The organism is Polynucleobacter sp. AP-Titi-500A-B4, from assembly GCF_018688095.1.
Lineage (GTDB): Bacteria > Pseudomonadota > Gammaproteobacteria > Burkholderiales > Burkholderiaceae > Polynucleobacter.
The window spans coordinates 1,785,956-1,900,505 of record NZ_CP061311.1 but is presented as its reverse complement, the minus strand read 5'-3'; the positions used below and the strand labels follow the sequence as shown (position 1 = coordinate 1,900,505).

At 46.0% G+C, this 114,550-nt stretch carries 111 protein-coding genes, 1 tRNA gene and 1 other RNA gene (2 of these 113 cut by a window edge); 54 read left to right on the top strand and 59 right to left on the bottom strand.

Annotated features, from left to right (window positions below; translation table 11 throughout):
• The 8 genes from hprK to FD968_RS09455 form a co-directional block, all read right to left on the bottom strand.
• Window positions 1-612: the 5' portion of an HPr(Ser) kinase/phosphatase gene (gene hprK / locus FD968_RS09490; protein ID WP_215365893.1), read on the bottom strand. Its footprint begins 375 nt before the window's first position; the window shows 612 of its 987 coding nt (coding positions 1-612); the start codon lies at window positions 610-612; its stop codon lies beyond the left edge, outside the window.
• Window positions 609-1,070 carry a PTS sugar transporter subunit IIA gene (locus tag FD968_RS09485; RefSeq protein WP_215365891.1) on the bottom strand — a complete coding sequence of 154 codons (462 nt, stop codon included), beginning with the start codon at window positions 1,068-1,070 and terminating at the stop codon, window positions 609-611. Before FD968_RS09485 ends, hprK begins: the two co-directional genes overlap by 4 nt.
• Before the next feature lie 33 nt (window positions 1,071-1,103).
• Window positions 1,104-1,427: a ribosome hibernation-promoting factor, HPF/YfiA family gene (hpf, locus tag FD968_RS09480; protein WP_215365889.1), complete on the bottom strand. Its 324-nt coding sequence runs from the start codon at window positions 1,425-1,427 to the stop codon at window positions 1,104-1,106.
• 183 nt (window positions 1,428-1,610) lie between these two features.
• Window positions 1,611-2,378 carry an LPS export ABC transporter ATP-binding protein gene (gene lptB / locus FD968_RS09475; RefSeq protein ID WP_215365887.1) on the bottom strand — a complete coding sequence of 256 codons (768 nt, stop codon included), beginning with the start codon at window positions 2,376-2,378 and terminating at the stop codon, window positions 1,611-1,613.
• Complete coding sequence (locus FD968_RS09470) at window positions 2,375-2,926, bottom strand: LptA/OstA family protein (RefSeq protein WP_251367565.1); 552 nt, start codon at window positions 2,924-2,926, stop codon at window positions 2,375-2,377. The genes lptB and FD968_RS09470 overlap by 4 nt, the downstream gene beginning before the upstream one ends.
• A gap of 10 nt (window positions 2,927-2,936) precedes the next feature.
• Window positions 2,937-3,578 carry an LPS export ABC transporter periplasmic protein LptC gene (lptC, locus tag FD968_RS09465; RefSeq protein WP_215365883.1) on the bottom strand — a complete coding sequence of 214 codons (642 nt, stop codon included), beginning with the start codon at window positions 3,576-3,578 and terminating at the stop codon, window positions 2,937-2,939.
• Window positions 3,579-3,581: 3 nt separating this feature from the next.
• Complete coding sequence (locus FD968_RS09460) at window positions 3,582-4,154, bottom strand: HAD family hydrolase (RefSeq protein ID WP_215365881.1); 573 nt, start codon at window positions 4,152-4,154, stop codon at window positions 3,582-3,584.
• Window positions 4,155-4,175: 21 nt separating this feature from the next.
• Window positions 4,176-5,168, bottom strand: coding sequence for an SIS domain-containing protein (locus FD968_RS09455; RefSeq protein WP_215365879.1), 993 nt, complete (start codon window positions 5,166-5,168; stop codon window positions 4,176-4,178).
• A gap of 11 nt (window positions 5,169-5,179) precedes the next feature.
• Between FD968_RS09455 and FD968_RS09450 the strand changes: the two genes are divergently transcribed.
• On the top strand, window positions 5,180-7,162 hold the full coding sequence (locus tag FD968_RS09450; protein WP_215365877.1) for a monovalent cation:proton antiporter family protein: 1,983 nt from the start codon (window positions 5,180-5,182) through the stop codon (window positions 7,160-7,162).
• Between the two features lie 23 nt (window positions 7,163-7,185).
• Here FD968_RS09450 and uvrA read toward each other — a convergent pair whose 3' ends face one another.
• Window positions 7,186-10,074: an excinuclease ABC subunit UvrA gene (gene uvrA / locus FD968_RS09445; RefSeq protein WP_215365875.1), complete on the bottom strand. Its 2,889-nt coding sequence runs from the start codon at window positions 10,072-10,074 to the stop codon at window positions 7,186-7,188.
• Between the two features lie 37 nt (window positions 10,075-10,111).
• Between uvrA and FD968_RS09440 the strand changes: the two genes are divergently transcribed.
• The gene (locus FD968_RS09440) at window positions 10,112-11,290 is read left to right on the top strand and encodes an MFS transporter (RefSeq protein WP_215365873.1); all 1,179 of its coding nucleotides are present in this window, start codon (window positions 10,112-10,114) and stop codon (window positions 11,288-11,290) included.
• 87 nt (window positions 11,291-11,377) lie between these two features.
• A complete protein-coding gene (ssb, locus tag FD968_RS09435; RefSeq protein WP_215365871.1) occupies window positions 11,378-11,833 on the top strand; it encodes a single-stranded DNA-binding protein in 456 nt (151 codons plus the stop codon).
• A gap of 92 nt (window positions 11,834-11,925) precedes the next feature.
• On the opposite strand, the gene queF is transcribed toward ssb, so the two are convergent.
• From queF to ilvA, 3 genes are read right to left on the bottom strand one after another with little or no spacing between them, the layout of a single operon-like run.
• Window positions 11,926-12,753 (bottom strand): NADPH-dependent 7-cyano-7-deazaguanine reductase QueF, encoded by an 828-nt coding sequence (gene queF / locus FD968_RS09430; RefSeq protein ID WP_215365869.1) that lies wholly within the window; start codon window positions 12,751-12,753, stop codon window positions 11,926-11,928.
• A gap of 6 nt (window positions 12,754-12,759) precedes the next feature.
• The gene (locus tag FD968_RS09425) at window positions 12,760-13,668 is read right to left on the bottom strand and encodes a 5'-nucleotidase (protein ID WP_215365867.1); all 909 of its coding nucleotides are present in this window, start codon (window positions 13,666-13,668) and stop codon (window positions 12,760-12,762) included.
• 12 nt (window positions 13,669-13,680) lie between these two features.
• On the bottom strand, window positions 13,681-15,201 hold the full coding sequence (ilvA, locus tag FD968_RS09420) for a threonine ammonia-lyase, biosynthetic (RefSeq protein ID WP_215365865.1): 1,521 nt from the start codon (window positions 15,199-15,201) through the stop codon (window positions 13,681-13,683).
• Between the two features lie 134 nt (window positions 15,202-15,335).
• Between ilvA and FD968_RS09415 the strand changes: the two genes are divergently transcribed.
• From FD968_RS09415 to rnpB, 13 genes are all read left to right on the top strand, one after another.
• Entirely contained in the window at window positions 15,336-19,175 is a 3,840-nt protein-coding gene (locus FD968_RS09415; protein ID WP_215365862.1) for an FAD/FMN-binding oxidoreductase, read from the top strand.
• On the top strand, window positions 19,175-19,567 hold the full coding sequence (locus FD968_RS09410; RefSeq protein ID WP_215365860.1) for a gamma-butyrobetaine hydroxylase-like domain-containing protein: 393 nt from the start codon (window positions 19,175-19,177) through the stop codon (window positions 19,565-19,567). The genes FD968_RS09415 and FD968_RS09410 overlap by 1 nt, the downstream gene beginning before the upstream one ends.
• Complete coding sequence (gene ubiE, locus FD968_RS09405) at window positions 19,567-20,310, top strand: bifunctional demethylmenaquinone methyltransferase/2-methoxy-6-polyprenyl-1,4-benzoquinol methylase UbiE (RefSeq protein WP_215365858.1); 744 nt, start codon at window positions 19,567-19,569, stop codon at window positions 20,308-20,310. The genes FD968_RS09410 and ubiE overlap by 1 nt, the downstream gene beginning before the upstream one ends.
• A gap of 67 nt (window positions 20,311-20,377) precedes the next feature.
• The gene (locus FD968_RS09400; RefSeq protein ID WP_215365856.1) at window positions 20,378-21,289 is read left to right on the top strand and encodes a Tim44 domain-containing protein; all 912 of its coding nucleotides are present in this window, start codon (window positions 20,378-20,380) and stop codon (window positions 21,287-21,289) included.
• A gap of 53 nt (window positions 21,290-21,342) precedes the next feature.
• Window positions 21,343-21,963, top strand: coding sequence for an SCP2 domain-containing protein (locus FD968_RS09395; protein ID WP_215365854.1), 621 nt, complete (start codon window positions 21,343-21,345; stop codon window positions 21,961-21,963).
• 3 nt (window positions 21,964-21,966) lie between these two features.
• Window positions 21,967-23,556, top strand: a complete 1,590-nt coding sequence (ubiB, locus tag FD968_RS09390) for a ubiquinone biosynthesis regulatory protein kinase UbiB (RefSeq protein ID WP_215365852.1) — start codon at window positions 21,967-21,969, stop codon at window positions 23,554-23,556.
• Between the two features lie 52 nt (window positions 23,557-23,608).
• A complete protein-coding gene (locus FD968_RS09385; protein WP_215365850.1) occupies window positions 23,609-24,262 on the top strand; it encodes a DUF502 domain-containing protein in 654 nt (217 codons plus the stop codon).
• A 16-nt stretch (window positions 24,263-24,278) separates the two neighbouring features.
• Window positions 24,279-26,078: an aspartate--tRNA ligase gene (aspS, locus tag FD968_RS09380; protein ID WP_215365848.1), complete on the top strand. Its 1,800-nt coding sequence runs from the start codon at window positions 24,279-24,281 to the stop codon at window positions 26,076-26,078.
• A 22-nt stretch (window positions 26,079-26,100) separates the two neighbouring features.
• Entirely contained in the window at window positions 26,101-26,544 is a 444-nt protein-coding gene (gene nudB, locus FD968_RS09375) for a dihydroneopterin triphosphate diphosphatase (protein WP_251367564.1), read from the top strand.
• 24 nt (window positions 26,545-26,568) lie between these two features.
• Window positions 26,569-28,392, top strand: a complete 1,824-nt coding sequence (locus FD968_RS09370; protein WP_215365844.1) for an ABC transporter ATP-binding protein/permease — start codon at window positions 26,569-26,571, stop codon at window positions 28,390-28,392.
• A gap of 9 nt (window positions 28,393-28,401) precedes the next feature.
• The gene (locus tag FD968_RS09365; RefSeq protein WP_215365842.1) at window positions 28,402-29,742 is read left to right on the top strand and encodes a glycerate kinase; all 1,341 of its coding nucleotides are present in this window, start codon (window positions 28,402-28,404) and stop codon (window positions 29,740-29,742) included.
• A gap of 1 nt (window position 29,743) precedes the next feature.
• Window positions 29,744-30,802 (top strand): dihydroorotase, encoded by a 1,059-nt coding sequence (pyrC, locus tag FD968_RS09360; protein WP_215365840.1) that lies wholly within the window; start codon window positions 29,744-29,746, stop codon window positions 30,800-30,802.
• 56 nt (window positions 30,803-30,858) lie between these two features.
• Window positions 30,859-31,165: RNase P RNA component class A (rnpB, locus tag FD968_RS09355), an RNA gene on the top strand.
• Here rnpB and FD968_RS09350 read toward each other — a convergent pair.
• Window positions 31,166-31,588 carry an OsmC family protein gene (locus FD968_RS09350; protein ID WP_215365838.1) on the bottom strand — a complete coding sequence of 141 codons (423 nt, stop codon included), beginning with the start codon at window positions 31,586-31,588 and terminating at the stop codon, window positions 31,166-31,168.
• Window positions 31,589-32,006: 418 nt separating this feature from the next.
• Between FD968_RS09350 and rplM the strand changes: the two genes are divergently transcribed.
• The 4 genes from rplM to erpA all read left to right on the top strand — a co-directional run bounded on the left by rplM (window position 32,007) and on the right by erpA (window position 34,481).
• Window positions 32,007-32,435: a 50S ribosomal protein L13 gene (gene rplM / locus FD968_RS09345; protein ID WP_068949468.1), complete on the top strand. Its 429-nt coding sequence runs from the start codon at window positions 32,007-32,009 to the stop codon at window positions 32,433-32,435.
• Window positions 32,436-32,444: 9 nt separating this feature from the next.
• Window positions 32,445-32,846 carry a 30S ribosomal protein S9 gene (gene rpsI, locus FD968_RS09340; protein WP_015422033.1) on the top strand — a complete coding sequence of 134 codons (402 nt, stop codon included), beginning with the start codon at window positions 32,445-32,447 and terminating at the stop codon, window positions 32,844-32,846.
• 120 nt (window positions 32,847-32,966) lie between these two features.
• On the top strand, window positions 32,967-34,025 hold the full coding sequence (gene argC / locus FD968_RS09335; RefSeq protein ID WP_215365836.1) for an N-acetyl-gamma-glutamyl-phosphate reductase: 1,059 nt from the start codon (window positions 32,967-32,969) through the stop codon (window positions 34,023-34,025).
• A 69-nt stretch (window positions 34,026-34,094) separates the two neighbouring features.
• Window positions 34,095-34,481: an iron-sulfur cluster insertion protein ErpA gene (gene erpA, locus FD968_RS09330; RefSeq protein WP_215365834.1), complete on the top strand. Its 387-nt coding sequence runs from the start codon at window positions 34,095-34,097 to the stop codon at window positions 34,479-34,481.
• A gap of 9 nt (window positions 34,482-34,490) precedes the next feature.
• On the opposite strand, the gene FD968_RS09325 is transcribed toward erpA, so the two are convergent.
• Entirely contained in the window at window positions 34,491-35,618 is a 1,128-nt protein-coding gene (locus FD968_RS09325) for an anhydro-N-acetylmuramic acid kinase (RefSeq protein ID WP_215365832.1), read from the bottom strand.
• 88 nt (window positions 35,619-35,706) lie between these two features.
• Between FD968_RS09325 and tyrS the strand changes: the two genes are divergently transcribed.
• The gene (tyrS, locus tag FD968_RS09320; RefSeq protein WP_215365830.1) at window positions 35,707-36,942 is read left to right on the top strand and encodes a tyrosine--tRNA ligase; all 1,236 of its coding nucleotides are present in this window, start codon (window positions 35,707-35,709) and stop codon (window positions 36,940-36,942) included.
• Entirely contained in the window at window positions 36,939-37,325 is a 387-nt protein-coding gene (locus FD968_RS09315) for a nuclear transport factor 2 family protein (RefSeq protein WP_215365828.1), read from the top strand. Before tyrS ends, FD968_RS09315 begins: the two co-directional genes overlap by 4 nt.
• A gap of 11 nt (window positions 37,326-37,336) precedes the next feature.
• Here FD968_RS09315 and ruvB read toward each other — a convergent pair whose 3' ends face one another.
• The 10 genes from ruvB to FD968_RS09265 all read right to left on the bottom strand — a co-directional run bounded on the left by ruvB (window position 37,337) and on the right by FD968_RS09265 (window position 46,885).
• Window positions 37,337-38,407 (bottom strand): Holliday junction branch migration DNA helicase RuvB, encoded by a 1,071-nt coding sequence (gene ruvB, locus FD968_RS09310; RefSeq protein WP_215365826.1) that lies wholly within the window; start codon window positions 38,405-38,407, stop codon window positions 37,337-37,339.
• A 27-nt stretch (window positions 38,408-38,434) separates the two neighbouring features.
• Window positions 38,435-39,016, bottom strand: coding sequence for a Holliday junction branch migration protein RuvA (gene ruvA, locus FD968_RS09305; RefSeq protein ID WP_215365824.1), 582 nt, complete (start codon window positions 39,014-39,016; stop codon window positions 38,435-38,437).
• A gap of 29 nt (window positions 39,017-39,045) precedes the next feature.
• The gene (gene ruvC / locus FD968_RS09300) at window positions 39,046-39,564 is read right to left on the bottom strand and encodes a crossover junction endodeoxyribonuclease RuvC (RefSeq protein WP_215365822.1); all 519 of its coding nucleotides are present in this window, start codon (window positions 39,562-39,564) and stop codon (window positions 39,046-39,048) included.
• A 6-nt stretch (window positions 39,565-39,570) separates the two neighbouring features.
• Window positions 39,571-41,151 (bottom strand): bifunctional phosphoribosylaminoimidazolecarboxamide formyltransferase/IMP cyclohydrolase, encoded by a 1,581-nt coding sequence (gene purH, locus FD968_RS09295; protein WP_215365820.1) that lies wholly within the window; start codon window positions 41,149-41,151, stop codon window positions 39,571-39,573.
• Between the two features lie 38 nt (window positions 41,152-41,189).
• Entirely contained in the window at window positions 41,190-41,429 is a 240-nt protein-coding gene (locus FD968_RS09290) for a helix-turn-helix domain-containing protein (protein ID WP_215365818.1), read from the bottom strand.
• Window positions 41,430-41,466: 37 nt separating this feature from the next.
• Entirely contained in the window at window positions 41,467-42,483 is a 1,017-nt protein-coding gene (gene dusB, locus FD968_RS09285; protein WP_215365814.1) for a tRNA dihydrouridine synthase DusB, read from the bottom strand.
• Window positions 42,484-42,638: 155 nt separating this feature from the next.
• Window positions 42,639-43,796, bottom strand: coding sequence for an FAD-dependent monooxygenase (locus FD968_RS09280; RefSeq protein ID WP_215365812.1), 1,158 nt, complete (start codon window positions 43,794-43,796; stop codon window positions 42,639-42,641).
• Between the two features lie 3 nt (window positions 43,797-43,799).
• Window positions 43,800-45,164, bottom strand: a complete 1,365-nt coding sequence (gene pepP, locus FD968_RS09275; RefSeq protein WP_215365810.1) for a Xaa-Pro aminopeptidase — start codon at window positions 45,162-45,164, stop codon at window positions 43,800-43,802.
• The gene (gene murU, locus FD968_RS09270) at window positions 45,157-45,816 is read right to left on the bottom strand and encodes an N-acetylmuramate alpha-1-phosphate uridylyltransferase MurU (RefSeq protein WP_251367563.1); all 660 of its coding nucleotides are present in this window, start codon (window positions 45,814-45,816) and stop codon (window positions 45,157-45,159) included. Before murU ends, pepP begins: the two co-directional genes overlap by 8 nt.
• Window positions 45,817-45,883: 67 nt before the next feature.
• On the bottom strand, window positions 45,884-46,885 hold the full coding sequence (locus tag FD968_RS09265; protein ID WP_215365806.1) for an aminoglycoside phosphotransferase family protein: 1,002 nt from the start codon (window positions 46,883-46,885) through the stop codon (window positions 45,884-45,886).
• 33 nt (window positions 46,886-46,918) lie between these two features.
• Between FD968_RS09265 and FD968_RS09260 the strand changes: the two genes are divergently transcribed.
• Genes FD968_RS09260 through rsmA form a run of 4 tightly spaced genes read left to right on the top strand, consistent with a single transcriptional unit; the run spans window position 46,919 to window position 52,657 of the window.
• A complete protein-coding gene (locus FD968_RS09260) occupies window positions 46,919-49,441 on the top strand; it encodes an LPS-assembly protein LptD (RefSeq protein ID WP_215365804.1) in 2,523 nt (840 codons plus the stop codon).
• Window positions 49,438-50,895, top strand: a complete 1,458-nt coding sequence (locus FD968_RS09255; protein ID WP_215365802.1) for a peptidylprolyl isomerase — start codon at window positions 49,438-49,440, stop codon at window positions 50,893-50,895. The genes FD968_RS09260 and FD968_RS09255 overlap by 4 nt, the downstream gene beginning before the upstream one ends.
• Window positions 50,870-51,877: a 4-hydroxythreonine-4-phosphate dehydrogenase PdxA gene (pdxA, locus tag FD968_RS09250; protein WP_215368133.1), complete on the top strand. Its 1,008-nt coding sequence runs from the start codon at window positions 50,870-50,872 to the stop codon at window positions 51,875-51,877. The genes FD968_RS09255 and pdxA overlap by 26 nt, the downstream gene beginning before the upstream one ends.
• Window positions 51,878-51,880: 3 nt before the next feature.
• On the top strand, window positions 51,881-52,657 hold the full coding sequence (rsmA, locus tag FD968_RS09245) for a 16S rRNA (adenine(1518)-N(6)/adenine(1519)-N(6))-dimethyltransferase RsmA (protein ID WP_215365800.1): 777 nt from the start codon (window positions 51,881-51,883) through the stop codon (window positions 52,655-52,657).
• Window positions 52,658-52,678: 21 nt separating this feature from the next.
• On the opposite strand, the gene FD968_RS09240 is transcribed toward rsmA, so the two are convergent.
• From FD968_RS09240 to FD968_RS09200, 9 genes are all read right to left on the bottom strand, one after another.
• The gene (locus FD968_RS09240) at window positions 52,679-53,413 is read right to left on the bottom strand and encodes a 1-acyl-sn-glycerol-3-phosphate acyltransferase (protein WP_215365797.1); all 735 of its coding nucleotides are present in this window, start codon (window positions 53,411-53,413) and stop codon (window positions 52,679-52,681) included.
• A gap of 7 nt (window positions 53,414-53,420) precedes the next feature.
• Window positions 53,421-53,993, bottom strand: a complete 573-nt coding sequence (gene gmhB / locus FD968_RS09235; protein ID WP_215365795.1) for a D-glycero-beta-D-manno-heptose 1,7-bisphosphate 7-phosphatase — start codon at window positions 53,991-53,993, stop codon at window positions 53,421-53,423.
• Window positions 53,990-56,128 carry a glycine--tRNA ligase subunit beta gene (gene glyS / locus FD968_RS09230; protein ID WP_215365793.1) on the bottom strand — a complete coding sequence of 713 codons (2,139 nt, stop codon included), beginning with the start codon at window positions 56,126-56,128 and terminating at the stop codon, window positions 53,990-53,992. The genes gmhB and glyS overlap by 4 nt, the downstream gene beginning before the upstream one ends.
• A complete protein-coding gene (gene glyQ, locus FD968_RS09225; protein ID WP_215365791.1) occupies window positions 56,125-57,009 on the bottom strand; it encodes a glycine--tRNA ligase subunit alpha in 885 nt (294 codons plus the stop codon). Before glyQ ends, glyS begins: the two co-directional genes overlap by 4 nt.
• Window positions 57,010-57,068: 59 nt before the next feature.
• A complete protein-coding gene (gene lnt / locus FD968_RS09220) occupies window positions 57,069-58,592 on the bottom strand; it encodes an apolipoprotein N-acyltransferase (protein WP_251367562.1) in 1,524 nt (507 codons plus the stop codon).
• Between the two features lie 8 nt (window positions 58,593-58,600).
• Complete coding sequence (locus FD968_RS09215; protein ID WP_215365789.1) at window positions 58,601-59,437, bottom strand: HlyC/CorC family transporter; 837 nt, start codon at window positions 59,435-59,437, stop codon at window positions 58,601-58,603.
• A 37-nt stretch (window positions 59,438-59,474) separates the two neighbouring features.
• Window positions 59,475-59,954, bottom strand: coding sequence for an rRNA maturation RNase YbeY (gene ybeY / locus FD968_RS09210; protein ID WP_215365786.1), 480 nt, complete (start codon window positions 59,952-59,954; stop codon window positions 59,475-59,477).
• Entirely contained in the window at window positions 59,944-61,290 is a 1,347-nt protein-coding gene (gene miaB / locus FD968_RS09205) for a tRNA (N6-isopentenyl adenosine(37)-C2)-methylthiotransferase MiaB (RefSeq protein ID WP_215365784.1), read from the bottom strand. Before miaB ends, ybeY begins: the two co-directional genes overlap by 11 nt.
• Before the next feature lie 65 nt (window positions 61,291-61,355).
• Window positions 61,356-62,618, bottom strand: coding sequence for a putative Na+/H+ antiporter (locus tag FD968_RS09200; protein WP_215365782.1), 1,263 nt, complete (start codon window positions 62,616-62,618; stop codon window positions 61,356-61,358).
• A 58-nt stretch (window positions 62,619-62,676) separates the two neighbouring features.
• On the opposite strand from FD968_RS09200, the gene FD968_RS09195 reads away from it, so the two are divergent.
• The gene (locus tag FD968_RS09195) at window positions 62,677-63,087 is read left to right on the top strand and encodes a rhodanese-like domain-containing protein (protein ID WP_215365780.1); all 411 of its coding nucleotides are present in this window, start codon (window positions 62,677-62,679) and stop codon (window positions 63,085-63,087) included.
• Between the two features lie 39 nt (window positions 63,088-63,126).
• Window positions 63,127-63,519, top strand: a complete 393-nt coding sequence (locus FD968_RS09190; RefSeq protein WP_251367561.1) for an OsmC family protein — start codon at window positions 63,127-63,129, stop codon at window positions 63,517-63,519.
• 44 nt (window positions 63,520-63,563) lie between these two features.
• Here the strand turns inward: FD968_RS09190 and FD968_RS09185 are convergent, their stop codons facing one another.
• Together FD968_RS09185 and FD968_RS09180 are read right to left on the bottom strand one after the other, a co-directional pair.
• Entirely contained in the window at window positions 63,564-63,851 is a 288-nt protein-coding gene (locus tag FD968_RS09185; RefSeq protein WP_215365778.1) for a membrane lipoprotein lipid attachment site-containing protein, read from the bottom strand.
• A gap of 47 nt (window positions 63,852-63,898) precedes the next feature.
• Window positions 63,899-64,267 (bottom strand): Rap1a/Tai family immunity protein, encoded by a 369-nt coding sequence (locus tag FD968_RS09180; protein ID WP_215365776.1) that lies wholly within the window; start codon window positions 64,265-64,267, stop codon window positions 63,899-63,901.
• Window positions 64,268-64,458: 191 nt separating this feature from the next.
• On the opposite strand from FD968_RS09180, the gene FD968_RS09175 reads away from it, so the two are divergent.
• The 3 genes from FD968_RS09175 to FD968_RS09165 all read left to right on the top strand — a co-directional run bounded on the left by FD968_RS09175 (window position 64,459) and on the right by FD968_RS09165 (window position 67,143).
• The gene (locus FD968_RS09175; RefSeq protein ID WP_371817763.1) at window positions 64,459-65,607 is read left to right on the top strand and encodes an ammonium transporter; all 1,149 of its coding nucleotides are present in this window, start codon (window positions 64,459-64,461) and stop codon (window positions 65,605-65,607) included.
• A 66-nt stretch (window positions 65,608-65,673) separates the two neighbouring features.
• A complete protein-coding gene (locus FD968_RS09170) occupies window positions 65,674-66,198 on the top strand; it encodes a gamma carbonic anhydrase family protein (RefSeq protein WP_215365772.1) in 525 nt (174 codons plus the stop codon).
• Between the two features lie 15 nt (window positions 66,199-66,213).
• Window positions 66,214-67,143: an AEC family transporter gene (locus tag FD968_RS09165; protein WP_215365770.1), complete on the top strand. Its 930-nt coding sequence runs from the start codon at window positions 66,214-66,216 to the stop codon at window positions 67,141-67,143.
• Here the strand turns inward: FD968_RS09165 and maiA are convergent.
• Window positions 67,114-67,794, bottom strand: coding sequence for a maleylacetoacetate isomerase (maiA, locus tag FD968_RS09160; protein WP_215365768.1), 681 nt, complete (start codon window positions 67,792-67,794; stop codon window positions 67,114-67,116). The two genes, FD968_RS09165 and maiA, sit on opposite strands and share 30 nt — an antisense overlap.
• Window positions 67,795-67,884: 90 nt before the next feature.
• Between maiA and FD968_RS09155 the strand changes: the two genes are divergently transcribed.
• Window positions 67,885-68,514, top strand: coding sequence for a trimeric intracellular cation channel family protein (locus FD968_RS09155; protein ID WP_215365766.1), 630 nt, complete (start codon window positions 67,885-67,887; stop codon window positions 68,512-68,514).
• Here the strand turns inward: FD968_RS09155 and ggt are convergent.
• From ggt to FD968_RS09135, 4 genes are read right to left on the bottom strand one after another with little or no spacing between them, the layout of a single operon-like run.
• Window positions 68,501-70,099 (bottom strand): gamma-glutamyltransferase, encoded by a 1,599-nt coding sequence (gene ggt, locus FD968_RS09150; RefSeq protein WP_215365764.1) that lies wholly within the window; start codon window positions 70,097-70,099, stop codon window positions 68,501-68,503. The genes FD968_RS09155 and ggt overlap by 14 nt on opposite strands.
• A gap of 37 nt (window positions 70,100-70,136) precedes the next feature.
• Window positions 70,137-71,582 (bottom strand): TRAP transporter large permease subunit, encoded by a 1,446-nt coding sequence (locus tag FD968_RS09145; RefSeq protein WP_215365761.1) that lies wholly within the window; start codon window positions 71,580-71,582, stop codon window positions 70,137-70,139.
• Complete coding sequence (locus FD968_RS09140) at window positions 71,579-72,121, bottom strand: TRAP transporter small permease subunit (RefSeq protein WP_215365759.1); 543 nt, start codon at window positions 72,119-72,121, stop codon at window positions 71,579-71,581. Before FD968_RS09140 ends, FD968_RS09145 begins: the two co-directional genes overlap by 4 nt.
• An 18-nt stretch (window positions 72,122-72,139) precedes the next feature.
• On the bottom strand, window positions 72,140-73,225 hold the full coding sequence (locus tag FD968_RS09135; protein WP_215365757.1) for a TRAP transporter substrate-binding protein: 1,086 nt from the start codon (window positions 73,223-73,225) through the stop codon (window positions 72,140-72,142).
• 335 nt (window positions 73,226-73,560) lie between these two features.
• On the opposite strand from FD968_RS09135, the gene FD968_RS09130 reads away from it, so the two are divergent.
• Complete coding sequence (locus FD968_RS09130) at window positions 73,561-75,231, top strand: MFS transporter (protein ID WP_215365754.1); 1,671 nt, start codon at window positions 73,561-73,563, stop codon at window positions 75,229-75,231.
• Window positions 75,232-75,283: 52 nt separating this feature from the next.
• Here the strand turns inward: FD968_RS09130 and FD968_RS09125 are convergent, their stop codons facing one another.
• Window positions 75,284-75,895, bottom strand: a complete 612-nt coding sequence (locus FD968_RS09125; RefSeq protein ID WP_215365752.1) for an MOSC domain-containing protein — start codon at window positions 75,893-75,895, stop codon at window positions 75,284-75,286.
• 15 nt (window positions 75,896-75,910) lie between these two features.
• Window positions 75,911-76,231 carry a DUF6150 family protein gene (locus FD968_RS09120; protein WP_215365751.1) on the bottom strand — a complete coding sequence of 107 codons (321 nt, stop codon included), beginning with the start codon at window positions 76,229-76,231 and terminating at the stop codon, window positions 75,911-75,913.
• A gap of 68 nt (window positions 76,232-76,299) precedes the next feature.
• Here FD968_RS09120 and FD968_RS09115 point away from each other — a divergent pair.
• The 8 genes from FD968_RS09115 to FD968_RS09080 all read left to right on the top strand — a co-directional run bounded on the left by FD968_RS09115 (window position 76,300) and on the right by FD968_RS09080 (window position 82,433).
• A tRNA-Met gene (locus FD968_RS09115) sits at window positions 76,300-76,376 on the top strand.
• A gap of 62 nt (window positions 76,377-76,438) precedes the next feature.
• A complete protein-coding gene (locus FD968_RS09110) occupies window positions 76,439-76,972 on the top strand; it encodes a DUF2878 domain-containing protein (RefSeq protein ID WP_215365750.1) in 534 nt (177 codons plus the stop codon).
• 119 nt (window positions 76,973-77,091) lie between these two features.
• Window positions 77,092-78,183 (top strand): recombinase RecA, encoded by a 1,092-nt coding sequence (gene recA, locus FD968_RS09105; protein WP_099092316.1) that lies wholly within the window; start codon window positions 77,092-77,094, stop codon window positions 78,181-78,183.
• 17 nt (window positions 78,184-78,200) lie between these two features.
• A complete protein-coding gene (gene recX / locus FD968_RS09100) occupies window positions 78,201-78,719 on the top strand; it encodes a recombination regulator RecX (protein WP_215365749.1) in 519 nt (172 codons plus the stop codon).
• A 188-nt stretch (window positions 78,720-78,907) separates the two neighbouring features.
• Entirely contained in the window at window positions 78,908-80,077 is a 1,170-nt protein-coding gene (sucC, locus tag FD968_RS09095) for an ADP-forming succinate--CoA ligase subunit beta (protein WP_215365748.1), read from the top strand.
• A gap of 15 nt (window positions 80,078-80,092) precedes the next feature.
• On the top strand, window positions 80,093-80,986 hold the full coding sequence (gene sucD, locus FD968_RS09090; protein WP_215365747.1) for a succinate--CoA ligase subunit alpha: 894 nt from the start codon (window positions 80,093-80,095) through the stop codon (window positions 80,984-80,986).
• A gap of 99 nt (window positions 80,987-81,085) precedes the next feature.
• A complete protein-coding gene (locus FD968_RS09085) occupies window positions 81,086-81,790 on the top strand; it encodes a TerC family protein (RefSeq protein WP_215365746.1) in 705 nt (234 codons plus the stop codon).
• A 121-nt stretch (window positions 81,791-81,911) separates the two neighbouring features.
• A complete protein-coding gene (locus FD968_RS09080) occupies window positions 81,912-82,433 on the top strand; it encodes a pilin (protein ID WP_215365745.1) in 522 nt (173 codons plus the stop codon).
• Between the two features lie 51 nt (window positions 82,434-82,484).
• On the opposite strand, the gene moaC is transcribed toward FD968_RS09080, so the two are convergent.
• Complete coding sequence (moaC, locus tag FD968_RS09075; RefSeq protein ID WP_215365743.1) at window positions 82,485-82,958, bottom strand: cyclic pyranopterin monophosphate synthase MoaC; 474 nt, start codon at window positions 82,956-82,958, stop codon at window positions 82,485-82,487.
• Window positions 82,959-82,981: 23 nt separating this feature from the next.
• Here moaC and FD968_RS09070 point away from each other — a divergent pair, with 23 nt between their 5' ends.
• The gene (locus FD968_RS09070) at window positions 82,982-84,685 is read left to right on the top strand and encodes a M48 family metalloprotease (protein WP_215365741.1); all 1,704 of its coding nucleotides are present in this window, start codon (window positions 82,982-82,984) and stop codon (window positions 84,683-84,685) included.
• 7 nt (window positions 84,686-84,692) lie between these two features.
• Here the strand turns inward: FD968_RS09070 and FD968_RS09065 are convergent, their stop codons facing one another.
• From FD968_RS09065 to FD968_RS09045, 5 genes are read right to left on the bottom strand one after another with little or no spacing between them, the layout of a single operon-like run.
• Entirely contained in the window at window positions 84,693-85,313 is a 621-nt protein-coding gene (locus tag FD968_RS09065) for a DUF2946 family protein (RefSeq protein WP_215365738.1), read from the bottom strand.
• Window positions 85,314-85,318: 5 nt separating this feature from the next.
• Window positions 85,319-85,753, bottom strand: coding sequence for a nuclear transport factor 2 family protein (locus FD968_RS09060; protein WP_215365737.1), 435 nt, complete (start codon window positions 85,751-85,753; stop codon window positions 85,319-85,321).
• A gap of 23 nt (window positions 85,754-85,776) precedes the next feature.
• Entirely contained in the window at window positions 85,777-86,811 is a 1,035-nt protein-coding gene (waaF, locus tag FD968_RS09055) for a lipopolysaccharide heptosyltransferase II (protein WP_215365735.1), read from the bottom strand.
• 47 nt (window positions 86,812-86,858) lie between these two features.
• Window positions 86,859-87,047, bottom strand: a complete 189-nt coding sequence (locus tag FD968_RS09050) for a zinc-finger domain-containing protein (protein WP_215365733.1) — start codon at window positions 87,045-87,047, stop codon at window positions 86,859-86,861.
• Between the two features lie 33 nt (window positions 87,048-87,080).
• Window positions 87,081-88,004 (bottom strand): branched-chain amino acid transaminase, encoded by a 924-nt coding sequence (locus FD968_RS09045; RefSeq protein WP_215365731.1) that lies wholly within the window; start codon window positions 88,002-88,004, stop codon window positions 87,081-87,083.
• 211 nt (window positions 88,005-88,215) lie between these two features.
• Between FD968_RS09045 and FD968_RS09040 the strand changes: the two genes are divergently transcribed.
• From FD968_RS09040 to FD968_RS09010, 7 genes are read left to right on the top strand one after another with little or no spacing between them, the layout of a single operon-like run.
• Window positions 88,216-89,427 carry a phosphoglycerate kinase gene (locus FD968_RS09040; RefSeq protein WP_215365729.1) on the top strand — a complete coding sequence of 404 codons (1,212 nt, stop codon included), beginning with the start codon at window positions 88,216-88,218 and terminating at the stop codon, window positions 89,425-89,427.
• A gap of 2 nt (window positions 89,428-89,429) precedes the next feature.
• The gene (gene pyk / locus FD968_RS09035; protein ID WP_215365728.1) at window positions 89,430-90,866 is read left to right on the top strand and encodes a pyruvate kinase; all 1,437 of its coding nucleotides are present in this window, start codon (window positions 89,430-89,432) and stop codon (window positions 90,864-90,866) included.
• A gap of 52 nt (window positions 90,867-90,918) precedes the next feature.
• Window positions 90,919-91,983 carry a class II fructose-bisphosphate aldolase gene (gene fba / locus FD968_RS09030; RefSeq protein ID WP_215365726.1) on the top strand — a complete coding sequence of 355 codons (1,065 nt, stop codon included), beginning with the start codon at window positions 90,919-90,921 and terminating at the stop codon, window positions 91,981-91,983.
• Between the two features lie 7 nt (window positions 91,984-91,990).
• Window positions 91,991-92,887, top strand: a complete 897-nt coding sequence (locus tag FD968_RS09025) for a phosphoribosylaminoimidazolesuccinocarboxamide synthase (protein ID WP_215365724.1) — start codon at window positions 91,991-91,993, stop codon at window positions 92,885-92,887.
• 51 nt (window positions 92,888-92,938) lie between these two features.
• Window positions 92,939-93,433 carry a 5-(carboxyamino)imidazole ribonucleotide mutase gene (gene purE / locus FD968_RS09020; RefSeq protein WP_215365723.1) on the top strand — a complete coding sequence of 165 codons (495 nt, stop codon included), beginning with the start codon at window positions 92,939-92,941 and terminating at the stop codon, window positions 93,431-93,433.
• Window positions 93,434-93,437: 4 nt separating this feature from the next.
• Window positions 93,438-94,622, top strand: a complete 1,185-nt coding sequence (locus FD968_RS09015) for a 5-(carboxyamino)imidazole ribonucleotide synthase (protein WP_215365721.1) — start codon at window positions 93,438-93,440, stop codon at window positions 94,620-94,622.
• A gap of 2 nt (window positions 94,623-94,624) precedes the next feature.
• The gene (locus tag FD968_RS09010; RefSeq protein ID WP_215365719.1) at window positions 94,625-95,710 is read left to right on the top strand and encodes an L-threonylcarbamoyladenylate synthase; all 1,086 of its coding nucleotides are present in this window, start codon (window positions 94,625-94,627) and stop codon (window positions 95,708-95,710) included.
• Here the strand turns inward: FD968_RS09010 and dacB are convergent.
• From dacB to FD968_RS08990, 4 genes are all read right to left on the bottom strand, one after another.
• On the bottom strand, window positions 95,656-97,158 hold the full coding sequence (gene dacB, locus FD968_RS09005; protein ID WP_251367560.1) for a D-alanyl-D-alanine carboxypeptidase/D-alanyl-D-alanine-endopeptidase: 1,503 nt from the start codon (window positions 97,156-97,158) through the stop codon (window positions 95,656-95,658). The genes FD968_RS09010 and dacB overlap by 55 nt on opposite strands.
• Before the next feature lie 77 nt (window positions 97,159-97,235).
• A complete protein-coding gene (locus FD968_RS09000) occupies window positions 97,236-99,659 on the bottom strand; it encodes an ATP-binding protein (protein ID WP_215365715.1) in 2,424 nt (807 codons plus the stop codon).
• Between the two features lie 5 nt (window positions 99,660-99,664).
• The gene (locus tag FD968_RS08995; RefSeq protein WP_215365713.1) at window positions 99,665-100,288 is read right to left on the bottom strand and encodes a response regulator transcription factor; all 624 of its coding nucleotides are present in this window, start codon (window positions 100,286-100,288) and stop codon (window positions 99,665-99,667) included.
• A complete protein-coding gene (locus FD968_RS08990) occupies window positions 100,288-101,130 on the bottom strand; it encodes a diguanylate phosphodiesterase (protein WP_215365711.1) in 843 nt (280 codons plus the stop codon). The genes FD968_RS08995 and FD968_RS08990 overlap by 1 nt, the downstream gene beginning before the upstream one ends.
• Before the next feature lie 315 nt (window positions 101,131-101,445).
• On the opposite strand from FD968_RS08990, the gene FD968_RS08985 reads away from it, so the two are divergent.
• Window positions 101,446-101,736: a co-chaperone GroES gene (locus FD968_RS08985; protein WP_215365709.1), complete on the top strand. Its 291-nt coding sequence runs from the start codon at window positions 101,446-101,448 to the stop codon at window positions 101,734-101,736.
• Window positions 101,737-101,764: 28 nt separating this feature from the next.
• On the top strand, window positions 101,765-103,417 hold the full coding sequence (groL, locus tag FD968_RS08980; RefSeq protein ID WP_215365707.1) for a chaperonin GroEL: 1,653 nt from the start codon (window positions 101,765-101,767) through the stop codon (window positions 103,415-103,417).
• A 103-nt stretch (window positions 103,418-103,520) separates the two neighbouring features.
• Here groL and FD968_RS08975 read toward each other — a convergent pair whose 3' ends face one another.
• The 4 genes from FD968_RS08975 to FD968_RS08960 form a co-directional block, all read right to left on the bottom strand.
• The gene (locus tag FD968_RS08975; protein WP_215365705.1) at window positions 103,521-104,498 is read right to left on the bottom strand and encodes a tripartite tricarboxylate transporter substrate binding protein; all 978 of its coding nucleotides are present in this window, start codon (window positions 104,496-104,498) and stop codon (window positions 103,521-103,523) included.
• A 109-nt stretch (window positions 104,499-104,607) separates the two neighbouring features.
• Window positions 104,608-105,975 carry an NAD(P)(+) transhydrogenase (Re/Si-specific) subunit beta gene (locus FD968_RS08970; RefSeq protein ID WP_215365703.1) on the bottom strand — a complete coding sequence of 456 codons (1,368 nt, stop codon included), beginning with the start codon at window positions 105,973-105,975 and terminating at the stop codon, window positions 104,608-104,610.
• 29 nt (window positions 105,976-106,004) lie between these two features.
• Entirely contained in the window at window positions 106,005-106,340 is a 336-nt protein-coding gene (locus FD968_RS08965) for a proton-translocating transhydrogenase family protein (RefSeq protein WP_215365701.1), read from the bottom strand.
• Window positions 106,341-106,366: 26 nt separating this feature from the next.
• Complete coding sequence (locus FD968_RS08960; RefSeq protein WP_215365700.1) at window positions 106,367-107,497, bottom strand: Re/Si-specific NAD(P)(+) transhydrogenase subunit alpha; 1,131 nt, start codon at window positions 107,495-107,497, stop codon at window positions 106,367-106,369.
• A gap of 180 nt (window positions 107,498-107,677) precedes the next feature.
• Here FD968_RS08960 and mnmA point away from each other — a divergent pair, with 180 nt between their 5' ends.
• Window positions 107,678-108,790, top strand: a complete 1,113-nt coding sequence (gene mnmA, locus FD968_RS08955) for a tRNA 2-thiouridine(34) synthase MnmA (protein ID WP_215365698.1) — start codon at window positions 107,678-107,680, stop codon at window positions 108,788-108,790.
• A gap of 14 nt (window positions 108,791-108,804) precedes the next feature.
• Here mnmA and FD968_RS08950 read toward each other — a convergent pair whose 3' ends face one another.
• Complete coding sequence (locus FD968_RS08950) at window positions 108,805-109,419, bottom strand: glutathione S-transferase (RefSeq protein ID WP_215365696.1); 615 nt, start codon at window positions 109,417-109,419, stop codon at window positions 108,805-108,807.
• Window positions 109,420-109,514: 95 nt separating this feature from the next.
• Between FD968_RS08950 and purB the strand changes: the two genes are divergently transcribed.
• Together purB and FD968_RS08940 are read left to right on the top strand one after the other, a co-directional pair.
• Window positions 109,515-110,894 carry an adenylosuccinate lyase gene (gene purB / locus FD968_RS08945; RefSeq protein WP_215365694.1) on the top strand — a complete coding sequence of 460 codons (1,380 nt, stop codon included), beginning with the start codon at window positions 109,515-109,517 and terminating at the stop codon, window positions 110,892-110,894.
• Between the two features lie 2 nt (window positions 110,895-110,896).
• The gene (locus tag FD968_RS08940) at window positions 110,897-112,252 is read left to right on the top strand and encodes a 3-deoxy-D-manno-octulosonic acid transferase (protein ID WP_371817737.1); all 1,356 of its coding nucleotides are present in this window, start codon (window positions 110,897-110,899) and stop codon (window positions 112,250-112,252) included.
• 6 nt (window positions 112,253-112,258) lie between these two features.
• On the opposite strand, the gene secF is transcribed toward FD968_RS08940, so the two are convergent.
• Window positions 112,259-113,233, bottom strand: a complete 975-nt coding sequence (secF, locus tag FD968_RS08935; RefSeq protein WP_215365690.1) for a protein translocase subunit SecF — start codon at window positions 113,231-113,233, stop codon at window positions 112,259-112,261.
• 3 nt (window positions 113,234-113,236) lie between these two features.
• A protein-coding gene (secD, locus tag FD968_RS08930; RefSeq protein WP_215365688.1) for a protein translocase subunit SecD crosses the window boundary here: on the bottom strand, window positions 113,237-114,550 show its 3' portion. The gene runs 546 nt beyond the window's last position; only the last 1,314 of its 1,860 coding nucleotides appear in the window; its start codon lies off the right edge, out of view; it ends in the stop codon at window positions 113,237-113,239.

Genomic DNA, 114,550 nt, shown 5'->3' with positions numbered 1-114,550 from the left:
GCGACCTTCAATGTAATCTGGACCAAGGCGCGCAAAATCAACTGCATCATCGGCAACTAAGCCATGCCCACGAGAAATCAATTCCAAGCCCAATTCACTTTTACCTAAGCCAGATTCACCAGTAAGCAAAACACCTAAACCCAAGATATCCATGAATACGCCATGCATGGTAATTTGTGGCGCACCAATTTTGGTTAAGTATGTACGTAGGTGATCAATGACTTCTGCAGCAGAAATATTAGTCGTAAATAGTGGTGTAGATGAGCGTTGGCAAAAGAGTTGTAAATCTGGATCTGCAGGCTTGCCGTCGGCCACAATCACACACGGTGGTGTTTTAGAAATCAGGCTAGCTATTTGCTCTTGTTTTTGCTCAGGCTCAAGCGCTGCGTGATAGTCAACCTCTTGTTCGCCAAATATTTGAATGCGACTAGGATGAATGAGATTTAAGTGACCCACTAAATCAGAGCTAGCTGCTGCCGCCTTAACAGCCTCGGGTGGGAAGGTGCGATCGGCACCCTCAAGACCACCGATCCATGACAGTTTGAGATCAGAAACGTTATCATCAAAAATCTGCTGAGCAGTCACTCCATCTAAGAGTAATGGCTGAGTCATTTTGTATTACCCCAATGCTGCAATAGTTCACAAACCATCGTGGGGTCAGTAGCGGAAATCAATTTCTCGCGCGCATCTGAATCTGATAGCAGTTGTGCAATAGAGGACAGAATTTCTAAATGTTGTTGGGTTGCCTTTTCTGGAACCAGCAAAAAAATGAGTATGGAAACAGACTCACCATCGGGCGCTGCAAATTCGATGGGATCTTTGAGCTTCATGAAGGCGGCTGCAGGTTGCTTTAGACCTTTTACGCGACCGTGGGGAATCGCTACACCAGCCCCCAGTGCTGTTGAACCTAAATCTTCACGGGCATTGAGGAATTCCACCACGGAAGTTGCATCAATACCAACTTGTTTCGAAAATAATTCCCCGGCTGCTGCAAACGCATCAGCTCTGTTTTTGGCAGGGTTATCTAATGCAATGCAGTCAGGGGTAAAAAGATTAGTCAGGGCATTCATTGCAGATGATTATAGGTGTCCTGACACTTAAGCTTACTCAAAATGCTTTTCGTGATGGTGATCTTGAATCTTTTCTTTATGTTTGACGACCTGACGCTCAAGCTTATCGACTACGGCATCCATGGCGTGATAGAGGTCGGCATTATGTGCTTCAGCAAAGAGTTCCTTGCCTTTAAGGTGAATGGTGATCTCGGCGCTCTGACGCAGATCCTTTTCTTTGGCGTTATCTACTACCAAAAAGGCAGATGCATCAATGACGTGATCGAAGTGCTTACGAATTTTGGCTAACCCCGCCTCAAGATGCGTGCGCATTGCAGGGGTAACTTCTAGATGGCGGCTATTAATTTTTAAATTCATGAGCAACTCCTTATATCAACGCGTGCGCATAGCTATACCCGGGGTGCGCAGCAAGCCCCTGTCTTTTTTGAGCTGTTTTTTTTGGAAAATGAACCATGAGCCTCCAGCGTATCAGCGATTTTGCTGAAAACCAAGAGGGAAAAGCACTTTTTATGACTTATACGGATAGATGCCTTATCTGGCTTACATCCGGAAGTTTTCACCCAAGTAGACCCTACGGACAGCATCATTTTGAATAATTTGATCGGGCTTACCTTCTGCTAGAACGCTTCCCTCGCTGATGATGTAGGCGTGATCACAAATACCCAGGGTTTCGCGCACATTGTGGTCGGTGATCAAAACCCCAATTTGGCGATCACGTAAGAATCGAACAATTCTCTGAATTTCCCCAACGGCAATAGGGTCAACACCCGCAAATGGTTCGTCAAGCAAGATGAATTTTGGTTGAGATGCTAGGGCGCGCGCGATTTCTACACGACGTCTCTCGCCGCCGGAAAGTGACAGAGCAGGATTGTTGCGTAGGTGGCCAATTTGCAACTCACCCAGCAGCTCATCTAGGCGGTCGGCAATTTCTGCTTTGGTTAATGGTTTTCCACCTTGTACTTGCAGTTCTAGAACTGCTTGAATATTTTCAGCAACGTTCAGTTTTCTAAAAACAGAAGCTTCTTGAGGGAGGTAAGACAAGCCCATGCGTGCCCGCTCATGAATCGGTAAGTGGGTAATATCGGCGCCATCCAAAATAATCTGGCCAGCGTCTAGTGGGACCAGGCCAACAATCATGTAGAAAGATGTTGTTTTACCTGCACCATTTGGGCCCAGTAGACCAACGACTTCACCACATTTCACTTCGACTGATACATCTCTTACTACCGTCCGAGAGCCATAGCGCTTTTGGAGGTTTCTGGCGCTAAGGGTAGCAGTAGAAGGGGTTTGAGCTAAATCCGTTGTCATTTTTCTAATGTAGCTTTTCGTCTTGGTGAAAGGATTGCTCTAGCTAAAGGCAAATCCTCTGGTTTCGCATTTACAGGAGGCGTTACGCGATAGCGCTCTTTAATATCATCGTACTCAATTTTCCAGCCTTGTAATTGATCTAGCATCTGCATATTCAAGGAGCGCTTCAGGCTGGCATCACCGGTAATGGTAAGCACCTCTGTCTTAGCATTGTAGGTAACCTGGGAACCGCGACCCTGCATAAACTCATCCGCAGGACCTTCTCTGCGTTGCCGAAAGCTGGCAGTAGTGTCAGAAGATCCTTTGACATCAACCAATTCGTAGCCCTCGGGATCAACTTGAATGTGACCATCTTCACCGGTCACAACGATAGTGCCTTTAATCAATAACACTTGACCTTTTAAGTCATAAATCTGTTGCACGTCATTTACCGAAACTTTTTCAGCTTCAAGAATGATGGGTTTGTCTTGATCTGCTTTTTCTGCATGAGCGATGCTGCTAAGCATCAGCATACAAAGTGCAAACACGAGAAGAGGTAGACGATTCATAGCAAACATTTTATTGAGCGCTCCGTGGAGCGCGTTCTATGCGCCCTTTGACTTGGCCAGAAAGCGTCATGCTCTGTTGAATGTTGTCGAAGGTTCCACCCTCTGTCGAATGCATAACTGACATGCCTTGCTCTAGGGTGATTGGTCTATTAGTTTCAACAATATCGTCGTTAATCAAAACCTTGAAATAACTAGAGGAGGCAAGCATACGCAAAGTCGCGGGTTCTGAAGCTGTAGCTGCCTGTGCTGGTCGATAAATTGAGGCGTTATCAAAGAGCTCTAGGATGGTGAGATCCCCATCGAGATGTCCGGTATTTGACTTGACGGTTACGGGTGCTTTCTCGGGTTGAAACAAACGCATGCGTGGTACATCAATGTCAATCGATGCATCATCATCGTAGTGAGTAACTTTATTACCCAGAATTCTGTATTTAGTAGTACCTAATTCATTTAACGCCGAAAGAGTACCGTCTTTAATAATGTAGTCGGGTTCATGTAGGCGAACGCGCTCGAGCATGGAGCTTTCTGGCGGTGTATTTTTTTGCACCAACCAAAATGTCATCAGCGTCAAGGCACCCATCAATATCAAAGGCATGAGCCGCAATAGCGTGCGCCCAATACTCAGTTTGATTCGTTGCGAATTCAATTGCATTGCTTACTGGCGAGCCTTATTCAGCAAGTCATCGTAGTGGTTTTGGGCTTTTAGGATGAGGTCGCATGCTTCACGCACAGCGCTATTACCACCTGTATGTATGGTGACAAAATGCGCAAACTCTTTGACGGCATCGTGAGCTTGTGCTGGAGCAATTCGCAAGCCAGCATGTTTCATCATGGCCAGATCTGGCCAGTCATCACCCATTACGGCGCAGTCACTCGCTTTCAACCCCAGTGATTTGAGAACCTCTTCTAGAGCAATCGCTTTATTTTCAACGCCCATGTGAACTTGTTTGATACCGAGTTCATCACAACGCGCTAAGACCATCTTAGAGTTTCTGCCGGTGATAATCGCTGTTGGGATGCCGCATTGTTCCAGTAGTTTGATGCCTAAACCATCTTGAATATCAAATGCCTTTAAGGATTCTTTCCCATCAGCACCAATCCATACTTGCCCATTCGTCAGTACGCCATCAACATCTAAAACTAGTAGCTTCACTTTGCCAGCGCGCTCCCATGCTTGTGGATACTGAGACAGGGGGTTTGTATTGTGAGTATTAAAGGCGCTAGGCATGAGATTCAATCAGCAACGAGATTAAATTACTTTGGCTGCAAAGAGATCATGCAGATTGAGGGCGCCCAGTAAACATCCATCTTTATCAGTAACAACTAAATGATTGATACGATGTTTTTCCATCATCTCAATCGCTTCTTCTGCCAAGAGTTCTGGTGGAATAGTACGGGGGCTGGCTGTAGTGGCGTTTTGGAGTGTGATGCCACTGAGATTAGTATTTTTCTCAAGTAGTCTACGCAAATCGCCGTCGGTCAAAATGCCGAATACTTTCTGTTTTTCATCTAATGTCACCACCATACCCATACGCTTGGAGGTCATCTCTAACAAGGCATCTTGGAGAGAGGCTTGGATAGAAATTTTTGGTGTGTCTTCAAAGCTACGCATCACTTCGCTGACATGCATCAATTGTTTGCGACCTAAGCGACCACCAGGATGTGAGCGTTGGAAATCTTCAGCCTGAAATCCGCGTGCATCCAACAATGCCACGGCCAATGCATCACCCATCGCTAATGCAGCGGTGGTGCTAGTTGTGGGAGCAAGATTGAGTGGGCAAGCTTCTTTTTCAACGCTGGTATCCAAGTGGGCATCCGCTAATTTCGCGAGCGAAGAATCAGGTGCGCCAGTAAGAGCAATCAGTTTTGCGCCAGTGCGCTTCACAATCGGCACGATAGTTAACAATTCTTCAGTCTCACCAGAATTTGAAAGCGCAACAAAAACATCATCCCTGGTGACCATACCTAAATCACCATGACTGGCTTCAGCTGGATGAACAAAAAAAGCAGGGGAGCCAGTTGAGGCAAAGGTGGCGGCAATCTTGCGGGCAATATGCCCAGATTTACCAATTCCGGAGACTACGATTCTGCCTTTGCAGTCATGCAGCAATTCCACTGCATGTACAAGGGCATCGGCGTTAATGCCCTCAAGGCGATCACGCATGGTTTGCAGTGCAGCAGCCTCCATAGTGAGGGTGTCGCGCGCAAGCTTTAGGGTACGTTCACGAGTCTTAGCTATCATCGAGTAAGTATATGCCGTCAGTCCTTCAATTAACTCTCATTCTCCTAGCCGCTGGTGTGGCTGGAGTAGTTATTTTCCGCTATTTTGGCTTACCCCCTATTTTGGGCTATTTGGCCATTGGCGTGCTGATTGGACCCAATGCCCTGGCTTTAGCGAACGACTCCTCAACGGTCAAGTATTTGGCTGAATTTGGGGTGGTTTTCTTAATGTTCTCGATTGGCCTGGAATTTAATCTGCATAAGCTGAGATCAATGCGCACGATCGTATTTGGTCTTGGCGGCAGTCAGGTTGTTTTGACGATGTTGTTAGCAGTGCCGGCTAGCCTGTTAATGAATTGGATTTACCCTATTTCTTGGCAGGCAGCGATTGCTTTGGGTGGCGCCTTAGCAATGTCTTCCACTGCGATTGTGACCAAGCTCCTCTCAGATCGTTCTGAATTAGAAACGGAGCATGGTCGAAATGTTGTTGGTATTTTGCTATTCCAAGATTTGGCAGTGGTCTTTTTATTGATCTTGATTCCTTCCTTAGGAAAAAATCCAACAGATCTCTTGGTTGCTCTGACTGCAGCCTCCATCAAAATTACCGTTGCTCTGGCCTTGATCTTCTTTATTGGCCAATCGCTCATGAGTCGCTGGTTTAGATTAGTTGCGAAGTTGCGTTCACAAGAGTTGTTCATGCTCAACCTCTTGTTGATTGTGCTCGGTATGGCAGGCCTAACAGAGCACTTTGGTTTGTCTCTAGCGCTCGGTGCGTTTTTGGCAGGTATGTTGATTTCAGAAACACCGTATCGTCACCAGGTTGAAGAAGATGTCAAACCATTCCGTGATGTGTTGCTAGGACTCTTCTTTATTACGATTGGCATGTTGCTTGACTTCAATGTCATTCGTGAGCAGTGGATTTTGGTGGTAGCGCTATTGATTGGCCCCTTGGTCTTTAAGTTTGGCTTGATCGCACTACTCTCTAGAGTCTTTGGGTCTAGCACTGGCATCTCCATTAGAACGGGCTTGTGTCTTGCTCAAGCTGGCGAATTCGGATTCGTATTGCTCACTCAAATTGATGGTTTGGATTTGATTGATCCTATTCTGAGTCAAGCTGTTCTGGCAGCAATGTTGCTATCAATGTTCTGTGCTCCCTTCTTAGTAGAGTACAGCGATCGGATTGCGATGCGCTTCTCCAGTAATGAGTGGTTATTGCAATCGCTTGCATTGACACGTGTTGCAGCAAAAAGTGTACGTAATGAAAATCATGTGATCATCTGCGGCTTTGGTCGTTCAGGACAAAGCTTGGCTCGCATGCTCGATCAGGAAAAGATTCCTTATATTGCTTTGGATTTAGATCCTGATCGCGTAAAGGAGGCTGCCGCTGCTGGCGATAATGTGGTGTATGGCGATGCAAGCCGTGAAAACTATTTAATCGCCGCTGGCCTCTCTAGAGCAAAGACTGTTGTCATTACCTATGCTGATACTGCTGCGAGTTTGCGTGTGCTTCGTCAAGTTGAACGTTTGCGTCCTGGTATGACAGTGCTGGTTCGAACTAGAGATGATGCAGATATTGCTAAATTGCAAGCAGCCGGGGCCACCGAAGTAGTTCCCGAGTTGATTGAGGGCAGCCTCATGATTGCATCCCATGTCTTATTGATTATGGGCGTCCCAATGCGTAAGGTAGTGAGACGCATTACAACTGCGCGCGAAGAGCGCTATAGCTTATTACGTGGTTATTTCCGGGGTGCGGGTGATGATGACTTTGGTTCAAATGAATCTTGGCGTTTGCATTCGATTACTTTGTTACCGAATTCCCAAGCGGTTGGAAAAACATTGGACGAGCTTGACCTCGGGAGCGTGGGCATCAGTGTTCAGGCAGTTCGTCGCAAGGGGTTAAATGCAGACTATGCAAAACTGGTATTGACACCAGAATTACAACTGCAGGCTAACGATATTTTGGTGGTCTCAGGTAATTCAGAGGCGACCGACTTGGCCGAAGCTAAATTACTCTGAGATTGTCTGCAGTATTGCTTTGCCTATTTCTTTTTCTTGGTAGCGACTGGTTTGCGAGTGAGTAATGGTGCTAAGTAATGACCTGTAAAACTCAACTCATTCTTCGCAACGTCCTCAGGTGTACCAGTGGCAATGATTTGACCACCACCGGCGCCACCCTTAGGACCTAAGTCAATAATCCAATCGGCAGTCTTAATGACATCTAAGTTATGTTCGATGATCACAATCGTATTACCTTGCTTCTTCAGTGTTTGAATCACTGTTAGGAGCAACTGAATATCGTGGAAGTGTAAGCCGGTGGTAGGTTCATCTAGGATGTAGAGGGTTCTACCAGTATCTCGCTTAGAAAGCTCAAGGGATAACTTCACACGCTGTGCTTCGCCGCCCGACAGAGTCGTCGCACTCTGTCCAAGCTTCACATAACCTAGGCCAACATCTAATAATGTTTTGAGCTTGCGCTTGACAACAGGAACTGCCTCAAAGAATTCATGAGCTTGTTCGATCGTCATCGAGAGCACTTCATGAATATTCTTGCCTTTATAGCGAATATCTAAAGTCTCCCGGTTGTAGCGTTTGCCATGGCAAACATCGCAAGGTACATAGACATCTGGCAAAAAGTGCATTTCTACTTTGAGGACGCCATCTCCTTCGCAAGAATCGCAACGACCACCTTTGACGTTAAAGGAGAAGCGACCAGCTTCGTAGCCACGTTCGCGAGCAGCAGGAACGCCTGCAAAAAGTTCGCGAATTGGTGTAAAGAGACCGGTATAGGTAGCGGGGTTGGATCGAGGCGTTCTGCCAATCGGTGATTGATCCACGCTAATGACTTTGTCAAAATGCTCTAAGCCCTTCATCGCATCATGCGCAGCTGGTTCGGCATTAGAACCATACAAATGCTGGGCAACAGCGTGATGGAGGGTGTCATTAATGAGGGTGGACTTGCCTGAACCAGATACGCCGGTAACGCATGTGAGTAGTCCAACAGGAATCTTTGCATGCACGGATTGCAAGTTATTGCCGCGCGCCCCAATGATTTCTAAAAAACGATCATTCACCGGAATACGTTTTTGTGGAACTTCAATCGCTTCACGACCAGCAAGGTATGCGCCAGTTAATGATTTTGGATTGGCTTCCACTTCAGCAGGAGTACCTTCGGCAACGATTTCACCACCATGAACGCCAGCGCCTGGACCGATATCAATGACCCAATCAGATGCGCGAATCATATCTTCATCATGCTCAACCACTAAAACGCTATTACCTAAATCACGCAGGTGTTTTAGGGTGCCAATCAAACGATCGTTATCGCGTTGATGCAGTCCAATGGAGGGCTCGTCCAATACATACATCACCCCAGTTAAGCCAGAACCAATCTGGCTTGCAAGCCGAATGCGCTGAGCTTCTCCACCAGAAAGAGTATCTGCGCTTCGCTCCAAAGAGAGGTAATCCAGGCCAACATCATTTAAGAAGCGTAGACGTGCGCTGATTTCTTTCACAATCTTATCGGCGATTTCTCTCTTAGCCCCTTTAAGCTCGAGCGCTTCAAAGTATTCTTTAGCTTCTTTGAGAGGCAAGGCGCTGATCTCATAGATGGCGCGAGATTGTTTCTTTTCGCCTACTTTGACAAAGCGCGCCTCTTTACGCAAACGACTGCCATTACATTCTGGGCAGATTTGAATATTTTGATAGCGCGCAAGTTCTTCACGCACTGTGACAGAATCCGTCTCGCGATAGCGACGTTCAAAGTTGGCAACAATACCTTCAAAAGCATGTTCACGAATACTATTCTTGCCACGTTCATTGATGTATTCAAAAGGAATGGTGACATCCCCTGAGCCTAAGAGGATGAGGTCCTGTTGTTTCTTAGATAGCGTTTCAAAAGGCTTCTCGACATCAAAGCCGCCATGCTTGGCGAGGGTTTGCAGGAGTTTGAAGTAAAACTGATTGCGGCGATCCCAGCCTTTAATTGCACCAGAGGCAAGGGATAAATCCGGATGTGCCACGATGCGCTTAGGATCAAAGAAGGATTGGTGCCCAAGACCATCACAGGATGGGCAGGCACCCATTGGATTATTAAAGGAAAAGAGGCGAGGCTCCAGCTCTTGCAATGAGTATGAGCAAACAGGACAAGCAAACTTGCTTGAGAAAATCATTTCTTTGCCAGTATCCATGTCAACGATCATGGCTTTACCGTCAGCTAGACGTAGCGCTGTTTCGAAAGATTCGGCAAGGCGTTGCTGAATATCGGGACGCACTTTAATGCGGTCTACTACGACTTCAATGGAATGCTTATCGTTTTTCTTGAGTTCAGGTAATTGATCGACTTCAAAAATTTCTGCTTTCGCGATGTTCGCTGTGCCGCCACCAGAGCGCACCCGAAAGCGCACAAAGCCTTGCGCTTGGAGGTCTTGGAAGAGATCAACGAATTCACCCTTACGCTCGCTAACGACTGGAGCCAGAATCATAAGCTTGGTGTCTTCTGGCATTGATAGCACGGTATCCACCATTTGCGAAACACTTTGAGCTTCTAATGGAAGATCGTGATCAGGACAATGTGGCGTGCCTGCGCGCGCAAACAAGAGGCGGAGGTAATCATGAATTTCAGTCACGGTACCAACGGTAGAGCGCGGGTTATGACTCGTTGCTTTTTGCTCAATCGAGATTGCAGGTGATAGACCTTCGATCGTATCGACATCAGGTTTTTCCATTAACTGCAAAAACTGACGCGCATATGCGGAGAGAGATTCAACATAGCGACGTTGGCCTTCGGCATAGAGTGTGTCAAAAGCTAACGAGCTTTTGCCAGATCCAGATAGGCCAGTTAAGACAACAAGTTTCTCTCTAGGGATGTCTAGATTGATGTTTTTGAGGTTGTGGGTGCGGGCACCGCGGATCTTGATTTCGTTATTCATGATTTTTTAGCGTAACTTGTTAATATAGCTCTTTCCCATGAATCCTTCTGAACTCCGATCTACTCTGGCCTTAGCGGGCATCTTTGGCCTCCGCATGCTGGGCCTATTCTTGCTATTACCCGTCTTTAGCATCCATGCACGGGGCTTGCCAGGTGGCGAGCAAGCTCTCTGGGTGGGTTTGACCCTAGGGATCTTCAATATTGTTCAGGCTTGTTTTCACATCCCTTTGGGGCGTTTATCTGACCGAATTGGTCGCAAGCCAGTGGTTTTATGGGGCCTCTCCTTGTTTATTGCTGGGGCTTTGATCTCTGCTGCTAAGGATGATTTGCTATGGATTGCCATTGGGCGAGGTGTCATGGGCGCTGGAGCAATATCAGCCGCCGTTTCTGCATGGGTTGCTGATCTTACGCGTGAACAGGTGCGTACCCGGGCTATGGCTTTGGTGGGCGGTAGCATTGCCCTGTCGTTCGCCCTATCTTTAGTGATTGCTGCGCCAATTTACCGAGTAATCAATCTAAGTGGAATGTTTATTGTCTTGGCAGTTTTCGGGGTGATCGCAATGTTTGTGACGTATTACGTTCTCCCAAGCAGTCATCCGGAAGTCCAAGTTCAGCAGGCTTCCTTGAAGGAGGTATTTTTTCGTCCTGAGTTGATGCGCTTAAATGTTGGTGTGTTCGTGCTGAATGCAACCCAGGTTGCAATGTTCTTGGTGGTACCGCGTTTACTGGTGCAAGCAGGATTACCTTTGTCCTCGCATTGGGGAATTTATCTCCCAGTCGTTTTGCTCTCTTTTGTCTTTATGGCACCCCTTCTGATATTTGGTGAAAAGAAGCAGCAGCTACGTACGACTATGCTCATTGCAATCGTATTGTTACTGATCGCTGAATTTTTATTTACGCATAGCACTTCCATCACGTCAATTGCAATTGCTTTGCTAGTCTATTTCGTAGGATTCAACTTACTGGAAGCTTTGCAACCATCCTTAGTGTCTCGTTTTGCAAAAGAATCTAAGGGAACAGCTTTAGGTGTTTACAACACTACGCAATCGATCGGCTTATTTGCTGGTGCTGCTGTTGGAGGCTATTTAATGGATAGCCATGGCGATTTATCGGTCTTTGTGACGGGTGCCGTACTCTTAGGTTGCTGGCTTATAATTGCCTGGTCAATGGGTGAAATGCCAGCGAAAGCAACAGAATCAAAGGATGTAGCCGCATAGACATCGCCGTAGCTTCATCGATTTAATCTAAACGAGCAGTTCATTTTTTAGTAGTAATAACAGTAGTAATTTTCTTCGGGAGACAACATGGCTTCGGTAAATAAGGTCATCATCGTAGGTAACGTAGGACGTGATCCAGAGACGCGTTACATGCCAAGCGGCGACGCCGTTACAAATATTTCAGTAGCAACCTCTGATCGCTACAAAGATAAGCAAACTGGTGAAATGAAAGAAACCACAGAATGGCATCGTGTTGCATTCTTTGGCAAGCTTGCAGAAATCGCTGGTCAGTACCTCAAAAAAGGCTCACAGGTTTATGTTGAAGGTCGTTTGCGCACACGCAAATGGACTGACGCTAGTGGCCAAGAAAAGTATTCCACTGAGATCGTTGCAGAAACCATGCAAATGCTCGGTGGTAAGCCAGTTGGTGGCAGCGGTGATGGTGGTGAAAGCTACAGCCGCTCAAAGCCGGCTGAGCAATCAGCTCCAGTATCTTCAAATGCTGCATCACTCGGTGCAATGGATGACGACATTCCGTTTTAATGAGTAACAACTAGTGCGGCAATTGCCGTAATAGAAAAACCCCTTCTAGGATTTCCTACAAGGGGTTTTTATTTAGCTACTGATTACATTTCTTACTGCCGTGCATGGCGAATATTCTCGGGCCATGGTGAATTATGATCGGTGCGAAATGGATTGATGTCTAAACCACCACGTCTGGTGTAGCGTGCATACACAGAGAGTTTTTCGGGTTTGCATTCGCGCTTGATGTCGGTAAAGATCGTTTCTACGCAATGTTCATGAAACTCACCTAATTGTCTAAAGCCAATTAAGTAACGCAGTAAACCTTCTTCCAGAATCGGTCTTCCTTGATAGCGAATCTGGACGCTTGCCCAATCAGGTTGACCAGTCACGGGGCAGTTTGACTTTAGTAAATGGGAGACTAAGCATTGCTCAATCGGACCAAATGATTCGTTCACGCCTAGTAGACTTGGGTCTGCAGGTAGATTGGGGTCGATTTCGATATCCAGGCGATCCATCAAGATGCCACCCATTTCTTGCATTCCTTTTTTGGAGATGGCTTCAGTTGGGTTGATGCGCGTTGTGATCTTGCTGCCAGCAACTACCGATAAATCTGTAATGAGCCTCTCTTTCACCTCGTGTTCATCTTCAAAGCGTGCGCTGTTAAGGCTATTGAGATAAAGCTTGAACGATTTTGACTCAATCATATTAGGCGAGTCAGCAGGAATCTGAAACTCAGCCAAAGCAATTTGGGGCTTACCTTTTTTATTGAGCCAGCTAAGCTCAAAAGCGTTCCAAATATCAACACCAACAAACGGTAGAGCTTGACCTTCTTTTAGGCCGAGCTTCTTTCTATTTTCTGATCTTGGAATTGGAAATAACAAACTTGGATCATATTGATCTGGGTATTGCGTAGACTGTCCGAGCGGTAGTGTTGCCATGAATAGTTACTTCTTAGGCTTGTTTGATACGCCTGATACAACATGGCCTGTTGGGGCAACCGAGGCTGCTGATTGGCAGTGACCAGTTTGATCGTCAAAGAAGAAGTCTGGCTCGAATTCTTTTAGAAATTCACTCTTCGATAGGCCGCCTAAGAACATGGCCTCATCCACATCAATGCCCCATGCCATGAGTGTGCGGATAGCGCGTTCATGAGCTGGTGCTGAGCGTGCGGTGACGAGTGCGGTGCGAATACGCATACCGTTTTCACTAGTAGAGCGTTGCAGTCTGTGTAAAGCTTCGAGCAATGGTTTAAATGGACCTGGTGGCAATGGGATATCGACCTTCTTGCTCTCATGATCGACAAAAGCCTCTAAACCTTTTTTCTGAAACACTTGCTCTGCTTCATCGGAGAAGAGCACTGCGTCTCCGTCAAAGGCAATACGGATTTCATTAGGGTGAGATTCAGCGGTTTTGCTGGATTCTGGATAGACGCGTGCCGCTGGGAAGCCTGCATCAATCGTCGCTCTTACATCATCTTCGTTTGCAGACAGAAAGAGGTTGGCATGCAATGAGCGCAGGTAATGGTAGGGCGGGCGACCTCTAGTAAAAACCCCACGCTCTAGATGCAGGCCGTGATGCTCTGCAGAGCGGAATACGCGCAAACCACTGACGGGGTCATTGCGTGAGAGGATCACCACCTCAACACGCTGCTCACCCTCTTCATTAAAAGCAAGGAGCTTTTTGACTAGTGGGAATGCAACGCCTTTTTGCGCAGCTTCGCCCAGGCGTTCGAGCTGTAACTTCATGTATGCACTGTCATCGGTTGATTCGAAGATGCGATTCTCTTCCTCGAAATCAAACAGGGCGCGCGAGGATATCGCAACGACGAGTTTTCCGGTGAGCGTATATGACATCTTTTGTTGGGCTTATTTAAGAAACAAACGATAAGCAGGATTGTTACTTTCATCCCAGTGTGGGTAGCCTAAAGTCGCTAAGAAGCTTTGGAATTTCTTCTGCTCATTCTTTGGAACCTGGAGGCCTACCAAGATGCGACCGTAATCTGCGCCATGGTTGCGATAGTGGAACAAGCTGATATTCCAGTTCGGCGCCATACTGGTGAGGAATTTCATTAAAGCACCTGGACGCTCTGGGAATTCAAAGCGGTAGAGCAGTTCATCTTTCGCAAGCACAGAATGTCCGCCAACCATATGACGCAGGTGTGACTTGGCTAATTCATCATGCGTGAGATCAATAGTTGCAAATTTTGCCTTACGGAAATGTTTAGCAATCGCCTCGCTGTCACCAGATTTTTGTGTGCTGATGCCGACAAAAATATGCGCTTCACTTTGATCACCAATGCGGTAGTTGAATTCAGTGACATTGCGCTTACCAAGCAATTCGCAGAAGCGTTTGAAAGAGCCACGCTCTTCAGGAATTGTGACTGCAAATACTGCTTCGCGGAACTCACCAACGTCTGCACGTTCTGCTACAAAGCGCAGACGGCTAAAGTTCATATTGGCCCCGCAGGCCACAGCCACTAGGGTTTTCTTCTTGATGCGTTTTTTCTCAACATACTTCTTCATGCCGGCAATTGCTAAGGCACCAGCAGGCTCCAGGATGCTGCGGGTATCAGTGAAGACGTCGTTAATCGCTGCGCAAATTTCATCGGTATCAACAGTGACAATTTCATCAACCACCTTTTTACAGATACGGAAAGTTTCCTTGCCAACAAGTTTTACCGCAGTACCGTCTGAGAACAAACCCACATCCTTCATCTCAATACGCTTATTGGCCTTGAGTGATTGATTCATGGCATCAGAGTCAGATGCTTGAACGCCGATGACTTTAGTTTTAGGGCTAACAACTTTGATGTATTCGCCAATACCAGCAATTAAACCGCCGCCACCAATCGCAACAAAAACGGCATCGATTGGTTTTTCATACTGGGTAAAAATTTCGTGAGCAATGGTACCTTGCCCTGCGATGACATCTGGATCATCAAAAGGGTGAACAAAAGTGAGACCTCGTTTTTTACCTAATAGTTCGGAATGCTTAAAGGCATCACTGTATGACTCGCCGTGCAGAATGATTTCTACCCAAGAGCCACCCCTAGCTTTAACGGCATCAATTTTCACGCTGGGGGTTGTCACCGGCATCACGATGACGGCTTTGCATTTCATTTTGGCTGCAGATAGGGCAACTCCTTGAGCATGATTGCCAGCAGAGGCTGCAATGACCCCCCGTTTTAGGGCCTCTAAGGGTAAATGGGCCATTTTGTTGTAGGCCCCACGGAGTTTGAAAGAGAAAACCGGCTGGTTATCTTCCCTTTTAAGTAAGACCTGATTGCCCAAACGCTTGGTTAGTTCGGGGGCGAGCTGCAGTTCGGTTTCTCTAGCGACGTCATAGACGCGAGCCGATAAAATTTTCTTTAAATAGTTCGTTGCCATCTGATGAGCGTACCACGGATGGCTCCTAAGCCCTTAGATTTGCAAGGGTTTATCTCTTGGGGGAGCAACTTTCACTGTTTCCTGCCACTATCAGGTTCGCTCAATTAAAATGCTTATTTATCAAATATGTCGCTATGAACGCACCATTGGCTTTGAACCAGTTGTTGGATGCTGAGGCAGGTTCCCCCCGTCTTCGCGAAATTCCCTACAACTACACCTCCTTTTCTGATCGAGAGATTGTGATTCGCCTATTAGGTGAGGAGTCATGGCGTGTTCTCAATGAGTTACGTGGCGTGCGCCGTACTGGCCGCTCTGCCCGTATGTTGTTTGAAATTCTGGGCGATATTTGGGTGGTTCAACGCAACCCTTTTTTGCAGGACGACTTGCTTGATAGCCCTCATCGTCGAAAACAATTAATCGATGCTCTCTGGCATCGCCTGGGTGAAGTCAAAAAACGCAATAGCGGTGACTCAGCAGAGCAAGTCGAAATTTTATTAAGTGCCGCCTATCAAGCGATTGAAAGTTTTGAAAACGGATTTAAAGAAGTTGAAGTTATCCGTAAACGTGCTCGCAAAGAATTAGGTCGTCACACTGCCAGTGATAATATTTGTTTTGATGGTGTATCACGTGCAGCGCATGTAACTGATGCTACTGACTGGCGTGTTGAGTTCCCTTTGGTCGTTCTGAAGCCGGATTACGAATCTGAAATTCCGGGCTTAGTGAAAGCCTGTGTGGAATTAGGTCTCACGATTATTCCGCGTGGCGGCGGTACTGGATATACCGGTGGCGCCATTCCGCTATATGCCATGTCTGCAGTCATTAACACCGAAAAATTACAAGATATCGGCGCGGTGAAATCAAAAGGGCTACCTGGTGTTACTCATGAAGTCTCAACGATCTTTACAGGCGCTGGTGTTGTTACTCGCCGCGTATCTGATGCTGCTGAGCATGCTGGGCTAGTGTTTGCGGTTGATCCGACCTCCGCAGATGCAAGCTGTATTGGCGGCAATATTGCGATGAATGCCGGTGGTAAAAAAGCAGTTCTCTGGGGTACCGCTCTGGATAACCTGGCCAGCTGGCGCATGGTGGATCCACAAGGTAATTGGTTGGACGTTGAACGTCTTGAGCACAACCTTGGCAAGATCCATGATGTTGCAACCGTGCGGTTTCAGCTTACCTGGTCTGATGGTAATAGCGAGCCAGGCCAACGTATTCTGAAAACAGAATTACTAGAGGTTGAAGGCAAACGTTTCCGTAAAGAAGGTTTAGGTAAAGACGTTACTGATAAATTTTTATCTGGTTTACCTGGCGTGCAAAAAGAAGGTTGTGATGGCTTAATTACAAGTGCAACCTGGATATTGCATCGTATGCCGAAATTCATGCGCACGGTTTGCTTAGAATTTTTTGGACAAGCGCGTGAAGCTATTCCGAGCATTGTAGAAATTAAGGCTTATTTAGATGGCTTAAGCAAGCAAGGCGGCCCCATTCTGGCTGGTCTTGAGCATTTGGATGACCGCTACTTGCGCGCTGTCGGTTACTCAACAAAATCGAAGCGCAATAGCTTGCCGAAGATGGTCTTGATTGGCGATATTGCTGGTGATGATGAAGAAGCTGTTGCTGCCGCTACTAGTGAAGTAGTGCGCATGGCGAACCTGCGGGTTGGCGAAGGTTTTGTTGCAGTTAGCGCTGAGGCGCGCAAGAAATTCTGGCTTGATCGCGCGCGTACAGCAGCGATTGCCCGTCATACCAATGCTTTTAAGATCAATGAAGATGTGGTCATTCCATTGCCGCGCATGGGTGAGTACACCGATGGGATTGATCGCATCAATATCGAGCTATCCCTGAAGAATAAGTTGCAAGTTCTCGATGGCCTTGAGTCATTCTTGAAAAAAAGTGCTCTGCCATTAGGCAAAAGCGAAGAAGATTACGCGATCCCTACAGCAGAAATCTTAGGTGATCGTGTTCAGCAGGCCCTTGAATTAATTACTAAAGTTCGCAATCGTTGGGCTGATTGGCTCACCCAGATGGATACGTATTTCCCGGGGCTGCAGAATTACAGTTTGCGTGCGTCATGGAAAGATGAAGTACGTTCTGAGTTGCGTATCATTTTTGGCGGCCTTGCATTCGAGCCGATTCTGGCTGAGCTTGAAGCAATCCATAAAAATATTTTGCGCAAACGCGTATTCGTTGCTTTGCATATGCATGCTGGGGACGGTAATGTGCATACCAATATTCCCGTGAACTCCGATGACTATGAGATGTTGCAAGATGCACATCGCGCAGTTGACCGTATCATGAAGTTGGCGCGCTCTTTAGATGGCGTGATCTCTGGTGAGCACGGTATCGGCATTACTAAGCTGGAATATTTGACTGAGGCGGAACTCAAAGACTTCCGTAGCTATAAGAATCGCGTTGATCCTGAAGGGCGCTTCAATAAAGGTAAGTTAATGCCACATGCTGATCTCAGCATGGCTTATACGCCTAGTTTTGGTCTGATGGGTCATGAATCCATCATCATGCAGCAGAGCGATATTGGTGCGATTGCTGATAGCGTAAAAGATTGTTTGCGTTGCGGTAAATGCAAACCTGTTTGCTCGACACATGTACCACGTGCAAATCTTTTGTATAGCCCGCGTGACAAAATTTTGGCAACTTCATTGTTGATTGAAGCATTTTTATACGAAGAGCAAACCCGTCGTGGTGTTTCGATTCGCCATTGGGAAATGTTTGATGACGTTGCAGCACATTGCACCGTTTGTCACAAGTGCTTAACGCCTTGCCCAGTCAAAATTGACTTCGGTGATGTGACAATGAATATGCGTAACTTGTTGCGCAAGATGGGCCAACAGCGCTTCAATCCGGGAACTGCGGCATCGATGTTCTTCTTGAATGCCACCAGTCCTGAGAGCATTCATTTAGCTCGCAAGACTATGATTGGTTGGGGCTATAAGTTGCAGCGTTTGGGTAATGATATTTTCCGCAAGTTTGCAAAACAGCAAACCGCTCATCCGCCGGCAACAGTTGGCAAGCCTAGCATTAAAGAGCAAGTCATTTTCTTTGTGAACAAGAAGATGCCTGGTAATTTGCCTAAGAAAACCGCACGCGCTCTTTTAGATATTGAAGACGCGAACTATGTACCAATCATTCGTGATCCCAAAACAACCTCTGCCGATACTGAAGCAGTTTTTTATTTCCCAGGTTGTGGGTCCGAGCGCTTATTCTCACAGGTTGGTTTGGCTACTCAAGCCATGTTGTGGAACGTTGGCGTACAAACAGTGTTGCCTCCGGGCTACTTATGTTGCGGCTACCCACAGCGTGGCAATGGCGACTTTGATAAAGCTGAGAAGATGATTACGGACAACCGCGTCTTATTCCACCGTGTTGCCAATACCCTGAATTATTTAGATATCAAAACAGTGGTCGTCTCTTGCGGTACTTGTTATGACCAATTAGCAGGTTATCAGTTTGAACAAATCTTCCCGGGGTGCCGAATTATCGATATCCATGAGTTCTTGGCAGAGAAGGGCGTGAAGCTTTCTGGAGTAACGGGCGTGAAGTATATGTATCACGATCCATGTCACTCTCCCATGAAGTTGCAAGATCCCCTGAAGACCGTCAATGAACTGATCCAATTAGAAGACGGGAAGGCGATCGCGAAGAATGATCGTTGTTGTGGTGAATCCGGAACACTGGCGGTGACACGTCCCGATATTTCTACGCAAGTACGTTTCCGCAAGCAAATTGAAATGGAAAAAGCTGCCAACGATTTACGTAAAGACGACTTCACTGGCGATGTCAAAGTACTAACAAGTTGCCCATCTTGCTTACAAGGCCTGACTCGCTTTGATGCAGATAGTGAGACTACTGCCGACTACATCGTAGTTGAGATGGCTCAAAAATTACTCGGTGACAACTGGATGCAAGATTACGTTGCCAAAGCAAATCAAGGTGGCATTGAAAGGGTATTGGTTTAATGATTCCAACCAATGTAGTTGTTCATCAGCAGTCCAAGGTTTTAGAGCTCTCTTACGAGAATGGATCTACCTATCGCCTACCTTTTGAATTGCTAAGAGTGCTATCCCCATCGGCAGAGGTACAAGGTCACGGACCCGGTCAAGAAACGTTGCAAACTGGCAAGCGCGAAGTATTGATTGCTAGTCTTGAGCCTGTAGGGCACTATGCATTGAAGCCTACTTTTTCAGACGGGCATGATTCTGGTCTGTATTCTTGGGATTACTTGCATTTCTTGTGCGAGAACCAAGAGCAAGTATGGAAAGAGCATTTAGATAAATTAGCTGCCGCCGGTCTTGATCGTGATGCGCCAATGGCGCAGGCAGGACATGACCATTCTTGTGGAAGTCACTAATGAGTAAAACCCATTTCGGCTATCAAAGTGTTGATGAGGCTGAGAAAGCTGAAAAAGTTGCCGAGGTATTTCATTCGGTAGCTGGCAAATACGATGTGATGAATGACTTAATGTCTTTTGGCTTACATCGTGTTTGGAAAAAAATTACGATTGCTAGGGCAAATATACGTCCTGGTCAAAAGGTCTTAGATATTGCTGGCGGTACTGGAGACCTTGCCGCTGCATTTGCTAAGGCTACCGATTGGGGTCACAACTCCGATGCTCAGGTTTGGTTAAGCGATATCAATGCCTCAATGTTAGGGGTTGGTCGAGATCGTTTATTGGATCGCGGCATGGCTTTACCTTGTGTGCAATTTGATGCGGAAAAAATCCCGTTTCCTAGTAACCATTTTGATGTCGTGACTGTTGCTTTTGGCTTACGCAATATGACTCATAAAGATGTGGCGCTTGGTGAAATGTGCCGGGTTATTAAGCCAGGTGGCCGAGTACTCGTTTTAGAGTTTTCTAAGCCAGACGCCTTTTTGCAGCCTGTATATGACGCTTATTCATTCAAGGTATTGCCTTGGTTGGGCGAAAAAATTGCACAAGATTCAGAGAGCTATCGCTACTTAGCGGAATCTATTCGTATGCACCCTGACGCAGACACCCTAAAAGAAATGATGCTGGGGGTAGGTTTTGATGAGGTTGAAACCCACAGAATGACTGGGGGTATCGTTGCCTTACATATTGGTATTAAATACTAATAGTTGTATAGTTTTTAAGCTCTTAAAAACTCAAGCAGTGAAGAAGTTATCAGAAGGGGTAAAAGAAATGAACAAACATTTTTTCAAAGCAGTTTTATTAAGCTTCACTTTGATATTCGCAACAGTTGGACATGTAGATGCTGCACGCCTTGGCGGTGGCAAGAGTATTGGTAAAGCTCCAAGTGCTCCAATGCAAAAGCAAGCAACGCCTGCTCAAAAGCCTGTGCAGCAAGCACAACCTGCAGCACCTGCTGCTGCGCCTCAAGCACCAGCTCCTAGTCGATTTGGTGGGATGGGTGGAATCTTAGGCGGCCTGGCTGCTGGTTTGGGCATCGGTTATCTTTTGTCTCACTTCGGTTTAGGTGAAGCAGCTTCTTCACTCATCACTGGACTATTGATCGCCATGTTGGCTGGCTTCGTCATCATGTTTGTGATTCGCAGATTATTGCCAGCGATGTCAGGTGCTGGGCAGAATGCAAATGTGCCCAGCTCGGGTATGCAACGCACTAGCGTTGAGCAAGCACCAAGACAGGAGCCTGCTTTTACTCCTGCGGCTAATGCGTTTGCGGGTGTCGCCGCTGAGCCAGAAGCATTCCAATCGACTCTGCCGCCTGGTTTTGATGAGCGCAGTTTTTTGGAGAACGCAAAACAGTATTTTGTATCCTTGCAAAAAGCTTGGGATCAGGGAGACTTGGCTGCATTACGTGAATTCACTACTCCTGAGATGTTTGCGACTATTCAACAGGATTTAGCGGGACGTATTGATAGCGCAAACCAAACTGATGTCGTGACGATTAATGCTCGTTTATTGGGTGTTGAAACTGCAGATGGGCATTATTTCTGTAGCGTTCAGTTCGGCGGCATGATTCGCGAGCAACAAGGGGCACCAGCCAGTGATTTCTCAGAAATCTGGAATTTAAGTAAGCCGGTAGAGGGCCCTGGAGGCTGGGTACTGGCAGGTATCTCCCAGTTGGTTTAAGCTTTAGGTAATTTCCGTCGGAAAACCCGCACTAGTGCGGGTTTTTTACACTTATGAGCACACTATCTTCTTCAACCCACACGATTGCCGCTGGCGCTACTTGCCGCGGCATTAATCATGTCTTGGGACGAGAGCCGTGGGCATCTGCTGAGTTAGCGAAACATGCTGGAAAAACTGTTCTCGTACAACTTCCTTTTGGGCGCTTGTGTTTTGAGATCAATCCTTCTGGATTCTTGGAGGTCTTAAAGGAGTTGGAAAACCCAACTCTTGCCTTAGAGGTTTCTGCAAAAGCCATGAGTGATTTGGCGGCTAGTCCTGGCAATTTGAAGGAGCAGGCATTTAAAGCTGTCAAAATTACGGGTGATGCAGATTTAGCTCAATTGATTGGACGTTTAGCTGGTCAGTTGCGCTGGGAGTATGAGGAAGATTTGGCGCGCATTGTTGGTGACGCCCCTGCAAATTTTGCTGTTAGGCAAGGCAAAAAGTTTGTTACCGCTACACGTTCGGCTGCTAGTGATTTACTAGACAATGTTGTTGAGTACGTCAGCGAAGAGAGAAAAGTACTTTTGAATAAACGTGATTTTATGGTTCGCAAATCCGAATTAAATGACTTACGCGATTCTGTAGATCGTCTGGAAAAACGTATTCAACTTATAGAGCAAAAGGCTAAATAAATCGTGCGTCGAATTGCTCGCCTCAGTTTCATTTTCTTTACCGCGTGGCGTTATGGCTTGCTACCATTGTTGCGCAATGTTCTCAAGCCTGGAATTGGCCGTAGCTGTTTAACAGTAATTTGTTGGACTTCACCTGGGACTAAGTTGCCAAGAGGCGAGCGCATTCGCCTAACCCTGGAAGCGTTGGGTCCGATTTTCGTCAAGTTTGGACAAGTGCTTTCTACGCGTCGTGACTTATTGCCAGAAGATATTGCCAATGAGTTGGCAAAGCTACAAGATCAAGTGCCGCCATTCTCAAATGAAGAGTCTCGTCGCTTAATTGAAGAGGCTTTAGGTCAGCCAATCGAAGCGGTATTTGTCAGCTTTGACGCTACTCCTGTAGCAAGCGCCTCCGTTGCTCAAGTTCATTTTGGAATCTTGCGAGCCACAGAAAAACATCCTGAGTGGGCTCATAAAGCGGTTGCAATTAAAGTTCTACGTCCTGGAATCTTGCCGGTGATTGAAGGTGATATCGCCTTGATGTATGACTTGGCAAAAGTCATTGAGAAGACTTCTGAAGATGGTCGTCGTTTAAAGCCGCGTGAGAATGTTGCAGAGTTCGACACCTATTTGCATGATGAGTTAGATCTCATGCGTGAGGCTGCTAATGCAAGCCAGTTGCGCCGGTATTTTGTAGATTCTGATAAGTTAATGATTCCGGAGATGTATTGGGATTTATGTCATACCAACGTCATCGTGATGGAAAAGATGAATGGTATTTCAATTGGCCGCACTGCAGATTTACGTACGGCTGGCGTGGACTTTAAGAAATTAGCTGCTGATGGTGTAGAGATATTCTTTACTCAAGTCTTTGAGTATGGTTTTTTCCATGCAGATATGCATCCTGGAAACATCATGATTAGCTTGGAGCCAGAAACCTTTGGCCGCTTTATTTCTTTAGATTTTGGAATCGTTGGCGCACTGAGCGAATCTGATAAAAATTATTTAGCACTGAACTTCTTGGCATTCTTTAATCGTGATTACCGCCGTGTTGCTGAACTGCATATCGAATCTGGCTGGGTGCCAGAGAATACTCGGGTAGAGGAATTAGAGGGGGCTATACGATCGGTTTGTGAGCCCTACTTTGATCGCCCACTCAAAGAGATTTCTCTAGGCATCGTATTGATGCGTCTATTTCAGACTTCACGTCGCTTTAAGGTCGAAATACAGCCTCAATTAACCTTGCTACAAAAAACGCTCTTGAATGTAGAGGGCTTAGCGCGTCAGCTGGATCCAGATTTGGATCTTTGGAAAACAGCCAAGCCAATATTGGAGAAATGGGTAGATAAACAACTGGGTTGGCGCGGCTTGATTGATGGCTTAAAGGCCGAAGCTCCAATGTGGGCCAAGATTCTGCCAACCTTACCCCGCTTGATTGCTGACAGCCTGGCTAAAGCTAGTTCACAGCAAAAAAAGGGAGAAAGTGGCGAATTAGAGGTCTTAAAAGCCCTTTTACTCCAAGAAAGACGTACCCACCGCCTAATTTCAGGGGCTTTACTCTTTGCTGGTGGTTTTTTAGCTGGAATTTTGATCATCAGCCTTGGCATTTATTAGTCTCTCGCTGATTGGCTCCTAAACCGCTAAAATAGCGGGTTAGGCAGAACACATGAAAAAATACTTTATCGCTGGCATCTTGGTTTGGGCTCCATTGTCAATCACTGTTTGGGTGATTGCCTGGGGCTTGGGTTTGCTCGACGGTGTGTTTGGATCGGTGATGCACGCCATCATCATGGTGCTTCCGCACGATGCTGCGGTGGACGTTCAGCATTTCCGTGATCTTCCAGGGGTTGGTATTTTGATCGTGATTGCGGTCATCATGTTCACTGGCTTAGTGGCCATCAGCTTTGCTGGACAGTGGTGGATTCGGATGTGGAATAAGCAGATCAATCGCATTCCAATCGTGCGCTCCATTTACTCCAGCGTGCAGCAAGTTTCATCCACATTGTTTTCAGGAAGCGGGCAAGCCTTTAGTAAAGCCCTCTTGATTCGTTATCCACATGCGGATTCTTGGGTGATTGCATTTCAAACTGGAACACCCGCAAAAGAAGTGGCTGCTAAGTTGGGCGAAGACTACGTCAACGTGTTCTTGCCAACTACTCCAAACCCTACCTCTGGCTTTTTTATGATCGTGCCTCGTGCGCAAACGATTGAGCTAGATATGAGTGTCGAAGAGGCTTTGAAACATATTGTTTCGATGGGCTCTGTTCCGCCAAATAATTCTAGTGGTCTGCCTTCACAAGACTCACCACACCATTTTTGATTTTTAGGAAATTGTTATGTCAATGCGTAGCCATACTTGCGGCCAAGTAACCGATTCACTGATTGGTCAAGAGGTCACACTCTCAGGCTGGGTTAATCGCCGTCGTGACCATGGAGGCGTGATCTTTATTGACTTGCGTGATCGCGAAGGTTTTGTTCAGGTAGTGTGCGATCCTGATCGTCCAGAGATGTTTGCGCTTGCAGAGCAAGTCCGTAATGAGTTCTGTATTCAGATTAAAGGTTTGGTGCGTGCCCGCCCTGCTGGTACTGAGAACACTGATTTGGTTAGTGGCAAGGTAGAAATTTTGTGCCACAACTTAGTTATTGTGAATGCCTCTATTACCCCGCCATTTCAGATTGATGATGAGAATCTTTCCGAGACTACTCGCTTGACTCATCGCGTATTAGACTTGCGTCGTCCACAGATGCAAAAGAATTTGCGTTTACGTTATAACGTTGCAATGGAGTGCCGTCGTTATCTAGACGATGCTGGCTTTATTGATATTGAAACGCCAATGCTCACGAAGAGCACACCAGAAGGTGCACGTGACTATTTAGTTCCATCACGTGTGCATGATGGCCAATTCTTTGCCTTGCCACAATCCCCCCAGTTATTTAAGCAGTTGTTGATGGTGGCAGGTTTTGATCGTTACTACCAAATCACGAAGTGCTTCCGTGATGAAGATTTGCGTGCAGATCGCCAACCAGAATTTACTCAGATCGACTGTGAAACTGCTTTCTTAAGCGAAATTGAAATTCGTGATCTCTTTGAAAACATGATTCGTCATATCTTCAAGAAAACCATGAATGTGGAATTGCCGAATCCATTCCCAACCATGCCTTATTCAGAAGGGATGGCACGTTTTGGTTCCGATAAGCCGGACTTACGCGTGAACTTTGAGTTCACTGAGTTGACCGATTTAATGAAAGACGTTGATTTCAAGGTGTTCTCAGGCGCAGCCAATCAAGAAGGTGGTCGTGTTGTTGGTTTGTGCGTGCCGGGTGGCGCAGAGATCAGCCGTAGCGAAATCGATGACTACACTCAGTTTGTGAGCATCTACGGCGCTAAAGGCTTAGCTTGGATCAAGGTGAACTCTGTTGCAGAAGGCCGCAATGGTTTGCAGTCACCAATCGTGAAAAACTTGCATGATGCGGCGATTGAAGGCATCTTAAAGCGCACTGGCGCTAAAGATGGCGATATTATTTTCTTCGGTGCTGATAAAGAAAAAGTGGTGAATGATGCGATCGGTAATTTGCGTTTACGTATTGGACACTCTGCTTGGGGTAAAGCGCACGGTCTCTTTACAGAAGGTTGGAAGCCATTGTGGGTAGTTGATTTCCCAATGTTTGATTACGATGAAGGTGAAGCCCGTTGGGTTGCCTGCCATCATCCGTTCACCAGCCCTAAAGATGAGCACATGAAATATCTGGAAACGGATCCAGGCAAGTGCTTGGCTAAGGCCTATGACATGGTTTTGAATGGTAGTGAAATCGGTGGCGGCTCAGTCCGTATTCACCAAGAGGCAGTTCAAAGTCAGGTATTTCGTGCACTGAAGATTGGTCCGGAAGAAGCGCAAGCGAAATTTGGCTTCTTGTTAGATGCGCTCCAATACGGCGCACCTCCTCATGGCGGTATTGCGTTTGGCTTGGATCGTATCGTGACTATGATGACCGGCGCTGAATCGATTCGCGATGTGATTGCCTTCCCTAAAACACAGCGTGCGCAGTGCTTATTGACTCAGGCTCCTAGCCCAGTGGATGAGCGCCAGTTGCGTGAGTTGCATATTCGTTTGCGCCAAGCCGCACCTGCTGCTTAATACAACTGAAGTCGTAGCAATCTTGAAAATTCCTATCTCGGTTTTAGTAGTTATCTACAAATCGAATAGGGATGTTTTGTTGATAGAGCGCGCTGATCGCATAGGTTTTTGGCAATCGGTAACTGGTAGCTTAGATGCTCTAGATGAGGATCTAGCATTAGCAGCAACACGTGAGGTTTTTGAGGAAACGGGCATTGCTGTTGCTCAACTGCCAACAGGTGCACTTCGTAATCTGCACCACCAAATCGAATACGAAATTTATCCAGAGTGGCGTTTTCGATATGCGCCAGGCGTTACCAAAAATACTGAACATTGGTTTGCGTTACAAGTGCCAGAGAATACTCAAGTCACACTAGCTCCAAGAGAGCATGTAGCTTATGAGTGGTTACCATTTCAAGAGGCTGCCAAGAAATGTTTTTCACGAAGTAATGGCGAAGCAATTCTCAAATTATTTTCAGCGAACTGAGCGAGAAGCGAATAAGATAGAACGATGAGACATTCATCGGGACACCATCACGGCAGTACAGATGCCAAGCCTTTACAGGGAAGTGACTGGAAGGTCATTCGCGATTTAATTCCCTATCTACTGGAATATAAATTTAGAGTTGCGATTGCTCTAGCCTGTTTGGTTGCTGCTAAGGTTACCAATCTAGGTATCCCTATCTTGCTGAAACGTTTAATTGATGATTTAAACCTCAGGGCAGATTCCCCACAAGTCTTACTGGTAGTTCCAGTAGGGCTCATTCTGGCTTACGGGCTCCTCCGAATGGCTGCCTCCTTATTTGCTGAGTTGCGTGAGTTTCTCTTCGCTAGGGTGACCCAAAATGCTGTCCGCAAAGTCGCTCTCCAGGTCTTTGAGCATTTACATGCTTTGGCGCTGAGCTTTCACCTGGCTCGTCAAACTGGAGGTGTCAGTAGAGATATTGAACGTGGCACTCGCGGTATTCAGTCACTGATTTCTTATTCGCTCTATAGCATCCTACCAACGCTTGTTGAGTTCATTCTGGTGTTGGGCTATTTGGCTTACTCATATGATATTTGGTTTGCAGCAATTACCTTATGTGCATTGATTTTTTATATCGTATTTACTGTAGTAGTAACGGAGTGGCGCACCCATTTTCGCAAGACCATGAATGAGATGGATTCAAAGGCGAATCAGAAAGCAATTGATTCTTTATTAAATTTTGAGACAGTGAAGTATTTTGGTAATGAGGCTTTTGAAGCTAGTCGTTACGACAAAAATTTAGTGCGCTACCAGGCCGCTGCTATTAAGTCGCAAAAATCTTTAGCAGTTCTCAACTTTGGCCAGCAAACAATCATCGCTATTGGCCTGGTTTTAATTTTGTGGCGCGCTACGCTCGGGGTAGTAGATGGCACCATGACCCTAGGTGACCTTGTGTTGGTGAATACTTTAATGATTCAGCTATATATTCCACTCAATTTCTTGGGTGTGATTTATCGCGAGATCAAACAGTCTCTCACGGACATGGAACGAATGTTTTCATTGCTCAATACTGATAAAGAGATTGCCGATTCACCGAATGCCCATCTATTGCAAGTTCATAATTATGGCCATGGGCCCGATGTTCGGTTTGAGAATGTCTCTTTTCATTACGAAGCGAAGCGGGAAATTCTGCACGATGTCAGTTTTAATATCCCCGCAGGCACCATTACTGCAGTGGTGGGTCAAAGCGGCGCAGGTAAGAGCACCTTAGCTCGATTACTTTTTCGTTTTTACGATGTACAGTCTGGAAAGATTCTGATTGATGGTCAAAATATTCAAGATGTGACTCAGGCTAGTTTGCGCAAAGCCATTGGCATCGTCCCGCAAGATACAGTGCTATTTAATGACACCATTGGTTACAACATTGCCTATGGCGATCCTTCGGCAACAATGGAAGAGGTGCAAGAAGCCGCTAGAGCAGCACAAATCGATGGTTTTATTAAGCGCTTGCCGGATGGCTATGACACTCAGGTTGGCGAAAGGGGTTTGAAGTTATCGGGTGGCGAGAAACAGCGCGTGGCTATAGCGAGAACCTTGCTTAAAAAGCCAGCGATGTTAATTTTCGATGAAGCTACTTCGGCCTTAGATTCCAAAACAGAAAGAGCGTTTCAGGAAGAGTTATTGAGTTTGGCGAAAAATCGAACTACCTTGATTATTGCGCATCGACTTTCAACCATTATTCATGCCGACCAAATCTTGGTGATGGATCATGGTCAGATTGTGGAGCGGGGTACCCATCTTGAGTTGCTTATGGCCAAAGGTAGGTATGCGGAAATGTGGCAAATGCAAGAACGTGCCGCACTTGATTAGAATAGCTTGATGACGCAGCCAAATAACCCATCAGTCAACACTGAGGCCATTCTGAAAAATGCCTTTGCGGCTGCAGTTGCCGTGGCGGATCCGCAAGTCATTGTTCCTCAATACTTGGCAAAAATTTTTCCGCCTGGGCAAGAGCCGCAAGGTAAGTGCCTGGTAGTTGGTGCTGGCAAGGCAAGTGCATCTATGGCAAGTGCATTGGAGTCTTACGCTAAAGAAAGTTGGCCAAAGATCAAGATTGAGGGTGTTGTACTAACCCGCTACGGCCATCGTTCTCCAACATCGCAGATCAAGATTGTGGAAGCTGGCCATCCTGTGCCAGATCAAGCTGGCATGGACGGCGCCAAGGAAGTGCTCGCCTTAACGAAACAACTACAAGCAGGTGATGTGTTAATTGCTCTAGTCTCAGGTGGAGGCTCTAGTCTGCTAACCCTTCCAGTTGAAGGTATCTCAATTGAGGATATGCGCAAAACTACTGAGGCACTATTGCGTAGCGGTGCTCCGATTGAGGAAATGAATGTAGTACGTAAACATTTATCTGCAGTCTTAGGCGGCAACTTGGCAAGAGTAGCAATTGCACGTGGTGCACGGGTTGAGGCTTTGTTGATTTCAGATGTGACAGGAGATTCTCCAGCAGATATTGCTAGCGGTCCCTGTGCGGCCGACTACTCTACCTATTTAGATGCCCTGAATATCTTATCTAAATATCGCTTAGGCCAAGACGCTATTCCTGCATCCGTTTTGAGTCATCTCAAACAAGGTGTGGCTGGAGACAGGCCGGAGACATTGAAAGATATTGATCTAGTGGATGCGCAGGTAGCCAATCATGTGATTGCAACGGCATATAAAAGTTTGGAAGCTGCAGCAGACTATGTTCGTTCTCAAGGGTATGAGCCGATCGTTTTGGGTGACACGATTACGGGTGAGGCACAAGAAGTTGGAATTGCTCAGGCCGCATTGGCTCGTGAGTATTTAGCTAAAGATACCAAGCCCCTGGCCCTGATTTCTGGTGGGGAATGTACCGTAACTATTCCTGCGGGTATTAAAGGTCGCGGTGGTCGTTGTAGCGAATATTTACTTTCTCTCTTTGCCGCCAGTTCAGATATGCCAACAATTGCGGCTTTAGCAGCTGACACCGATGGAATTGATGGCAGCGAAAAAAATGCAGGTGCTTGGTTTGATGGACTGATGCGCAAAGCGGGTCAATCTCAGAGTTTGATTCCAGAAACATTCTTAGCGGCGCATGATTGTTACGGCTTCTTTGCAGAATTAGGCGCTTTAGTGGAAACTGGTCCTACACTTACGAATGTGAATGATTTCCGCATCATTTTGCTTAATAAATAATATGTCGAATAATCCAACACAACTTGAATTGATTCAGCCAGATGATTGGCATCTGCATATTCGTGATGGTGCGGTAATGAAAGATGTATTGACTGACACTGCTCGTCAATTTGCACGCGCAATTATCATGCCGAATTTGAAGCCGCCTATTACAACAGTAGAGTTAGCGAAGGCCTATCAATCCCGCATCGAATCGAATTTGAAGGCATTAGGTATCAGTAGTTTTACGCCATTAATGACTCTGTATTTGACTGATAACACTACTGCAGATGAAGTGCGCAAAGCAAAGGCTGAGGGTATCGTTGGATTCAAGCTATATCCAGCGGGTGCCACAACGAATAGCGATGCAGGCGTGAGTGATATCAAGCATTGTTATAAAGCATTAGAAGCAATGCAAACAGTCGGAATGCCATTGTTAGTGCATGGTGAAGTGACGCATGCAGATATCGATATCTTTGATCGTGAGGCAGTATTTATTGATCAGGTCCTTGAGCCTTTACGCAAAGACTTTCCTGAGCTCAAAATTGTGTTCGAACACATTACCACCAAGCAAGCAGCACACTATGTACGCGATGCCTCTACTGGTGGAAAAAATACGATTGCTGCCACGCTCACTCCACAGCATTTGCTGATGAATCGCAATGCCATTTTTGCTGGCGGTATTCGTCCGCATAACTATTGCTTACCAGTCCTTAAGCGTGAAGTGCATCGTGTTGCATTACTAGAGGCTGCTACGAGTGGTAACCCCCGATTCTTCTTGGGTACCGATAGTGCGCCACACGCCAAGGGTGCTAAAGAAGCTGCATGTGGTTGTGCTGGCTGCTACAGCGCCTTCAATGCTTTGGGCTTGTATGCAGAAGCATTTGAGAGTGTTGGTAGCTTGGATAAATTGGAGGGCTTCGCTAGTTTCTATGGCCCCGATTTTTATGCTTTAACGCGTAATACTAAAAAAATTACGCTCTCTAAAAAAGCACAAAGCATCCCTGCTGAATTACCCTTGGGTAATGACACCATCGTCCCCTTGCGTGCAGGCGAAACCATTGCCTGGTCTTTGATTTAATTTCAATATTACGTTTCACAAGCCAATTTGCCCCGTCTGCGTTAGACTGCAGGCGCAGAGTCAATTAGGCAATCGCCGCCTCTTTATTGAGGGGGAGGAAAGTCCGGACTCCATAGGGTAGGGTGATGGCTAACGGCCATCCACGGTGACGTGAGGAATAGGGCCACAGAGACGAGCGTATTTAGTTACGGTGAAACGCGGTAACCTCCACCTGGAGCAATCCCAAGTATGCAGACGATGAGGCGTCCCGCTGAGTCTGCGGGTAGGGAGCTTGAGCCGTTAGGTAACTAACGGCCTAGAGGAATGATTGCCCCTAGATGCGAATCTAGGCGACAGAATCCGGCTTATCGATTGACTCTGCACTTATTCCGAAATGACTTCAACGCTGTAAGTCAGCTCAGCCGTTTTTGCCAGCATGGTGGTTGCTGAGCAATATTTCTCATGGGAAAGCTTAACGGCACGATCTACCTTGGCTTGATCAAGACCCTTCCCTTTGACAGTGAAGTGCAAATTGATCTTGGTGAAGACTTTGGGATCTTCAGAGGCTCTTTCTGCTTGCAGGGCGACATCGCAGGCTGTGACAGCTTGGCGAGCCCTTTGTAGGATTAAAACCACATCGAATGCTGAGCAGCCGCCAGCGCCAGCCAAAAGTAGCTCCATTGGCCTTGGGGCTAGGTTTCTGCCGCCCGCTTCTGGCGCGCCATCCATGTTAACGAGATGTCCGCTGCCGGTTTCTGCTGAAAAAGCCATGCCGCCATTACCCAACCAAGAAACTCGACATTCCATATTAGTGACCCCTAACTTACTAAATTAATCAATATTTTCAATAGTTTACCAATTTTCGTAATTTAATATTCACCTCAAGATAGGGTTAAAAAACGTCAAAAAATTGATTTTGGTCAATTTTCTTGCATTGCACCATAAATCTTGTGTAGAATACCCATATTGGTAGTCAGTCTTGTATAAGACTGCGACTTACCTCCCAGTGTCTCCTCCACCCAAACATAGGTGGATTCCAGCCCAGGACTCGTTCCTGGGTTTTTTTTGGGTTACAATTCAAGGCTTTACTGAATTACCGAACCAGTCAGCGGTAATTTGTTGTACCAGTTAGATTGCAGAATCTGCGAGCTTGCAAACATAAGCAGGGCCAAGGTGGACGTAATTTGATTGGGGTAATTTTTTGACTATAACAATTTGAGAAATCATGAAAACTTTTTCCGCAAAATCCCATGAGGTAAAGCGTGAATGGTTCGTGATTGACGCTACGGACAAAGTCCTCGGTCGTGTCGCCAGTGAAGTGGCACACCGTCTACGCGGCAAGCACAAGCCTGAATTCACACCACACGTTGATACTGGCGACTTTATCGTCGTCATCAATTCATCTAAGCTGCGTGTCACAGGCACAAAAGGCTTGAATAAGATTTATTACCGTCACAGCGGATACCCGGGTGGTATTAGCTCGACTAACTTCGACAAGATGCAAGACCGTTTCCCAGGTCGTGCGTTGGAGAAGGCTGTGAAAGGTATGTTGCCAAAAGGCCCACTAGGCTATGCCATGATCAAGAAATTAAAAGTCTATGGCGACGCTAATCATCCGCATACGGCTCAACAGCCTAAAGCGTTAGAGATTTAAGGAAACCAAATGGCTATTAATTACGGAAATTGGAATTACGGTACAGGTCGCCGCAAGAGTTCTGTTGCGCGCGTATTTATTAAATCAGGCAAAGGCGAAATTACTGTTAATGGTAAGCCTATCGATGCTTATTTTGCTCGTGAAACATCACGCATGATTGCTCGTCAGCCTTTGGCTCTCACAGCCCACTTAACGACCTTTGATATCAAAGTAAACGTTTCTGGTGGTGGTGAAACTGGCCAAGCTGGTGCTGTTCGTCACGGTGTCACTCGTGCATTGATCGACTACGACAACGCTTTGAAGCCAACTCTGTCTAAAGCAGGTTTGGTAACTCGCGATGCTCGTGAAGTTGAGCGTAAAAAAGTTGGTCTGCACGGCGCGCGTCGTCGTAAGCAGTTCAGCAAGCGCTAATTCTTTCAGTCGCTTAAGTTTTATCGAAAGGGTCGCGCAAGCGACCCTTTTTGTTTCTACAATTGAGGTATTGTGAGGTTTGTTTAAAAACTTCTCGTAGTCGGTATTTTGGAGAAAAACATGATTAAGGTTGGCATTGTTGGGGGCACTGGATATACCGGGGTGGAGTTGTTGCGTCTGTTGGCGCAGCATCCCGAAGTCATGATTGTTGCCATTACCTCTCGTACAGAAGCTGGCATGCCGGTAGCTGAGATGTTCCCATCCCTGCGCGGTCGTGTTGATTTGAAATTTACGACGCCAGATGAAGCCAAGTTAAATGAATGTGATGTCGTTTTCTTTGCAACCCCGCATGGTGTTGCGATGGCGCAGGCAAAAGAGCTGCTCGCAAATAATGTCAAGATTTTGGATCTTGCAGCAGACTTCCGTTTAAAAGACGTCAAAGAATTTGCCAAATGGTATGGCATGGAGCATAGCTGCCCAGACATTTTGGCTGAGGCCGTTTATGGTTTGGCAGAGATTAATCGTGATGCGATTAAAAAGGCACGTGTTGTTGGTCTTGCTGGTTGCTATCCTACTTCTGTGCAGTTGGGTCTTGCACCATTGCTTTCACCAAAATCCACTGGTGGTAAGCAATTGATTGATGGCAACCACATTATTTCGGACTCGAAATCTGGAACTTCAGGTGCAGGACGTAAAGCCGAGATTGGCACCTTGCTATCTGAGGCGAGTGACAACTTCAAGGCATACGGTGTTAAAGGTCATCGCCACCTCCCTGAAATCGTGCAAGGCCTAAAAGCCATCGCAGGTCATGATCAGATTGGTCTGACATTTGTACCGCATCTCACCCCAATGGTGAGGGGAATTCATTCGACTTTGTACGTGCGTTTAACAGATGCTGGTAAGGGCCTTGATTACCAAAAGCTCTACGAAGACTTCTACAAGGGCGAGCCCTTTGTGGATGTCATGCCAGCTGGCAGTCATCCGGAGACACGCTCTGTGCGGGGAAGTAATGGCATTCGGATTGCAATCCATCGTCCCGGTGATGGCGATACTTTGGTCATTTTGGTGGTAGAAGACAATTTGGTGAAGGGTGCTTCTGGCCAAGGCGTGCAATGTATGAACTTGATGTTTGGCCTGCCTGAAACTACAGGCCTTACCCAGATTGCTGTATCACCATAAAGACCCTTGTGCAAGCTAGGCATTTAAAGCCTAGAATGTCAGTATTGCCTTTTGATTTAGGAGTGAACCATGACCCAATTAGCTGCCCAAGAAACTGCCCAACCCGCACAAGACTTAGCCGAGCCACCAACTCCATTGGTGTTTACGGACAGCGCTGCTGCAAAAGTGGCTGACTTGATCGCTGAGGAAGGTAACCCAGAGTTGAAGTTGCGCGTATTCGTTCAAGGCGGTGGCTGCTCAGGTTTTCAGTATGGCTTCACATTTGATGATGCTGTAAATGAAGATGACACCCTCTTTGAGAAGAATGGCGTTACCCTTTTAGTTGATTCAATGAGCTTCCAGTACTTAGTTGGTGCTGAGATTGATTACAAAGAAGATATCAACGGATCACAATTTGTAATTAAGAACCCAAATGCTCAAACTACTTGTGGCTGTGGATCTTCTTTCTCTGCTTAAAGGTATTCACTACGCAGGATAGCAAGCGCCTAGAATTCTAGGACCCTTCGCTCCCGTAACGGCTGGCAGATTTGCTGGCCGTTTTTCTTTATGGGCCCATGCAAGCCAAGCAAAAGCTAAGCCTTCAACTTGTTGTGGATCAATGCCTGCAGAATCACTGGTTGTAATTTCTAAAGCTTGCTTAAAGAGATGTTGTGCTTTGACTTTGAACAAATTCATCAAGGCTTTATTTTGGGCACCGCCTCCACAGACAATCAGCTTCTGGGTTTGCGGAGCATGACGCACTAAAGCCTCTAGCACTGAATGGGCTGTCAGGTGCAATAGTGTGGCTTGTACATCTTCGGCGTGATGATTATCTTTTCCGATTTTTTCTTGTAACCAAGCAAGATGAAAATCATCTCTCCCAGTACTTTTTGGTGGCACTTTGGAAAAGAAGGGGTCGGACAACATCTTTGCTAGCAGCGCTTCATTGACTTTTCCTTGCAGTGCCCAGCTACCATTCTCGTCAAAAGTATTTCCTTGATGTTCATGTATCCAAGCATCCATCAACATATTGCCGGGACCGCAATCAAAACCAGTAACTACCCCATCATTCGGAAGTAATGTGAGATTGGCAATACCGCCAATATTAAGAATGGCTAAATTTTTATCTTCTACAAATTGCTGCGCATGAAAAGCTGGAACTAGTGGAGCGCCATGTCCGCCAGCAGCTAAGTCACGACTTCTGAAATCTGCGATGACATCGATACCCGTTTTTTCTGCCAAGAGGGCTGGGTTTAATGTTTGATGTGTGTAAGCCAATTCGCCCAAATGGGGCTGATGGCGAATAGTTTGACCATGGGCACCGATCGCAGAAACATCGGCAGCTTGTAAGTTAGCCCGTTTCAGAAGCTGACGAACCGCTTCTGCATAAGCTAAAGCTAGGGCATTGCCTGCCTGTTTTTCGCGATGAAGCTCATTGGGGCCGGGGCTTTGAAGCTCAAATAAGGCTTTGCGTAGTTCGGGGCTAAAGGGGGTGCTGACAGCCTCTATTGTGCTTGCTTCTCCCTTAGGCCCAACTTTGGCCAAAACAGCATCTATCCCATCTAGGCTGGTGCCAGACATGAGGCCGATGTAGAGGGAAAGGCGCTGGGTCATAGGGTTCCGAGTTTAACTCTCAGTGATGCGACAATTATGCTTTAGCAATCTCAATACTAATTTAACTGAAACATTTATCCGAATCAGCATGACGGCTAAACCAGAACAAAAATATCCTTTGACCCCTGAAGTCTTTGCGGCGCTTGAAGTCACTAAACGTGGCTGTGATGAGTTATTGGTTGAGACAGACTGGGTCCAAAAACTCGCCCGTAGCCAGGCCACCAAGACCCCCCTACGAATTAAATTAGGTTTAGATCCTACTGCTCCCGATATTCATTTGGGGCACACGGTTGTTTTGAACAAATTGCGCCAGTTACAAGATTTAGGACATACAGTCATTTTCTTGATCGGTGATTTCACCAGCATGATTGGTGATCCATCTGGTCGTAATGCCACTCGTCCTCCATTGACTGCTGAAGAGATTGCGGTCAACGCAGAAACTTACTACCGCCAAGCGAGCATGGTTCTTGATCCTGCCAAAACAGAAGTGCGTTATAACAGCGAGTGGTGTGATCCCCTTGGCGCACGTGGCATGATTCAGTTGGCCGCTAAACATACTGTTGCCAGAATGTTAGAGCGTGACGACTTTACAAAACGCTACCGTAATGGCGTACCCATTTCTATTCATGAGTTTTTGTATCCACTCATGCAAGGCTATGACTCTGTTGCACTCAAGAGTGATTTAGAGCTCGGCGGTACTGACCAAAAATTTAATCTCTTAGTTGGCCGTGAACTTCAACGTGAGTATGGCCAAGAGCCCCAATGTATTTTGACCATGCCGCTCTTGGTTGGCCTTGATGGCGTAGAAAAGATGAGTAAGTCCAAAGGTAACTACATTGGCATCAGTGAGCCTGCAAATAATATGTTCGGCAAGCTCTTGAGTATTTCAGATGATTTGATGTGGGATTACTTCACGCTACTGTCATTTCGCCCAATGTCTGAAATTGATCTCATGAAGCAAGAAGTAGCTGCTGGTCGAAATCCAAAAGATTGCAAGGTACTACTCGCACAAGAAATCGTCGCACGCTTTCATTCACAAGCAGCCGCAGAAAAAGCCTTGGAAGACTTTAATCACCGCGCTAAAGGTGGGGTGCCCGATGATATTCCAGAAGTCAATCTTGCGGGAGCTCCAATGGGAATCGCTAGCTTACTAAAGGCTGCTGGCCTAGCCCCTTCCACCTCGGAGGCGATGCGCAACGTCGAGCAAAACGGTGTGAAAATTGATGGCGCAACTGTGTCTGATAAACAGGCAAAGATTGAGGCGGGTACTTACGTTGTACAAGTTGGTAAGCGTAAGTTTGCGAAAGTGACTCTTACTCCATGACTGGAGAAATGACCCATCAGAGGGCAATTGAATTAGAGGCGGAAAAGCTAGAACGGCTTTCCGTTCAGTTGATTCAGGATAAGAACTGGCAAGCGTTAGACCAAATGCTTGCACCAGAGTGTCAATTCGTTAGCTCTCAAGGCGCTTGTGACAAAGCAAGTGCAATGCGCTTGATGAAGGAAATGAATCTTGGTCCTGTGAAGTTCAAGGACTTTAAGGTAACTGAGGCAGAAGATACGCTGATTGTTAGTTTTTGGATTGCAGCATTAGAGTATCGCGATGGTAAAGAGCTCTCACCTGACTATTCTCCGCGACTTAGCGTTTGGAAAAAGATAGCCAGCCAGTGGCAATGCATTGCTTATGCCGACTTGATTTCTGGCTAAAAAGAATTACTTTATAAATCTAAGCTAGCACTACTGCTGGGCGGCGTCAAACCAAAGTGCTCATACGCCTGACGAGTTGCCACTCGGCCACGCGAAGTTCTTTGGAGATAGCCCTGTTGGATTAAATAAGGCTCCAAAACATCCTCAATGGTGTCGCGCTCTTCGCCAATCGCTGCCGCTAAGTTATCGATACCCACTGGGCCGCCATCAAATTTGTGCAAAATGGCTTCGAGTAATTTTCTATCCATCACATCAAAGCCGCTCGGATCTACATCAAGCATTTTTAATGCGGCATCAGCCATGGCTTTAGTAATGGTGCCGGTACCTTTTACTTCCGCGTAGTCGCGTACACGGCGTAGTAGGCGGTTGGCAATGCGGGGTGTGCCGCGCGCCCGCTTTGCAATCTCGATAGATCCTTCGGGATCGATATCTGCTTTGAGTAAGCTGGCTGAGCGATTAATAATTTTGGTAAGTTCTTCGGTAGTGTAGAACTCAAGTCTTGCCACAATCCCAAAGCGATCACGTAAGGGATTCGTCAGCATACCGGCACGAGTTGTTGCGCCAATCAAAGTAAATGGCTTGAGATCAATCTTGACGCTACGTGCTGCAGGCCCTTCGCCAATCATGATGTCAAGGCTGTAGTCCTCAAGCGCTGGATACAGAATCTCTTCTACGACCGGCGAAAGTCTATGAATCTCATCAATAAAGAGTACATCGTTGGCTTCTAAATTGGTTAGTAAAGCAGCGAGATCACCAGGTCTATCAAGGACTGGGCCGCTAGTTTGGCGCAAGTTCACACCAAGCTCTCTAGCGATGATATGGGCTAGAGTAGTTTTACCAAGGCCTGGAGGCCCAAATAAAAGAACGTGATCAAGAGCTTCCTGGCGTGCCCTCGTAGCACTAATAAAAATTTCTAATTGGGCGCGTGCTTTTGTCTGACCAACGTACTCGTCGAGTTGTTTTGGTCGCAGAGCTCTTTCAAAGACAGCTTCAGAATTACCGGCAGCCCCACTAACAATGCGGTCATTGCCTTCAGGTAAATCTTCTGGAATAGAACTGAGGTCGTCTGTATGAATTGCCATGCTACGAGTTTAGTGCTGTTTGGCTATTTAGGCTTTAGATAAATACTTTAAGCCCATACGGATACCATCCGATACATTGGTATCTGGTGGAATTTGCTTGAGAGCCAAGAGCGCTTCTTTTTCTGAGTAGCCTAGCGCCAAGAGCGCTTGCAGCACTTCGCTATTGGCATCTAATGCTTGAGGCTTGCCAGCGGTAATGCCTAAGTCTGGAGCTAATTTACCTTTCAGCTCTAAACAAAGTCTTTCAGCAGTTTTCTTACCAATGCCAGGAACTTGAGTGAGGCGACCTGCCTCTTGAAGAGCGATTGCTTGGGCCAATTCATTCACGCTCATGCCTGAGAGAACGGCTAATGCAGTTCTAGAGCCAACGCCGCTAATCTTGATGAGTTGTCTAAATGCCTCACGCTCGGTCTCAGTCGCAAAACCAAAAAGCTGCTGAGCATCTTCACGAACTTGGAAGTGGGTGAGAAGGGTAATTTTTTGACCCGCCTGGGGTAATTGATACAAAGTGCTCATTGGCACATCCACTTCATAGCCAATACCTTGGCAATCTACCAAGAGGCGAGGTGGGTGAACTGAAACGAGGATGCCTTGAATGCGACCAATCATGTAGAGATCTTAACCTGTGATGGGTATTTTTACTTGCTACGTTTTTTGGGGATCAACGCCGCTGTAATGGCTCTCGGAATCTGCGCATGATGAGCGGCGCAGATGGCAACCCCCAATGCATCAGATGCATCAGTACCAGGGGCGCGATTTAATCTCAGGAGGCGCTTCACCATTTCTTGTACTTGCGGTTTGGCTGCACGGCCTGTGCCCACAATCGCTTGTTTCACTCGAAGTGCGCTGTATTCAGCAACGGGAAGTTTTTCTGAAACGAGGGCAGCAATCACAGCACCCCTTGCTTGACCCAACATCAGTGTTGACCGTGGATTGACATTGAGGAAGACTTCTTCAATCGCAGCAGATTCTGGACGATAGGTTTCTAGCACTTCTTTAACGCCGGCATAGAGAGCGCCTAAGCGCTCTGGTAGACCTTTAGCGGGATCGCCGCTCTCAATTGTTCCCGATGCTACATAAGTGAGTTTTTGGCCATCTACATCGATGACACCAAAACCGGTGGTACGTAAACCTGGGTCGATTCCAATCCAGCGCATGAGTTCTTAATGACGGAAGTGACGCGTGCCAGTAAAGATCATGGCAATGCCATGCTCGTTTGCTGCTGCAATGATTTCATCATCACGCATACTGCCACCTGGCTGAATGGCGCAGCTCGCGCCACCATTCACCACTACATCCAAACCATCGCGGAATGGAAAGAAGGCATCACTTGCTACTGCAGAGCCTTTCAGGCTCAAGCCAGCGTTTTCAGCTTTAATACTCGCCATGCGAGCAGAGTCAACACGACTCATTTGGCCGGCGCCAATACCGAGAGTCATACCGTTAGCGCAATACACGATGGCATTGGATTTCACAAACTTCGCGACACGCCATGCAAACATCATGTCATTCATTTCGCTCGGGGTAGGTTGTCTCTGGCTAACAACGCGCATTTCATTTTGCAGCACATTTTTTGCATCTGGCGATTGAACCAATAAGCCACCACCAACTCGCTTAAAGTCAAAAGTATTAAATGCAGTACCAAGTGGAATCTCTAAAAGACGAACATTCTGTTTAGCGGCAAAGATAGCTTTAGCTTCATCACTAAAGCTCGGAGCAATCAATACCTCTACAAATTGTTTGGAGATCTCTTGGGCTGCAGCGCCATCACAAGGAATGTTGAAGGCAATGATGCCGCCAAAGGCTGAGCTTGGATCGGTTTTAAATGCTTTTTGATACGCCTCAAGTGCTGTAGCGCCTACAGCTACACCACAGGGGTTAGCGTGCTTGATGATGACGCAGGCTGCAGCACCGCCAACATTGCCTGTGAAACTCTTGACACACTCCCAAGCAGAGTCTGCGTCAGCAATATTGTTGTAAGAGAGTTCTTTGCCTTGTAACTGCTTATAGTTTGCAAGCGCGCCACCTACTGGATAGATGTCTTTGTAGAACGCTGCAGATTGATGTGGATTTTCACCGTAACGCATCTCTTGCACCTTTTCAAAAGCAAGGTGCAAAGTTTCTGGATAGGCAGAGCGTACTTTGTGATCTAGGTCATCACCTAGTGCGGAGAGATAATTAGCGATTGCACCGTCATATTGCGCAGTATGTGCAAATACTTTTTTAGCCAAGGCTAAATTGGTTTTATAGGAAACCACATTCTTATTGGCTTTCATTTCCGCCAATACTGGGGCGTAATCTTCTGGAGAGATCAACACTGTCACATCTTGATGATTTTTAGCTGCTGCCCGCAACATAGCCGGGCCGCCAATGTCGATATTCTCTACAGCATCCTCAAAAGAACAACTTTCTTTAGCAACTGTCTCATTAAATGGATAGAGATTGATCACCAACATATCAATGGTGTCGATGCCATGCTCTTTAAGGGCTGCCATATGTTCCGGAAAGTCTCTACGAGCCAATAAGCCGCCGTGAACCATTGGGTGAAGTGTCTTGACTCGTCCATCAAGCATCTCAGGAAATTTAGTCAAAGAAGATACTTCGACTACAGGTAGATTGTTCTCGGCTAAAAGTTTTGCTGTACCACCAGTAGAGATCAGCTTGATGCCTTGCTCATGAAGTGCTTTAGCAAAAGGGACGATGCCATTTTTATCAGAGACGGAGAGAAGCGCTGTACGGATCATAAGTTTTCAGAAGGTGATGTAATTAAAGGGCGAGGTCATTATTTGAGTAGCTGATGCTCAACGAGTTTCTTGTGCAAAGTATTGCGGTTGATACCAAGATATTGAGCGGCTAAAGACTGATTGTATTTCGCATGCTGCATGACGAGTTCAAGCATCGGTTTTTCAACAACCGCCAATACCATCTGATAGATATCATTTGGAGGTGTGCCCTTGAGGTCATTGAGGTAACCTTGCAATTGCGTTTCAATACATTCGCTGATTGGGTGCTTATTGTTCATAAAAATTCTAGAAATCCTAAATACTAAAAATAAATAACTACGCTGCTTCTAAAAAGAGCAGGCGGTCAGAATGAGATTTCATTTCATCAAAATAATCATTGACCATTTGTAATTGGGTTTTGCAGTCGTCTGCAGTATTCATGCGTTGACGGAAAGCATGTGAATCACGTAAGCCTTTGCAGTACCAGCCAATATGTTTTCGGGCGGTACGCAAGCCAATATGCTCGCCGTAAAACTCGTAGTGGTCTAAAAGGTGGGCATTCATGATGCCCTGGATTTCCTTGATCTCTGGTGTGGGCAACTTGCCCCCAGTCTCTAGGTAGTGATGAATTTCGCGGAAGATCCAAGGACGACCTTGTGCGGCACGACCGATCATGATGGCATCGGCACCAGTGCTTTTTAGGACAAACTCAGCTTTTTCTGGATTGCTGATATCGCCATTAGCAACTACGGGAATCTTGACGCTGTTCTTTACAGCGGTAATCGTTTCATACTCTGCCTCACCATGGTATAGGTCTGCACGCGTGCGGCCATGAACAGTCAACATCGAGATGCCAGATTTTTCTGCAAGGCGGGCGATCTCGATGGCGTTCTTATGTTCGCGATCCCAGCCAGTACGAATTTTTAATGTTACTGGCACTGCATCAGGACCAACACCTACTGCATTGACTACTGCTTCTAAAATTTGTTGCACTAGTGGCTCATCACGTAGCAATGCAGAGCCAGCGGCAACGTTACAAACTTTCTTGGCTGGACATCCCATATTGATATCAATGATTTGCGCGCCATGATCGACATTGATCCTTGCAGCTGCTGCCATCATGGCAGGATCGGCGCCTGCAATTTGGACGGCGATGGGTTTGAACTCACCAATGTGGTTTGCGCGACGTTGGGTTTTTTCACTTTTCCAGAGAAGCGCATTTGATGCCACCATTTCAGAGACGGCATAGCCTGCGCCCAATTTCTTGCAAAGTTGACGAAACGGACGATCTGTTACCCCCGCCATGGGCGCAACAAAGAGTCTATTTGCGAGGATATGCGGGCCAATCTTCATTGAATGGGGTATTTGCTTGGGTGGCTTAGTCAGAGAGTCTTGCGGAAAGCATGACACTTTAGCACAGTTGGTGTTAAATCTGCCTATTTTTTAGGCAGATTGCTTGATTCAAATCAACCGTTGAATGGGTAGATTTTGAGGGCTATTTAAGCCCCTTAGCGCCTACCAAACATCATCTGGCGAGCTAAGGCTGTTTTGACTGGTGGAAGCCACTGAAGGGCTGATAAAGCCAGTCCTCGAGCTACGACTACAGGAGCGAGATTCGAGGTGAATATTCTAGCCATAAAGTCTGTCAATCCAATGGTCGTGGTTCTATCGATCTTGCGACTGCTTGCATAACTTTCCAAAGCATCATGAATGTGTTCTGGCGTTTTTTTATCTACTGAACCCGAATAAAGGCCTGCTAATTTTTCAGCTAACAAGTAGGCGTCTCGCAAGCCCAAGTTCAAGCCTTGTCCTGCAACGGGATGCAAAGTTTGTGCGGCGTTGCCAATCCAAACTTCATTATCTTTTGTAATTTGCTTACGATAATTCAGACCAAGCTCATATAAACGACGATCTTGAATTTTCAGGAAACGCCCAATTCGCGAACCAAATTCTTTTTGTAATGCATTTAGGAAATCAGCATCGCTCAATTGCAAGCGTTGTTGTGATGACTCAGGTGAACCACACCACACGAGATTGAGAATATTAGGTCCGTAGTGACTTGGTAATACTGCTAATGGACCCTCAGCGGTGAAGCGCTCCCAGGCTTGATGAGGCAGGGCATCATCGACTTCTACTAATCCCACAAGGGCAGATTGTCCATAGTCTCGACCAGACTCTACCCAGTCTTGTTTTTTAAAGAGACCGCCTTCAGCATGAACCACACACTTAGTATTGAAGGGGACGTGTGCACTATCGTCCTCGATATACTGCCAAGCAAACTTCGGGCTCTTTGCTTGAATATTTCTTAGGGCCTGGCGAAGCGTGATGTGGATATCACGGTAGCGAATAATATGACCGAGTGCCTCTTGGCTCAATTCTTCACGAGTCATCAGTGCACGACCAAAGCGACCGGCTTGTGAGACATGCACACGATGGATGTCTGCACAATCTTTAGGCCATGCATCGATCGTATCTAGTAAAAGTTTGCTGCCATGTGAAAGTGCAATACCTCTACTATCGGCTGCTGCTAAATCGGCATCATTGATAGGATTGCGGTCTAGTAGCGTGAGTTTTGCTTCAGGAAATTTTTGTAAGATCCATGCTGCACAGGCGAGACCAACAGGCCCACCACCATGAATCAGAATGTCGCAATCGTTCGCACTCATGCTCTAGCTGTTCTTCATGAGGGCTTCAATTTCATCGGCTTTGACTGGTACGCCACGTGAAATTAACTCGCAACCCGAGTCATTGATGACGACATCATCTTCAATACGGATACCAATATTCCAAAAAGCTTCATCGATATCGTCTGCAGGCCTGATATATAGACCTGGCTCGATCGTGAGTACCATGCCACTTTTAAGAATACGCCAAGGTTTTTCTGTTTGAGGCGTTGCAATGGATTCGCGATAGGAGCCAACATCATGCACATCCATACCAAGCCAATGAGAAGTGCGGTGCATATAAAAGCGACGGTAAGCGCCAGTTTCAATCGCATTTTCCAGAGAGCCTAGTTCTGCAAGTTTGAGAAGCTTTTCATCAAGCAAGCCTTGGGTGAGTACTTTCAGGGCTGCTTCATGCGGCTGCATAAAAGTATTGCCCGGCTTTGTCATAGCAATGGCTGCTTCTTGTGCAGCTAATGTAATGTCATATAGAGCGCGTTGTGGACCAGTAAATTTTCCATTAACCGGGAAGGTGCGCGTGATATCTGAGGCGTAGCCATCTAACTCACAACCAGCGTCTATTAAACACAATTCGCCACTGCGTAATTCCGTTGATCCTGCGCGGTAGTGCAGGATGCAAGAGTTAGCGCCTCCAGCAACAATACTGTTGTAAGCCACGCTCTGTGCGCCACTCTGGCGGAACTCATGCAGCAATTCTGCTTCGAGTTGATACTCGCGCATGCCAGGCTTACAAATTTGCATGGCACGAATGTGGGCACGTGCAGAGATCGCTGCAGCGCGCCGCATGATATCGATTTCATGTGCATCTTTGAATAAACGCATTTCATGAATGATTGCTTCAACATCATGAAATTCTGATGGTGGATTAATGCCACTCCGAGCCTGCCCTCGCACTTGTTTCATCCAATGACGTATGCGTCGATCTGCTTCTGCACTTTCGGCTAGGCGCACATAAATAGCGCTCTGATCGGCTAATAGTTCACCAACTTTTTGATCAAGCTCGTGATTGCTGTGAGCGAACTCTATGCCTAAAATCTCTGGCGCGGCTTCTGGCCCCAAGCGAATGCCATCCCAAATTTCTCGTTCGAGATCTTTAGGCCTGCAAAATAGATGAGACTCCAGTTGATAGCTCTTTTCACTCGCGCTGACTTTCATCACCAGAGTTGCTTCTGGCTCTTCAAATCCTGTGAGATAGAAAAAATCACTGTCATGGCGATAGGGAAAATCACTGTCGCGATTGCGGGCCAGCTCGGGCGCAGTTGCAATGACGGCAATACCACCACCAGTTTTGGTAAAGATCTGTTTTGCTAAAGCATTTCTGCGAAGCTGATAAATATCCGTTTTATTCATATGCTGCATTGAGCTCTTGTAAGCGTTGCGGTGTACCTACATCGTGCCACGGACCGACATATTTTTCACCAGACACTTTATTTTGCTCCATGGCCGTTATGAGTAGGGGTGCCAGCTTGGCTGGGCTCCCTATTTCTAGATCCCTAAAAAGATCCTTGTGGTAGATACCAATCCCCGAAAAGGTCAGTCTTTCCGCTTCCCCAGGATTATTGGAGCTGACCCTTGTTCCTTGAAGATAAAAGTCGCCATGAGGATGTTGGCTTGGGTTTGGCACCATGAAAAGATGAGCCAAGGGTTTATTGGAGTTATTTCTTAGATTGGAAGTTGTCTCCAGAATTTTATTCACTGGCAAATTGGGACTAAAGACATCCCCATTAATGACTAAGAAATAATCATCTGGTTCAAGCAAGGGGAGTGCCTTAGCGATTCCGCCCGCCGTTTCTAAAGCAGTAACTTCTGGGGAGTACTGAATTTGAAGGCCAAAGTGTTCGCCTGATCCCAGTGTGGATTCAATTTTATTGCCTAGCCAAGCGTGATTAATCACAACATTCTTGATTCCGGCGTTCGCTAATGCCTCTAAGTGCCAAGCAAGCAGTGATTTATTCTGAATAGTCAGTAAGGGTTTAGGTAAATCGTCAGTCAGGGGTCGCATGCGTTCACCCCTGCCCGCGGCAAGCAAAAAGCAAGGAAGAAGATTGCTCTTAATCATGATGTGCCGGTTATTCTTTTTGAGACCGTGTAGCTTCTAAAATCCGCGCCAAGGGTTTTAGTTCGATGTAGCGATTTGCAGTAGCAATGGCGTATTCCAAAACCAATGGAATATCTTTGAGGTAACCATCTTTTCCATCGCGATGAGAGAGTCTGGCAAAGATGCCGAGAACCTTGAGGTGACGCTGTAAGCCCATCCATTCAAAGTCGCGGTAGAACTGCCCAAAGTCCTCAGGCATTGGAAGTCCTACTTTACGTCCTTGCTCCCAAAATTTAATCACCCAATCGATGACACGTTCTTCTGGCCAAGCAATGTAGGCATCGCGCCACAGAGATGCTGCATCATAAGTAATGGGGCCATACACTGCATCTTGAAAATCTAATACGCCAGGATTATTTACTTCGGTCACCATGAGGTTGCGAGAATGGTAATCGCGATGTACGAAGACCTTCGCCTGCGCCAGATTATTTTCAATGATGAGCTCAAACGATTTTTTAAGTTGTGCTTGTTGTAAATCTGTTAATTCAATGCCTAGATGTTTTTTTAAATACCATTCTGGTAATAAATCGAGTTCACGTTGCAATAAGACTGCGTCATAGCTTGGTAATACATTGGGTTTGCTTGCTAATTGCATTTGCACTAATGCATGAGTTGCGTCCTGGTAGAGATGATCTGCTGTTTCGTTATTCAGTTCAGCAAGATAAGTTTTGTTACCCAGATCATTCAGCAGAAGAAAGCCTTCAGCGGAGTTTTGTTCCAAAATTTTAGGGGCATTTAGACCAGCTTCTGAGAACAGTAAATCGACCTTAATGAAGGCGTCTAATGGTTCATGTTGTGGGGGTGCATCCATGATGATCAGCGTGCCAAAATCTGGGTTTTTGGACTCAATTCGGAAATAGCGTCGAAAGCTGGCGTCTGCCGAGGCTGGTGCCAAAGTATCGAGATCTAATTGCCAGCTAGGCTGGAGGCCTTTTAGCCAGTTGCGAAGGGTATTTAAGCGAGCGTCAGTCATGGTCGATTCGTATAATAAGGCGGGTCTGGATCCATGAGTCATTATCGCCGTCGCGCCGGCCTTTGCGCCCCTCTTTTTTTAGCCATAACCCTGCGCGTAATGATGGGGGCGGTATTGCTTCAAGTCGCGCTTCCTACAAGCGCTCAAGCTCCTGCTGCCCTACCTCCAGTTTCACAGGCTACCCAAAATTTTACGCTTTTGCCCGATCGCGGAAATGTGACCGTTCTGAAGCTGGATGATCAATTGCGCGTGGGTAAGCCAATCGCCGATGGACAGGCCCTGACCTTCACCTCTAGTGATGTGATTGATGGTGTAGTTGAACGAGATATGCACCTCAAAGGTCGCGCGCAAATTCGACGAAATGGTGCCGTATTAAAAGCAGATGAAATTACCTATAACCCAGATACTGACATTGCAGACCTACTGGGTAATGCCGAGTTATCCAAAGGCAACACTACTTTCAAAGGCCCCAAAGGAAAATTCAAAGTAGATGCTCGCGAGGGCTCTATGGAGACCCCAACATATGAGCTCAGAGACACTCGTGGAAATGGTACGGCAAAAAAATTAACGATTGAAAATGCCGACATTTTTGTTTTTGATAAAGCCACCTATACCACTTGCACTCCAGAAAATATGGATTGGTATTTCACGGCAAGTAGCTTAGAGATTGATAACGAGCAAAAAGAAATGGTTGGTACCCATGGTGTGATGCGTTTCTTCGATGTACCCATTGCGTATGTTCCTTATTTCACCGCTCCAACGTCTGGAGAGCGCCGATCTGGATTATTAGCCCCAGTTGTTGGCTACAACTCTAATAACGGTTTAGATATTACTCAGCCTTATTACGTCAATATTGCCCCTAACCGCGATTTACTGTTATTGCCTCGCGAGATGAATCATCGCGGCTTTATGCTGGGTGCCTCATACCGTTTCTTGGATAAAGAATATTCTGGAGTGGCAACTGGCGAATATCTGCCCTACGACAAGCAGACTGGTACTGACCGCTGGAAATATGATTGGCAACAACGCCAAATTTTTGCTGGTGGTGTTGGGCCTGGCGGTGCCCCATTACCGGGTTCTTGGAATGGCTATGTGAATATGGCACGCGTCTCCGACAGTTTATACCCTACTAACTTTTCACAAAGTATTGCTGGACAGGTTACTAGTCAGTTTCGTCAAGAGGTTGGTACTAGTAAACAGTTAACTGGTGAGTTAAGTAATTGGACAGTTGGCGCTAAAGCGGCTAGTTTTCAAACATTACAACCTGATCCAAATAATTTAGTGCAAGCGCCTTATAACGTGCTGCCTAATATTACGGCCGCCTATAACAGCCAATTGAGTCCAGTAGTTTCGGATGCAAGCGGTAGGTATCTCGCATTACCTACGGGGCCAAAGACAACCTTCTCCACTGATTACACTCGCTTTGCTTATGCTTTGGGAAGTAACTTTAATGCGCCACCCCCAGGTGCATACACACAGGCAGATCGTACGGTCGTTAAAGGGGCTTTATCTCTCCCGCAAATTACTCCTGGCTATTACATAACGCCAACAGTGAGTTTTCAATCCAATACGTATAACGCTACCCCGTATGTATCAGGAAGCGTTCCGAACGCGCAAGGATTTACGATCCCGACATTTAGCTTGGATTCTGGATTGGCATTTGAGAGAGAGGCTTCTGAGTTGAAAGGCTTCTTTGGTCGCGATATGTTGCTCACTATGGAGCCAAGAGCATTCTATGCATTTACTCCGTATCAAAGTCAAGCCAATACGCCGGTATTTGATACGGCTGATGCGGGCTTTGGGGTGTCGCAAATTTTTACTGCAAATACTTTTATTGGTAATGATCGTATTGCGGATGCTAATGCTGCAACTATAGGCTTGACAAGTCGGATGATTGAGGCAAATACAGGCGCTGAGCGTGCTAACGTGACGCTTGCTCAAAAACAGCAATTCACGGGACAGAAGGTTGGATTAAATGGCAACATTGCTAACCCAACAACGTATTCTGATACCTTGGGTTCTGCTTCGGTTCGTCTCCTTGGCAACTTAAGTGCAGATATGTTTGGGCAGTACAACACCCAATTAAATCGTTTCGTGCAAACTACTGTTGGTGCAAGCTGGAGACCAACCCCGGGAAGAAGTCTGAACTTTGGATATCGCAATGTTTGGTCGCCCCCTATACAGGCGTCGATACAAAACAACCAAACTGCCACTGCTTCAGCAACTACTACTGATCAATATAATATTTCTGGGCAATGGCCGATTACACGGGAAGTTTCAGTCTTAGGACGCTGGGGCTATGATGCTTTAACTGTCAAGACATTGAATACCTTGGTTGGCTTGGAGTGGACAAGAGATTGCTGGACTTTCCGTGGTGCCTACTCGCAAGCTGTGAATACTTCCCTCATTACCACCACTCAGGTGCTGTTTCAGATCGAATTTAGGGGCTTTGCTAGCGCCGGTAGTAATCCAGTTGATATCATGAAGTTAAATGTTCCTGGGTATATGCCAACTTCCAAGCCTATTGCACCATCTATATATGAGAACTATCAATGACGTTTTGCAGAATTAGCCTGAAATCTTTTATTTGCGCACTGATCTTTTTGGGGATATCTCTTACCTCTGTAATGACGATCGCCCAAGATACATCAAAGGCAAATATCCTAGCTGATAGCAAAATTCGTAATATTGATGGTGTAGCTGCTGTCGTTAATACAGGCTATGTCACACGAAAAGAGATCGATGATCGAATTACGGCCCTCAAGAAACAAGGAGCAAAATTACCTGATGATGGCTCTTTACGAAAAATAATCTTAGAACGCTTGATTGTCGAAAAAATTCAGTTACAAAACGCTGAGCAAGAGGGTGTCGCAGTAACCGGTAAGGAGCTCGATAAAATTATTGGCGATATTGCTGAAAAAAATAAAATGAGCGTTGCTGAGTTCAAAGCCAAAGTCATTGCTTCTGGGAGCACCTTTGAAAAGTATAAGCAGCTGTTACGAGACGATGTCATGCTTACTCGATATCGTGAGCGCGAAGTTGAAGCAAAGATCAAAATCTCAGACGCAGAGATTGATAATTTTATCGCTGAAAGAACTCGTGCTATTGGTGGCGGATCTTCACGCTCAACCCCTGCTGCCAAAGGCGAGCCAGAAGAAATTGATGTAGCGCAGATTTTTATTCCAGTGGATGCTTCTGCTGGTGTAAGTGCTCAAGCTGAGGCAAAAAAGAAGGCTGAGCAGTTATTGCGTGATGCCAAAGGCGGCGGAGATTTTATGCAGCTTGGTGCAATGGCGGCTCAGGAGAACCCAAAGATCAAGTTTCAGGATTTAGGATATCGCGCGCCAGATAGGTTGCCACAAATATTTTATGAGGCTATTCGAAATACAGGCAGTGGTCAGGTTGCGAGTGCCGTACTCAAAAGTCCCGCTGGATATCATGTGCTTAAAGTGATGGATCGTCGATCTGCAGTTGCTGGAGCAAACCCTCAGCAGCAAGCTGCGCTACAAGAAGCTTCAAGTGGCACCCCACAAAATATCCCCATTACTCAAACCTTGTCGCGGCACATCCTATTGCGCAACCGTGCTGGCTTAACCGATCAGGATGCAGAGCGACGTCTTGCAGGGTATCGAGATCAAGTTCGAGCAAAGACTGCAGATTTTGGTGAGCTTGCTAAGAAATTTTCAGAGGATGGATCTGCGCCTAATGGTGGAAATTTAGGTTGGATGGGTCCTGGAGATCTAGTCCCAGAATTTGAGCAGGCAATGAATCGTTTGCAAATTGGCGAAGTCAGTAATCCCGTGAAGACCGAATTTGGTTGGCATTTGATTCAGGTCCTCGAGCGCCGCGAAGCTCAGTTGACTGTTGAAAAGCAACGTCAATTTGCCCGTGCTGCTATTCGTGAGAGAAAATTTGAGCAGGCTTATCAAGATTGGTTGCGCGAATTAAGAGATACCGCAACTGTCAAAATCTTGAATGTAGATGATGCCGCAAGCGCCGACCCTCGTTAATTTGGCAATCACTACCGGTGAGCCGGCTGGCGTTGGGCCTGAGGTTTCCGTGGCAGCCGCACAGCAGTTTCTAGTGGAGCAGCCAGGTGCAGCGATTACCTTGATTGGCGACTCTAGTTTTTTAGGAGTAGCGCTTGACGGCTCATCTGATTTATCTGAACGTTTAAAAATCCATAGCATTCCAGTTTCAGAGCCGGTGAGCCAGGGTGTCTTAAATCCAAAGAATGCTCAATACGTGATGAATACTCTGAATGAGGCTATTGACGGATGTTTGGATGGTCGTTTTGATGCCATGATTACCGCACCGATTCAAAAGAGTGTTATGAATTTGGCGGGCACCCCATTTACTGGGCATACAGAATATTTAGCTCAGCGTTGCAAGGCCAAACAAGTAGTGATGATGCTTTGCTCCACTTTGCCTAAGGGATTCCTAAATCTCAAGACATCAAGAGAATTGCGAGTTGCTCTTGTTACTACCCATTTGCCATTGCAGAAGGTTTCTGTTGCATTAAGTCAAGAGTCTGTACTTGACACGATTCAAATAGTACATCGTGATTTACAAGCAAAATTTGGGCTTGCTAAGCCGATGATACGGGTTGCGGGATTAAATCCACATGCTGGTGAATCTGGTTATTTAGGTCGCGAAGAAATTGAAATCATTATCCCTGCTATTGAGCAAGCAAAGAACCTGGGAATTAATGTTTCTGGCCCCTATCCTGGCGATACCATGTTTGATCCTGGTGCCCTGGAAAGTGTGGACGCATTTATTGCGATGTATCACGATCAAGGATTAGCACCATTTAAATTTGTTACTTTTGGTGGTGGAGTCAATGTCACATTAGGCCTGCCAATCATTCGTACTTCAGTAGACCATGGCACGGCTTTAGATATTGCTGGTAAAGGATTGGCAGACTCAGGCTCTATGTTAGAAGCCCTGCGATTGGCTTATCAATTGGCGCTCAATCAAAAAGAAGCGCATTGACTCATGCATCGCGCACGTAAACGATTTGGCCAAAATTTTTTACAAGATCAAGGCATCATTTATTCGATTGTGACCTTGATTAACCCCAATCCAGATATGCATGTCATCGAGATTGGTCCAGGACTAGGCGCACTTACTAGGCATTTACTAAACAATCTCGATCAACTTGACCTTCTGGAGATTGATCGAGATTTAGTCGCATATTGGAATCAGGAAAACCTGAAGGGGCTCAATGTAATTGAGGGTGACGCCCTTAAATTTAATTTCGATGAGTGGGCGCAGCATCGTTCAGAGAAAGCAGGTCTATGTAAGGTAGTGGGTAATTTGCCTTACAACATTTCTTCACCATTACTTTTCCATCTGGTATCTGCTGCAACGCATATTGATGAGCAGGTTTTTATGTTGCAAGCAGAGGTGGTTAAAAGAATGGTTGCTCAAGCTGGCAGCTCTGATTTCAGCAGGTTATCAGTGATGCTGCAGGCCCGTTATGACATGGAGTTGGTGTTAGAGGTTCCGCCGGAGGCTTTTGATCCAGCTCCTAAGGTGAATTCTGCAGTAGTACGAATGATTCCAAGAAAAGACTTCAACTTGACACAAGCTCAGTGGAACTCCTTAGAACAAGTAGTGGCTGCAGCTTTTTCACAGCGAAGAAAAATGTTGCGTACAAATCTACAGGCCTTTGCAGATCGGTTGAAGCTAAGCGAAGAGGAGCTCAAAGCTAGAGCTCAGGATATTTCAGTTGATCGCTATATTCAGTGGGCCAAGCTCTTAGCTGTTTAAACTAAGCTAAGAGTGACAAGACTATTTATAAGCGCTCGGATCAATCACTCGCATTTCAGCTTCAATCCAGCCTTCTACTTCTTGCTGCAACTCTTCACCAGACTTACCTTCAGAAGTAATTGCGGGGCCGATTGAAAAAATCACTGTGCCAGGTTTTTTCAGAAAGCTATTCTTAGGCCAGCAGCTACCGGCGTTGTGAGCGATTGGAATCACCAAGGCCCCAGTTGCGCTTGCCAAACGTGCCCCGCCCTTGCGGTATGCCTTAGTAGAGCCCCTTGGTGTCCGTGTGCCCTCTGGGAACAGCATGATCCATTTACCTTCGCTTAGGCGCTTGCGTCCTTGGCTGGCTACAGACAGTGCTGCGGTTTGTTTATTGGCGCGATTAATATGAATCATTTTCAGTAAAGCCAAAGCCCAGCCAAAGAATGGGATCCAGAGTAATTCCCGCTTAAATACAAAGCAGAGTTGCTTGGGCAGCAAGGCAATGTAAGCAATCGTTTCATAGGCAGACTGATGTTTGCTGAGAATAACGACGGGTTGATTCAATACCGTACGCATATGCTCCATGCCACGAATCTCATAATGAATATCACAGAGATGCCATAGCATCCAAATGACTACTTTGTTCCAAACGCCTATAAAGCGATAGCGATTTTCTGGACTGAGAAATGGAAATGCCAGCATGCACAGCACTGACCAAATGGGAGTGAAGACTAGTAAAAATAATGCAAATAAAGCAGAGCGAATGAAGACCATAAATGTCCTAGGCTTGGTTTTCTAGCAGTGAAGTTGCAAAAGCCATGAGATCAGCATGAATCTGAGTCCCCTCGGGCAGTCCACCTTTGGCAAGCGTATTTTGACCTTTGCCAGTCAGTACCAAATGAGGCGATGCTCCTAGTACTATTCCCGCTTGAAGGTCACGTAGAGAATCTCCCACTATTGGAACGCCTAACAAAGGTTGGGTGCTATTCGTTCTTTTGTAACGCAGGGCAATCTCTTTCATAAGGCCGGGTGCTGGTTTGCGGCAATCACATGCATGAGCATCTGTATGCGGGCAAAAGAAAATACTATCAATATTTCCGCCTAAGGGCTGCAGCAACTTTTCCAGTTTGCTGTGCATTGCGTGTAATTCAGTAATAGTGAAATACCCACGCGCCAATCCAGATTGATTAGTGGCAATGGCAATTTGATAGCCTGCTTGGTTGAGGCGGGCGATAGCCTCGAGGCTACCTGGTAGTGGTACCCACTCATCTACAGATTTAACGTAATCATCGCGATCTTCGTTGATCACGCCATCGCGATCGAGAATAATGAGTTTAGAAGAGCTGGTGCTCATGCTAATTTGCCGAGATCGGCAACGAGATTCATTTTCTGGTGAAGTTGTTGCAGAAGCGCTAAACGGTTATCGCGAAGTTCAGGATTAGGATCCATGACCATAACGTCCGCAAAGAACTGATCAATTGGCTCACTCAAGGCGACAAGGGCTTTTAACAACTCTACAAATTGACGTTTGTCATAAGCCGCGTTTAAAGCTGGAGTAACTTGTTCCAAAGCCTGATGCAAAGCAATCTCAGCAGGAATCTGCAAGAGCTTATTTGAGCAACCTATAGGGATGGCGGTAGTTGTTTTCTTAAGAATATTACTAATACGCTTATTGGCTGCGGCTAATTGAGCGGCTTGCGGTAGGACATTAAATTCACGCAGGGCATTTAAGCGCTCTATGAGGTCATTGATCTGTGCTGGGGACTGGCTTAGTACTGCGTCAATCTCCGCACTTGTAAAAGGCTTGCCAGCGATGGATTGATCTCTTAAGTATGCGCGTAGACGATCGATGATGAACTCATAGATATCAGCGGCATTTGCTTTCTCTTGGACATCTTTCTGAGAAAACTGTGAGCGCGCTAGTTCAATTAAGTCGGGCAGGCTTAAGGAAAGATTTTTCTCTAAGAGCAAGCGGCAAATACCGAGTGCATGACGGCGTAATGCATATGGGTCTTTGTCACCAGTTGGTGCTAGACCTACCCCCCAGATACCAACGAGAGTTTCTAACTTGTCAGCAATTGCGAGAATGGTGCCCGCTTGAGACTTTGGCAGAGTATCTCCGGCAAAGCGTGGCATATAGTGCTCGCTACAGGCTGCAGCAACCTCTGCATTTTCTCCATCATGTGTCGCATAGTACGAACCCATGATGCCTTGGAGTTCTGGAAACTCTCCAACCATATCAGTCAATAAGTCTGTTTTGGCAATTTCTGCAGCGCGACTAGCTAGCTTTTCATCGGCCTGGAGTTTTTTGGCGATACCCGTAGCAATGCCTTGAACGCGCTGAGTACGATCGAGTTGATTGCCTAGTTGGTTGTGATAAACCACTTTGCCTAAATCCGCAACGCGAGACGCTAAGGGACGCTTTTGATCTTGTTGGAAGAAAAAACGCGCATCCGAAAGACGTGGGCGTACAACACGCTCATTACCAGAAATAATGGCACTTGGTGTAGCGGTCTCAATATTGGAAACAATCAAAAAGCGATTGCGTAATTTGCCATGTTGATCCGTCAACGCAAAGTATTTTTGATTCGTCTGCATGGTGAGAATCAAGCATTCTTGGGGAACTTCTAAGAATTCTTGATCAAACTGGCATTCATAAACAGCTGGCCATTCAACGAGTGCTGTTACTTCATCCAAAAGGCTATCAGGCATTAAGACCAGATCATCGCCAGCAGCCTTTAGCAGAGCGGCCTCAATTTGGGCGCGGCGTTTATTAAAGCTCGGGATAACCTTAGCCTTGCTTTGAAGATCATTTTCATAATGATCTGCGGCGCTCAGGGTTATGGTGCCAGGCGCCAAGAAACGATGACCCTCAGTTTGATTGCCGGCGACAATACCAAGACTGCTAATGTTGAGAACGGTGTTGCCATGCAAAGCAATAATGCGATGGGCTGGGCGGGCAAATTGAACATCCGCTAATTGACCATCCTTCTGTTGCACCTGGTAATGCATCATTTTGGCAATCGGTAATTTATTCAGTGTTTGCTCAAGGGCAGTTTGAGCCGTTTGCTCAAGGGCGGCGCCTTTAGCCACCACATTGAGATAGAGTGCTTCATTCTTACCTTCGCCTGCCTTTTCTAGGCTTGATAAATCAATATCTGCATAACCAAGTGCCGCTAATTTTTTGAGTAGCGGAGGGGTAGCTTTACCTTCAGCGTCATAAGCAATACTAGTAGGGAGAAGCTTCTCTCTAACGGGATAATCTTCTGCTTGACCGAGTACATTACTCACTTGAACGGCTAAACGGCGCGGAGTGGCGAAGCTAGTAACAGTGGATGATTCTGTTGCTAAGTTGGCAGACTTCAGAGCATTAAAAATACCTTCGCTAAAAGCTTCGCCAAGACGACGCAAGGATTTAGGAGGCAATTCTTCTGTAAAGACTTCAATCAATAAGTTGGCTGATTGAGAGTTTGAATGTGATGTGCTCATACTTTAGGTTGCCGTTGACACATAGGAAAGCCAAGCTTCTCACGGGATTCAAAATAAGCTTGGGCAACTGCACGCGATAGGTTGCGAATGCGACCAATATAGGCGGCACGCTCAGTCACAGAGATGGCACCACGTGCATCTAATAGGTTAAAGGTGTGGGCAGCTTTGAGAACCATCTCATAAGCTGGTAATGCCAAAGGCACTTCCATTAAACGCTTTGCTTCACTTTCATAATTACTGAAGTTTGTAAATAGAAGATCGGTGTTCGAGTGTTCGAAGTTATAGCAAGACTGTTCTACTTCGTTCTGGTGATAGACGTCACCATAAGAAATGCCATCCGCCCAAACGAGGTCATATACGTTTGAACAATTTTGAATGTACATTGCTAATCGTTCGATGCCGTATGTGATTTCGCCTAAGACAGGTTTGCAATCTAAACCACCGACTTGCTGAAAGTAAGTGAATTGGGTCACTTCCATACCATTGAGCCAAACTTCCCAGCCTAGACCCCATGCGCCTAAGGTTGGGTTTTCCCAATCATCCTCAACAAAGCGAATGTCATTCTCTTTGAGGTCAAGACCGAGAGCAGCTAAAGATCCTAGATAGAGCTCAAGAATATTTTCTGGGGCAGGCTTAAGAACAACTTGATATTGATAGTAGTGTTGTAGGCGATTTGGGTTCTCACCATAGCGACCATCTTTGGGTCTGCGTGATGGCTGAACATAAGCCGCTTTCCAAGGTTCAGGTCCAATTGCTCGTAGGAAGGTGGCGGTATGGGATGTGCCTGCGCCTACCTCGAGGTCGATGGGCTGCAATAGGGCACAACCTTGTTGGTCCCAATAATCTTGAAGTTTGAGAATGATTTGCTGAAAAGTAAGCATGATTAACCTGGCTAAGCCATTGATTTTACATGGCTAGAGTACTACTGAGTCAAAATTGACTAAAAACGTCTTTGGCGAATAAAGCCCCAGATCAGCAGTAAGCAAGAAATACTCAAAATCGGGAAATTTCCCCAAATAACATATGGGGTTTTTCCAGCATAAGCCTGCACTTGGGTGCTTAGGCTTGCTTGGGTAAATTCTGGAAGAGATTGCAACACCTTTCCATCGGGACCTAAGACGGAGGTAATTCCAGTATTAGTAGCGCGTAAAGCTGGCAGTCCTGTTTCAAGCGAGCGTAATTGCGATAGTCGCAATTGTTGGGTAGGTGCCTGAGATTGACCAAACCATGCCAGGTTGGTCATATTAATTAAGAGATTGACAGGTTCATTGCTGAGATTGATACGAGAAGCTAATTCACCACCAAATACATCTTCATAACAAATCGTGATGGCAGCGCGAACTGCATCTTGATTTTTCCGAACGATGCTAAAAGGTGCTTGATCAAGACTGCCGCGTGCAAAGTCACTTAAAGGAACATTAAAGGCGTTGATAAACCAATGGAATCCGGGCGGTATAAATTCGCCAAAAGGAACTAAGTGTGCTTTGTCGTATTGATATGCAGGCGTATTCGGCGACAGTCCAGTTACTCGATTGGTATATTGCATGCCTTTGCTGCTGGGGACTTCACCAATAAGGCCAACCAGTAGATTGCTTGAACTGGTATTGGAATAATCCTGTAAGTAGTTGAGCAGGCCAGGCGGCAAATTATTTTGAGGCCAAGGAAAAGCAGTCTCAGGAATGACGATGAGATTTGCAGACTCTTTTTTGATTTGCGATACATAAAAATCGATTTGCTGAGCAATGGCCTGTGGATTAAATTTTAGTGTTTGCTCAAAGTTTCCTTGAATAAGGCGAATGCTAATAGGATCGCCAAAAGGTTTAGTAAAGCTGATTAGCCCAGTCAGTTGAGTAATGCCAATGACACAAATCATGATGGCAGCACTGAAGATGGCACGATTCTTCAGTTGGAATAACTCCCAAGAAATCCACACAACCAAGAAGGTGCATGCTAAGCCACCAAACAGCGGCGCAATTGGGGCAAAAGGCCCATTGATCTGGGATTCTGCAAGACCCATCCAAGGAAAACCGGTAAAAATATAACTGCGCAGGAATTCCATCACAACCCAACTGGCAGCCAATAACAGTCCGGTCACCCGCGTTTTTCTAAATAGTGAAATTGCCAGGGTTGCTACAGAAAAGTAGAACGCCATATATGCCGACAATAGAAATACTGCGGCGCACGAGAGCAGGGGGTGCATACCACCAACATCGTGTAGGCTGATATACAGCCACCATAGGCCAATAACAAAATATCCAATGCCAAACGTGAGACCGGATACAAAATGCGTTTGAAGTTTTGAAGAGTGCTGAAGATTTAAACGCCACCAAACCAAAGCCAAGATGGGAATTTGTATCCAGCCGCCATAACTAAGCTCTGTAGCACCAGCCAGTAATGCACCTAATATAAAAAGTATTAGTAGCGCTAATGCATTCATACCTTTAGGAGATTGCTGATCAACCAAGCTATTCCTTAGTCTGTTTTTTTCGTTTTTTGTCGCGCAAGCAATATGTGAATTTGTCGAGGATCAGCGCGTTGCACTTCGAATTCTATGCCGTCGATCTCAATCAACTCACCCATCTTGGGAACCCGCCCAACATGTTGAATCACAAGACCGGCAACGGTTTCGATATCTTCTTCAGCAAAGTGTGTACCAAGTGCTTCATTGAATTGCTCTAGTTCAGTGATGCCTTTTACGCGGATGTCACCATTGTCAAGCGAGATGAGATTATCGGCCTCTTCATCAATATCATGCTCATCTTCAATATCCCCAACAATTTGTTCTAGTACATCTTCAATGGTGATGATGCCGGCTATGCCGCTATATTCATCCACCACTACGGCAAGGTGATTTCGATTATCTTTAAAGTCTCGTAACAATACGCTTAAGCGTTTGGACTCAGGAATAAAGACGGCTGGACGTAGCCAATCACGAACTTGAAAATCTTTTTCAGTTGCATGTCGCAATAAGTCTTTGGCTAAAAGGATGCCAATGACATTGTCGCGTGATCCTTCAAAAACAGGAAAGCGTGAGTGAGCAGCTTCGATCACGCTCTTGATAATTTCGGGTAAAGATTGATTGATATCGATCCAATCAATTTGAGCGCGCGGTACCAAAATATCCCGTGCGCACAATTGACCGACTTGAAAAACACCCTCAATCATGGAGAGGGCATCGGCATCGATTAAGCCTTCAGTTTGAGCCTCGCGCAGAGTTTCAATAAGCTCTTGGCGTCGTTCGCTGGGACTAGTGGGCTGGGGTGATAAAAAGTCAGCTAGTCGATCTAACAGGGATTTGGGGTCAGGCATGTTGTAAGAATAGCTTAGAAATATGACGGAGTAAAAATTAGCGCTCTAAATACGGATTGGTAAATCCCAATGTTTTCAGAAGGCTGATTTCCAGGGCTTCCATCTTTTTTGCATCTTTGGATGACTCATGATCGAATCCCTGAGCATGGAGGCAGCCATGAATGACTAAATGCGCTAAGTGGGCTTTTAAAGACTTTTCTTGTGCTTTCGCTTCTTTCTGAATTACCGGCAAGCAAAAAATAATGTCCGCTGCGAAGCTAGTCTTTGAGCGCTCATAGGGAAAAGTTAAAACATTGGTTGCGTAATCTTTCTTGCGGAATTCAGCGTTCAATTTCTTGCCTTCTGCGGCATTCACAAAGCGTAGTGTCAGTAATCCTGCGCCATGAGCACTTGCTTTAACCCATTTTTTAATGAGCGTCGATGATGCTGCCTTACTTAGGGCCGATTCAATAGCAGGACTTGCGTATTGAATATCGACTTCAAGTTTGGAAGTCTTTGGTTTGATCTTAGTTTGCATGAGCTTCTGCTAGTTCACCTCTAAGGGTGTAGTTGAGGACTTCAGTAATGCGGATGTCGACCATCTTGCCAATCAAAGGCTCTATATCTTGATCTGGGGCAGTGAAATGAATCACGCGATTATTTTCAGCTCGACCTTGTAAATTAATTCCGTCCTTTGCCAACCCTTCAATTAAAACCTTCTCTGTATTGCCCAACATTTTTTGGCTAATTTGATTAGCTTGGCCTTCGACCACAGCCAATAAAGTTTGCAGGCGCTTCAGTTTGACCTCATAGGGAGTGTCATCACTTAAGTTTGCTGCTGGGGTGCCGGGCCGTGGACTAAAGATGAAGCAAAAGCTATTGTCAAATTCCAGCTCGCGAACCATCTTTAAGAGTTTTTCAAAGTCAGCCTCTGTTTCACCTGGGAAGCCCACAATGAAATCGCTCGACAGGGTCAGATCAGGGCGAACAGCACGCATTTTTCGAATAATGCTTTTGTATTCCAAGGCTGTATAGCCTCGTTTCATTGCAGATAACATCGAGTCCGAGCCGTGCTGTACTGGTAGGTGCAGATGGCTGACTAACTTTGGGACTTTGGCATATACATCGATTAAGCGCTGTGTAAATTCTTTAGGGTGACTGGTTGTAAAGCGAATACGTTCCACCCCCGGAATCTCTGCAATATATTCAATGAGAAGTGCAAAATCTGCTATCTCTTCAGTATTTCCCATTTTGCCAAGATAGGCGTTGACGTTCTGACCAAGTAGCACAATTTCTTTAACGCCTTTGCTGGCAAGACCGGCAACTTCGGTGAGCACATCATCAAAAGGCCTGGAAACTTCTTCGCCTCGAGTGTAGGGAACGACGCAATAGCTGCAATACTTTGAACAGCCTTCCATGATGGACACATAGGCTGAACCACGCGTTTGGCGTGATGCAGGCAGATGATCAAATTTTTCTATCTCCGGAAAAGAAATATCCACTTGCGAGATGCCTGTCTTGCGACGTTGTGCAAGGAGGTCACTCAATCGATGTAATGTTTGCGGACCAAACACTACATCAACATAAGGCGCGCGACTGACGATCTGCTGACCTTCTTGGCTAGCTACGCAGCCACCAACACCAATCAGTAAATCGGGTTTTGTTTTTTTGAGCTCACGCAGCCGACCCAGATCAGAAAAGACTTTGTCTTCAGCCTTTTCGCGAATGGAGCAGGTGTTTAATAAGACTACATCTGCATCTTCAGGGGAGTCTGTTATGACCATGCCTTCATCAGCATGGAGGAGGTCTGCCATCTTGCCCGAGTCGTACTCGTTCATTTGACAGCCAAAGGTTTTGATATAGAGCTTTTTCATATGCCGTTCTCAGGTTTATAACTGGGGGCGAAGCTCAGATTTTACTGCGGAAGTGCTTTGTCAAGCTATAGGAGGCGATAGGCGGCAATGGCCACCAATGTAGGTGGCAATGCAGCAAGGAATAGGTAAACAGCTGAAACTGCACCCCCAGGAAAATGGCTGCGCAGGATTGCAATACCCGCAGGATTGGGCGCGTTAGCGATGACTGTTAATCCTCCGCCAGCAACTGCGCCACCTACTAGCGCCAATTTGAACTCGGGCGAGGTGCCTGTTACAAGTGATCCTAAGTAAGTCAGCGCGGCGTTATCGGTAATGGCAGTTAAGGCAAGGCTTCCATAAAAGACAGCTGTGGGACTCATCATTTCTAGTAGAGGTTGTAACCACCAGCCCTGTAAAGCACCCAAGACTACTAATCCTGCTAAGAAGAAGCCCACTAAAAGCGCTTCTTTGAGAATGAGCGGGCTTTGATGTTTGGGGTAGGCGCTCGTGTAACCAATAAAAAATAATAAGAGCCACATAAAAATAATGGGGTCATGCGCGAAGACAACTACACCCAATAAAAAGAGTAAGTGCATTGCAATCACGGCAAGTGGAATTCTGGAAGGTTTGTGCGATTCGCTGGGTTCAACTAACTGGTTACGAAATAAGAGCGTTGCGCCAAGCGCATTGATAAAAATCGCAATACAAGACTCAATACCAAAATGACTAAACATAAAAGCAGAACTCCAGCCCCAAGTAGATGCCACCATGAGTACTGGTGGGGCTGCAAAGTTGGTCAGCGTTCCACCAATAGAGATGTTGACAAACAGCACACCTAAAGTCCCGAATAGCAAAGCTTTAGAACATTGATGGCGGTATACCAAATCGCGCAGTAAAAAAGCCGCCAAAGTCATCGCTGCTGGTTCAGTAATGAGAGAGCCTAAGAGCGGCGTGAGTCCTAAAGTCAAAAAGTACAGTGTTGGTGCGCTACGGCTTCGCAGTATGACTTGTAGACCTTTGGCAATCGTGTGCAAAAGTGCTGTCGAAAGATACAAAATGGGTTTGCTGCCAGCCACAATCATGATGGCAAACACGAATAGAGGTTCTGTAAAGTTACGCTGATCAAGATACGTTTTTGCAGCACCTAGATGATCGACAAAAGTGATATAGATAATGAGTACAGCAGCCCAAAAGCCAAAAACGATTTCTACTTCACCCAGGAGATGCCAAAGACCAGAATGCCTTGGTATTTTTTTGGCGAGTGATTCGAAATAACTTGTGCAAAAGGTATGTAAAACAGCAATTGCAAAAATAATGCTTGCACCAAGTTCTGTAGGGGTAAAGTTCATAGGAGAATGGTAGCAGGTGACCGGGGAATAAAGCAGATTGGTACTTTAGGAGATTTTGGTGAAATTAAAGATTGGATATCAAGCCCTTATTGAAGGGGCTATGGCACAAATAAAAACTGTTTCGCTGGAGCAGGCACAAGACTTTATGTCGGACGCCAATACCGTGTTTGTCGATATTCGTGATGTAAGGGAGCTCGAGCGAGAAGGCATGATTCCTAATGCCTTGCATGCTCCTCGGGGGATGCTGGAATTTTGGGTGGATCCCGATAGCCCTTATTACAAACCGATATTTGGCGAAGGCAAACGTTTGGTTCTATATTGTGCATCTGCCTGGCGTTCTGCCTTAGCAACTGAGACCTTGCAAAGAATGGGAGTACCTAATGTGTGTCACTTGGAGGGTGGATTCAGCTCCTGGAAGAAAGCTGGTTTACCAACTGTAGAAAAAATTAGCAAGCCGCATCAAAATTAAATAATTTTTTAAAGATCAATATTCAATCAATTTGGAGAAATGATGAGAAAAGTGGTATCGCAGTTTGGTGAAGGCCCATTGCAGCAAAAACTTAGCACAGGCGATTTGCATTTTTTATCTGATGCTTACAGTACAAACGGCGGCAATGGCACTGGACCAACTCCACATGAGTACCTTGGCGCTGCATTGGCAGCCTGCACGAGTATGACCCTCAAAATGTATGCTAGTCGTAAGTCGATGAATCTAGAGAACGCAGTAGTGACCGTTGATATTGAGCGAGTGAATGATGTTGAAACATTTACGCGCGAGATTCAGTTGCAAGGTAGCCTGAGCGCAGAAGAAAAAGAGCGCTTAATCGAGATCGCTAATAAGTGCCCAATTCATAAGGCGTTGGCTGGTGAGATCCAAATAAAAACCCAGCTTGTAACTTAATACAAGCTGGGCTATTTGAAACGGTAAAACTGTAAGGCTCTGAATTAGTTTGGTGCTTTGGCGGGCTGATTATTTTTGCCAGCGTTGTATCCAGAGTTGTACTCAGAGGCTTGCTCTTTTTTGTATGCGTCATAGACGTAGCCAGATGCTGCGCCTACAGCTGCACCACCTACTGCGCCCCAGATTGGGTTGCCGTGGAAAATGGCAGTGCCAACTGCGCCAGCTGCAGCACCAATACCTGCGCCAGATAATGTACGTTGCTCAGTGTTGCTCATATTAGAGCAACCAGCAATTGCGAGAGTTGCTACAGTAATCGCGATAATTTTTTTCATATCAACAGATCCTTTAAATTAATTTTGAATTGACATTAGTGTTCAGATTATTTTCTGGCGCAAGGAAAACGTGCCGCCAAGAAACCTAAAAACACACCAGCCGCTGGTTTATCAGCAGTTTGTTGATTTTCTTGTCCGAATTTCACGAAATCAGCAATCACTTCATCGCGTGATGGAGCGGGTTGCTTAACGCAAATAAAAGGTTTTGCACGTTGTGGATGACGTGTTGCAAGGTAGGTGTCATAAATTGCTGTGGAGTAGCCAACGCAGAAACTACGAGATTCTGGACTTGCAGGTAATTTGCAAACATTGACCAGTTCTTGGGTGCTGAGAACCTTCACATTGCTAGCGGGTTGAGCCTGTACTAGGCCAGAAAATGCTGCAAAAGCAGCTAAAAAAACGAGGACTTTCTTCATGGGTTCTCCCTTAGGTGTATGTGAAACCATCATAAACCATAAATATATCGAATTAATGCACTAAATAAGTGCAATTTGCACCTATTTAGGTTTTTGGATTCCCCATAATGATGCAAAAAATAGAAGGGGAAAAACACGTGGAAATTTTGAAATCAGGTAGTGACGCTTTATTTATTTTGCTGGGCGCAATTATGGTTTTAGCCATGCATGCTGGTTTTGCATTCTTGGAACTTGGAACAGTTCGCAAGAAAAACCAGGTGAATGCCTTGGTAAAAATTTTAGTCGACTTTGCTGTCTCGACAATTGCTTACTTTTTTATTGGTTATAGCATTGCTTACGGTGTTAACTTTTTCTCAGGCGCTGAATTGCTAGCCGAGAAGAATGGTTACGAGTTGGTGAAGTTTTTCTTCTTACTCACGTTTGCAGCGGCAATCCCAGCAATTATTTCTGGGGGTATTGCGGAGCGCGCTAAATTTAATCCGCAACTGATTGCGACCTTCGTATTAGTAGGATTTGTTTATCCCTTCTTTGAGGGTATTGCTTGGAATCAGCATTACGGTATTCAGGCATGGATCAAGGAGTTAACTGGTGAAGAGTTTCATGACTTTGCTGGCTCTGTAGTAGTTCACGCGGTTGGCGGTTGGATTGCTTTGCCGGCTGTCATTCTTTTGGGCGCACGCCGTGGTCGCTATACCAAGGAAGGTCAAATCTCCGCCCATCCACCGTCAAGCATTCCTTTCTTGGCATTGGGTGCTTGGATTTTGGCGGTAGGTTGGTTTGGTTTTAATGTGATGAGCGCGCAAACAATCGACAAAATTAGTGGATTGGTTGCCATGAACTCCTTAATGGCGATGGTCGGTGGCACGCTTGCTGCATGGATTGTCGGTCGCAATGATCCTGGCTTTACCTACAACGGCCCTCTCGCCGGTTTAGTTGCAGTATGTGCCGGCTCAGACCTAATGCATCCGATGGGCGCTTTATTTGTTGGTTTGGTTGCCGGTGGCTTATTTGTGTATATGTTCACCTTAGTCCAAAACCGCTGGAAGATTGATGATGTTCTTGGTGTATGGCCCTTGCATGGATTGTGTGGATTATGGGGTGGTCTAGCTGCCGGCATCTTTGGCACCAAAGCATTCGGTGGAATCGGCGGAGTGACATTTACTGGTCAGTTGATCGGAAGTGCATTAGGTGTTGGCATTGCTGTGATCGGGGGCATTTTGGTTTATGGAACGCTTAAAGCAGTTCTTGGAATCCGGATGTCGCAGGAGGAGGAGTTTGAAGGTGCTGACTTAAGTGTGCACCGTATTTCTTCTACTCCAGATCGCGAGCCTAACTGGTAATCCATTTGCAGTAATTTGTACTAGCAAGTCTTTCATGTATGGCCTGATTCATACCTATAATGAGTCATGGCTATATATGAACTAGACGGAAATGCCCCTCAATTAGCTGAGGGTGCTTGGGTCGCTGAGAGCGCAGAAGTGATCGGCAAGGTTGAGCTTCATCGAAGCGCTAATGTTTGGCCTAAAGTCGTTATCCGTGGCGACAACGATCTCATTCAGATTGGCGAAGGTAGTAATGTTCAGGATGCATCTGTACTGCACACGGATCCTGGTTATCCACTCTTAATCGGCAGGAATGTGACTGTAGGTCATCAAGTGATGCTGCATGGTTGCAGTATTGGTGATGGCAGCTTAATCGGAATTGGCGCAGTAATTTTAAATGGCGCCAAGATTGGCAAGCATTGTTTAGTAGGTGCTGGCGCCTTGATTACTGAAGGTAAAGAATTTCCAGATGGCTCCATGATTATTGGTTCCCCCGCTAAAGCAGTAAAAGAATTAAGTCCAGAGCAAATTGCAGGCATCGGCGAAATTGCTGGGCGCTATGTCAAAAATGCACAGCGTTATATCAAGACGCTGAAGAAAATTTCTTAATCACATATTGAACCTGTGCTCTACGTATTTAATGTAGTCCTACCCGTATTTGCACTTATCCTCATTGGCTATGTTTGTGGGCGCGCTGGTAAATTAGGCGAAAACGCATCGATAGAGCTCAATCGATTTGTGGTGTGGTTGGCTTTGCCTGCTCAGCTCTTTAGCTTTGCAGCCAGTAGCGGTTGGCAAACCCTCTGGCAGCCGGGATTTATCACTGCTTTTTTCTTAAGTTGCTTGATTGTCTTTGTGTTGGTACTCGTGGCGACTTATTGGAAGAGTAAAGATTTAGCGGCAGCAAGTTTTAATGGCTTGAGCGCATCGTACTCAAACACTGGCTATATGGGCATCCCTCTATGTGCCCTTGCCTTAGGTCAAGACGGACTAGCCCCAGCAATCATTTCTACCTTTATTGTGTTTGTAATGTTTGCATTGGCGACAGTGTTTATCGAGGTTGGCATCCTATCTAACAAAAAACATCATGAAATTGTTTTAAGTGTCGTGAAGTCGCTTTGCACTAATCCACTGTTGATTGCTCCAGTTGCTGGTTTGGTTTGGGCATCTACGGACCTCAGTATTTATGATCCTATTGCTCAGGTGATCGCATTTTTAGCTGCTGCATCTACGCCCTGCGCCTTGGTTTCAATTGGCCTGTTTTTGTTGCAAAAAAGTCATGCCACACCTACACAGACTTGGGGCATTAGTGCGGCAAAGTTGCTTATGCAGCCTCTCATTGCTTGGGTCATTGCTGGCCCTATCTTGGAGCTGCCAATCCTTTGGTTAAATGCGATTGTAATTTTGAGTGCGTTACCAACAGGCACTGGCCCATTTATGCTGGCACAGTATTACAAGGCAGATGGCAGTGTGATATCACGGGTGGTACTCATCACTACAGTAGGCTCCTTGCTGACCCTGTCTTTATTTTTGTGGTGGAACAGTAGGATTTAATCCTTCGGCATCGATTTGTTTTTCCCAAGAGGCGTTGATAAAGGCAGGTAGCTTCATGCATTCATGAAAAATGTTCATGAGTGTGGGATAAGGACTCACATCCATCTGCGCGCTTAGGGCATTAAAGAGTTGTGGCACCAAGCAAATATCCACAAGGCCTGGCTGGTCTCCATAGACAAAGTGCCCAACCCGCTGATCACTACTTAAGCGTTTTTCTAGGCTAGTTAAGCCAACCGTAATCCAGTGCTGATACCAAGTATCTTTTGCTTCTAAGTTGATCCCCAACTGCTTTACCAAGTAACGCAAGACTCGCAAGTTATCAATAGGGTGAATATCGCTGGTGATATCAAGCGCAAGAGCACGAACCCACGCACGATCAATCGGAGATTGCGGAAGCAAGGCAGGCTCGAGTTTGATCTCCTCTAGGTACTCAATGATTGCTAGAGATTGGTGAAGACTATTTTTACCATCATCAAATAAAGGTACTAAGCGATTAGGGTTCTTATTGGCGTATGCCTCTGAAAGTTGATCACCACCATTTTTATTTAAATGCACGGGAATCACGTCATAGTCCATGCCCTTCAGGTTCAGGGCAATGCGGACGCGAAATGCGGCGGAGCTTCGCCAGTAGCTATAGAGCTTGGATTTCATATGAGCACTTTCGAGGAGTTCATAGACCACAGTATATTCATGCGGAAGATTTTGGTTTGACAGAATTCAAAGTGATTTAGACTGTCTCGTATGGAGCAAATTCAGTTTTGGATTGGGGTAATCGCAACGATGGCGTTTGCGGTTACTGGTGTACTCGCAATTGCCGATCGAGGGGTTGATCTTTTTGGCGTATTGGTACTCGGCCTCATCACAGCAATTGGCGGTGGAACCATTCGCGACATCATTTTGGAGGCGCCGGTATTTTGGTCAGAGAACCAAATTTATGTTTGGCTTGCCTTAGGAGCTAGCGTCCTGACATTCGTCGCCGAATCATTTTTTACTCAACCACAAATTTATCGTTGGATGCTCTATATCGATGGCTTTGGTGCTGCGTTGTTTGCTATTCAGGGGGCAGATAAGGCGTGGAGTATGGATTATGGGCTACCTGTTGGTCCAGTCATTTTGGGCGTGATTACCGCGATTGGCGGCGGTTTAATCCGAGATATTTTGGCAGGTAGAAAAACCCTCATCATGTCTCATGAGCTGTATGCGATCCCGGTGACTTTGGGATGTTGTGCTTATGTACTTGTGTTGAACTATCTGCCTCAATATGCTCTTGAAGGCTCAATCATTTGTATGTTGGGAATCTTTGGTTTACGCGCAGCCGCCATTTACTGGGATCTGCGCGTCCCCAAAATGTTTATTACTAAAACGCGCTAACTGCCCCATCACTGCGAGGATCCCAGCCGCCACGCAGCGTGCCTGATGGTTCGCGAATAATGCAACCAGCGTGACCTACGGTTTCATCAAAGGCATCTAGCATTTCAATTTCGTGACCCATCGCGTGCAATTCTTTTGCAACCCATGGACTAAAGCGCGACTCGAGTTTCAAGCTATCACTAGTTTGACCCCAAGTACGTCCAAGTAACCAACGTGGACGACTAATGGCATCTTGCGGATCTAATCCATAAGTCGCTGTACGAGTAAATACTGCGCATTGAGTTTGCGGTTGACCATCGCCACCCATCGTTCCATACACCATTGAGCGACCATCTTTAAATAAAGCCATCGCAGGATTCAGGGTGTGGAAAGGTTTGCGATAGGGCTCGAGATGATTCAGCGTCTTCGGATCTAAGGAGAAGCTGCAGCCACGGTTCTGCCAATTCACGCCAGACTTCGGCAGCACAATGCCGGCGCCAAACTCGTGATAAATACTTTGTATAAAAGAGACGCAGTTGCCATCGCCATCAATTACGCCCATCCAGATCGTGTCTGCTGGACCTTTGCCTTGGCCCCAAGGCAAAGCTTTGTTGGGATCAATATTTTTAGCCAACTTTTTCAGAAACGTAGGTGACAAAAAAGATTGCGCATTTTTTGTCATATAAGCCGGATCGGTAACAAACTGATCACGAATCTTAAATGCCTGCTTAGTGGCTTCTACGCAGTGATGAACGTATTCGGTGCTATCAACCTTGAAGCGTTTGAGATTCAGTTGATCCAGAATACCAATGATCATGAGCGACACCACACCTTGAGTCGGTGGCACCATGTTGTAGACATTGCCCAAGCTGTGCTTGAGTTCAAGAGGATCAATCAGTTTTGCCTGATGGCGATGCAGATCGCTTAAACGCAAGGGACTGCCGATATCAGTCAACTCCTTTGCCAATAAATCTGCAAGATCGCCGCGATAAAAATCATCCGTACCTTTAGTGGCGATTTGGCGCAAGGTTTTGGCTAGGCGTGCTTGCTTAAAGATGCTACCTACCGCAGGCGCTTTGCCATTAACTAAAAATGTTTTGGCAAATCCTGGAATCGGACTAAGTTCTTCACACTTTTTAGCAGTGAGGCTTGATTGACTGTAAGTGACTGGTACGCCTTCTTCGGCGTAATGAATCGCATCTACCAAGAGACGAGACAAAGGAATCTTGCCACCAAGACCGCGTTTGGAGAGTTGATGTGCCGCTCCCCAACCTGAAATAGTTCCAGCAACGGTATTGGCTGCAACAGGTCCACGAAATGGAATGGCTTTAGTGATGCCACGTTCTGCATACCACTGTTTTGTAGCTAAGCCAGCGGCCGCACCGCAAGCATCAATGCCTCCCATGGCTTTACCGGGTGAATGAATCACCCAGAATGAGTCGCCACCAATCGAGTTCATGTGGGGGTAAACGACGGCAATGGTCGCTGCTGCTGCCACCATTGCTTCTAATGCATTACCACCTTCACGAAGAACTGCTAAAGCTGATTCAGAAGCGAGGGAGTGCGGCGCTACCGCCATCCCTCGAATACCCCATTTTGCTTGCATTACTAAACCCCTTTGTTTTTATTCCCCGATCAATTGCTTATTTATTCTCGCGCAATTGACGTTCGATCTCGGAGCTAGAGTCTACTGTGATTTCATTTTGTTCGACGCCAGCCAATGGATCAATTGATGGTCCGTTGGCATCTATCGCAACAGCGGGTTTATCAACAAAGTACGTTACGGTTTCTGGAATAAAGATGATGATCGCAACCAAAATCAGTTGTAAACCAACCCAAGGAAGTGCCCCATAGTAAATATCGGAGCTCTTCAAGGATTTTGGTGCCACCCCTCGTAAATAGAACAAGGCAAAGCCAAAGGGCGGATGCATGAATGAGGTTTGCATATTGGCACCAAGCAGAACGCCGAACCAGATCAAATCAATACCCAGCTTTTCTGCAACAGGAGCTAACAGCGGAATAATGATGAACGCAATCTCAAAGTAATCTAAGAAGAAGGCTAGGAAGAATACAAATAAGTTCACCACAATCAAGAAGCCTACTTGCCCGCCTGGTAAGCCGGATAAGAGATTTTCAATCCAGAGGTCGCCATCAACACCGCGGAACGCTAAGCCGAAAACGGTAGAACCAATCAGAATGAAGATCACCATGGCATTGATGCGCATAGTAGAAGTCATTGCTTCCCAGACTAAAGTTTTTTGTAGGCGCTTATTCATTGCAGCAAGAATTAAAGCTCCAACGGAACCCATGGCGCCACCTTCGGTAGGTGTAGCAAGACCCATCAAGATGGTTCCTAGCACTAAGAAGATCAGCGCAATAGAAGGAATGATTCCCCAGAGGATTTTCTTGAGTAATTTCCAGTCAATCGTAGGGCGTGCTTCTGGTGGAAGTGCTGGTACGTCTTGAGGCCTAAAGATTGATAAGAAAAAGATAAATAAGCAGAACAGCGCTACCTGAATAATCGATGGTCCAATGGCGCCTGCATACATATCGCCAACGGATTTACCTAATTGATCGGCCAACACGATTAAAACCAGTGATGGTGGAATCAATTGGGTGATCGTGCCCGATGCAGCAATCACGCCGGTGGCAACACGCGGGTTATAGCCATAGCGCAGCATTACCGGTAAAGAAATCAATCCCATTGCGATCACTGAGGCAGCTACGGTTCCCGTAATCGCACCCAGAATTGCACCAACAATAATGACGGCATAAGCTAAGCCACCACGGATTGGACCAAATAGCTGCCCCAAACCTTCGAGCATGTCTTCTGCTAATCCGCACTTCTCAAGAATCGCACCCATGAAGGTGAAGAAGGGAATCGAGAGCAATAAGTCATTCGAGAGAATGCCAAAAACTCGGTCTGGTAGTGCTTGTAAGAAAGTGGGCTGGAACATGCCCATTTCAATACCGATAAAAGAAAAGAATAAGCCAACAGCGCCAAGAGAGAATGCGGCTGGATATCCAATTAATAAAAATACAATGAGACCCCCAAACATGATGGGGGCCATTAAATCATGGCTAATCATTGGAGCGGTCTTTCGTACTTGGGATCGATTTGAATCATGCCAATAATGGCTGCGTAGCGTTTGATGATTTCGGAAATGCCTTGCAGTGTTAGCAAGAAAAATCCTAAGGTAATGACACCCCGTACTGGCCAACGAATGAGGCCGCCTGGATTGCTTGAAGTTTCATTTTGAATCACCGAGGTGATAAAAAATTCCCAAGAGTAATAGCCAATAATGATTGTCATTGGCAAGAAGAAAATAATGCCACCCCAAAAATCTAACCAAAGACGTGCTCTATTTGGATAGAGTGCATAAAGTACATCAACTCGTACATGTTCATTTAGGCGAAAGGTAGTGGCGGCACCAAACATCACCATACCTGCAAATAAATACCATTGCGCTTCTAGCCAGCCATTGGAGCTGACGTTGAAGCCGTACCGAATCAGCGCATTTGCAGTGCTGACCAGTACGGCAATCAAAACCATCCAACTTGCTAATACGCCAAAACGGTCATTTAAACGATCAACGAAACTTGCAAAAACTAAAAATTGTTTTGGCATATCAGATTCTCACTATGTTTACTTGACTGGGTTCGTCAACATGAAACTCATGAGAGTTTGTTCGGCAACTTTGTTCCACAACATTTGATCGTTGCGGAATTTTTTCCAAGGCTCGTAAATTTTCTTGAACGATGGGTTCTTCGCAGCCTCTTCTTCATACATTTCAAAAGCAGCAGTAGATGCTGCTTTCATAATATCTGTTGAATATGATTGAAGTTTGACGCCATTCTTGATCAAGCTTTGCAAAGCGATTGGGTTTTTGTAGTCGTACTCAGCCATCATGTCGATATTGCATTCTGCGCAAGCTGAGGCAAGGGCTTCTTGATATTGCTTAGGAAGCTTTTCCCATTCTTTGATGTTGACGTACATGGAGTACATCGAACAAGCTTCCCACCAACCTGGGTAGTAGTAATAAGGAGCAATTTTGTAGAAGCCCAATTTTTCATCATCGTAAGGGCCGACCCACTCAGCTGCATCAATCACGCCTTTTTCAAGTGCTGGGTAAATATCGCCACCAGCAATTTGTTGCGGGATAGCGCCTAAGCGAGACATCACTTCGCCGCCAAGGCCTGCGATACGCATTTTGAGGCCTTTGAGGTCAGCAACGGTTTTGACAGGTTTTTTAAACCAACCACCCATCTGGGTTCCAGTGTTACCTGCTGGGAAGGAAATAATGTTGTAGTCACGTAAGAATTCACGTTGGAGCTTTAAGCCACCACCCCAATACATCCAGGCATTTTGTTGGCGTTGGTTCATACCAAATGGCACAGTGGTGTCAAAAGCAAAAGTCTTATTCTTGCCCACAAAGTAGTAGCCGGCAGTGTGGGTACATTCCACAGTACCCTGCTGAACAGCGTCAACCGTACCAAAGGCTGGGACGATTTCGCCTGCACCAAAAATACGGATTTGGAATTTGCCATCCGTTAGAGCAGCAACACGTTTTGAGATGAACTCACCGCCACCATAAATCGTATCCAAGCTCTTTGGAAAGCTAGAGGCGCAACGCCATTTCACTTCTGGCATCGATTGTGCGATTGCTGGTGCTGCCAACACGCCTGCGGCAGCACCAATAGCGGTCTTGCCTAAAAAGTCACGTCTTTTCATTTGATTTGCTCCTTAAATAGTATTTAAATGGCGGCATTTTTAGCTATGCCTTTTTAATTCACTTCAGAGACTATTAAATCGAAATACAACTAGATAAATGGAAGGTTTTGCACTTGCTTTGTCGAATATGCACCTTGCTTGGGCAGCTTGCTATGAATTAGTGCAAATCCATGAAGACATCATGGATTAAGTGCGTTGCATCAAATCCACATTTCTCGGGAAAACCCCGAGTCAAAACGATGGGGAATTACCCTAAGTAATGGATTTCTTTGATTTTTTTCAAAGCATAATCGGCGGGTTGTTTTTTATTTAATAAAAATAGTTAGGAGCTACTGATGTCAACATCAACTAAAGCAGCCCCAATGACCGCTGAAGAGCGCAAAGTTATTTTTGCTTCCTCATTAGGTACGGTTTTTGAGTGGTACGACTTTTATCTTTACGGTTCTTTGGCTGCCGTTATTGCCAAGCAGTTCTTCTCAGGCTTAGATGCTGGCTCTGCCTTCATTTTCGCTTTGTTAGCGTTTGCTGCTGGTTTCATCGTGCGTCCATTTGGCGCCTTGGTGTTCGGTCGCTTAGGTGACTTGATCGGTCGTAAGTACACCTTCTTGGTCACCATCCTCTTAATGGGTGGCGCAACCTTCATCGTGGGTATTCTGCCTAACTACGCAACTATCGGCGTTGCTGCTCCTGTCATCTTGATCGCATTACGTATGCTTCAAGGTTTGGCTTTGGGTGGTGAGTACGGTGGTGCAGCTACTTATGTTGCAGAACATGCTCCTAATGGTAAGCGTGGCGCATACACAGCTTGGATTCAGACAACAGCTACTTTGGGCTTGTTCCTCTCCTTGCTCGTGATTTTGTTCACACGTGAATTCACTGGTCCAGACTTTGATGTTTGGGGCTGGCGCGTTCCTTTCATCGCTTCTATCGCATTGTTGGCGATCTCAGTTTGGATTCGTTTGTCCATGAATGAGTCACCAGCTTTCAAGAAGATGAAAGAAGAAGGCAAATTATCTAAAGCTCCATTGTCTGAGTCATTTGGTCAATGGAAGAACTTGAAGATTGTGATCTTGGCATTGTTTGGTCTGGTTGCAGGTCAAGCGGTGGTTTGGTACACAGGTCAGTTCTACGCTTTGTTCTACCTCACACAAGTGTTGAAAGTAGATGCTAAGACAGCTAACTTGTTGATTGCGGCTTCATTGGTCATCGGCACACCGTTCTTCGTAGTATTCGGTGCATGGTCAGACAAGATTGGCCGTAAGGTCATCATCATGTCTGGTTTGCTATTGGCGATTGTCACTTACATTCCAAACACACCAGTTTCTGTGTTCAATGCCTTGACTCACTTCGCTAACCCAGCGTTAGAAAAAGCGATGGTAACAGCACCGGCCACAATTACTGCTGATGTAAGCGAATGTACATTCCAGTTCAACCCAACTGGTACAGCGAAGTTCACAAGTTCTTGCGATATTGCAAAACAAGTGATGGCGTCTAACTCAGCTAGTTACACCACTATCCCTGCTGCGCCTGGCTCAGTTGCTGTTGTGAAGATTGGCGATACAGAAATCACTGGTTACACAGCTAAGGGTCTTGATCCTGCCGAAGCAAAAGCGAAAGATGCTGAATTTAAGAAGGCAATTCGTGAAGCTTTGAATGCTGCTGGCTACCCAGCCAAAGCTAATCCAGCTGACATTAACTATGTTGCTGTGTTGTGCTTGTTGGTGTACTTGGTGATCTTGGTAACCATGGTTTATGGCCCAATCGCTGCGATGTTGGTTGAGATGTTCCCAACCCGCATTCGTTACACCTCTATGTCTTTGCCATACCACATTGGTAACGGTTGGTTCGGCGGCTTGTTGCCAACGATCTCCTTCGCCTTGGTTGCGCAAAACGGTAATATTTACTACGGTCTCTGGTACCCAATCATCATCGCTGCGATGACATTGGTAATCGGTACACTGTTTGTTAAAGAAACCAAAGACGTAGATATCTACGCACGTGACTAAGCTTCTTTAGTCTGTATTAAATCAAAACCCGATCAGAAATGATCGGGTTTTTTTATTCCCATAAATCTTTTTGATTGCGGTTTTTCAGTAGGTTTTTATTTTGTTGTGCGATCGAGATATCTCTTTGGCCGGGAGCCAATGTGATTGAAGCGCCAGCTGAAAGCATTCCTGTCTTCAATACGCGCAGATACCAGCCACTAAAGCCAGATTGAAGCATGGCTTTACTTGCGCCTTTATAACCCATGGCAGCATTGAATTTGAAGCAAGGCTCTCGCAATTTCACAACGGAAAATTCCAGATCGCCAATGTGGAGCTTGTCGCCAATATACACCTCGGTTTCTAGTAGACCTTCAATGGTGAAGTTTTCACCAATTGCTCCGTGGAGAAGCGTAGTTGGCGTTTTGGTTTCACGAGTGAGCAACTCATTCCAAAAAGCATAGTGCTCTGCGGGATAAACATAGATGGCTTTTTCAAGACCGCCATGTACGCCCAAGTCGGCCTGCTCATCACCCTGTACTCCAAGATGATTAATCTCAACTGGAATTGGATTTTGTAAATTGCTGATGCTCTTCTTGCGGATTCCTGAGGCAACCGATTTGTAGTCAGGGTGGTGGTTGCTAAATAAAGGAGAAACTTTTCCCAAAGAAATAGAAAGGAGCTTCATGAGTTACGTACCTGTTTAGTAACGACAGCGAGCGTCGCTTTTGTATTTTGTGTAATAAACCACGAGATCAGCTTCAGATTTGTATTGGGTGTAGTAAATCGTGGCTCGTGCATCACTCTTATATTTTGTGTAAAACCACACGCCTGGCTCGTTATCACTTGAATATTGCGTTTCATAAACAATGCAGTTCGCCTCGGATTGGTACTTGGTGACAAATACCTTGGCATTGGCTTCTGAAGGATAGTTGGTGATGAAGATTTGGGCTGCGAATGCACTAAGGGGCATAAAACTGGCCAAAACAGCTAAAACAAGTCGTTTTTGGATTCGTATCCTCATGTGCCTATATTACGGTTTCTGGGCTTAGCCGTTACAGAATGGGGTGGATTTGCTACAATCACACGTTCGGCGAATTAGCTCAGCTGGTTAGAGCGACGGAATCATAATCCGCAGGTCCGGGGTTCAAATCCCTGATTCGCCACCAAAACTAAAGGCCATTGCCCATCGGCAGTGGCCTTTTTCTTAGGCTGGCTAGAATCCTCATATATGGCTAAATTTTGGAACTTTGTCTTTTTCCAGTTCGGTTGGTTTGCTTGTGTATTGGGCGCGGCTAATAAGCAGGTGCTTTGGGCAGTCTTAGGAACTTTGGCCTACATCGCCTTTCATGTTTGGCGTCTAGATGAGCCTAAAGAATCCTTTCATCTTTTAGTCAGAGCGCTAATTTATGGAATCTTGACGGACACCATCATTGTTCATTTGGGCTATTTAGATTTTCAGGATTCTTGGCCCTCAAGCTACCTATCTCCGATTTGGATGTGGACTCTTTGGCTGTTGGTAGCCACCACAATTAATGGCTCCTTATCTTGGTTACGTGGTAGACCCGTTCTAGGGGCTGTTTTAGGCGGTATCTGTGGTCCGCTATCCTACGAGGCAGGCATTCGTATGGGTGCTGGAAATTGGGGTGCTGGGGGTCAAACCATTGGTTTTGTCCTTGTTGGAGTGGTTTGGGCGGTGGCTATCCCCCTATTTTTCCATTGGGATCGCACCTCTCTCGAGCAGGGCCTAGTAAAAAATCCGTAAATTCCTCAAAAAAGTCGCTTGCAAAGAGTACTGTTTTTATATACAGTAACTCCTAAGTTGTTAGACAGTAAATAAAACTTCGGGAAAAAGCCCAATACAAAGCGAAAAAGGAACAAAAAATGGCCTTGGATGACAAAAGAAAATCAGCCTCCTCAGAATTTGAGGGTATGAGTGGAGACAAGCAAAAAGCGTTAACAGCGGCTTTAGCGCAAATTGAAAAGCAATTTGGCAAAGGCTCAATCATGAGATTGGGCGATGCTGAAATCAGCCAAGATATTCAAGTGGTATCGAGTGGTTCACTAGGCTTGGATATCGCTTTAGGAGTTGGTGGCCTGGCGCGTGGGCGCGTGATTGAGATCTACGGCCCAGAATCATCCGGCAAAACTACATTAACTTTGCACGCTATTGCAGAAATGCAAAAGCTCGGTGGTACTTGTGCGTTTATCGATGCTGAACACGCTTTAGATGTTCAGTACGCATCACGCTTAGGTGTGGATGTAAATAATTTATTGATTTCACAACCAGACACTGGCGAGCAGGCTTTAGAAATCGCTGATGCTTTAGTGCGTTCTGGTTCTATTGATTTAATCGTCATTGACTCTGTTGCAGCTTTGGTTCCTAAGGCTGAGATTGAGGGCGATATGGGCGATTCCTTGCCAGGTTTGCAGGCTCGTCTGATGAGTCAAGCTTTGCGTAAGTTAACTGGTGCTATCAAGCGTACCAACACCACGGTCATCTTCATTAACCAAATTCGCATGAAGATCGGTGTGATGTTTGGTTCACCAGAGACAACCACTGGCGGTAATGCACTCAAGTTCTATGCCTCTATGCGTTTAGACATTCGTCGTATTGGTAGCATCAAAAAAGGCGACGAGGTTGTTGGTAATGAAACCCGTGTGAAGGTTGTGAAGAACAAGGTATCTCCTCCGTTCCGCGAAGCAATTTTTGACATCATGTATGGCGCTGGTATTTCAAGAGAGGGTGAGATCATTGATATGGGTGTTGAAGCCGATATCGTTGAGAAGTCTGGTTCTTGGTATAGCTATAACGGCGATCGTATTGGTCAAGGTAAAGACAATGTGCGCGATTTCTTGAAAGAGAATCCAGCAATTGCAAAAGATATTGAAGCCAAGATTCGCGAGAAGTTGGGCGTTAAAGTCGGCTCTGCAGTTGTGACTGATGTCCTCAGCGAGGAAGAAGAAGTCGAATAAGCCCGTTGAATAATGCAATGTCAGAATTAGGCAGCAAAAAACCTAAACAAAGCCCGAGTCTCAAAGCTCGGGCTTTGCGTCTTTTATCGCTCCGGGAATATAGCCGTAAGACTTTGGCTGCCAAGTTGGCTGAGTCAGAGGCTAGATGGGCAAAGTTGGGTGCCGAGCAGATAGATCAAACTCCGCAAGCAAAGGCGCTCAGTATTGAAGCTGTTTTAGATGATTTTGAGGCACGGGGTTGGTTATCGGATGAGCGATTTTCTGAGGCTTTGGTACGTAGGCGGAGTGAGCGCTATGGGACACGAAAAATTGCCGATGAGCTAGAAAGGGCTGGAGTTGATTCCAAACAATCCGCCAAACTTCTAGGCGCTCTCAAAGAGACTGAATTTCAGCGGGCATACGACCTTTGGTCAAGAAAATATGGCCAGAAAGCTCAAGATCAAAAAGAGCGGGCAAGGCAGTATCGATTTCTGGCATCCAAGGGATTTAGCTCGGATGTGGTGTCTAGGATCATCGGTGGCCAAAGCCCTGATTAGGGCAATTACGGATCAAAAAACGGCATTTGCGGCGTTGCAACATGATAGACTTACGGGGTCGGTTAAGCCGTTCGCATTTATTCATTTTTGGCTAATTTAGCCATTTCCAGAGTAAGTATGGGATCAAGGCAACATCGGTTTTACTAATCCTCATCACTTGCTAAAAAAGATACCGTTTCGGAGTAATTATGAAAATTCACGAGTACCAGGGCAAAGAACTTTTGCGCCAATTTAATGTGCCTGTTCCAAACGGCATTCCTGCATTCAGTGTGGATGAGGCAATTAAAGCTGCTGAAAAGCTTGGTGGCCCAGTTTGGGTTGTGAAGGCTCAAATTCATGCTGGTGGTCGCGGCAAAGGTGGTGGCGTGAAATTAGCAAGAAGCATGGATGATGTGAAGAAATACGCTTCTGAAATCTTGGGTATGCAACTCAAGACACATCAAACAGGACCAGAGGGTCAAAAAGTCAATCGTCTATTAATTGAAGACGGCGCAGACATTAAAAAAGAGTATTACTTCAGCATCGTGACAGACCGTGGCACGCAAAAGAATGTGATCATGGCTTCTAGCGAAGGTGGTATGGATATTGAAGAGGTTGCTGAATCTCATCCAGAAAAAATTATTAAAGTATTTGTTGATCCATTAATAGGTTTGACAGATGCAGACTGCGATATCGTTGCAAAAGGTATTGGTGTTCCAGAAGCCTCTATTCCAATGGCTCGCGACGTATTCAAAAACTTGTACAAGACTTATTGGGATACCGATGCTTCTTTGGTTGAAATCAATCCATTGATTCTTGAAGGCAACGGCACGATCAAGGCTTTGGACGCAAAGTTTAACTTTGATCCGAACGCATTATTTCGCCATCCAGAAATCGTTGCTTACCGCGATATCGATGAGGAAGATGCTGCTGAGATTGAAGCTTCTAAATTTGATCTTGCTTATATCTCTTTAGATGGCAACATCGGTTGTTTGGTGAACGGTGCTGGCCTAGCAATGGCAACCATGGATACGATTAAGTTGTTCGGTGGCGAGCCTGCAAACTTCTTGGACGTTGGAGGTGGCGCTACAGCAGAGAAGGTTACTGAAGCATTCAAGATCATGCTCAAGAACAAGAGTGTTGAAGCCATTTTGGTCAACATCTTCGGCGGCATTATGCGTTGTGACGTGATCGCCGATGGCGTGGTGACAGCATGTAAAGCGGTAAACCTCACAGTACCTTTGGTTGTGCGCATGAAGGGCACGAACGAAGATTTGGGTAAGAAGATTCTTGCTGACTCTGGTTTGCCAATCATTAGCGCCGATTCAATGGCTGAAGCTGCTACTAAGGTAGTTGCTGCTGTTGCCAAAAACAAATAATCCAGGAATTTCAATATGTCTATTTTGATCAATAAAAACACCAAAGTCATTACGCAGGGTATTACTGGTAAGACCGGTCAGTTCCATACTGAAAAATGTCAGGAATACGCAAACGGTAAAAACTGTTTCGTTGCTGGCGTGAATCCTAAAAAAGCTGGCGAATCTATTTTTAATATTCCCATCTATGCTACGGTTAAAGAAGCTGCACAGCAAACTGGTGCAACTACTTCAGTGATTTATGTTCCACCTCCAGGCGCAGCGGCTGCAATTTGGGAAGCGGTTGAAGCCGATCTCGATTTTGTGATCTGTATTACTGAAGGTATTCCTGTGCGCGATATGCTGGAAGTGCGCAATAAGATGAAGGCAAAAGAAGAAAAGGGCGGCAAGAAGACTTTATTGCTCGGACCGAACTGCCCAGGAATTATTACTCCAGACGAAATTAAGATTGGCATCATGCCTGGCCATATTCACAAGAAAGGCCGTATTGGTGTTGTGAGTCGTTCGGGTACATTGACATACGAAGCAGTTGGTCAATTGACTGCAATTGGCTTAGGTCAATCTACTGCGGTTGGTATTGGTGGCGACCCAATCAATGGTTTAAAGCACATCGATGTCATGCGCATGTTCAACGAAGATCCAGAAACGGATGCTGTGATTATGATCGGTGAGATCGGTGGTCCAGATGAGGCAGAAGCGGCTCGTTGGTGCAAAGACAATATGAAGAAGCCGGTAGTTGGCTTTATTGCTGGCGTTACTGCGCCTCCAGGCAAACGTATGGGTCACGCTGGCGCCTTGATCTCTGGTGGTGCTGATACTGCTGATGCCAAGCTTGCTGTCATGGAGGAGTGTGGCTTCAAGGTCACAAAGAATCCATCTGAAATGGCTGCATTGTTGAAAGCTATGCTGTAATGAGTAACAAGAAAAGGATGCTGATGTCGGCATCCTTTTCTTAGTGGTATCGAGCAGTTAAAAAAGTAGTTAAAACATAAAAAAACGTAGGGAGACAATATGGATTTTTCAGCATTCTCTGATGCTACCTTTTGGGCAGCACTTCTATCAATCATCGTTGCAAATATTTTGTTATCGGGTGATAACGCAGTCGTGATTGCTTTGGCATCACGCAATCTGCCACCAGCGCAGCAAAAGAAAGCCATTTTTTGGGGCAGTGCAGCCGCAATTATTTTGCGTGTAGTTTTAACAATTACTGCAGTAGCTCTGCTTACACTACCCTACCTCAAAATTGTAGGCGGTTTATTGTTGCTTTATATCGGCATTCAATTGTTATCTGATAGCGGTGGTGAAGAGCATATGGAAGCCAAGACAAGTATTTGGGCTGCTATTCGCACTATTTTGATTGCTGATTTGGTGATGAGTCTCGATAACGTGCTGGCAGTTGCTGCCGCTGCGCAAAAGGGCCCTGAAGAAACCCGTTTACTGCTTTTAATTATTGGCCTCGGAATGTCTATTCCTCTCATTATTTTCGGTAGCGCAATGCTTTTGAAAGTTATGGAGCGCTTCCCAGTCATCATTACTTTGGGTGCGGGTCTATTGGGACTGCTTGCTGGTGGTATGTTGGTTGATGATCCTGCTATCAAGGACAGTATTCAGGCGGCATTGGGTGATGCTAAGTTAGCCTTTGAGGTGATTGGCGTTGCCATTGTGATATTGGTTGGAACATATCTCAAAAAGAAAAATGCGCACAAAGAAGCATAAATTTCTTGCTCTGTAATCAGAAAAGCCGGCCTGTAAAGCCGGCTTTTCCTTTTGTAGATTGCCTTGGTAAAAAGGGGTATAGACTGGATGATGAGGTATTTCACCTCAGGAGCTAGTAGATATGCAAAGTAAAAATCAGCACGAGCAAAAACAACAAGAGGGTCACCAAGAGTCAGGCTTTACGCTGATTGAAGTGATGGTGGTCGTTGCAATTATCGGTATCTTGGTTGCGGTAGCTGTGCCGCAGTATCAGGATTACATTGCTCGCAGTCGTGTAGTAGAGGGTATGAATTTATCTTCAAGCGCTAAGCTCGCAGTTACCGAAGCTTTTGCTAGTCGCGGCACGGTCCCTATGGATGAGGCAACAAATGGGGCATTTACTTTTACGCCGACACGTAGCGTTAAGTTAATTGAAATTACACCCTCGGGCGCAATTGCTATTGACTATCAGGTAAGTGTCGCGCCTGAAGGCAAAAATACCTTACACCTAGTCCCAACCAATGAGCCGGATGCTAATTCGCCGAAGCCGATTGATTTATCAAAACCCGAGGGGGCTACTTGGGCTGGCGGCTGGTCATGCAGATCAACTGAGACTAATCTGATTTCTCAGTTACTGCCTTCGGAGTGCAGAATAAGTAAGTAACCAAAAGTAGTACTCTTTTAATAAATAAGCCACCTTAGGGTGGCTTATTTATTAGGCTTTCCACTCTCCACTCTTGCCACCACTCTTCTCTAACAACTTCACATCACCCATGACCATACCTCTATCAACAGCTTTCGCCATATCGTAGATTGTGAGCAGGGCAATTTGAACGGCTGTGAGGGCTTCCATTTCGACGCCGGTTGGTCCGGTAGTTTCCGCTCTCACTTGGCAGGTGATACTGCTCGTTTTTGGGTCAAGTGCAAACTCAAGACTCACATGTGTGAGTGCTAGGGGGTGGCACAGGGGAATTAAATCCGAGGTCTTTTTGGACGCCTGAATACCTGCAATCCGAGCTATTCCCAGTACATCACCTTTTTTATGGGTTCCGCTTTCGACCATTTTGAAGGTTTCAGGCAGCATCGTAATCTTGCCTGTCGCTATAGCAATACGGTGGGTACTAGGCTTATCACCAACATTTACCATGTGGGCTTGGCCGCTGGAATCAAAATGAGTTAGTTTGTTCATGGGATAAGTTTTACCATATAGGGATGCAAGACATAAAGTTGATTAAAAAAATCTCGCTTTGGCAACGTCTTTTAGCGACTCAGCTTGTTCTGGCGCTCACTTGTTCTGGCGCCGCTCCTGCTTATGCCGCTCCAGCTTCTGGAGATGTTTCGGTAGAGGGTAATTCTGCTGCTATTCAAAACATCGGTCGTGCCATGCAGTCTCCCGATGCACGTCCTGCTAATGCTCCAACTCGCAATACTTTGCAAAGTCAGCCAACGATTATCTTGCCTGACATGGGTGACCCAGGTGGTGATGCATTAAGTCGGATCGATGAGCGAAGATATGGCGAGATGATCATGCGCCAAATTAGACCCGATTCAGACTATTCAAATGACTTACCCCTTTATGACTACCTGAATCAAATGGAGCGACGACTATTACAGGCTGCTAAAAAGTTACAACTGGGTGGTGCAAATGAGCAAGGTAGTGGCGCATATAACTTTGAAGTATTTGCAGTGAAAGACAGCAGTATTAATGCATTTGCATTACCCGGAGGATTTATCGGATTTCATACGGGCTTAATAGTGAGCGCGGAATCTGATTCTGAAGTTGCTTCAGTTATGGGTCACGAAACAGGACACGTCTTACAGCGTCATCTGGCGCGACAAATGGACAAGCAGACTACCAATACTATGATTGCCCTTGCTGGCATGGTGTTAGGTGCATTGGCAATGTCACGCAATCCTCAGGCTGCTGCTGGTTTAATGCAAGGCGGTCAAGCTGCAGCCATTAATAATCAACTCTCATACTCAAGAGATGCTGAGCGCGAAGCGGACCGTATTGGTTTTCAGATACTGGATGCCAGTGGATACGATGTAAATGGCGCCCCAGGTTTTTTCCAGCGCTTGCAAAAGGCTACTGGCATTATGGATAAGGGCGTACCAGCATATGTTCGGACTCACCCCTTAACAACAGACCGTATTGCAGATATGCAGGACCGTGCACGTACTGTCCCTTCTCGTAACGTACCCACTGCGGTTGAGTTTTACTTTATTAAGGCTCGCGCTCGGATGGAGCAAGCTGGCAGCTCAAGTGGTCTCTACGATTTAAGAAATACTTTTGATAGTCTGAGTAAGCAGCCACAAATTGGTAAGCAGATGGAAGGGTTTTATGGATTAGCACTAATTGCTCAGCGTCAGGGTAAGTTGGATCAAGCGGAATCGGATTTGCAGCAGGCCCGTAATTTAGCGCAGAAGGCTAGTGCACCGGGCTCACCAATTCAGCGTCAAAGCTTATCGCTTGAGATTACTGCTTCAGAGCTGGCTTTGGCAAAGGGTAAAAAAGAAGACGCTTTGCAAATTGCACAGGCTGCATTACGAGCCTACCCTCAGTCTTATGCTGCAGGTGCCGCCATGATTAACGCCCAACTCAAGATGGGTCGCACAAATGAAGCCATCGCTTGGCTAAAAGCGCGCACTAGATCGCAGCCAACTGAAATCGTTTGGTGGAGCATGCTCTCAAATGCTTATGATCAGGCAAATAATGTACCCATGCGTCACTATGCCCTAGGTGAAAAATATGCTCTGGAAGGGGCTTGGCCATCGGCAATTGAGCAGCTCAAGATTGCTCGCAACGCCGGCAGCTCTGATTTTTATCAAAGCTCAAGCATTGATGCCCGTCTTCGAGAAATGCAAAGGCAATATCAAGATGAGCTCAAAGAGCAGGGCAAACAGATCCCAGGATAATGCCCGGTCAGTGTTGTGGCTGAGGCTGTTGGATGAACTTGAACTGCTTACTTAACTCTTCTGAATGAATTGGATCTAGAGGCAATTGTTTGTCATGCCAATTCCAGGAACCACCAAAGCTGCAGGCTTCCTCACGTAATTTAGCCATTTCTGAAAATTGATCTAAATCATGATCATGTAGAAGAGCAATGCTCGCATACTCTTTAGTCTCAAACTGCTGAGTCTTTAGATCTTGGTAAATTGTTTGATGAATCGACCCAACAATATAAATATTGCCATCCTCATCGCTTAGCGCAGCACTAGGCTTCATTTGAGTCTGGCATTGGGTAATGAGTCTTGGGCCGTGTTCTCCTGGAATGATGCGGACTAACCAAGGGGTTGCTGCTAGCGTAATGAAAACCCGTTGCGGACCATTCTGGAAAAAGAATCTTCCTAATTGATCGCTCGCGTAATTGCGGGAGATGAATTCATTTAAAGCAGTATGTTGAATAACCTGACCAGACAATTGATTTTGTTGTGCATATTCGTCAACCATCCGCCATTGACCACGGCGATCTAGGGTTAACCAGCCAAAACAATCTGGCACGTTGGGCCATTTAATGAGTGAGCGTAGTACCTGCTCATCCATATTATTTAATGCAAACCGTGCGGAGTAGAGGGCGCATCAAACGTGTCATCAGTTGAACGACTAGCATGCAGGTGAGCAATGCGCCAACCTTGACTATCTTGTAATAGTACGAGGGTAATATTGAGAAAAAATTCAGCCTCGATTTGATCGGCGCGTAAGTGCACAGCTTCAGTTGTGTCATATACAGCAGCACCCAGAATAGTGTGACTAATACAAGCAATTGGCTCTAAAAATAATGCTTGTTTGGATAAAAGGCGCTCTAGACCTTCACGAATTTCAGCATGACCACTTAAGCGATGCCCTTCAGGAAGGACACAAGTGATGGAGTCATCGTCTAGCCAAATATCTAAGGCGCCTTTGACATCGCGATGCTTTAAAGCATCGCGCCAGGCATCCACCACATCGTCTGCATTGTGAAAGAGTCTGGCTAGTTTGGTCATGGCTCAAGCTTCCTTGGGGAAATTTATTGCAAGGTATTCAGTGTAGTCAAAACTTGCTGCGGTAGGATGTCATTTAGACACTGCAAGTGACCTAAGGGGCAAATCTTTTTATGACATGGACTACAAGGAAGATTGAGCCAAATTACTTTAGCCTTGTTTGATAAGGGCGGAGTATGGGCGGGATCGCTAGATCCAAAAATAGCTACTTGAGGGGTTTTGAGTGCCGCCGCAATATGCATCAATCCAGAGTCATTGCTAACCACAGCCTTAGCCATACCAATCAGAGCAATTGCCTCATCCAAAGAAGTGCTTCCGCACCAATTGTGGAGATTGGTAGGGGTATTAGCTTGAGCTTGGATTTCTTGCGCAAGTGCATGATCGCCTTTGCCGCCCAAAAGAATGACTTGCGCGCTTGCCTGCTCTACAACAAGATTTTGTGCCAGTTTTGCAAAGTGAGCAGTAGGCCAGCGCTTGGTAGGTCCGTATTCAGCTCCTGGGCAAAATACAAAAAGCGAATTGGCGTTGATATTGGCGCTTGCTAAGCGCTGCTCTACAGATTGTTTTGCTTGAGTTGAGACATTCAGTGTAGGCGTTAATGTATCTAATGAGTTTTCATCACCATCTTGCAAGAGTTGGCTAAGGGCTAGATAGTGTTCCACCATGGGTGGTCGATTTACTTTGCTTGGATTCTCGAGCGATACATTAATGAGGCCATAACGAAGTTCACCACGATACCCAACTCGAAATGGAATATTAGCCAACCAGGGAATGAGTGCAGATTTAAAACTATTTGGCAAAATAAAACAGGCCTGATAGTTTTTAGTTTGAAGATCTTTGGATAGCTGTTTACGTAATGCCCATTGCAATTGCTTGTGTTCAAACTTTGCCTCAATGACATCGCTTACTTCATTGCAAGCGCGATAAACAGGGGCAACCCAAGTACTAGCAAGTACATCTATGTTTGAATTTGGATATTGAGCTTTAAGCTCTGCCAACAAAGGCTGCGACATGACGGCATCCCCAATCCAGTTTGGGGCGATGATCAGAATACCGTGCATGTGATGTATCCCGACTCAGCGCCACTTCTTAGGGGCGCTGATGAGGCTTAGTGTCCGTGTGGCTCGGTGCCAGGAATGAGCTTGTACTCTGCGCCGCAGTATGGGCACTTTGCATCCCCGGTTTTGGTGATGTCTAAAAAAACCCGTGGGTGCGAGTTCCAGGCAGGGGTTTTATTGGTGGGGCAATGCAATGGTAGATCTTTGCCGTCCACCATTGTCACTTGAGCTTGAGTCATATTCCGCTTCCTAGATGCTAAATTTATTTGAACTTATTTAACGTAAGTAAGCCACGCTTTGTACTTGTCGCTTCTGCCATAAACCGCATCGAAATAGGTCTTTTGAATTTTTTCGGTAATTGGACCGCGCTTACCATCACCAATCGTACGATCATCGAGTTCACGAATTGGAGTAACTTCAGCAGCAGTGCCAGTAAAGAAGGCTTCATCAGCAGAATAAACTTCATCCCGTGTGAGACGCTTTTCTTTAACTTCATACCCAAGATCTTTTGCAATTTGAATTACGGAATCGCGGGTGATGCCGTCTAAGCATGAGGCCAGGTCAGGCGTGTATACAACGCCATTGCGAACCATGAAGAGGTTTTCACCAGAACCCTCGGAAACATAACCTTCGGTATCGAGCAACAAAGCTTCGTCATATCCATTGGCGGTTACTTCTTGGTTGGCCAAAATGGAGTTGATGTAGTAACCGGATGCTTTGGCACGAACGAGTGACGAGTTCACAAAGTGGCGGGTAAAGGAGGAAGTTTTAACGCGAATACCCTTATTAAGGCCATCTTCGCCTAAATAAGCACCCCATTCCCAGGCAGCAATCGCGGTGTGGATGCTGTTGCCCTTAGGGGAGATACCGAGTTTTTGGGAGCCAATAAAAATGATAGGACGGATGTAACAGGCTTCCAGCTTATTGCTGTTGACTACGTCAATAATGCCCTTGGTGATCTCTTCTGGGCTGTAAGGCATGCTCATTTGGAAGATCTTGGTTCCGTTAAAGAGGCGCTTGACGTGCTCAGGAAGGCGGAAAATGGCGGTACCTTGAGGGGTTTTGTAGGCGCGAATGCCTTCAAATACCCCCATGCCGTAGTGCAGGCTATGGGTTAGCACGTGAACATTGGCCTCACGCCAAGGAATGAGCTTCCCATCGGACCAAATAAAGCCATCGCGGTCGGACATCGACATTTTCTTTACCTTTTGTGTCTATAAGCTATATGAAATAGCGGATTAATCGGGGCGCCAAGCCACTAGCCTCCTAGGCCCCTTGACTCGGATTGCGTCCAAGCCTCTATTGTAGAGCAGGCAGGCCGTTCAGATACTCGGATCCTTCGGGGTAGCAGGGCTAGACGATTTAGAATGGAGCAATCCCCATAAACCATTCTATTTAGCCATCCCCATGCCGGAATCCTTATTTAAAGTTAAGCGTTTAAGCGAATTAGCTCAATCGGGCCAATTGAAGGGAAAGAGGGTCTTGATTCGTGCAGACCTGAATGTTCCCCAAGACGAAGCTGGAAATATTACTGAAGACACTCGCATTCGGGCTTCAATGCCTGCGGTGCAAATGTGTTTGGATGCTGGTGCAGCAGTGATGGTGACCTCACATCTGGGTCGACCAACTGAAGGTGAATTTAAGCCAGAAGATAGTTTGGCTCCGGTAGCAGATCGCATTGCGACATTACTTAATCGCAAGGTACCTCTTATTAGTAACTGGGTGAATGGTGACTTTGAAGTGAATCCAGGCGAGATCGTCCTTCTAGAAAATTGCCGTTTAAATGTTGGCGAGAAAAAGAATAATGATGAGCTAGCAAAAAAGATTGCTGCTCTATGTGATGTATATGTAAATGATGCATTTGGCACTGCTCATCGTGCTGAAGCAACCACGCATGGTGTTGCAAAATTTGCACCCATCGCTTGTGCTGGCCCATTAATGGCCGCTGAGTTAGATGCCTTAAGTCGTGCATTAGCAAGTCCGAAGCGCCCACTGGTAGCGATAGTTGCTGGCTCTAAGGTTTCCTCTAAACTCACGATCCTCAAGGCGCTCTCCGAGAAAGTCGATGAGCTGATTGTTGGCGGCGGTATTGCTAATACTTTTATGTTAGCTAAAGGCTTGTCAATTGGTAAGTCTCTTGCTGAGCCAGACCTAGTGAATGAAGCCCGAGAAATCATGGAGCTGATGGAAAAACGGGGCGCACATGTGCCCATTCCTGAAGACGTTGTTGTGGCGAATGAACTCTCGCCACTAGCGCGTGCAAACCGTGTACCTGCTGATCAAGTTGCTGAAGATGACATGATCTTGGATATTGGTCCAAAGACAGCGGCGCGTTTATCGATCATGCTTGCGCATGCCGGTACGATTGTTTGGAACGGCCCTCTAGGCGTGTTTGAAATTGATCAGTTTGGCGGTGGCACGAAGATGCTAGCTGCAGCAATTGCACATTCACCTGCGTTCTCAATTGCAGGTGGTGGCGATACCTTGGCAGCAATTGCCAAGTACGGTATTGAAAATCAAGTGGATTACATCTCAACTGGCGGTGGCGCTTTCCTGGAATTCCTCGAAGGTAAAACCTTGCCAGCCTTTGCAGTACTATCCGATCGAGCGAAGGATTAAACATGCTTAGAGCAACCAAAATTATTGCAACATTAGGGCCAGCATCTGAAAAGCCTGAAGTCTTACGGGACATGATTCGTGCTGGTGTCGATGTAGTGCGTATGAACTTTTCACACGGTACAGTGGCAGACCACAAGGCACGTCACGATTTAGTGCGAAGCATTTCTGCTGAGGTTGGTAAAGAAGTTGGCATCATGGCTGACTTACAGGGGCCAAAAATTCGCGTTGGGAAATTTGTAGATAGCAAGATTCTTCTTAAAGAGGGCGACAAATTTATTCTTGATGTAGCATGCGAGCTTGGTAACCAAGAACGTGTTGGTCTTGATTACAAAGAATTACCCAACGACGTGAAATCAGGTGATCGCCTTTTATTAAACGACGGCTTAGTGGTGCTTCGTGTCGAAAGCGTTAAGGGTGGAGAAATTTTCACGCTAGTTGATCAAGGCGGCCCCTTATCCAATAACAAAGGCATCAATCGAGCAGGCGGTGGTTTGACTGCGCCTGCTCTCACCGAAAAAGATATTGCTGACTTAGATGCTGCCATTGCGATGGGAGTCGATTTTTTAGCCATTAGCTTTCCTAAAGATGGCGCTGATATGGCTTATGCACGTAAGTTGGCTGATGCCGCTAGCGCTAAGTATGGCGTTGGTAAGGTACGAACGATTGCTAAGGTAGAGCGTGCAGAAGCGATTGAGCCTGAAGCATTGAAAAGTATTATTGCTGAGAGCGATGGCATTATGGTTGCTCGTGGTGACCTGGCGATTGAGGTAGGTAATGCAGCAGTGCCGGCATTACAAAAACGTATGATTGCTTGGGCTCTTGAAGCGGATAAATTTACGATTACCGCTACGCAAATGATGGAGTCCATGATTAATGCTCCAGTTCCAACGCGTGCTGAAGTAAGTGACGTTGCTAATGCGGTACTAGACGGTACCGATGCTGTCATGCTATCCGCTGAATCTGCTGCCGGCATGTACCCAGTGCAAACCATTAAAGCGATGGCAGAGATTTGTGTTGAGGCAGAGAAATCAGACCGCGTGAAATTGGATACCGACTTCTTGGATCAAACATTTGCTCGGATTGATCAAACCATTGCTTTGGGCGCTTTATTTACCGCCCACCATCTCAATGCGAATGCGATTGCTGCCTTAACTGACTCTGGCTCAACGGCGATTTGGATGAGCCGTCACAATATTCATGTGCCTATTTTTGCTCTCACTTCAAAGATTGCCACTCAACGTGCTTTAAGTACTTATCGCAATGTCACACCAATCGGTTTGGATTACACCAAGGATAGAGATACAGCTTTGCAAGAGGTTGAGGCGTGCTTGAAAAAGCTGGGCGCAGTCAAAAAAGGCGACACTGTGGTTCTGACTTCTGGTGAGCCGATGGGCGAACCCGGCGGTACCAATACTCTCAAGATTATTCATGTGAAGTAATTCACGGCCGATCAAAATTTATTATTTACTCATTACACATTAAGAGAACATCATGGCTTTAGTATCTTTACGACAACTCTTGGATCATGCAGCCGAGAACGGCTATGGTTTACCAGCCTTTAACGTGAACAACTTAGAACAAGTGACTGCAATCATGGAAGCGGCAAATGAGGCTGACTCCCCAGTGATCATGCAAGCGTCTGCTGGTGCACGCAAATATGCTGGTGAAGCCTTCTTACGCCATCTCATTTCTGCTGCAGTTGAGGCTTATCCCCATATTCCAGTGGTGATGCACCAAGATCATGGTCAAAGCCCAGCAGTTTGTATGGCTGCTATTAAGAGCGGTTTTACTAGCGTGATGATGGATGGCTCCTTAGAGGCTGACGGAAAATCTGTTGCAAGTTATGAATACAACGTAGATGTTTCTAGAGAGGTGGTGAAGTTTTCTCACTCTATCGGCGTTACCGTTGAGGCCGAACTCGGTGTATTGGGGTCTCTTGAGACGATGAAGGGCGATAAAGAAGATGGTCATGGCGCGGATGGCTTGATGACTCGTGAGCAGTTGCTCACGGATGTGGAGCAAGCCGCGGACTTTGTAAAGGCTACTCAGTGTGATGCTTTAGCAATTGCGATTGGTACTAGCCATGGCGCATATAAATTCACAAAAAAGCCAACTGGCGATATTTTGGCGATAGATCGTATTAAAGAAATTCATGCACGTATTCCGAATACACACTTAGTCATGCATGGCTCCTCTAGCGTTCCGCAAGAGTTGCTTGCTGAGATTCGTGAATTTGGTGGCGATATGAAAGAAACCTACGGCGTGCCTGTTGAAGAGATTCAGGAAGGTATTAAGAATGGTGTTCGCAAGATCAACATTGATACCGATATTCGTTTGGCAATGACGGGCGCTATCCGTCGTTATCTTTTCGAGAACCCAAGCAAATTCGATCCTCGCGACTATTTAAAGCCAGCTCGTGAAGCAGCTAAGAAGGTGTGTATTGCCCGTTTCCAAGCTTTTGGTTCTGCTGGTCAAGCATCCAAAATTAAACCTATTCCATTAGAAAAAATGGCTGAGTTGTATAAGAGCGGTAAGTTAGCTCAGATTGTGAAGTGATTTAAATATGCCAGCTCTTTACGCCACTTCTATTAAGTCATTACCTCTGCTTTCCAAAGGTAAGGTGCGTGATGTTTATGCGCTGGGTGACGACAAGCTTTTGATGATTACTACTGATCGCTTATCTGCCTTTGATGTGGTGATGGGTGAGCCTATTCCAGAAAAAGGCATTGTTCTCAATCAAATGGCGAACTTTTGGTTTGATAAATTGGGCAAGGTAATTCCAAATCATCTGACTGGAATCGATCCTACGACTGTAGTGCCTGCTGATGAAGTAGATCAAGTTCAAGGGCGTGCAGTAGTTGCAAAGCGTTTAAAGCCAATTTTGGTTGAAGCAGTAGTGCGCGGTTACTTGGCGGGTAGCGGTTGGAAGGACTACAAAGACACTGGCAAGGTTTGCGGTATTTCATTGCCATCCGGTTTGGAGAATGCCCAAAAATTACCTGAACCCATTTTTACTCCTGCCGCAAAAGCGGAAGTTGGTGAGCATGATGAAAATATCTCTTTTGAGAAAGTGATTGAGCTTATTGGTGAGAAATTGGCCAATCAAATTCGTGAAGTGAGCATTCGTCTTTATAAAGAGGCGTCAGAGTACGCAGCTACTCGCGGAATCATCATCGCCGACACCAAATTTGAATTTGGTCTGGATGATGCAGGTCAATTAGTGCTGATGGATGAGATTCTCACCGCCGATTCCTCACGATTCTGGCCAGCTGAAACCTACTATGTTGGTTCAAACCCACCGTCTTACGATAAGCAATTTGTGCGCGATTGGCTGGAAACTGCCCAGGTAAACGGTAAGCCATGGCCTAAGACAGCTCCAGCACCGCAATTACCTGCCGAAGTCATCGAAAAGACAGCCCAAAAATATCGCGAAGCCTTGAGTCGCCTAACTCAGGGATAATAGAGCCCTTAATCGATATAAACGCGATACTTAGGGCATTTGGAGAGGTAGATGAGCAAGAAGCCAATAGTCGGAATAGTGATGGGTTCCAATTCAGATTGGGACACTATGCAGCACGCCGCACAAATGCTGGAGCAATTTGGCATTGCTCACGAAGCAAAAGTACTCTCTGCACACCGCATGCCTGATGATATGTTTCAGTATGCTGAAAACGCTCAAGCGAATGGCCTTCAAGCAATCATTGCAGGTGCAGGCGGTGCAGCGCATTTACCGGGCATGCTCGCCTCCAAAACAATCGTTCCAGTTTATGGTGTTCCTGTTGCAAGCAAATATTTGCGTGGTGAAGACTCTTTGTACTCTATCGTACAAATGCCCAAAGGCATTCCTGTAGCAACTTTTGCTATTGGCGAAGCTGGTGCAGCAAATGCCGCTTTACATGTTATCGCAGGTCTAGCTTTGCATGACGCTGATTTAGCAAAGCGTCTAGAAGAGTTCCGCGTTAAGCAATCCGATACCGCGCGTTCAATGAATTTGCCGGGGTATTAATTACATGGCAGATCGTTTGGAACCCATTTTGCCGGGTTCGTATTTAGGTATATTAGGTGGCGGTCAATTGGGGCGAATGTTTACTCAAGCAGCACAAGCTATGGGTTACAAGGTCTGCGTTCTTGATCCAGGCGCAGATAGTCCTGCAGGTTCTATTGCTGAAAAATTTATTCAGGCAGACTACACAGACTCAGCGGCATTAAAAGAAATGGCATCTCTTTGCGCATCTGTAAGCACTGAATTTGAAAATGTTCCGGCTCAGGCTTTGGATGAATTAGAGTCTTTAGGTGTGTTCGTGGCGCCCCGAAGTAGCTGCGTTTCTTTGGCGCAAAACCGCATTGCTGAGAAAAATTTCTTGGCAACTTGGAAGTCTGAAACCAATATTGGGCCTGCTCCTCATTTTGTGATCGAGCATGATGCCGATATTGCTAATGCCCCTGCAGAACTTTTCCCTGGAATCTTGAAGACTGCTCGGATGGGCTATGACGGCAAGGGCCAAATGACGGTTGTTGCTGCAACTGATTTGTCTGCTGTGTGGACTGAGCTCGGTAAGGTAGCTTGTGTATTAGAAAAGCGAATGGACTTGGATTTTGAAGTCTCCGCTTTGGTGGTGCGTGGTTATGACGATGCAGTAGTAGCCTACCCCGTTTCTCAAAATATACATCGTGATGGTATTTTGCATACTTCTACAGTGCCTGCACCATCGATCAAGCCTGCTCAAGAAAAGAAAATTATTGAAGCAGCTAAAGCGCTGATTCGAAAAATTGATTATGTGGGCGTGCTTTGCATTGAATTTTTCATTCTGAAGAACGGTGATATTGTTGCTAATGAAATTGCACCACGCCCTCACAACTCTGGTCACTACACCATGGATGCCTGTGTGAGCAGTCAATTTGAGCAGCAAGTGAGAGCGATGGCGCGTTTGCCTTTAGGCGATACCCGTCAATTAGCCCCTGTCTCTATGTTGAACCTTTTGGGCGATCTTTGGTTTGAGGGTAGTGAAGATCAAGCGAAGGAGCCCGCTTGGAATAAAGTGCTTGCACATCCAGATGCGAAATTACATCTCTATGGAAAATCTGCGCCACGCATGGGTAGAAAGATGGGGCATATTAATTGTTTGGGTGAGGCTTTAAATGAGGCTCGTCAAAATTGCGCAGCTGTTGCTACTGAATTAGGCATCGAGCCCTAGAAATGTCCAGCGATAGTACGCCACTGCAATCATCTGCAGTGATCAATGAAGCGGTGCAAACTTTAAGGGACGGTGGATTGGTCGCGTTTCCTACAGAGACAGTTTACGGCTTAGGTGCGGATGCCAGAAATCCTGCAGCCATTAAAAAAATCTTTACCACCAAAGGCAGGCCGTCAAATCATCCTTTGATTGTGCATATCGCGCCGCCGGATAAATTCGATCAGACCCAAGTCGATTGGGTCTTCGCTTTAGCCCCTTGGGCAAGAGACATATCCGAAGATGCCTTGAAGTTGATGAATACATTTTGGCCTGGGCCACTCACGCTCGTATTTAAGAAAGATAAGAGTGTGTTATCTGACCTTACGGGCGGTCAAGACACTGTAGCGATGCGTGCGCCAGCTCATCCAATGGCTCAAGAGTTATTAAGAAAATTTAAGGGCGGAGTGGTTGCGCCTTCAGCAAATCGTTTTGGAAAAGTATCGCCAACTAGTGCGGCGGATGTTCGCAGTGAGTTTGAGGGTGAGTTGGGATTAATGGTGCTCGATGGCGGTGATTGTGAAGTCGGTATTGAATCGACCATTATTGATTTCTCGAACGGCGATCACCCAGTCTTACTACGCCCTGGTGTGATCACTCCAAAAGAGATTTTGGCGAAGACGGGTATTCAGGTTTATCAAGTCGGTGAAGAATTTAAATCAGGTGATCAATTGCCTAGGGTATCCGGAAGTCTAAAAGCGCATTACGCACCAACCACCCCTTTGCGTTTATATGCCCCTGGTCGAGTATTGGATGCGTTAAGTGAATTTCCGGATATTAAGTCACGTGTAGCGGTGGCAGTTTGGGATTCAGAATCTTCTTTGGGTGAAGGACACCCATCCGTTCACTTTGAGGAAGTAGAAGTACCTAGTGATAGCAGTGCATTTGCCAGTCGTTTGTATCGTTCTTTGCGAGATCTAGATCAGCAGGGGTGGGATCTACTCTTATTTCCTGAGCCCCCGCCTGGGGAAGAGTGGGATGGCGTAAGAGACCGACTTCAGCGTGCCTGTTTCGGTTCGGGACCATCTTCGAGTAACCACGACAGTAATTGATCGTGCGCATCTAAACCTCTCCAAGCATTGGGGTGGTTAATAAATGAACTTACCGCATACATCTTGCCTGATTTGCTAATCACATAACCTGAAATCGCACGAACATCAGCAAGTGAGCCTGTTTTAATTCTGGCTTCAGGCTTTTTCTTTAAATGTAAAAATTTGCGCAGCTGCGTCATTAAGCGATTGCGCATTGTTCCATCAGCGCCTGCAATGGGTAGGCTGTTGTAGAACACCTCACCAATTGGGAGGTTGCGCGCAGTGAGCAAGAGTTGATTCATTTGCCCAGCAGTGATTGCTTCATTGCGCGAAAGGCCAGACCCATTCTCAATGACTAGGCTAGGGAAATTTAAACCATTTTGTTTAAGCCAGCCCTGCACCACGAGATCGCCATTAGCGGTTGTTGCTGGCTTACCCATTTTTTCAAGTGCTAGCGTTAGCAGGAGTTGACGCGCCATAACATTATTTGAATACTTATTAATATCTTGGACATCATCAGCCAAGCTAATACCCTCAAACTGAAGTAATAGTCTTGCGGCTATGGGTACAGTTGCGTCTTTACCAGTAGGGGGTTTTACCCAGCTACCACCTGCCAACTCCCAGGCGGCAGTGAAGCCCTGGGTCAGAAAAGTATTGGCATCCAGAGCCACCACATTGTAATTAACGCCCTTGCAACCACTGGGAAACGTACCTGAGAATTGTGCGGTCAGTAATTGATCTGTATTCGTTCCTGTCTCAGGATCTAAGTTGAATCGAATATTGCTTTTCCAGTTATCGCAGGCCCGCTCCACGAGTTGCATTTGGTTTACAACCTTGAGTTGAGACAAGGTAGGGGTGTAGCTAATGTCGATGAAGTCAGCGGTACGCGATTTACCAATCTGAAAAGACAGCGTTCTAAAAGCGTATAGCAAGGGATCTGGTGGAACGTTATAGGCGCGGAGAGATTCACCATCAATAGTGTTATGTTCCATCACGCTAGGAGCATATGCGCTTCGATCAAAAAATAAATTACCATCAATTTTTTGAATTCCGAGCGCCTGTAGATCTTTCATAAGCTTGGCTAGCTCTTCGGGAATAAGTTTTGGATCGCCGCTTCCCTGCAAATAAAGATTGCCTTTGAGCGTACCTTGACGCACTACACCATCCGTAAATATTTTTGTCCTCCAGCGATACTGTGGCCCGAGAATATCTAGGCCTGCAAGCGTAGTGAGAATCTTCATGGTTGAGGCAGGATTCATGGCCTCAGAGGCTCGCCAGTCCAAGATAGTCTTAGCATCATGCTTGCCAGGCTTTCCTGGATCAATCTCGCTCACAGAAATGCTAATGGCATCTAGAGGGATTTGATTGCGCTCTAAGCTATTTGTAATGGCTGCTGGGATCGGTAGATCCTGGGCTTTTGAGGTGCCGGAAATAAAGTAGCAAGCAATCCATAGGATTGTTAAAAACAAACAACATTTGCGGTGAAGAGTGTGTTTCATTCACCATAGAATAAACCTAGAGTGTCAGAAGATAAATGTCTTGCACCTTAAGAGCCGGTGTACCTTGTTTGGTAGCGTTCGATTACTTGGTTTTGATTCTCCAATAGCGCTTTAAAAGCAGCAAGCTTGCTAGGTAAAACTGGTTCTTTTTCTAAGGATTCGCAAGATTGAATGAATTGCTTGGCGCCAAGTAGTTGAGCACCGCCTTTTACCTTATGGAGCAGGCTTGATAAGCTTGCCTCATCAAGTGTTGAAGAGCTTATAGCTAGCAGTGCCTCATCATGTACCTTTTTGATCTCACTCAGTATCACGAGAATATGGGCGGGATTATTTTTTAGAAGATTGGAGAATGCATCAAATGAGTATTCCTCCTCTGAAGCATATGCCAGATGCGCCTCCTCTTGAGACTCAAAATATCGGGCGAGTTCATTCTCAAGACTCATGAGACTTAGCGGCTTAATGAGTACGCCATTCATACCCGCAGCTAAAAACTGATGGCGAGACTCTAGGGCGTAGATATCAGCGGTTACTCCGATGATGACAAGATTCTTAAAGCCTAGCACCCGAATTTGTTGCGCTAATTCAGAGCCCTGCATGCCGGGTATGGATTGATCGGTAATTAATAAGTCATATTCACTTTCAGTAATCATCTGCAGTGCGGTATTAGCGTTATCGCATACAGAGACTTGAATGCCTAATGCATGAAGCTGTAGGGAGATAATTTGCCTACTTGCAGGATGATCTTCAACCACTAATGCGCGTAACTCATGATCTTTTCTCTGATCATTCTTTGAGATGAATCTTCTAGAGCTTGAAGCGATAGATGGGGAAGTCACATTCTTAGATGGAGCAAGGCTTGTGCGAGGAAATGCTACGCAAAAGTGAATATTACTTCCAAAGCCCGGTGCGCTGTCGAAGTAAAGCTGGCTATTCATTGAAGTAACTAAGTGATTGGTAATGGTCAAGCCAAGACCGGTGCCATTCTCTTGATCACTTTTGCCTGGTATCTGTTCAAAGGCTTGCAAGGCTAGCTTAATCTCTTCTGTACCCATGCCAACCCCAGTATCGATGACACGAAACTCAATGAGCTGACCTGCATGATCATCTGCTAAAACACTAATAGAGAAATAAATCTCGCCATGTTCGGTAAATTTAATAGCATTGCTAATGAGGTTTTGTAGAGTCTGTCGAAGTCGTAATGCATCGATCATGAGCACTTCGGCAATGCGTGGATCTTTGGATGTATGGAGTAATAAATTTTGCTTTTGGGCAACTGCTGAGAATGCATGATCAATATTGTCGATTAAGCTATTGAGGCAGCATGGCTCTGGGTTCAGGGTAAGTTTGCCCGCTTCAATCTTAGAAAGATCCAAAACTTGATTGAGTATTCCCAAAAGAGATTGAGCGGAGGTATGTGCGCTTTTGAGTAGAGAGTTTTCCTGTGGCGAAAATTGTTGGCTTTTTAATAGAAGCTCTTGAACTCCCAGAATAGCATTCATGGGTGTCCGAATTTCATGGCTCATGGTTGCAAGAAAGGAGGACTTTGCAGCATTTGCTTTTTCAGCGAGTTCTTTTGAAGAGAGTAGGCTTGCAGCCTCTTGCTCTTGGAATAACTGTTTTTGTCGCATATGCCATAGCAGTAATCCGCTAGCCAACACTACTCCTAAGGTTGTTGCCCAGGGCAATGCCTTCCAGCCACCAGCGCTGATATCTGGAGTATTTGGATCTAGCGCAAAGAGTTGTCGCGACTCTAATGGATCCAGGTTAGTGAAAAAACGATCAAGCACTTGATGCATTGGCGCATCTTCATGTGAAATCAACCAGCGATAGGCAAATGGCTCACGGTTATATAGGCCATCAATTTGAAGCTGTGGATTCTTGAGCTGTGTAATCAGTTGCTTGGCCAGCCGAATGGGTAGTACTAATGCCTGAATGTCATTTCTTAAAAGGTCTGCCGCTAGCTGCTCTACATCAATAGAGGCGCGGGCTTGAGGATCGGATCTTAGGGGTGGATTTTCATAGCCACGATCAAAGTAGGCAATATTGTCGGGAGTAATAGAGCTATTTGGTTGATTACGTTTTGTAATGACAGCATCTTGCCCCCAAAAGATGGCTTCCGATAGGGAGCCAAAGCGAAGATACTCATCACTCATCATGGGTGGGTCAATCATGAAATCTACCTCGCCATTAGAAAGTTGCACTAAACCTTCCTGGTCTGACTGTCTCCACTTCGGACGAAACTCTTGTTGGGTAAAGTCCCCCAGTTTTTGGAGTATTAAATTAAAAACTCCTGCCGTTCCACTTCCTTGTTGATTTTCAAGATAGGGCGCATATTTTTGATGAATGCTGAAGTGAACTACAGGATGAGCATCGATCCACCGTTGCTCTGCAGGACTTATAGTTGTGGCTTGCGTTACTCCGCTACAGATGAAGCCATACAGCAGTAAGGTGCACATGATGAATCGATGCATGCTTTTTAGCTTTCGATAATATTGTTCATTCGGCAGAACAAAATCAAATCTGCAATGTTGTTGATGCCCAGCTTGTCGAAGACTCGCGTCTTATAAGTGGCAACAGTTTTATTGCTAATGTGAAGCAAGTCTGAAATTTGTTGATTGGTATTGCCTTTGCCAAGGTATTTCATAACCTGTAACTCACGATCTGAAATCAATGCGAGTTTGTCGTTATCAGTTAACGAACTATTGCCATTTTTCCCGTGAGTAAAAAAGTTGTAGCCCTGAGAGATTGCAACGCACGCTGCCAAGATGACGTCGGCCCCAGCTGTTTTGTTGACAAAGCCGTGGCCGCCGAGAGATCGCACTCTGCCACCATAGACTGCTTCATCCATGCTGGACAAAATTAACATGCGAACATCGGGATACATAAGACCAATCCGCCTTATGACATCAAAACCATCCGTCTTGGGCATATCAAGATCCAGAATGATCATGTTTGGATTGATCTCTTTAATGGATCTGAGGCATTCTTCGCCATTCTGGGCTTGGCCCACTACTTCAAATAGCAATTGGTCTTGCAACATACTTTTAAGAGCCATCAGCATTGCTGGATGGTCATCTACCAACATCACGCGTTTTCTCATTACTTGTCTCCATTTCGGTTTAGGTGTTGATGAGGGTGCAGCGAAAAAATGGCTTTGGCGATTCGGCTATCGTTGATCTGTAGCATTTGATGGCGACTTAAGGGAGGCATCATTAGTCCTCCGTAGCAGTGATCTATTTGCCAGTCAGAGGCGTTTCCTAAATCCTTTACAAGCCCTACATTGCTAGCATAGATTTGTGTTGGCGAATATGGCGAACGTCTGATTTTTGCTAGCACATCATGTGAAAGTGTTTGTTCGCGGAAATGGCTCATATTCAAATGAATTCCTTCCATTTGCATTTCATCAACCCAATGCAGTTGCTCAGTGCTGCCTGTGAAATGAAGGAGGTGCAGCAATACGCCAAGTCGACGCAAGCGCAGTAAACCCTCTTTGCAGTCATTCGCAAGCTCTGGCGTAGGCAGTGATTGCATGCCAAGGGTTATCAGGCCGACGGGTAGTCGCGAGTTGAGAATGAGGTCACTCAATGCATCTACATAAGCACTCGAAGCGATCGCATGCGTTGGTATGGGCAAAATACTGGGTATAAAGCGACCACTGCGATACCAGTAGGAAATCGTATCTAAGCCCTCCATAAACAAACGGAGTAGTTGCATGTCTGAAACTGCAAGTAATGGTCTAAATAAAGAGCCAGTCAGTTTTGTCCCCTTGTGGTTAAAAATGGGTTCGTGACTAATCGCTTGTCGCTTGGACCAGGATTGGTGTTCTTCGAGGGCTTGGCTACTTAGGCCAAGCCAGGGTGCGCCACAGGCGTCGCGTACTTCTTGGAAGGGTTTGTTCTTCCATGCCTTTACAAGCGTGTACAGCCGGGATTTCGGGCTCATCAGCATTCTCCAATCGGTGACTATCCAGTCTAGGCAGGACGGATTGGAGCGGTAAGGGCTTTAGGCTGATTTATCTGTAGGAATAGTCCTACCAGCCTGTCCACAGTATAGATAGGGGCTAAATCCTTAAAGAATTTATGGAGATCAGCCCTTGAAATCTCGGGATTCAGGCCTATATAATCAGCACTCCCTACACGCGAGTGCTAAATCAGTTACTTTTGAAGCAAATTGGCTTTAGTTTCCGTGAGAGAGATTATAAAGCATTGATTTATATAGATTTTTAATTAGTTAACACTTACTAACATAGGAGAAGAGATGAATTTGCGTCCTTTACATGATCGCGTAATCATCAAGCGTTTGGATCAAGAATCAAAAACTGCATCTGGAATCATCATTCCTGACGCCGCTGCAGAAAAGCCTGATCAAGGTGAGATCTTGGCAGTTGGTCCAGGTAAGCGTGATGAAACCGGCAAGTTAAATCCACTCGACGTCAAAGTAGGCGATCGCGTGTTGTTTGGTAAATATGCTGGCCAAACAGTCAAAGTAGACAACGAAGAGCTCATTGTGATGCGTGAAGACGACATCATGGCTGTTGTTCAGAAGTAATTTCGGTATTTAAGAGAGGAATTTAATCATGGCAGCAAAAGACGTTGTATTTGGAGATAACGCCCGTACCAAGATGGTCGAAGGCGTAAACATTCTTGCGAACGCAGTAAAAACAACTCTCGGACCAAAGGGTCGTAACGTTGTTATCGAGCGTTCATTTGGCGGACCAACCATCACTAAAGATGGTGTGTCTGTAGCAAAAGAAATTGAACTGAAAGATAAGCTTCAAAATATGGGTGCTCAGATGGTGAAGGAAGTTGCTTCCAAAACTGCCGACATCGCTGGTGACGGTACAACCACCGCAACTGTTTTGGCGCAATCTATTGTTCGCGAAGGCATGAAATATGTTGTTTCAGGCCATAACCCAATGGACTTGAAGCGCGGTATTGATAAAGCTGTTACTGCTGCGATCGAAGAGCTCGCAAAAATTAGCAAGCCTTGCACTACTACTAAAGAAATCGCTCAAGTGGGCTCTATCTCTGCAAACAGCGACCACAGCATCGGTCAGCGCATTGCAGAAGCGATGGAAAAAGTAGGCAAAGAAGGCGTTATTACAGTTGAAGATGGCAAGTCTTTGGAAGACGAGCTCGAGGTAGTAGAGGGGATGCAGTTTGATCGCGGATACCTTTCTCCATACTTCATCAATCAGCCTGAGAAACAAGTTGCCGTATTAGAAAACCCATTTGTTCTCTTGTTTGACAAGAAGATTGCTAACATTCGCGATTTGCTCCCAGTGCTCGAGCAAGTAGCGAAATCTGGCCGCCCATTGTTGATCATTGCTGAAGATGTTGAAGGCGAAGCCTTAGCAACTTTAGTAGTAAACAATATTCGCGGCATTATCAAAACTTGTGCTGTTAAGGCTCCTGGTTTTGGTGATCGTCGTAAAGCGATGTTGGAAGATATTGCGATATTGACTGGCGGCACTGTGATCGCCGAAGAAATTGGCCTCACACTCGAGAAAACTACACTTGAGCATCTAGGTCAAGCAAAGCGTATCGAAGTTGGCAAAGAAAACACCATCATCATTGATGGTGCTGGCGATGCTAAGGCAATTGAAGCGCGCGTGAAGAACATTCGTGTTCAGATCGACGAAGCTACAAGTGACTACGACAAGGAGAAGTTGCAAGAGCGCGTTGCTAAGTTGGCGGGCGGTGTTGCAGTGATTCGTGTTGGCGCTGCTACTGAAGTAGAAATGAAAGAGAAGAAAGCTCGTGTTGATGATGCATTGCATGCAACTCGTGCCGCAGTTGAAGAAGGTATTGTTCCTGGCGGTGGTGTGGCTTTGATTCGTGCTATGCAAGGCATCAAGGGCTTGAAAGGCGACAATGCTGATCAAGACGCTGGTATAAGCATCGTATTACGTGCAATGCAAGAGCCTCTTCGTACTATCGTTAGCAATGCTGGTGAAGATGCTGGCGTGGTTGTTAATGCTGTTCAAGAGAGCAAAGGTAACAACGGCTACAACGCAGCTACCGGTGAATACGGCGATCTCGTTGCACAAGGTGTGATCGATCCAACTAAAGTTACTAAAACCGCATTGGTAAATGCAGCCTCTGTTGCTGGCTTGTTGTTGACTACTGATTGTGCAATCTCAGAGTCTCCAAAGGATGAGTCTGCTGGTGGCGGCATGCCTGATATGGGTGGTATGGGCGGCATGGGTGGTATGGGCGGCATGATGTAATAGCCGTACATTTCCTCGATCGCTCGATCGTAGAAACTAAAACGCCTGGTTCAAAAGACCAGGCGTTTTCTATTTCTTGTAATTGATTTATTTCAAACAGTAATCAGTCAGGCTGAATGCCACCATCCTTTATTACCTTCTTCATTTTTGCTAATCCCTGCGCAATCATTTCTTTTAAATGATCTGGTCCCAGCGGCACAAATTCAAAGCCCTGCTGAATCAGTTGTTCACGCAATTTTGGATCCTTAAGCGCAGTTGCTAAGGATTCATTGAGCTTTTCAATCATGGCTGGTGAGGTACCTTTAGGTGCTAGTAGAGCCCCCCAAGTTGAGAACTCATAACCTTTCACGCTCTCATTAATGGTTGGGACATTTGGTAGTAGCGGCGACCTTGTTTTGCTGGCGACCCCTAGTACTTTTAGTTTGCCAGCGCGAATATGGGGAAGCACAACTGATAAAGCACTGATCATTACGGGTACTTGGCCAGCCATGACATCAGTTACTGCAGCTGCTGCGCCACGATAAGGAATATGCACTATGGGCGCGCCAGTGTATTGGCGGAAGATTTCCATACCAATGTGTTGTGGTGAGCCATTGCCTCCTGATGCATAGTCAATCTTGCCAGGCTTTTCTTTTGCGATGCGCACTAAGTCTGCCGCGGTATTACCGGGAAAGGACGGGTTAGCAACCATGACAAAAGTAATCGCCGCCACTTCAGAGATGGGCGCAAAACTTTGCACGGGATCGTAATCAATCTTTTTGTAAAGATTGGGAAGCATAGTGAGGATGCTGTCATTAAACGCACCTAATACATAGCCATCAGCAGGACTTTGTGCAACTTTTGCTGTACCAATTAATCCCGCACCACCCGGAATATTCTCTATCGTGATTGCTTGACCTAAGTTTTCACTCATTTTCTGTGCAATCGGGCGCATCAGAATATCTACACCACTACCCGCTTGAAGTGGCATGATGGTTTGGATGGGGCGACTGGGATAGTTTGCTTGAGCGCTGACTGACCCCGTCCAAAATATTGCGCAGAGGGAAATCAGAAGGGGTATTAATGTTGGCTTGATTTGCATATCGTCTCGGTTTATTTAGTAATTAAGCGTTTTGTTGACGCTTCTTAGTCATATCTTAGCGTAATAAAAAACCGCCCGAAGGCGGTTTTTGAGTGGTTAAGGCTTGTGCTTATTCAACAGCTTTAACCATGTCTTCTACGACCTTCTTCGCATCACCGAAGACCATCATGGTTTTATCCATGTAGAAGAGTTCATTATCTAAACCAGCATAACCAGCGGCCATCGAGCGTTTATTGACGATGATGGTTTTGGCTTTGAAGGCTTCCAAAATTGGCATACCAAAAATAGGGCTACCTGGTGTTCGAGCTGCAGGATTGACAACATCATTTGCACCCAGAACTAGTACTACGTCAGCTTGTCCAAAGTCGCTATTGATATCTTCCATCTCAAATACTTGATCGTATGGCACTTCTGCCTCAGCCAGGAGAACGTTCATATGACCAGGCATACGACCCGCAACCGGATGAATCGCGTATTTCACGGTAACACCATGATGAGTTAACTTTTCTGTTAACTCTTTGAGTGCGTGCTGCGCGCGAGCAACTGCAAGACCATAACCTGGAACGATGATGACAGTATCAGCATTTTCCATTAGGAAAGCAGCATCTTCTGGTGAACCTGTTTTGTAGTTCTTAGGGCTGCCATCATCGCCGCCGCCTGCAGCTGCTTCAGCACCAAAGCCACCGAGTAATACGGCAACAATAGAGCGGTTCATCGCTTTACACATAATGTAGGACAGAATTGCACCTGAAGAGCCTACGCAAGCACCAGCGATGATCAATACTGGGTTATTCAAGGTAAAGCCAATACCTGCTGCTGCCCAACCAGAGTAGCTGTTAAGCATGGATACAACCACTGGCATATCAGCGCCGCCAATGGGGATGATCAATGTCACACCTAATACCAAAGCAATCGCGCACATCGCCAAGAAGGCTGCGTGGCTGTCACCCATGTAATAAGCAATGCCCGCCCCAACCATCGAAATAGCCAAGATTAAGTTGAGTAAGTGCTGACCAGAGAAAGTGACCGGTTTACCACTGACTTTTCCTGATAATTTACCAAAAGCAATCACAGAAGCAGTAAAGGTGATTGCACCAATAAATGCGCCAATAAACAGTTCAATCTTTTGCGCACCAGTATGTTCTTGTGCAGGATTAAAGACTGCGGCAATGGCAATCAACACAGCAGACAAGCCAACAAAAGAGTGCATCAATGCCACTAACTCAGGCATTTTGGTCATTTGTACGCGTTTGGCTGCGATCGTACCGATAATTGCACCACCGACAACAGCGCCAATGATCAGCGAGAAGACTGGCTTAAAGTCAGGAATAAAGAAGGTAGTAATTACGGCTAACAACATACCAATCATGCCGAAGGTATTGCCTTGGCGTGAGGTAGTTGGTGAGGACAAACCACGCAATGCGAGGATGAACAACACCGATGAAATGAGATAAGAAATAGCGGTTATGTTTGACATTATTTTGGTCTCTATAGATCTTGTTCTATTTATTTAGCAGCTGCATCAGCCTTAGGAGCTTTTTTCTTAAACATCTCCAGCATGCGACGGGTAACCATAAAGCCACCAAAAATATTGATTGAGGCAAGGAAAACCGCAATTGCACCAATCACGCTGGTGAGGGTGATCTCATCGCCACCAATAACTTCGGTCTGCAAGAGTGCGCCAACAATAATGATTCCAGAAATAGCATTAGTAACAGCCATCAAAGGGGTATGTAGTGCAGGGGTTACATTCCAAACCACGTGGTAGCCAACAAAAATAGCCAAGACAAACACGGTGATGTTTTGGACTGTGAGGATGCTTTGAAAAGCAGCGAGATCCATGATGTTTCCTTCGTATGAATGTTCTATTAGTTTTTACGGATGGCTTGGCCATCACGACACATTAAGCAGGCGGTAACGATGTCGTCATCACTTGGGATAACTAACTTCGCTTCTTTATCGACAATCAGCTTCATGAAATCGAGCAAGTTACGCGCGTAGAGTGCAGAGGCATCAGCAGCAACCATGCTTGCTAGATTGGTGTAACCGACAATCTTTACGCCGTTCACGTCAATCACCTTATCTGCTTGAGTCAGAGGGCAGTTACCTGAACCGTTATCACCCTTGCCAGCAGCCAAGTCAATCACGATAGAACCTGGTTTCATATTGGTAACGGTATCGCTATGCAAGAGAACTGGCGGCTTGCGCCCTGGAATCAATGCCGTAGTAATCACGATGTCAGCTTGTTGTGCGCGCTCAGCAACCAGAGCTGCTTGACGCTTCATCCATGCCTCTGGCATTGGGCGGGCATAGCCACCAACGCCTTGAGCGATTTCACGCTCTTCATCTGTTTCGTAAGGAACATCAACAAACTTGGCGCCTAAAGATTCAATTTGTTCTTTGGCAGCAGGGCGTACATCGGAAGCTTCAATAACAGCGCCCAAACGCTTTGCAGTAGCAATAGCTTGCAAGCCAGCAACACCAGCACCAAGAATTAATACGCGCGCGGCCTTCACAGTACCAGCAGCAGTCATCAACATTGGCATGAAGCGTTGATATTCATTCGCAGCAACCATCACTGCCTTGTAGCCAGCGATGTTTGCTTGAGATGACAAGACATCCATGCTTTGTGCACGAGTGGTGCGTGGAGCTGCCTCTAATGAGAAGCCTGTAATACCCTGAGCAGCCATAGCGGCAATATTGTCGTTATCAAACGGATCGAGCATGCCAATCAGCACGCTGCCAGATTTGATCTGCTTGAGTTCTGCAGCCTCGGGCGCGCGTACCTTGAGAACAATCTCGGCACCAAAGGCATCAGATGCGCTACCAATCGATGCGCCTACAGATTCATACGCAGAGTCCGGTTGACTGGCTTGTACTCCAGCACCTTTTTGGATGACAACAGTATGGCCTTGGCCAATCAGTTTTTTAACGGTTTCTGGTGTGGCAGCAACCCGAGTTTCTCCGGGTCTCGTTTCCAGCGGCACTCCTATGCGCATGGCATGTCTCCAAAAGCAAAATTTATAAAGAATCTATTCTATAGATAAACAGGGTAGGTTTTACCTATCTATTGGGGCCCCAAGTCCGCCGGCTATGGTTTTGCCTAAAATCATGCGAAGTCTGGTTGAGACTTCTACAATGGGGTTTATCTGTCTAGAAAGCATTTTCGCATTTTTTTGATGAACCAGCTCAATTCTTCCGGAATCCCACCTACAAACCCCAAGAAAGTCGTTATTGGCATGTCTGGGGGCGTAGATTCGTCGGTTGCCGCCTGGATGCTCAAGGAACAAGGCTATGAAGTTATAGGCCTTTTTATGAAGAATTGGGAGGATGACGATAACGATGAATATTGTTCGGCCCGCCAAGATTGGTTGGATGTTGTCTCAGTAGCGGATTTGATCGGAATTGACGTTGAGGCGGTCAATTTTGCGGCTGAATACCGCGAACGCGTTTTTGCTGAATTTTTACGCGAGTACGCTGCAGGGCGCACCCCTAATCCAGATGTTCTTTGTAATGCTGAAATTAAGTTCAAGGCCTTTTTAGACCATGCCATGAGTCTGGGTGCAGATGCAATTGCTACAGGCCACTATGCAAGAGTGCGCCATGAAGGTAACAGGGTGCAATTATTAAAAGCCTTAGATGCAACAAAAGATCAAAGTTATTTTTTACATCGCTTAACTCAGCAGCAATTGGCAAACGTTTTATTTCCATTGGGCGAAATCCCAAAAACAGAAGTTCGTACGATTGCCGAAAAAATTGGTTTGCATAATGCGAAGAAAAAAGATTCCACTGGAATTTGTTTTATTGGTGAGAGACCATTTAGAGAATTCTTAAACCGCTACTTACCCCGTGTGCCAGGCCCCATTAAAACGCCGGAAGGCAAAATTGTTGGCGAGCATATGGGCTTAGCGTTTTTTACTTTAGGTCAGCGCAAGGGCATCGGCTTGGGCGGCAGCCAGGATGGCAATGGCGATGCTTGGTATGTTGCTCGAAAGGATGTAGATAACAATACTTTGTATGTTGTTCAGGGCCATGAACACCCATGGTTATTGGTCAACCAGCTTGAGTCCATTGATGCCAGTTGGATTGCTGGCACTGCACCAGCATCAGGAAATTATTCTGCCAAGACGCGATATCGCCAAGCTGATTCTACATGCACACTCAGTGCAGATAACCAGTCCTTGAAATTTAGTTTAAGTTTTCCAGAAGCGCAGTGGGCGGTGACGCCTGGACAATCTGCTGTTTTATATGACGGTGATATTTGTTTGGGTGGCGGAATTATTTCCGCCTAAATACAAATAAGAGCTTATGCAGCAGGCGGTTCAGTTTCAATAAATGAAGAACGCTGTAATAATTTTTGGTACAGGCGATCTAAATTTGGATATTGAACTTGCCACTTGATCTCTGGAAAGCGGAAGAGCAAATAGCCAATTGCACAGCCAACGGCAACATCAGCTAAAGTCATTTGATTGCCATGACACCAGGCATTTCCACCCAGTTTTTCAGACATTTGACGAAGTGCATTTTGAATTTTTCCCATTTGGCGATCAACCCAAGCGGAGCTTTGTTGATCAGCAGGGCGCCAAGTGCGCTCCAAGCGCGCCAAAATACCGGCATCCATGACTCCGTCGGCCAGGGCTTCCCAGGTCTTGACTGTCGCACGCTCGCGATTATCGGTCGGTATCAATCTACTGACTGGACTTAGGCCATCAGCATATTCAGCGATGGCGCGAGAGTCGTAAATAGCCTCCCCATCATCAGCAATAAGGCAGGGAACCTTCCCTAGGGGGTTGGAATTGGCGATTTTGGTGTCTGCAGCCCATACATTGTCTAATTCAAGGTCAACATCAAGCTTTTTTTCCAAGAAAACAATGCGTACTTTACGTACATAGGGGCTAGTGAGGGATCCGATGAGTTTCATAGGGCACAGTATAGCTACCCAAACTGAGCTTTGCCCAAGCCCAGAACGCATTAAAATTAGGTTTTATTGATTTATCCAATGCAAAGGCAATATTCGTGAGTCAGCCGCTTTCTACCCTCAATGCCCTTTCCCCCTTAGACGGTCGCTATGCCGGAAAACTGGATGCTTTGCGTCCTTGGCTATCTGAGGCTGCTTTTATGCGCCAGCGCGTTTTTGTAGAGATTCATTGGTTGCTCGCTTTAGCGGCCGCTGGTTTGCCAGATGTTCCGAAGATTAATGCCGCAGACGAGGCCTTTTTACTCTCGCTTCCAGAAAACTTTTCTGATGCAGATGCACAGCGCATTAAAGATATTGAAGCTGTAACAAACCATGACGTTAAAGCAGTTGAGTATTTCTTAAAAGAGAAGGTAGCGGGCCGCCCTGATTTATTAAAAGCAAGTGAGTTTATTCACTTTGCTTGTACCTCTGAAGATATCAATAACACTTCACACGGGTTGATGTTGCGGGGTGCGCGTGATGATGTGTTGTTGCCACAGCTGCGCAAAGTACTTTCTGTATTAACTGATTTAGCCCTTGAGAATGCAAAGGTGCCTTTGCTTTCTCGTACGCATGGCCAACCTGCTTCACCAAGCACTTTAGGAAAAGAGATTGCCAATATTGCCAAACGCTTAGAACGTGCCATCGAATCTATCGCTGCGGCGCCACTCCTTGGCAAGATGAATGGAGCGGTTGGTAATTACAACGCACATTTATCCGCCTATCCAGATTTTGATTGGGAAAATTTTTCAAAGAATGTTGTTGAGAAGCGTCTTGGCTTAACCTTTAATCCCTATACGATTCAGATTGAGCCGCATGACGGCATGGCGCAACTCTTTGATGCAATTGCTCGCGCTAACACTATCTTGTTAGATATGGATCGTGACTTCTGGGCATACATTTCGGTTGGCTACTTTAAGCAACGTACTAAAGCGGGTGAGATCGGTTCATCTACCATGCCTCATAAAGTCAACCCTATCGACTTTGAAAATTCCGAAGGTAACCTAGGTGTTGCGAATGCCTTGTTGCGTCACCTGGCAGAAAAGTTGCCGATTTCTCGTTGGCAACGTGATCTCACTGACTCCACTGTCCTGCGAAATTTGGGCCCTGCATTTGGTCATAGCGTATTGGCATATGACAGCGCGTTGCGTGGTTTAGGTAAGCTGGAGGTTAATCATGCAGCGATTGCTGCAGATCTCGATGAGTGCTGGGAAGTATTGGCTGAGCCAGTACAAACTGTGATGCGCCGTTATGGCATCGAGAACCCCTACGAGCAGTTAAAAGAATTGACTCGTGGTAAAGGCATTAATCAAGCAGATTTGCAAAACTTCATTCGTGGCTTGAAGATTCCAGATGATGCAAAAGCGCGTTTGCTCGAGATGACTCCATCTTCTTATCTTGGTAAGGCGGTCGAATTGACCGAACGTCTCAAAAAGTGAGCGTGACTTCCAATTCAGAATACGGGGCGCGTCCTTGGTTTTGGTTTGCTGTTTATCAACTGCTATGGCATCTCTTCTTGCCATTGGCTTTTGTTCGCTTAGCTTGGCGTGCACGCCATTCATTTGCTTACTTACATCACATACCTGAGCGTCTCGGCTTTGGCTATGACAAGCCGGTTCTCAAAGGCTCCATTTGGATCCATGCAGTTTCGGTTGGGGAGACTCGTGCTGCTCAGCCATTGATTGAGGCATACCTCGCTCGTGGCGAATCTATTTTGCTTACGCACATGACCTTAAACGGCCGTCGAACTGGTAGGCAGCTATTTAGCAAAGCCATTGCCACTGGAAAAATTCGTCAGGTGTATTTACCTTACGACCTTTGCTGGTGTGTAGAGCATTTTCTCAAAACGTTTAAGCCGAAGTTTGGACTCTTCATGGAGACTGAAGCTTGGCCAACAGTCGTGTTTCGTTGCGCTGAAATTGGCCTACCTTTGTTTCTGGTCAATGCCCGTCTTTCCGAAAGGAGTGCGCGTCGAGTAAATCGCTTTGGTGAAGCTGGGCGTGCTTTATTTCAAGCCTTTGCCGGCATCTTGGCGCAAACTGAATTTGATGCACGACGTTATCGCAGTCTTGGTGTGAAAAATGTACTCATTTCTGGCAATCTCAAGTTTGATGTTCCTCTGGATGCTAAGTTAGTTGCTCAAGGCAAAGAATGGCAGAAGGATTTACATGCAACAAACCGTTTGATGGTGTGTGCTGCGAGTACGCGTGATGGCGAAGAAGAAATTATTCTCAAGGCCTGGAAAGACTTGCTCCTGACCAAAGCGTTTAATGCCTTACCTTTACTTTGCATAGTACCTCGTCATCCTGAGCGTTTTGCGGATGTGGCTAATCAAATTCATGCGGCAGGATTAAAGTTCCGCCGTCGTTCAGAGTGGTCTGGCTTACCCAAGGATGGCACTGAATTGGATGTCATCCTTGGTGACTCTATGGGCGAGATGTCAATGTATTACAGCGCATCAGATTTGGTGGTCATGGGTGGTAGCTTATTGCCTTTTGGTGGACAGAACCTGATTGAAGCTTGTGCTGCCGGTTGTCCTGTTTTACTTGGAGAGCACACTTACAACTTCCAGCAAGCAGCTTTGGATGCCATTCAAGCTGGGGCGGCAAAGCGCATTAATGGCGATGTGCCGCTTGGGGAAACAACCGCTTTGATGAAATCCTTACAAGAGTTGCTCTTGAATTCAACAGAGTTAAGCAAAATGAGTGAAGCCGCACAAGCCTACTCAGTTGAGCATCAAGGAGCGACTAAAAAAATATTAGCCGCTCTTGATCAACAAAACTTTTCTTTAAGCTAGTCCCGCCTAAACGCGTGCCCCGAAGTTCGGGTCGTCATTGCGTGCGTTGTCATCTGGCTTTTTATCGCCCTTGACTAAATCTTCGCGAGTTACGCCTAGCCACATTGCTAGTGCAGCAGCAACGAATACTGAAGAATAAATACCAAACAAAATACCGATCGTAAGTGCCAAGGCAAAGTAGAAGAGCGTTGGACCACCGAAGATCAGCATCGCAAGTACCATCATCTCGGTACTACCGTGGGTAATGACGGTACGACTAATTGTGCTGGTAATGGCGTTATCAATAATTTCGCGGGTGTTCATCTTGCGATATTTGCGGAAGTTCTCGCGAATACGGTCAAAGATCACAACTGACTCATTTACAGAGTAGCCCAACACCGCCAGGACAGCAGCCAATACTGACAGTGAGAACTCCCAGTGGAAGAAAGCAAAGAAGCCCAGGATGATGACTACGTCATGCAAGTTGGCAATGATGCCGGCAAGCGCAAATTTCCACTCGAAGCGGAAGGAAAGATACAGCACAATGCCGATGATTACAAAAATCAATGCTTTAAGACCATCAATCGCCAACTCTTGACCAACTTGTGGTCCCACGAATTCAACGCGCTGTAGTTTGACGCCAGACGTTGCTGGTTCAAGCGCCTGCATCACTGCATTACTTTGATCTGCAGAGGAAATGAGCTTTCCTTCAGCATCTTTTTGTAAAGGTAAGCGAATCATCACATCACGTGAGCTGCCAAAATTCTGAATTTGGGTATCGGCGTAGCCCAGTTTTTCAACTTTAGAGCGGATCGAGTCGATGGGGGCGGTCTGTGGATAGCTAACTTCCATGACCGTGCCACCTGTAAATTCAATAGACAGATGCAGGCCGTTATGCCAAAGGAAAAAGACTGCAGCTAAAAAGGTAATCAAAGAAATGGCATTGAGCGCCAATGCGTGGCGCATAAATGGAATGTCTTTTTTGATTCTAAAAAATTCCATGGCTTATTTCTCCTGTGGACGCCAAACTTGGCCGATCGCGAGTTTTTGAATCTTCTTGTGTCTGCCGTACCAAAGATTGACAAGACCGCGAGAGAAGAAGACAGCCGAGAACATTGAAGTCAGAATACCCAAGCAGTGAACTACTGCAAAGCCTTTGATAGGGCCAGAGCCAAAGGCTAGGAGCGCTAAGCCGGCGATCAGGGTTGTCACGTTAGAGTCTAGAATCGTTGCCCATGCTTTATCAAAGCCAACGGCAATGGCAGTTTGAGGCGCTGCTCCATTACGCAACTCTTCACGAATACGTTCGTTAATCAATACGTTGGAGTCAATCGCCATACCAAGAGCCAATGCCATCGCCGCGATGCCCGGTAAGGTGAGGGTAGCCTGTAGCATTGACAGTACAGAAATCAGTAGTAATAAGTTCACGGCTAACGCAACTACTGAGAACGTGCCAAATAACAAGTAGTAGGCCATCATGAAAATAGCAATGGCTGCAAATCCAATTAGGAGCGATTTAAAGCCTTTTTCAATATTCTCAGCGCCCAAGCTTGGTCCGATGGTACGCTCTTCAATGATTTCCATTGGCGCCGCCAATGAGCCCGCGCGCAATAAAAGGGCCAAGTCATTGGCACTCTCGGTAGTGGGCTGACCGGTGATTTGAAATTTAGAGCCAAATTCACCTTGAATGGTGGCAATGGTTAGCACTTCGCCTTTACCCTTTTCAAACAAAATCATGCCCATCGGTTTACCGATGTTTTCACGAGTTACTTCTTGCATCACGCGACCACCGGCGGCATCTAAAGAGATGTTGACTGCAGGACGTTGGTTCTGATCAAAGCCAGCACTAGCATCAGTAATGCGATCGCCGCTGAAAATCACAGACTTTTTAAATACACCTAAACGGTTTTCACCGAAACGGAAGGTATCCATTCCTGGAGGCGGTGTTTCACCAAGCCCAATCGTCGACACGATTGGATCTGCCAAGCGAGATTCCAGGGTGGCAGTACGACCAATAATATCTTTGGCACGCGCCGTATCTTGTACGCCCGGTAACTGCACCACAATGCGCTCAGCGCCTTGTTGTTGAATCACAGGCTCTTTTACCGCAAGCTCATTTACTCGCTTATTGAGAGTGATGATGTTCTGTTTGACGGCATTATCTTGAACGTCTTTTAAAGCCTTGGGTTTGAATTCACCGAATAACTTTACAGATCCACCACTGTTTTTAATCAACCAAACTAAATCTGGTTGAGATGTATTTAAAAGAGTACGTGCTACTTCAGCTTCATCTGCGCTACCAAAGTTAATGGAGATTGA

What these genes read in the sequence shown, in the direction of transcription:
- FD968_RS09485 (WP_215365891.1), bottom strand. Translation starts at nt 1,070, where the DNA reads ATGAATGCCCTGACTAATCTTTTTACCCCTGACTGCATTGCATTAGAT.
- hpf (WP_215365889.1), bottom strand. Translation starts at nt 1,427, where the DNA reads ATGAATTTAAAAATTAATAGCCGCCATCTAGAAGTTACCCCTGCAATG.
- lptB (WP_215365887.1), bottom strand. Translation starts at nt 2,378, where the DNA reads ATGACAACGGATTTAGCTCAAACCCCTTCTACTGCTACCCTTAGCGCC.
- FD968_RS09470 (WP_251367565.1), bottom strand. Translation starts at nt 2,926, where the DNA reads ATGAATCGTCTACCTCTTCTCGTGTTTGCACTTTGTATGCTGATGCTT.
- lptC (WP_215365883.1), bottom strand. Translation starts at nt 3,578, where the DNA reads ATGCAATTGAATTCGCAACGAATCAAACTGAGTATTGGGCGCACGCTA.
- FD968_RS09460 (WP_215365881.1), bottom strand. Translation starts at nt 4,154, where the DNA reads ATGCCTAGCGCCTTTAATACTCACAATACAAACCCCCTGTCTCAGTAT.
- FD968_RS09455 (WP_215365879.1), bottom strand. Translation starts at nt 5,168, where the DNA reads ATGATAGCTAAGACTCGTGAACGTACCCTAAAGCTTGCGCGCGACACC.
- FD968_RS09450 (WP_215365877.1), top strand. Translation starts at nt 5,180, where the DNA reads ATGCCGTCAGTCCTTCAATTAACTCTCATTCTCCTAGCCGCTGGTGTG.
- uvrA (WP_215365875.1), bottom strand. Translation starts at nt 10,074, where the DNA reads ATGAATAACGAAATCAAGATCCGCGGTGCCCGCACCCACAACCTCAAA.
- FD968_RS09440 (WP_215365873.1), top strand. Translation starts at nt 10,112, where the DNA reads ATGAATCCTTCTGAACTCCGATCTACTCTGGCCTTAGCGGGCATCTTT.
- ssb (WP_215365871.1), top strand. Translation starts at nt 11,378, where the DNA reads ATGGCTTCGGTAAATAAGGTCATCATCGTAGGTAACGTAGGACGTGAT.
- queF (WP_215365869.1), bottom strand. Translation starts at nt 12,753, where the DNA reads ATGGCAACACTACCGCTCGGACAGTCTACGCAATACCCAGATCAATAT.
- FD968_RS09425 (WP_215365867.1), bottom strand. Translation starts at nt 13,668, where the DNA reads ATGTCATATACGCTCACCGGAAAACTCGTCGTTGCGATATCCTCGCGC.
- ilvA (WP_215365865.1), bottom strand. Translation starts at nt 15,201, where the DNA reads ATGGCAACGAACTATTTAAAGAAAATTTTATCGGCTCGCGTCTATGAC.
- FD968_RS09415 (WP_215365862.1), top strand. Translation starts at nt 15,336, where the DNA reads ATGAACGCACCATTGGCTTTGAACCAGTTGTTGGATGCTGAGGCAGGT.
- FD968_RS09410 (WP_215365860.1), top strand. Translation starts at nt 19,175, where the DNA reads ATGATTCCAACCAATGTAGTTGTTCATCAGCAGTCCAAGGTTTTAGAG.
- ubiE (WP_215365858.1), top strand. Translation starts at nt 19,567, where the DNA reads ATGAGTAAAACCCATTTCGGCTATCAAAGTGTTGATGAGGCTGAGAAA.
- FD968_RS09400 (WP_215365856.1), top strand. Translation starts at nt 20,378, where the DNA reads ATGAACAAACATTTTTTCAAAGCAGTTTTATTAAGCTTCACTTTGATA.
- FD968_RS09395 (WP_215365854.1), top strand. Translation starts at nt 21,343, where the DNA reads ATGAGCACACTATCTTCTTCAACCCACACGATTGCCGCTGGCGCTACT.
- FD968_RS09385 (WP_215365850.1), top strand. Translation starts at nt 23,609, where the DNA reads ATGAAAAAATACTTTATCGCTGGCATCTTGGTTTGGGCTCCATTGTCA.
- aspS (WP_215365848.1), top strand. Translation starts at nt 24,279, where the DNA reads ATGTCAATGCGTAGCCATACTTGCGGCCAAGTAACCGATTCACTGATT.
- FD968_RS09370 (WP_215365844.1), top strand. Translation starts at nt 26,569, where the DNA reads ATGAGACATTCATCGGGACACCATCACGGCAGTACAGATGCCAAGCCT.
- FD968_RS09365 (WP_215365842.1), top strand. Translation starts at nt 28,402, where the DNA reads ATGACGCAGCCAAATAACCCATCAGTCAACACTGAGGCCATTCTGAAA.
- pyrC (WP_215365840.1), top strand. Translation starts at nt 29,744, where the DNA reads ATGTCGAATAATCCAACACAACTTGAATTGATTCAGCCAGATGATTGG.
- FD968_RS09350 (WP_215365838.1), bottom strand. Translation starts at nt 31,588, where the DNA reads ATGGAATGTCGAGTTTCTTGGTTGGGTAATGGCGGCATGGCTTTTTCA.
- rplM (WP_068949468.1), top strand. Translation starts at nt 32,007, where the DNA reads ATGAAAACTTTTTCCGCAAAATCCCATGAGGTAAAGCGTGAATGGTTC.
- rpsI (WP_015422033.1), top strand. Translation starts at nt 32,445, where the DNA reads ATGGCTATTAATTACGGAAATTGGAATTACGGTACAGGTCGCCGCAAG.
- argC (WP_215365836.1), top strand. Translation starts at nt 32,967, where the DNA reads ATGATTAAGGTTGGCATTGTTGGGGGCACTGGATATACCGGGGTGGAG.
- erpA (WP_215365834.1), top strand. Translation starts at nt 34,095, where the DNA reads ATGACCCAATTAGCTGCCCAAGAAACTGCCCAACCCGCACAAGACTTA.
- FD968_RS09325 (WP_215365832.1), bottom strand. Translation starts at nt 35,618, where the DNA reads ATGACCCAGCGCCTTTCCCTCTACATCGGCCTCATGTCTGGCACCAGC.
- tyrS (WP_215365830.1), top strand. Translation starts at nt 35,707, where the DNA reads ATGACGGCTAAACCAGAACAAAAATATCCTTTGACCCCTGAAGTCTTT.
- FD968_RS09315 (WP_215365828.1), top strand. Translation starts at nt 36,939, where the DNA reads ATGACTGGAGAAATGACCCATCAGAGGGCAATTGAATTAGAGGCGGAA.
- ruvB (WP_215365826.1), bottom strand. Translation starts at nt 38,407, where the DNA reads ATGGCAATTCATACAGACGACCTCAGTTCTATTCCAGAAGATTTACCT.
- ruvA (WP_215365824.1), bottom strand. Translation starts at nt 39,016, where the DNA reads ATGATTGGTCGCATTCAAGGCATCCTCGTTTCAGTTCACCCACCTCGC.
- ruvC (WP_215365822.1), bottom strand. Translation starts at nt 39,564, where the DNA reads ATGCGCTGGATTGGAATCGACCCAGGTTTACGTACCACCGGTTTTGGT.
- purH (WP_215365820.1), bottom strand. Translation starts at nt 41,151, where the DNA reads ATGATCCGTACAGCGCTTCTCTCCGTCTCTGATAAAAATGGCATCGTC.
- FD968_RS09290 (WP_215365818.1), bottom strand. Translation starts at nt 41,429, where the DNA reads ATGAACAATAAGCACCCAATCAGCGAATGTATTGAAACGCAATTGCAA.
- dusB (WP_215365814.1), bottom strand. Translation starts at nt 42,483, where the DNA reads ATGAAGATTGGCCCGCATATCCTCGCAAATAGACTCTTTGTTGCGCCC.
- FD968_RS09280 (WP_215365812.1), bottom strand. Translation starts at nt 43,796, where the DNA reads ATGAGTGCGAACGATTGCGACATTCTGATTCATGGTGGTGGGCCTGTT.
- pepP (WP_215365810.1), bottom strand. Translation starts at nt 45,164, where the DNA reads ATGAATAAAACGGATATTTATCAGCTTCGCAGAAATGCTTTAGCAAAA.
- murU (WP_251367563.1), bottom strand. Translation starts at nt 45,816, where the DNA reads ATGCGACCCCTGACTGACGATTTACCTAAACCCTTACTGACTATTCAG.
- FD968_RS09265 (WP_215365806.1), bottom strand. Translation starts at nt 46,885, where the DNA reads ATGACTGACGCTCGCTTAAATACCCTTCGCAACTGGCTAAAAGGCCTC.
- FD968_RS09260 (WP_215365804.1), top strand. Translation starts at nt 46,919, where the DNA reads ATGAGTCATTATCGCCGTCGCGCCGGCCTTTGCGCCCCTCTTTTTTTA.
- FD968_RS09255 (WP_215365802.1), top strand. Translation starts at nt 49,438, where the DNA reads ATGACGTTTTGCAGAATTAGCCTGAAATCTTTTATTTGCGCACTGATC.
- pdxA (WP_215368133.1), top strand. Translation starts at nt 50,870, where the DNA reads ATGCCGCAAGCGCCGACCCTCGTTAATTTGGCAATCACTACCGGTGAG.
- rsmA (WP_215365800.1), top strand. Translation starts at nt 51,881, where the DNA reads ATGCATCGCGCACGTAAACGATTTGGCCAAAATTTTTTACAAGATCAA.
- FD968_RS09240 (WP_215365797.1), bottom strand. Translation starts at nt 53,413, where the DNA reads ATGGTCTTCATTCGCTCTGCTTTATTTGCATTATTTTTACTAGTCTTC.
- gmhB (WP_215365795.1), bottom strand. Translation starts at nt 53,993, where the DNA reads ATGAGCACCAGCTCTTCTAAACTCATTATTCTCGATCGCGATGGCGTG.
- glyS (WP_215365793.1), bottom strand. Translation starts at nt 56,128, where the DNA reads ATGAGCACATCACATTCAAACTCTCAATCAGCCAACTTATTGATTGAA.
- glyQ (WP_215365791.1), bottom strand. Translation starts at nt 57,009, where the DNA reads ATGCTTACTTTTCAGCAAATCATTCTCAAACTTCAAGATTATTGGGAC.
- FD968_RS09215 (WP_215365789.1), bottom strand. Translation starts at nt 59,437, where the DNA reads ATGCCTGACCCCAAATCCCTGTTAGATCGACTAGCTGACTTTTTATCA.
- ybeY (WP_215365786.1), bottom strand. Translation starts at nt 59,954, where the DNA reads ATGCAAACTAAGATCAAACCAAAGACTTCCAAACTTGAAGTCGATATT.
- miaB (WP_215365784.1), bottom strand. Translation starts at nt 61,290, where the DNA reads ATGAAAAAGCTCTATATCAAAACCTTTGGCTGTCAAATGAACGAGTAC.
- FD968_RS09200 (WP_215365782.1), bottom strand. Translation starts at nt 62,618, where the DNA reads ATGAACTTTACCCCTACAGAACTTGGTGCAAGCATTATTTTTGCAATT.
- FD968_RS09190 (WP_251367561.1), top strand. Translation starts at nt 63,127, where the DNA reads ATGATGAGAAAAGTGGTATCGCAGTTTGGTGAAGGCCCATTGCAGCAA.
- FD968_RS09185 (WP_215365778.1), bottom strand. Translation starts at nt 63,851, where the DNA reads ATGAAAAAAATTATCGCGATTACTGTAGCAACTCTCGCAATTGCTGGT.
- FD968_RS09180 (WP_215365776.1), bottom strand. Translation starts at nt 64,267, where the DNA reads ATGAAGAAAGTCCTCGTTTTTTTAGCTGCTTTTGCAGCATTTTCTGGC.
- FD968_RS09175 (WP_371817763.1), top strand. Translation starts at nt 64,459, where the DNA reads ATGGTTTTAGCCATGCATGCTGGTTTTGCATTCTTGGAACTTGGAACA.
- FD968_RS09170 (WP_215365772.1), top strand. Translation starts at nt 65,674, where the DNA reads ATGGCTATATATGAACTAGACGGAAATGCCCCTCAATTAGCTGAGGGT.
- maiA (WP_215365768.1), bottom strand. Translation starts at nt 67,794, where the DNA reads ATGAAATCCAAGCTCTATAGCTACTGGCGAAGCTCCGCCGCATTTCGC.
- FD968_RS09155 (WP_215365766.1), top strand. Translation starts at nt 67,885, where the DNA reads ATGGAGCAAATTCAGTTTTGGATTGGGGTAATCGCAACGATGGCGTTT.
- ggt (WP_215365764.1), bottom strand. Translation starts at nt 70,099, where the DNA reads ATGCAAGCAAAATGGGGTATTCGAGGGATGGCGGTAGCGCCGCACTCC.
- FD968_RS09145 (WP_215365761.1), bottom strand. Translation starts at nt 71,582, where the DNA reads ATGATTAGCCATGATTTAATGGCCCCCATCATGTTTGGGGGTCTCATT.
- FD968_RS09140 (WP_215365759.1), bottom strand. Translation starts at nt 72,121, where the DNA reads ATGCCAAAACAATTTTTAGTTTTTGCAAGTTTCGTTGATCGTTTAAAT.
- FD968_RS09135 (WP_215365757.1), bottom strand. Translation starts at nt 73,225, where the DNA reads ATGAAAAGACGTGACTTTTTAGGCAAGACCGCTATTGGTGCTGCCGCA.
- FD968_RS09130 (WP_215365754.1), top strand. Translation starts at nt 73,561, where the DNA reads ATGTCAACATCAACTAAAGCAGCCCCAATGACCGCTGAAGAGCGCAAA.
- FD968_RS09125 (WP_215365752.1), bottom strand. Translation starts at nt 75,895, where the DNA reads ATGAAGCTCCTTTCTATTTCTTTGGGAAAAGTTTCTCCTTTATTTAGC.
- FD968_RS09120 (WP_215365751.1), bottom strand. Translation starts at nt 76,231, where the DNA reads ATGAGGATACGAATCCAAAAACGACTTGTTTTAGCTGTTTTGGCCAGT.
- FD968_RS09110 (WP_215365750.1), top strand. Translation starts at nt 76,439, where the DNA reads ATGGCTAAATTTTGGAACTTTGTCTTTTTCCAGTTCGGTTGGTTTGCT.
- recA (WP_099092316.1), top strand. Translation starts at nt 77,092, where the DNA reads ATGGCCTTGGATGACAAAAGAAAATCAGCCTCCTCAGAATTTGAGGGT.
- recX (WP_215365749.1), top strand. Translation starts at nt 78,201, where the DNA reads ATGTCAGAATTAGGCAGCAAAAAACCTAAACAAAGCCCGAGTCTCAAA.
- sucC (WP_215365748.1), top strand. Translation starts at nt 78,908, where the DNA reads ATGAAAATTCACGAGTACCAGGGCAAAGAACTTTTGCGCCAATTTAAT.
- sucD (WP_215365747.1), top strand. Translation starts at nt 80,093, where the DNA reads ATGTCTATTTTGATCAATAAAAACACCAAAGTCATTACGCAGGGTATT.
- FD968_RS09085 (WP_215365746.1), top strand. Translation starts at nt 81,086, where the DNA reads ATGGATTTTTCAGCATTCTCTGATGCTACCTTTTGGGCAGCACTTCTA.
- FD968_RS09080 (WP_215365745.1), top strand. Translation starts at nt 81,912, where the DNA reads ATGCAAAGTAAAAATCAGCACGAGCAAAAACAACAAGAGGGTCACCAA.
- moaC (WP_215365743.1), bottom strand. Translation starts at nt 82,958, where the DNA reads ATGAACAAACTAACTCATTTTGATTCCAGCGGCCAAGCCCACATGGTA.
- FD968_RS09070 (WP_215365741.1), top strand. Translation starts at nt 82,982, where the DNA reads ATGCAAGACATAAAGTTGATTAAAAAAATCTCGCTTTGGCAACGTCTT.
- FD968_RS09065 (WP_215365738.1), bottom strand. Translation starts at nt 85,313, where the DNA reads ATGGATGAGCAGGTACTACGCTCACTCATTAAATGGCCCAACGTGCCA.
- FD968_RS09060 (WP_215365737.1), bottom strand. Translation starts at nt 85,753, where the DNA reads ATGACCAAACTAGCCAGACTCTTTCACAATGCAGACGATGTGGTGGAT.
- waaF (WP_215365735.1), bottom strand. Translation starts at nt 86,811, where the DNA reads ATGCACGGTATTCTGATCATCGCCCCAAACTGGATTGGGGATGCCGTC.
- FD968_RS09050 (WP_215365733.1), bottom strand. Translation starts at nt 87,047, where the DNA reads ATGACTCAAGCTCAAGTGACAATGGTGGACGGCAAAGATCTACCATTG.
- FD968_RS09045 (WP_215365731.1), bottom strand. Translation starts at nt 88,004, where the DNA reads ATGTCGATGTCCGACCGCGATGGCTTTATTTGGTCCGATGGGAAGCTC.
- FD968_RS09040 (WP_215365729.1), top strand. Translation starts at nt 88,216, where the DNA reads ATGCCGGAATCCTTATTTAAAGTTAAGCGTTTAAGCGAATTAGCTCAA.
- pyk (WP_215365728.1), top strand. Translation starts at nt 89,430, where the DNA reads ATGCTTAGAGCAACCAAAATTATTGCAACATTAGGGCCAGCATCTGAA.
- fba (WP_215365726.1), top strand. Translation starts at nt 90,919, where the DNA reads ATGGCTTTAGTATCTTTACGACAACTCTTGGATCATGCAGCCGAGAAC.
- FD968_RS09025 (WP_215365724.1), top strand. Translation starts at nt 91,991, where the DNA reads ATGCCAGCTCTTTACGCCACTTCTATTAAGTCATTACCTCTGCTTTCC.
- purE (WP_215365723.1), top strand. Translation starts at nt 92,939, where the DNA reads ATGAGCAAGAAGCCAATAGTCGGAATAGTGATGGGTTCCAATTCAGAT.
- FD968_RS09015 (WP_215365721.1), top strand. Translation starts at nt 93,438, where the DNA reads ATGGCAGATCGTTTGGAACCCATTTTGCCGGGTTCGTATTTAGGTATA.
- FD968_RS09010 (WP_215365719.1), top strand. Translation starts at nt 94,625, where the DNA reads ATGTCCAGCGATAGTACGCCACTGCAATCATCTGCAGTGATCAATGAA.
- FD968_RS09000 (WP_215365715.1), bottom strand. Translation starts at nt 99,659, where the DNA reads ATGCATCGATTCATCATGTGCACCTTACTGCTGTATGGCTTCATCTGT.
- FD968_RS08995 (WP_215365713.1), bottom strand. Translation starts at nt 100,288, where the DNA reads ATGAGAAAACGCGTGATGTTGGTAGATGACCATCCAGCAATGCTGATG.
- FD968_RS08990 (WP_215365711.1), bottom strand. Translation starts at nt 101,130, where the DNA reads ATGAGCCCGAAATCCCGGCTGTACACGCTTGTAAAGGCATGGAAGAAC.
- FD968_RS08985 (WP_215365709.1), top strand. Translation starts at nt 101,446, where the DNA reads ATGAATTTGCGTCCTTTACATGATCGCGTAATCATCAAGCGTTTGGAT.
- groL (WP_215365707.1), top strand. Translation starts at nt 101,765, where the DNA reads ATGGCAGCAAAAGACGTTGTATTTGGAGATAACGCCCGTACCAAGATG.
- FD968_RS08975 (WP_215365705.1), bottom strand. Translation starts at nt 104,498, where the DNA reads ATGCAAATCAAGCCAACATTAATACCCCTTCTGATTTCCCTCTGCGCA.
- FD968_RS08970 (WP_215365703.1), bottom strand. Translation starts at nt 105,975, where the DNA reads ATGTCAAACATAACCGCTATTTCTTATCTCATTTCATCGGTGTTGTTC.
- FD968_RS08965 (WP_215365701.1), bottom strand. Translation starts at nt 106,340, where the DNA reads ATGGATCTCGCTGCTTTTCAAAGCATCCTCACAGTCCAAAACATCACC.
- FD968_RS08960 (WP_215365700.1), bottom strand. Translation starts at nt 107,497, where the DNA reads ATGCGCATAGGAGTGCCGCTGGAAACGAGACCCGGAGAAACTCGGGTT.
- mnmA (WP_215365698.1), top strand. Translation starts at nt 107,678, where the DNA reads ATGAACCAGCTCAATTCTTCCGGAATCCCACCTACAAACCCCAAGAAA.
- FD968_RS08950 (WP_215365696.1), bottom strand. Translation starts at nt 109,419, where the DNA reads ATGAAACTCATCGGATCCCTCACTAGCCCCTATGTACGTAAAGTACGC.
- secF (WP_215365690.1), bottom strand. Translation starts at nt 113,233, where the DNA reads ATGGAATTTTTTAGAATCAAAAAAGACATTCCATTTATGCGCCACGCA.